The 114,019-nt window shown below is 42.4% G+C and carries 118 protein-coding genes, 1 other RNA gene, 7 pseudogenes and 1 other annotated feature (2 of these 127 only partly in view); of the genes and pseudogenes, 35 read left to right on the forward strand and 91 right to left on the reverse strand.

The window, feature by feature from the left end; all coding sequences use genetic code 11:
• The 10 genes and pseudogenes from azlD to NSQ09_RS19040 form a co-directional block, all read right to left on the reverse strand.
• On the reverse strand, nt 1-281 hold the 5' portion of the coding sequence (gene azlD / locus NSQ09_RS18995) for a branched-chain amino acid transporter AzlD (protein ID WP_003245988.1). It extends 52 nt beyond the left edge of the window; 281 of the gene's 333 nt are visible here — the first part of the coding sequence; its start codon is at nt 279-281; the stop codon falls past the left edge of the window.
• Complete coding sequence (gene azlC, locus NSQ09_RS19000; RefSeq protein WP_017697605.1) at nt 278-1,042, reverse strand: azaleucine resistance protein AzlC; 765 nt, start codon at nt 1,040-1,042, stop codon at nt 278-280. Before azlC ends, azlD begins: the two co-directional genes overlap by 4 nt.
• A 12-nt stretch (nt 1,043-1,054) precedes the next feature.
• A pseudogene (gene azlB / locus NSQ09_RS19005) lies at nt 1,055-1,529 on the reverse strand (azlBCD operon transcriptional regulator AzlB).
• Nucleotides 1,530-1,852: 323 nt separating this feature from the next.
• The gene (locus tag NSQ09_RS19010) at nt 1,853-2,128 is read right to left on the reverse strand and encodes a barstar family protein (RefSeq protein ID WP_017697606.1); all 276 of its coding nucleotides are present in this window, start codon (nt 2,126-2,128) and stop codon (nt 1,853-1,855) included.
• A gap of 269 nt (nt 2,129-2,397) precedes the next feature.
• Complete coding sequence (locus NSQ09_RS19015; RefSeq protein WP_017697607.1) at nt 2,398-3,630, reverse strand: cytochrome P450 family protein; 1,233 nt, start codon at nt 3,628-3,630, stop codon at nt 2,398-2,400.
• A 49-nt stretch (nt 3,631-3,679) separates the two neighbouring features.
• Complete coding sequence (locus NSQ09_RS19020) at nt 3,680-4,015, reverse strand: GNAT family N-acetyltransferase (RefSeq protein ID WP_341032400.1); 336 nt, start codon at nt 4,013-4,015, stop codon at nt 3,680-3,682.
• 53 nt (nt 4,016-4,068) lie between these two features.
• The gene (locus tag NSQ09_RS19025) at nt 4,069-4,218 is read right to left on the reverse strand and encodes a hypothetical protein (RefSeq protein ID WP_003229864.1); all 150 of its coding nucleotides are present in this window, start codon (nt 4,216-4,218) and stop codon (nt 4,069-4,071) included.
• A gap of 98 nt (nt 4,219-4,316) precedes the next feature.
• Complete coding sequence (locus NSQ09_RS19030) at nt 4,317-4,883, reverse strand: cysteine hydrolase family protein (protein WP_019712537.1); 567 nt, start codon at nt 4,881-4,883, stop codon at nt 4,317-4,319.
• Nucleotides 4,884-5,111: 228 nt separating this feature from the next.
• On the reverse strand, nt 5,112-5,483 hold the full coding sequence (locus tag NSQ09_RS19035; protein ID WP_010886579.1) for a YrdB family protein: 372 nt from the start codon (nt 5,481-5,483) through the stop codon (nt 5,112-5,114).
• Between the two features lie 336 nt (nt 5,484-5,819).
• A pseudogene (locus NSQ09_RS19040) lies at nt 5,820-5,961 on the reverse strand (sigma-70 family RNA polymerase sigma factor); the annotation flags it as partial.
• On the opposite strand from NSQ09_RS19040, the pseudogene NSQ09_RS19045 reads away from it, so the two are divergent.
• Nucleotides 5,960-6,079, forward strand: a pseudogene (locus tag NSQ09_RS19045) (TetR-like C-terminal domain-containing protein); the annotation flags it as partial. The pseudogenes NSQ09_RS19040 and NSQ09_RS19045 overlap by 2 nt on opposite strands.
• 229 nt (nt 6,080-6,308) lie before the next feature.
• Here NSQ09_RS19045 and NSQ09_RS19050 read toward each other — a convergent pair.
• Complete coding sequence (locus NSQ09_RS19050) at nt 6,309-6,812, reverse strand: DinB family protein (RefSeq protein ID WP_015251612.1); 504 nt, start codon at nt 6,810-6,812, stop codon at nt 6,309-6,311.
• Between the two features lie 233 nt (nt 6,813-7,045).
• Nucleotides 7,046-7,900, reverse strand: a complete 855-nt coding sequence (gene aadK / locus NSQ09_RS19055) for an aminoglycoside 6-adenylyltransferase AadK (protein WP_014477445.1) — start codon at nt 7,898-7,900, stop codon at nt 7,046-7,048.
• Nucleotides 7,901-8,295: 395 nt separating this feature from the next.
• Here aadK and NSQ09_RS19060 point away from each other — a divergent pair, with 395 nt between their 5' ends.
• The 4 genes from NSQ09_RS19060 (at nt 8,296) to NSQ09_RS19075 (ending at nt 12,816) form a co-directional block, all read left to right on the forward strand.
• Nucleotides 8,296-9,339, forward strand: a complete 1,044-nt coding sequence (locus NSQ09_RS19060; protein WP_257986094.1) for a nitronate monooxygenase — start codon at nt 8,296-8,298, stop codon at nt 9,337-9,339.
• Nucleotides 9,340-9,686: 347 nt separating this feature from the next.
• Nucleotides 9,687-10,484: a glutamate racemase gene (gene murI, locus NSQ09_RS19065; RefSeq protein WP_341032403.1), complete on the forward strand. Its 798-nt coding sequence runs from the start codon at nt 9,687-9,689 to the stop codon at nt 10,482-10,484.
• Nucleotides 10,485-10,942: 458 nt separating this feature from the next.
• Nucleotides 10,943-11,650 carry a YrpD family protein gene (locus NSQ09_RS19070; RefSeq protein WP_153256290.1) on the forward strand — a complete coding sequence of 236 codons (708 nt, stop codon included), beginning with the start codon at nt 10,943-10,945 and terminating at the stop codon, nt 11,648-11,650.
• A 464-nt stretch (nt 11,651-12,114) separates the two neighbouring features.
• Nucleotides 12,115-12,816 carry a FadR/GntR family transcriptional regulator gene (locus tag NSQ09_RS19075; RefSeq protein WP_015714375.1) on the forward strand — a complete coding sequence of 234 codons (702 nt, stop codon included), beginning with the start codon at nt 12,115-12,117 and terminating at the stop codon, nt 12,814-12,816.
• Between the two features lie 99 nt (nt 12,817-12,915).
• Here NSQ09_RS19075 and NSQ09_RS19080 read toward each other — a convergent pair whose 3' ends face one another.
• The 8 genes and pseudogenes from NSQ09_RS19080 to NSQ09_RS19115 all read right to left on the reverse strand — a co-directional run bounded on the left by NSQ09_RS19080 (nt 12,916) and on the right by NSQ09_RS19115 (nt 20,637).
• A complete protein-coding gene (locus NSQ09_RS19080; protein ID WP_015714376.1) occupies nt 12,916-13,092 on the reverse strand; it encodes a GapA-binding peptide SR1P in 177 nt (58 codons plus the stop codon).
• A gap of 244 nt (nt 13,093-13,336) precedes the next feature.
• Complete coding sequence (locus tag NSQ09_RS19085; RefSeq protein ID WP_029727165.1) at nt 13,337-14,677, reverse strand: MFS transporter; 1,341 nt, start codon at nt 14,675-14,677, stop codon at nt 13,337-13,339.
• A gap of 171 nt (nt 14,678-14,848) precedes the next feature.
• Nucleotides 14,849-15,607, reverse strand: a complete 759-nt coding sequence (locus NSQ09_RS19090; RefSeq protein ID WP_153256291.1) for an SDR family NAD(P)-dependent oxidoreductase — start codon at nt 15,605-15,607, stop codon at nt 14,849-14,851.
• Between the two features lie 22 nt (nt 15,608-15,629).
• Nucleotides 15,630-16,583, reverse strand: coding sequence for a transketolase family protein (locus NSQ09_RS19095; RefSeq protein WP_029727163.1), 954 nt, complete (start codon nt 16,581-16,583; stop codon nt 15,630-15,632).
• Entirely contained in the window at nt 16,580-17,434 is an 855-nt protein-coding gene (locus tag NSQ09_RS19100; protein WP_306816946.1) for a transketolase, read from the reverse strand. The genes NSQ09_RS19095 and NSQ09_RS19100 overlap by 4 nt, the downstream gene beginning before the upstream one ends.
• Before the next feature lie 403 nt (nt 17,435-17,837).
• Nucleotides 17,838-18,407: a flavin reductase family protein gene (locus tag NSQ09_RS19105; RefSeq protein WP_341032411.1), complete on the reverse strand. Its 570-nt coding sequence runs from the start codon at nt 18,405-18,407 to the stop codon at nt 17,838-17,840.
• Between the two features lie 540 nt (nt 18,408-18,947).
• Nucleotides 18,948-19,795: pseudogene (locus tag NSQ09_RS19110) on the reverse strand (MerR family transcriptional regulator).
• A 509-nt stretch (nt 19,796-20,304) separates the two neighbouring features.
• Entirely contained in the window at nt 20,305-20,637 is a 333-nt protein-coding gene (locus tag NSQ09_RS19115) for an MmcQ/YjbR family DNA-binding protein (RefSeq protein ID WP_134156182.1), read from the reverse strand.
• Nucleotides 20,638-21,007: 370 nt separating this feature from the next.
• On the opposite strand from NSQ09_RS19115, the pseudogene NSQ09_RS19120 reads away from it, so the two are divergent.
• Nucleotides 21,008-21,299: pseudogene (locus NSQ09_RS19120) on the forward strand (phospholipid phosphatase); the annotation flags it as partial.
• A 244-nt stretch (nt 21,300-21,543) separates the two neighbouring features.
• Here the strand turns inward: NSQ09_RS19120 and NSQ09_RS19125 are convergent.
• Nucleotides 21,544-22,299, reverse strand: a complete 756-nt coding sequence (locus NSQ09_RS19125; RefSeq protein WP_341032414.1) for a metal-binding protein ZinT — start codon at nt 22,297-22,299, stop codon at nt 21,544-21,546.
• Between the two features lie 132 nt (nt 22,300-22,431).
• Complete coding sequence (sigZ, locus tag NSQ09_RS19130) at nt 22,432-22,962, reverse strand: RNA polymerase sigma factor SigZ (RefSeq protein WP_341032417.1); 531 nt, start codon at nt 22,960-22,962, stop codon at nt 22,432-22,434.
• 135 nt (nt 22,963-23,097) lie between these two features.
• Between sigZ and NSQ09_RS19135 the strand changes: the two genes are divergently transcribed.
• Nucleotides 23,098-24,078 carry an aldo/keto reductase gene (locus tag NSQ09_RS19135; RefSeq protein ID WP_341032419.1) on the forward strand — a complete coding sequence of 327 codons (981 nt, stop codon included), beginning with the start codon at nt 23,098-23,100 and terminating at the stop codon, nt 24,076-24,078.
• Between the two features lie 160 nt (nt 24,079-24,238).
• On the opposite strand, the gene csn is transcribed toward NSQ09_RS19135, so the two are convergent.
• The gene (gene csn / locus NSQ09_RS19140) at nt 24,239-25,072 is read right to left on the reverse strand and encodes a chitosanase (RefSeq protein WP_085186596.1); all 834 of its coding nucleotides are present in this window, start codon (nt 25,070-25,072) and stop codon (nt 24,239-24,241) included.
• A 443-nt stretch (nt 25,073-25,515) separates the two neighbouring features.
• On the opposite strand from csn, the gene NSQ09_RS19145 reads away from it, so the two are divergent.
• Together NSQ09_RS19145 and NSQ09_RS19150 are read left to right on the forward strand one after the other, a co-directional pair.
• Nucleotides 25,516-25,779 carry a CD3324 family protein gene (locus tag NSQ09_RS19145; RefSeq protein ID WP_015384191.1) on the forward strand — a complete coding sequence of 88 codons (264 nt, stop codon included), beginning with the start codon at nt 25,516-25,518 and terminating at the stop codon, nt 25,777-25,779.
• 136 nt (nt 25,780-25,915) lie between these two features.
• Nucleotides 25,916-26,737, forward strand: coding sequence for an alpha/beta hydrolase (locus NSQ09_RS19150; RefSeq protein WP_024571546.1), 822 nt, complete (start codon nt 25,916-25,918; stop codon nt 26,735-26,737).
• A gap of 382 nt (nt 26,738-27,119) precedes the next feature.
• Here NSQ09_RS19150 and NSQ09_RS19155 read toward each other — a convergent pair whose 3' ends face one another.
• The 4 genes from NSQ09_RS19155 to NSQ09_RS19170 form a co-directional block, all read right to left on the reverse strand.
• Entirely contained in the window at nt 27,120-27,476 is a 357-nt protein-coding gene (locus NSQ09_RS19155) for an SH3 domain-containing protein (protein WP_014664754.1), read from the reverse strand.
• Between the two features lie 52 nt (nt 27,477-27,528).
• On the reverse strand, nt 27,529-27,888 hold the full coding sequence (locus NSQ09_RS19160) for an SH3 domain-containing protein (RefSeq protein ID WP_004399021.1): 360 nt from the start codon (nt 27,886-27,888) through the stop codon (nt 27,529-27,531).
• 271 nt (nt 27,889-28,159) lie between these two features.
• Nucleotides 28,160-28,261, reverse strand: a complete 102-nt coding sequence (locus NSQ09_RS19165) for a hypothetical protein (protein ID WP_152611889.1) — start codon at nt 28,259-28,261, stop codon at nt 28,160-28,162.
• A gap of 142 nt (nt 28,262-28,403) precedes the next feature.
• Nucleotides 28,404-28,790: a VOC family protein gene (locus NSQ09_RS19170; RefSeq protein WP_041339577.1), complete on the reverse strand. Its 387-nt coding sequence runs from the start codon at nt 28,788-28,790 to the stop codon at nt 28,404-28,406.
• A 264-nt stretch (nt 28,791-29,054) separates the two neighbouring features.
• On the opposite strand from NSQ09_RS19170, the gene NSQ09_RS19175 reads away from it, so the two are divergent.
• From NSQ09_RS19175 to NSQ09_RS19195, 5 genes are read left to right on the forward strand one after another with little or no spacing between them, the layout of a single operon-like run.
• The gene (locus NSQ09_RS19175) at nt 29,055-29,300 is read left to right on the forward strand and encodes a hypothetical protein (protein WP_014477469.1); all 246 of its coding nucleotides are present in this window, start codon (nt 29,055-29,057) and stop codon (nt 29,298-29,300) included.
• Nucleotides 29,301-29,317: 17 nt separating this feature from the next.
• Nucleotides 29,318-29,686 (forward strand): spore coat protein, encoded by a 369-nt coding sequence (locus tag NSQ09_RS19180; protein WP_009967868.1) that lies wholly within the window; start codon nt 29,318-29,320, stop codon nt 29,684-29,686.
• A gap of 18 nt (nt 29,687-29,704) precedes the next feature.
• Nucleotides 29,705-30,841 (forward strand): zinc-dependent alcohol dehydrogenase, encoded by a 1,137-nt coding sequence (locus NSQ09_RS19185; RefSeq protein WP_021480189.1) that lies wholly within the window; start codon nt 29,705-29,707, stop codon nt 30,839-30,841.
• 18 nt (nt 30,842-30,859) lie between these two features.
• On the forward strand, nt 30,860-31,057 hold the full coding sequence (locus NSQ09_RS19190; protein WP_014480384.1) for a hypothetical protein: 198 nt from the start codon (nt 30,860-30,862) through the stop codon (nt 31,055-31,057).
• A 15-nt stretch (nt 31,058-31,072) separates the two neighbouring features.
• Nucleotides 31,073-31,372 carry a spore coat protein gene (locus NSQ09_RS19195; RefSeq protein WP_017696054.1) on the forward strand — a complete coding sequence of 100 codons (300 nt, stop codon included), beginning with the start codon at nt 31,073-31,075 and terminating at the stop codon, nt 31,370-31,372.
• Nucleotides 31,373-31,602: 230 nt separating this feature from the next.
• Here the strand turns inward: NSQ09_RS19195 and adhR are convergent, their stop codons facing one another.
• The gene (adhR, locus tag NSQ09_RS19200) at nt 31,603-32,025 is read right to left on the reverse strand and encodes an aldehyde stress transcriptional regulator AdhR (RefSeq protein ID WP_004398725.1); all 423 of its coding nucleotides are present in this window, start codon (nt 32,023-32,025) and stop codon (nt 31,603-31,605) included.
• A 182-nt stretch (nt 32,026-32,207) separates the two neighbouring features.
• Here adhR and NSQ09_RS19205 point away from each other — a divergent pair.
• The 3 genes and pseudogenes from NSQ09_RS19205 (at nt 32,208) to yraA (ending at nt 34,209) form a co-directional block, all read left to right on the forward strand.
• Nucleotides 32,208-32,389, forward strand: a pseudogene (locus tag NSQ09_RS19205) (carboxymuconolactone decarboxylase family protein).
• A 128-nt stretch (nt 32,390-32,517) separates the two neighbouring features.
• Complete coding sequence (adhA, locus tag NSQ09_RS19210) at nt 32,518-33,567, forward strand: formaldehyde dehydrogenase AdhA (protein ID WP_129134006.1); 1,050 nt, start codon at nt 32,518-32,520, stop codon at nt 33,565-33,567.
• A gap of 132 nt (nt 33,568-33,699) precedes the next feature.
• Nucleotides 33,700-34,209, forward strand: coding sequence for a cysteine protease YraA (yraA, locus tag NSQ09_RS19215; protein ID WP_129134007.1), 510 nt, complete (start codon nt 33,700-33,702; stop codon nt 34,207-34,209).
• A 42-nt stretch (nt 34,210-34,251) separates the two neighbouring features.
• On the opposite strand, the gene sacC is transcribed toward yraA, so the two are convergent.
• The 7 genes from sacC to levR form a co-directional block, all read right to left on the reverse strand.
• Nucleotides 34,252-36,261 carry a levanase gene (gene sacC, locus NSQ09_RS19220; RefSeq protein ID WP_341032534.1) on the reverse strand — a complete coding sequence of 670 codons (2,010 nt, stop codon included), beginning with the start codon at nt 36,259-36,261 and terminating at the stop codon, nt 34,252-34,254.
• The gene (locus tag NSQ09_RS19225) at nt 36,194-36,361 is read right to left on the reverse strand and encodes a hypothetical protein (protein ID WP_237983325.1); all 168 of its coding nucleotides are present in this window, start codon (nt 36,359-36,361) and stop codon (nt 36,194-36,196) included. The genes sacC and NSQ09_RS19225 overlap by 68 nt, the downstream gene beginning before the upstream one ends.
• A gap of 80 nt (nt 36,362-36,441) precedes the next feature.
• Complete coding sequence (gene levG / locus NSQ09_RS19230; RefSeq protein ID WP_003229834.1) at nt 36,442-37,269, reverse strand: PTS fructose transporter subunit IID; 828 nt, start codon at nt 37,267-37,269, stop codon at nt 36,442-36,444.
• Nucleotides 37,270-37,289: 20 nt separating this feature from the next.
• Nucleotides 37,290-38,099: a PTS fructose transporter subunit IIC gene (gene levF / locus NSQ09_RS19235; protein ID WP_003229833.1), complete on the reverse strand. Its 810-nt coding sequence runs from the start codon at nt 38,097-38,099 to the stop codon at nt 37,290-37,292.
• A 16-nt stretch (nt 38,100-38,115) separates the two neighbouring features.
• Complete coding sequence (gene levE, locus NSQ09_RS19240) at nt 38,116-38,604, reverse strand: PTS fructose transporter subunit IIB (RefSeq protein WP_004399158.1); 489 nt, start codon at nt 38,602-38,604, stop codon at nt 38,116-38,118.
• Entirely contained in the window at nt 38,604-39,044 is a 441-nt protein-coding gene (levD, locus tag NSQ09_RS19245; RefSeq protein ID WP_003246144.1) for a PTS fructose transporter subunit IIA, read from the reverse strand. Before levD ends, levE begins: the two co-directional genes overlap by 1 nt.
• Nucleotides 39,045-39,233: 189 nt before the next feature.
• A complete protein-coding gene (levR, locus tag NSQ09_RS19250) occupies nt 39,234-42,041 on the reverse strand; it encodes a transcriptional regulator LevR (protein WP_341032433.1) in 2,808 nt (935 codons plus the stop codon).
• A 545-nt stretch (nt 42,042-42,586) separates the two neighbouring features.
• On the opposite strand from levR, the pseudogene NSQ09_RS19255 reads away from it, so the two are divergent.
• A pseudogene (locus tag NSQ09_RS19255) lies at nt 42,587-42,726 on the forward strand (hypothetical protein).
• 38 nt (nt 42,727-42,764) lie between these two features.
• A complete protein-coding gene (locus NSQ09_RS19260; protein WP_095843851.1) occupies nt 42,765-44,153 on the forward strand; it encodes an amino acid permease in 1,389 nt (462 codons plus the stop codon).
• Between the two features lie 92 nt (nt 44,154-44,245).
• On the opposite strand, the gene NSQ09_RS19265 is transcribed toward NSQ09_RS19260, so the two are convergent.
• The gene (locus NSQ09_RS19265) at nt 44,246-44,878 is read right to left on the reverse strand and encodes a LysE family transporter (protein ID WP_014477480.1); all 633 of its coding nucleotides are present in this window, start codon (nt 44,876-44,878) and stop codon (nt 44,246-44,248) included.
• A gap of 152 nt (nt 44,879-45,030) precedes the next feature.
• On the opposite strand from NSQ09_RS19265, the gene NSQ09_RS19270 reads away from it, so the two are divergent.
• The 5 genes from NSQ09_RS19270 (at nt 45,031) to NSQ09_RS19290 (ending at nt 49,919) form a co-directional block, all read left to right on the forward strand.
• Nucleotides 45,031-45,858, forward strand: coding sequence for a TrmB family transcriptional regulator (locus NSQ09_RS19270; RefSeq protein WP_015251592.1), 828 nt, complete (start codon nt 45,031-45,033; stop codon nt 45,856-45,858).
• A 196-nt stretch (nt 45,859-46,054) separates the two neighbouring features.
• Nucleotides 46,055-46,555, forward strand: coding sequence for an RNA polymerase sigma factor SigV (gene sigV / locus NSQ09_RS19275; RefSeq protein ID WP_131227698.1), 501 nt, complete (start codon nt 46,055-46,057; stop codon nt 46,553-46,555).
• Nucleotides 46,555-47,412, forward strand: coding sequence for an anti-sigma-V factor RsiV (gene rsiV, locus NSQ09_RS19280; RefSeq protein ID WP_095843852.1), 858 nt, complete (start codon nt 46,555-46,557; stop codon nt 47,410-47,412). Before sigV ends, rsiV begins: the two co-directional genes overlap by 1 nt.
• A gap of 110 nt (nt 47,413-47,522) precedes the next feature.
• A complete protein-coding gene (gene oatA, locus NSQ09_RS19285) occupies nt 47,523-49,427 on the forward strand; it encodes a peptidoglycan O-acetyltransferase OatA (RefSeq protein WP_341032436.1) in 1,905 nt (634 codons plus the stop codon).
• Between the two features lie 201 nt (nt 49,428-49,628).
• The gene (locus NSQ09_RS19290; protein WP_121591961.1) at nt 49,629-49,919 is read left to right on the forward strand and encodes a YrhK family protein; all 291 of its coding nucleotides are present in this window, start codon (nt 49,629-49,631) and stop codon (nt 49,917-49,919) included.
• Between the two features lie 243 nt (nt 49,920-50,162).
• Here NSQ09_RS19290 and cypB read toward each other — a convergent pair whose 3' ends face one another.
• The 7 genes from cypB to NSQ09_RS19325 all read right to left on the reverse strand — a co-directional run bounded on the left by cypB (nt 50,163) and on the right by NSQ09_RS19325 (nt 57,165).
• Entirely contained in the window at nt 50,163-53,327 is a 3,165-nt protein-coding gene (gene cypB, locus NSQ09_RS19295; RefSeq protein ID WP_341032438.1) for a bifunctional cytochrome P450/NADPH--P450 reductase CypB, read from the reverse strand.
• Between the two features lie 16 nt (nt 53,328-53,343).
• Nucleotides 53,344-53,928, reverse strand: coding sequence for a transcriptional regulator FatR (gene fatR, locus NSQ09_RS19300; protein WP_021480200.1), 585 nt, complete (start codon nt 53,926-53,928; stop codon nt 53,344-53,346).
• Between the two features lie 222 nt (nt 53,929-54,150).
• On the reverse strand, nt 54,151-54,693 hold the full coding sequence (locus NSQ09_RS19305; protein WP_131227705.1) for a class I SAM-dependent methyltransferase: 543 nt from the start codon (nt 54,691-54,693) through the stop codon (nt 54,151-54,153).
• A gap of 187 nt (nt 54,694-54,880) precedes the next feature.
• Complete coding sequence (locus tag NSQ09_RS19310; protein WP_003229817.1) at nt 54,881-55,039, reverse strand: hypothetical protein; 159 nt, start codon at nt 55,037-55,039, stop codon at nt 54,881-54,883.
• A gap of 156 nt (nt 55,040-55,195) precedes the next feature.
• Nucleotides 55,196-55,345 carry a YrzI family small protein gene (locus NSQ09_RS19315; protein ID WP_004399102.1) on the reverse strand — a complete coding sequence of 50 codons (150 nt, stop codon included), beginning with the start codon at nt 55,343-55,345 and terminating at the stop codon, nt 55,196-55,198.
• Between the two features lie 389 nt (nt 55,346-55,734).
• A complete protein-coding gene (locus NSQ09_RS19320; RefSeq protein ID WP_024572080.1) occupies nt 55,735-56,535 on the reverse strand; it encodes a formate/nitrite transporter family protein in 801 nt (266 codons plus the stop codon).
• Between the two features lie 261 nt (nt 56,536-56,796).
• The gene (locus NSQ09_RS19325) at nt 56,797-57,165 is read right to left on the reverse strand and encodes a DUF2294 domain-containing protein (protein WP_003229814.1); all 369 of its coding nucleotides are present in this window, start codon (nt 57,163-57,165) and stop codon (nt 56,797-56,799) included.
• Between the two features lie 315 nt (nt 57,166-57,480).
• Between NSQ09_RS19325 and fdhF the strand changes: the two genes are divergently transcribed.
• Both fdhF and NSQ09_RS19335 read left to right on the forward strand, forming a co-directional pair.
• A complete protein-coding gene (gene fdhF, locus NSQ09_RS19330; RefSeq protein WP_213420184.1) occupies nt 57,481-60,423 on the forward strand; it encodes a formate dehydrogenase subunit alpha in 2,943 nt (980 codons plus the stop codon).
• 18 nt (nt 60,424-60,441) lie between these two features.
• Nucleotides 60,442-60,924 carry a DUF1641 domain-containing protein gene (locus tag NSQ09_RS19335; RefSeq protein ID WP_198878601.1) on the forward strand — a complete coding sequence of 161 codons (483 nt, stop codon included), beginning with the start codon at nt 60,442-60,444 and terminating at the stop codon, nt 60,922-60,924.
• Between the two features lie 35 nt (nt 60,925-60,959).
• On the opposite strand, the gene NSQ09_RS19340 is transcribed toward NSQ09_RS19335, so the two are convergent.
• The 5 genes from NSQ09_RS19340 to NSQ09_RS19360 form a co-directional block, all read right to left on the reverse strand.
• On the reverse strand, nt 60,960-61,190 hold the full coding sequence (locus NSQ09_RS19340; RefSeq protein WP_003237358.1) for a YrhC family protein: 231 nt from the start codon (nt 61,188-61,190) through the stop codon (nt 60,960-60,962).
• 82 nt (nt 61,191-61,272) lie between these two features.
• Nucleotides 61,273-62,412 (reverse strand): bifunctional cystathionine gamma-lyase/homocysteine desulfhydrase, encoded by a 1,140-nt coding sequence (locus tag NSQ09_RS19345; RefSeq protein WP_017696065.1) that lies wholly within the window; start codon nt 62,410-62,412, stop codon nt 61,273-61,275.
• A gap of 1 nt (nt 62,413) precedes the next feature.
• Nucleotides 62,414-63,337 carry an O-acetylserine dependent cystathionine beta-synthase gene (locus NSQ09_RS19350; RefSeq protein ID WP_003229809.1) on the reverse strand — a complete coding sequence of 308 codons (924 nt, stop codon included), beginning with the start codon at nt 63,335-63,337 and terminating at the stop codon, nt 62,414-62,416.
• A 64-nt stretch (nt 63,338-63,401) separates the two neighbouring features.
• Nucleotides 63,402-64,097 (reverse strand): 5'-methylthioadenosine/S-adenosylhomocysteine nucleosidase, encoded by a 696-nt coding sequence (mtnN, locus tag NSQ09_RS19355; RefSeq protein WP_009967881.1) that lies wholly within the window; start codon nt 64,095-64,097, stop codon nt 63,402-63,404.
• 20 nt (nt 64,098-64,117) lie between these two features.
• Nucleotides 64,118-64,759 carry a class I SAM-dependent DNA methyltransferase gene (locus NSQ09_RS19360; RefSeq protein ID WP_003229807.1) on the reverse strand — a complete coding sequence of 214 codons (642 nt, stop codon included), beginning with the start codon at nt 64,757-64,759 and terminating at the stop codon, nt 64,118-64,120.
• A 192-nt stretch (nt 64,760-64,951) separates the two neighbouring features.
• Between NSQ09_RS19360 and NSQ09_RS19365 the strand changes: the two genes are divergently transcribed.
• Nucleotides 64,952-65,155, forward strand: coding sequence for a YrzA family protein (locus NSQ09_RS19365; protein ID WP_014477495.1), 204 nt, complete (start codon nt 64,952-64,954; stop codon nt 65,153-65,155).
• Nucleotides 65,156-65,191: 36 nt separating this feature from the next.
• Here NSQ09_RS19365 and NSQ09_RS19370 read toward each other — a convergent pair whose 3' ends face one another.
• The 13 genes from NSQ09_RS19370 to NSQ09_RS19430 all read right to left on the reverse strand — a co-directional run bounded on the left by NSQ09_RS19370 (nt 65,192) and on the right by NSQ09_RS19430 (nt 78,474).
• Complete coding sequence (locus NSQ09_RS19370; RefSeq protein ID WP_003246156.1) at nt 65,192-65,893, reverse strand: YrrS family protein; 702 nt, start codon at nt 65,891-65,893, stop codon at nt 65,192-65,194.
• 64 nt (nt 65,894-65,957) lie between these two features.
• Nucleotides 65,958-67,712 (reverse strand): peptidoglycan D,D-transpeptidase FtsI family protein, encoded by a 1,755-nt coding sequence (locus NSQ09_RS19375; protein WP_341032441.1) that lies wholly within the window; start codon nt 67,710-67,712, stop codon nt 65,958-65,960.
• A gap of 53 nt (nt 67,713-67,765) precedes the next feature.
• Nucleotides 67,766-68,239 (reverse strand): transcription elongation factor GreA, encoded by a 474-nt coding sequence (greA, locus tag NSQ09_RS19380; protein ID WP_095843856.1) that lies wholly within the window; start codon nt 68,237-68,239, stop codon nt 67,766-67,768.
• 250 nt (nt 68,240-68,489) lie between these two features.
• Entirely contained in the window at nt 68,490-69,125 is a 636-nt protein-coding gene (gene udk, locus NSQ09_RS19385) for a uridine kinase (protein WP_003225916.1), read from the reverse strand.
• A 6-nt stretch (nt 69,126-69,131) separates the two neighbouring features.
• The gene (locus tag NSQ09_RS19390) at nt 69,132-70,400 is read right to left on the reverse strand and encodes a peptidase U32 family protein (protein ID WP_003229802.1); all 1,269 of its coding nucleotides are present in this window, start codon (nt 70,398-70,400) and stop codon (nt 69,132-69,134) included.
• Nucleotides 70,401-70,418: 18 nt separating this feature from the next.
• Entirely contained in the window at nt 70,419-71,348 is a 930-nt protein-coding gene (locus NSQ09_RS19395; protein ID WP_015714428.1) for a peptidase U32 family protein, read from the reverse strand.
• A gap of 5 nt (nt 71,349-71,353) precedes the next feature.
• Nucleotides 71,354-72,007 carry an O-methyltransferase gene (locus NSQ09_RS19400; protein WP_014480416.1) on the reverse strand — a complete coding sequence of 218 codons (654 nt, stop codon included), beginning with the start codon at nt 72,005-72,007 and terminating at the stop codon, nt 71,354-71,356.
• A gap of 151 nt (nt 72,008-72,158) precedes the next feature.
• Nucleotides 72,159-73,241 (reverse strand): endolytic transglycosylase MltG, encoded by a 1,083-nt coding sequence (gene mltG / locus NSQ09_RS19405; RefSeq protein WP_003229799.1) that lies wholly within the window; start codon nt 73,239-73,241, stop codon nt 72,159-72,161.
• A 130-nt stretch (nt 73,242-73,371) separates the two neighbouring features.
• On the reverse strand, nt 73,372-73,653 hold the full coding sequence (locus NSQ09_RS19410) for a DUF1292 domain-containing protein (RefSeq protein ID WP_003246199.1): 282 nt from the start codon (nt 73,651-73,653) through the stop codon (nt 73,372-73,374).
• A gap of 17 nt (nt 73,654-73,670) precedes the next feature.
• A complete protein-coding gene (gene ruvX, locus NSQ09_RS19415) occupies nt 73,671-74,087 on the reverse strand; it encodes a Holliday junction resolvase RuvX (protein ID WP_003229795.1) in 417 nt (138 codons plus the stop codon).
• Nucleotides 74,088-74,094: 7 nt separating this feature from the next.
• Entirely contained in the window at nt 74,095-74,361 is a 267-nt protein-coding gene (locus tag NSQ09_RS19420) for an IreB family regulatory phosphoprotein (protein ID WP_003225903.1), read from the reverse strand.
• A gap of 84 nt (nt 74,362-74,445) precedes the next feature.
• Entirely contained in the window at nt 74,446-77,082 is a 2,637-nt protein-coding gene (gene alaS / locus NSQ09_RS19425; RefSeq protein WP_213383464.1) for an alanine--tRNA ligase, read from the reverse strand.
• Nucleotides 77,083-77,412: 330 nt separating this feature from the next.
• Complete coding sequence (locus tag NSQ09_RS19430; RefSeq protein WP_009967889.1) at nt 77,413-78,474, reverse strand: AI-2E family transporter; 1,062 nt, start codon at nt 78,472-78,474, stop codon at nt 77,413-77,415.
• A gap of 155 nt (nt 78,475-78,629) precedes the next feature.
• Here NSQ09_RS19430 and NSQ09_RS19435 point away from each other — a divergent pair, with 155 nt between their 5' ends.
• Genes NSQ09_RS19435 through NSQ09_RS19450 form a run of 4 tightly spaced genes read left to right on the forward strand, consistent with a single transcriptional unit; the run spans nt 78,630 to nt 81,584 of the window.
• A complete protein-coding gene (locus NSQ09_RS19435) occupies nt 78,630-79,358 on the forward strand; it encodes an amino acid ABC transporter ATP-binding protein (protein WP_210216200.1) in 729 nt (242 codons plus the stop codon).
• 21 nt (nt 79,359-79,379) lie between these two features.
• A complete protein-coding gene (gene glnH, locus NSQ09_RS19440) occupies nt 79,380-80,201 on the forward strand; it encodes a glutamine ABC transporter substrate-binding protein GlnH (RefSeq protein ID WP_032722249.1) in 822 nt (273 codons plus the stop codon).
• A 59-nt stretch (nt 80,202-80,260) separates the two neighbouring features.
• Nucleotides 80,261-80,911: an amino acid ABC transporter permease gene (locus tag NSQ09_RS19445; protein ID WP_041336150.1), complete on the forward strand. Its 651-nt coding sequence runs from the start codon at nt 80,261-80,263 to the stop codon at nt 80,909-80,911.
• Nucleotides 80,912-80,927: 16 nt separating this feature from the next.
• Nucleotides 80,928-81,584: an amino acid ABC transporter permease gene (locus NSQ09_RS19450; RefSeq protein ID WP_003229784.1), complete on the forward strand. Its 657-nt coding sequence runs from the start codon at nt 80,928-80,930 to the stop codon at nt 81,582-81,584.
• A 34-nt stretch (nt 81,585-81,618) separates the two neighbouring features.
• On the opposite strand, the gene NSQ09_RS19455 is transcribed toward NSQ09_RS19450, so the two are convergent.
• The 8 genes from NSQ09_RS19455 to cymR form a co-directional block, all read right to left on the reverse strand.
• Nucleotides 81,619-81,750: a YrzQ family protein gene (locus NSQ09_RS19455; protein WP_003229780.1), complete on the reverse strand. Its 132-nt coding sequence runs from the start codon at nt 81,748-81,750 to the stop codon at nt 81,619-81,621.
• Between the two features lie 21 nt (nt 81,751-81,771).
• Nucleotides 81,772-81,963, reverse strand: a complete 192-nt coding sequence (locus tag NSQ09_RS19460) for a hypothetical protein (RefSeq protein WP_003225893.1) — start codon at nt 81,961-81,963, stop codon at nt 81,772-81,774.
• 11 nt (nt 81,964-81,974) lie between these two features.
• Complete coding sequence (locus tag NSQ09_RS19465) at nt 81,975-82,499, reverse strand: PRC-barrel domain-containing protein (RefSeq protein WP_072557129.1); 525 nt, start codon at nt 82,497-82,499, stop codon at nt 81,975-81,977.
• 56 nt (nt 82,500-82,555) lie between these two features.
• The gene (recD2, locus tag NSQ09_RS19470) at nt 82,556-84,952 is read right to left on the reverse strand and encodes an SF1B family DNA helicase RecD2 (protein ID WP_041336156.1); all 2,397 of its coding nucleotides are present in this window, start codon (nt 84,950-84,952) and stop codon (nt 82,556-82,558) included.
• Between the two features lie 24 nt (nt 84,953-84,976).
• Nucleotides 84,977-85,597, reverse strand: a complete 621-nt coding sequence (locus tag NSQ09_RS19475; protein WP_206697897.1) for a tetratricopeptide repeat protein — start codon at nt 85,595-85,597, stop codon at nt 84,977-84,979.
• An 85-nt stretch (nt 85,598-85,682) separates the two neighbouring features.
• Nucleotides 85,683-86,798 carry a tRNA 2-thiouridine(34) synthase MnmA gene (gene mnmA, locus NSQ09_RS19480; RefSeq protein WP_004398509.1) on the reverse strand — a complete coding sequence of 372 codons (1,116 nt, stop codon included), beginning with the start codon at nt 86,796-86,798 and terminating at the stop codon, nt 85,683-85,685.
• A gap of 27 nt (nt 86,799-86,825) precedes the next feature.
• Entirely contained in the window at nt 86,826-87,968 is a 1,143-nt protein-coding gene (locus NSQ09_RS19485; protein ID WP_003229769.1) for a cysteine desulfurase family protein, read from the reverse strand.
• Nucleotides 87,969-87,986: 18 nt separating this feature from the next.
• Complete coding sequence (cymR, locus tag NSQ09_RS19490; RefSeq protein WP_003225879.1) at nt 87,987-88,403, reverse strand: cysteine metabolism transcriptional regulator CymR; 417 nt, start codon at nt 88,401-88,403, stop codon at nt 87,987-87,989.
• Between the two features lie 202 nt (nt 88,404-88,605).
• On the opposite strand from cymR, the gene NSQ09_RS19495 reads away from it, so the two are divergent.
• Complete coding sequence (locus NSQ09_RS19495) at nt 88,606-89,871, forward strand: replication-associated recombination protein A (protein ID WP_015714437.1); 1,266 nt, start codon at nt 88,606-88,608, stop codon at nt 89,869-89,871.
• 39 nt (nt 89,872-89,910) lie between these two features.
• Here the strand turns inward: NSQ09_RS19495 and NSQ09_RS19500 are convergent, their stop codons facing one another.
• From NSQ09_RS19500 to NSQ09_RS19520, 5 genes are all read right to left on the reverse strand, one after another.
• Nucleotides 89,911-90,675, reverse strand: a complete 765-nt coding sequence (locus NSQ09_RS19500; protein WP_095843860.1) for a tRNA threonylcarbamoyladenosine dehydratase — start codon at nt 90,673-90,675, stop codon at nt 89,911-89,913.
• Between the two features lie 81 nt (nt 90,676-90,756).
• A non-coding RNA gene (gene ssrS, locus NSQ09_RS19505) (6S RNA) lies at nt 90,757-90,949 on the reverse strand.
• 60 nt (nt 90,950-91,009) lie between these two features.
• On the reverse strand, nt 91,010-92,788 hold the full coding sequence (gene aspS / locus NSQ09_RS19510) for an aspartate--tRNA ligase (protein WP_017696356.1): 1,779 nt from the start codon (nt 92,786-92,788) through the stop codon (nt 91,010-91,012).
• Between the two features lie 13 nt (nt 92,789-92,801).
• A complete protein-coding gene (hisS, locus tag NSQ09_RS19515; RefSeq protein WP_041053872.1) occupies nt 92,802-94,076 on the reverse strand; it encodes a histidine--tRNA ligase in 1,275 nt (424 codons plus the stop codon).
• 88 nt (nt 94,077-94,164) lie between these two features.
• Nucleotides 94,165-94,397: a binding site (T-box leader), on the reverse strand.
• 59 nt (nt 94,398-94,456) lie between these two features.
• Complete coding sequence (locus NSQ09_RS19520; protein WP_004399157.1) at nt 94,457-94,627, reverse strand: YrzK family protein; 171 nt, start codon at nt 94,625-94,627, stop codon at nt 94,457-94,459.
• Between the two features lie 132 nt (nt 94,628-94,759).
• Here NSQ09_RS19520 and NSQ09_RS19525 point away from each other — a divergent pair, with 132 nt between their 5' ends.
• A complete protein-coding gene (locus tag NSQ09_RS19525) occupies nt 94,760-96,316 on the forward strand; it encodes an SH3 domain-containing protein (protein ID WP_041336164.1) in 1,557 nt (518 codons plus the stop codon).
• Nucleotides 96,317-96,342: 26 nt separating this feature from the next.
• On the opposite strand, the gene dtd is transcribed toward NSQ09_RS19525, so the two are convergent.
• The 8 genes from dtd to comN form a co-directional block, all read right to left on the reverse strand.
• Nucleotides 96,343-96,783, reverse strand: coding sequence for a D-aminoacyl-tRNA deacylase (gene dtd, locus NSQ09_RS19530; protein ID WP_041339546.1), 441 nt, complete (start codon nt 96,781-96,783; stop codon nt 96,343-96,345).
• A gap of 12 nt (nt 96,784-96,795) precedes the next feature.
• Nucleotides 96,796-99,000: a GTP diphosphokinase gene (gene relA, locus NSQ09_RS19535; RefSeq protein WP_003229747.1), complete on the reverse strand. Its 2,205-nt coding sequence runs from the start codon at nt 98,998-99,000 to the stop codon at nt 96,796-96,798.
• A 167-nt stretch (nt 99,001-99,167) separates the two neighbouring features.
• Nucleotides 99,168-99,680 carry an adenine phosphoribosyltransferase gene (locus tag NSQ09_RS19540; protein WP_003229745.1) on the reverse strand — a complete coding sequence of 171 codons (513 nt, stop codon included), beginning with the start codon at nt 99,678-99,680 and terminating at the stop codon, nt 99,168-99,170.
• Nucleotides 99,681-99,685: 5 nt separating this feature from the next.
• Nucleotides 99,686-102,046 carry a single-stranded-DNA-specific exonuclease RecJ gene (gene recJ, locus NSQ09_RS19545; RefSeq protein ID WP_069837662.1) on the reverse strand — a complete coding sequence of 787 codons (2,361 nt, stop codon included), beginning with the start codon at nt 102,044-102,046 and terminating at the stop codon, nt 99,686-99,688.
• 66 nt (nt 102,047-102,112) lie between these two features.
• A complete protein-coding gene (locus tag NSQ09_RS19550) occupies nt 102,113-102,436 on the reverse strand; it encodes a LapA family protein (RefSeq protein WP_003229740.1) in 324 nt (107 codons plus the stop codon).
• A gap of 75 nt (nt 102,437-102,511) precedes the next feature.
• On the reverse strand, nt 102,512-103,009 hold the full coding sequence (locus NSQ09_RS19555; RefSeq protein ID WP_003229739.1) for a cation:proton antiporter regulatory subunit: 498 nt from the start codon (nt 103,007-103,009) through the stop codon (nt 102,512-102,514).
• A 157-nt stretch (nt 103,010-103,166) separates the two neighbouring features.
• Nucleotides 103,167-105,380, reverse strand: a complete 2,214-nt coding sequence (gene secDF, locus NSQ09_RS19560; RefSeq protein ID WP_015714442.1) for a protein translocase subunit SecDF — start codon at nt 105,378-105,380, stop codon at nt 103,167-103,169.
• Nucleotides 105,381-105,418: 38 nt separating this feature from the next.
• Nucleotides 105,419-105,715 carry a post-transcriptional regulator ComN gene (gene comN, locus NSQ09_RS19565; RefSeq protein ID WP_003229735.1) on the reverse strand — a complete coding sequence of 99 codons (297 nt, stop codon included), beginning with the start codon at nt 105,713-105,715 and terminating at the stop codon, nt 105,419-105,421.
• 115 nt (nt 105,716-105,830) lie between these two features.
• Here comN and spoVB point away from each other — a divergent pair, with 115 nt between their 5' ends.
• Entirely contained in the window at nt 105,831-107,387 is a 1,557-nt protein-coding gene (gene spoVB, locus NSQ09_RS19570; RefSeq protein WP_015251562.1) for a stage V sporulation protein B, read from the forward strand.
• Nucleotides 107,388-107,390: 3 nt separating this feature from the next.
• On the opposite strand, the gene NSQ09_RS19575 is transcribed toward spoVB, so the two are convergent.
• Nucleotides 107,391-108,047 carry a DUF421 domain-containing protein gene (locus NSQ09_RS19575; RefSeq protein WP_017696351.1) on the reverse strand — a complete coding sequence of 219 codons (657 nt, stop codon included), beginning with the start codon at nt 108,045-108,047 and terminating at the stop codon, nt 107,391-107,393.
• Nucleotides 108,048-108,244: 197 nt separating this feature from the next.
• On the opposite strand from NSQ09_RS19575, the gene NSQ09_RS19580 reads away from it, so the two are divergent.
• Complete coding sequence (locus NSQ09_RS19580) at nt 108,245-108,634, forward strand: TIGR04086 family membrane protein (RefSeq protein WP_029727131.1); 390 nt, start codon at nt 108,245-108,247, stop codon at nt 108,632-108,634.
• 211 nt (nt 108,635-108,845) lie between these two features.
• Here the strand turns inward: NSQ09_RS19580 and yajC are convergent, their stop codons facing one another.
• From yajC to NSQ09_RS19620, 8 genes are all read right to left on the reverse strand, one after another.
• Nucleotides 108,846-109,112: a preprotein translocase subunit YajC gene (yajC, locus tag NSQ09_RS19585; protein WP_341032455.1), complete on the reverse strand. Its 267-nt coding sequence runs from the start codon at nt 109,110-109,112 to the stop codon at nt 108,846-108,848.
• Between the two features lie 37 nt (nt 109,113-109,149).
• Nucleotides 109,150-110,295, reverse strand: a complete 1,146-nt coding sequence (tgt, locus tag NSQ09_RS19590) for a tRNA guanosine(34) transglycosylase Tgt (RefSeq protein ID WP_003229725.1) — start codon at nt 110,293-110,295, stop codon at nt 109,150-109,152.
• 26 nt (nt 110,296-110,321) lie between these two features.
• Entirely contained in the window at nt 110,322-111,350 is a 1,029-nt protein-coding gene (gene queA / locus NSQ09_RS19595; RefSeq protein WP_014477530.1) for a tRNA preQ1(34) S-adenosylmethionine ribosyltransferase-isomerase QueA, read from the reverse strand.
• 29 nt (nt 111,351-111,379) lie between these two features.
• Complete coding sequence (locus NSQ09_RS19600; RefSeq protein ID WP_003222669.1) at nt 111,380-111,580, reverse strand: DUF2905 domain-containing protein; 201 nt, start codon at nt 111,578-111,580, stop codon at nt 111,380-111,382.
• Entirely contained in the window at nt 111,573-112,577 is a 1,005-nt protein-coding gene (gene ruvB / locus NSQ09_RS19605) for a Holliday junction branch migration DNA helicase RuvB (RefSeq protein ID WP_017696349.1), read from the reverse strand. Before ruvB ends, NSQ09_RS19600 begins: the two co-directional genes overlap by 8 nt.
• 10 nt (nt 112,578-112,587) lie before the next feature.
• Nucleotides 112,588-113,193: a Holliday junction branch migration protein RuvA gene (ruvA, locus tag NSQ09_RS19610; RefSeq protein ID WP_017696348.1), complete on the reverse strand. Its 606-nt coding sequence runs from the start codon at nt 113,191-113,193 to the stop codon at nt 112,588-112,590.
• A 138-nt stretch (nt 113,194-113,331) separates the two neighbouring features.
• Nucleotides 113,332-113,844 carry a sporulation cell-cell signaling protein BofC gene (gene bofC / locus NSQ09_RS19615; RefSeq protein ID WP_017696347.1) on the reverse strand — a complete coding sequence of 171 codons (513 nt, stop codon included), beginning with the start codon at nt 113,842-113,844 and terminating at the stop codon, nt 113,332-113,334.
• A gap of 47 nt (nt 113,845-113,891) precedes the next feature.
• On the reverse strand, nt 113,892-114,019 hold the 3' end of the coding sequence (locus NSQ09_RS19620) for an MFS transporter (RefSeq protein WP_017696346.1). The gene runs 1,180 nt beyond the window's last position; the window shows 128 of its 1,308 coding nt (coding positions 1,181-1,308); the start codon falls outside the window, past its right edge — the gene reads right to left on this strand; its stop codon occupies nt 113,892-113,894.

Here is a 114,019-nt window from a genome sequence, read left to right on the forward strand (position 1 = left end):
GAAAGAAGCATATTTTTCTTCCACAAGTGAAGCAGTACAACTGCAGCTGCTCCAACTAATTCAGGAATGCCATGACTTCCAGAAAGCAGACTCACATCTTTTAAACAATAAATGACCAAAAGCCCGATTACCGCTGATGGCAGCACTTTACCAAGATACTGTACATATTTCGGTGTCGGTTTGCCAGACGGGAAAATCATGAATGGAAGGAACCGTGTCAGCATTGTTCCTAGCACGACCATTGCAATGGTGATCATTTGCTGCGTCATAGTCATCGTCATACGGAAACCTCAGCTTTCTCCAATGGTTTTCTCAGAACAGTCAGTACCCCTAAAATGGCGAGCATAGCAGGAATAATAAATTGGTTTCCGCCAAAAAGGATAAGACAGGCTACTGAAAGTCCAAGTCCTGAGAGAGCACTATAATGCTTTTTCTCTTTCATCCATTGTTCTATGAATATCACAATAAACAGAGCAGTCATCACAAAATCAAGCCCTTCGGTATTAAACTTCACGTACGACCCAAAAATACCTCCTATCGCTGCCCCCGCGACCCAATATAAATGATTAAGCAGTGTCACAAAAAACATAAACCAGCCCTTGTCAACATTCGTCGGAACATTAGCGGTATAATTGATAGAAAATGATTCATCACACATTCCGAAAATCAGATAAAGCTTTTTCTTTCCAGTCCCCCTGTACTTATCCAACATGGAAATTCCATAAAACAAATGCCTGGCATTGACCATTAACGTCAAAAAAAGAGCATTCATAGGGTTGAACGCACCAAGTAAAAAATTCGCTGCAACAAACTCCATTGAGCCCGCAAATATCATAAAACTCATGATGATTGGATAGATTGCGCTAAATCCCAAAGAATGCATAAAGATTCCATAAGCTATCCCCAAAAACAAAAACCCCGCAAAAATCGGAATTGTATATGGGAATGCAGAACGAAATGCAGCCCATATTTGACCTCTCTTATTCATTTGAGTGTTTATAGCAGGAGAGCTTAAATGTAACGATTCTTTATTTTTATTCAAATCAACAACCTCCTACATTTCATCAATTGGCACACTGACAGTTCTTTTTTCTGTACTCATGACTATGCTTGTGTCAACTCCACTAATAGCAGGGTTCTGCATTAATGAATCAATGATAAAATTCCGATAACTCTCCATGTCCTTCGCCCACAATCTTAAGCATATAGTCATGGCTTCCTGTAAGTGTGTAGCATTCTTGAACCTGTGGGAATTTGTTTATATCCTCTAAAAATGAATGAATTGTCTCCCTATTTAAGGGTGATAAGTTGATGAGAGCTAGTGCTGTGACTTCGAATCCAAGTTTTTTCTCATCAACAATAGTCGTAAACTTTTTAATTATACCTGCTTCTACTAGGTTCTTTGTTCTTGCAAGGCAAGCTGATGGTGAAAGCCCAATTTTCTTAGATAAATTTAAATTTGATATTGAAGCATCTTCCTGCAATTCTCTTAAAATGGCCTTATCAGTTTCGTCAAGCATAATACCCATTTCATAACCCCCAATACGAATTAAAAGAATTATATTTCACTAAATTTAAATAATGACGAATTTTTATTCGTTAATCAAATATTATTTAAATTTAAATCCTTTTAAAATATTATTCGCAGAATAAAATTATCCTCATGATTAACTCATAATGAAATTAACTTACATTAGAAAGAAGGCATGGGACTTGTGTGACTTGATACCAACATCATAAGAAACTTATCAGAAGCCAAAAAGTTATTGCGGTCTCAACGAAATTTTAATTTGTGGTGCCCTATTGCCTTTTTCCGCGAACGAAAACTGTTAAAATTCACAAAACAGAAAGTCTACTCTATTATTATTTTAAACTCGTCCTCTAATTCCTCTTGAGCCTCTAGTAAAACTTCTAATACATCATCAGCGTATGAACCTAAAAACTTTTTACTAAACTCAAAATTTATCAAGACTAAAGTGAGCGGCAAATCCACCCACCCTGTCAGGCAATCCCATAAAGCGTCTAAATTTCTCCCATAGTAGTTTGGGAAGTCTAATTTATCTTTTAAAACATCATGTAAAACTTCTATATTTTCAAAGTCTCTTCCATCTATCATTATTTTTCTCATTAGAAACAATGCCCTCCATTATTTTATCTTAACAAACGTTTACTATGTAACAGCTGTTTGTCCAAATGAGGCTGAAAACAAATAAAAAACACCGATAGGGGGAAACTATTGGTGTTTGCAAGATATTTTCATGCCCGGTAGGCATAAATAATGCTAAACTTTGTTTTTGAAAAGCTATCATATCAAATTTTTATGTTACAGCTTTACTATCGTTTAATCTAATTGAGGAGTAAAACGAGTATGTTTGAAAATCACATATCCCCAAAAAATTAAAAACTAAGCGGCAATTCTTCGAGTGCTCTCATCAGAAAATTCCCTTTCCATTTCATTTGTTCCTTTTCGCCTTTTAACTGTATATTTGGACAGCGGCGTAATAAGGTGGAAATCGCAATCTTGGCTTCTAAGCGGGCTAACTGTGCACCAAGACAAAAATGATTGCCATGGCCAAAAGCAATATGGCGGTTGTTCTTTCTTTCAATATCAAATATGTCGGCATTTGGAAATATCTTCTCATCACGGTTTGCTGATGCTAAAGAAATGATGATCACATCTTTCCGTTTAATCTCCTGTCCATGCAGTATAAACGGTTCAGCCGTCCAGCGAATTGTCGTTAGCTCAACAGGGCTGTGAAACCGCAATGCTTCTTCTATGGCTGAATTCATCAAGTCCGGCTGCTGGCGGAGCTTTTCAAATTGATCACCGTGACACATCAGAGCATATGTCATATTGGTGATTAAGTTTACGGTTGTTTCATGACCTGCAACGATAAGCAGCATAATCATCGAGTACAATTCTTCTGTACTTAATTGTGTGCCTTCACTTTCCGCTTGAATTAATGCACTGATTAAATCTCCTGCAGGTTCTCTCCTTTTTTTGCGAACTAAGGATTCCAGATATTCAACAAACTCCCCTAACAAGTGGTCATTCTCCTGAAGTCTTTCAGGGGCATCTGAAAAATCAATAATTGCTTGCGACCACACTCTGAATTTTTGACGATCTTCCAAGGGAATGCCGAGCATTTCACTTATCACGATAATCGGCAATGGAAACGCATAATCGTCTACTAGGTTCATGAATTTGTTGGGCTGCACTTTATCCAATAAAGAATCTGCGATATGCTGGATTTTGTCTTCCAACTGGAAAATCATCCGATGCGTAAATGCTTTTTGAACAAGAGTTCGCAAGCGGTTGTGATCAGGGGGATCTGAATTAAGCATATGCTTTGTTAAAGACTCTTCATTCTTCAATAGAGCAGGACGTTTTTCTTTTGCGGTAAATACATTTTCATAGTTTTTCTTTAATTTTTCATTCTTTAATAAATGTATTGCATCTTCATATCTCGATATGAGCCAGCCTTTCCCCAGAGCTCCTAAAGATAATGGGTAGAGAGGCTGTGATTTTCGCAATTCTTTATAAAATTCATACGCTTCATCTTTAAATGCTCTCGAAGACAATTGACTTTCCGTCAAAATGGTTACACTCTTTTTTTCTTTTGAAGACATTCATTCGACCTCCATCTTTGAAAGGTTATGATAATCTTTAAATATAAAATCAGGACGATTTGTAAAATGATCCATTGAGATCAGTATTCATGATAAGGGCCAAAATGCCGTCCCCGCATTTTGAAATAAAAGATATGAGACAGTCATTAATCATTTTGCTGCCTAAACTCTTTCCCTGATAAAATGGCGAAACTCCTAATACTTCTAAATACCATGCCGGCTCTTTTAAGGAATTGTAAGATTTTTCAGCCTCATTAGTCACCGTCAACATGTTCAATACTGAAAATCCCCCCATTTTGATTAATGTTATTCCACCTGCTGCTATATAATCGATCAAGTTAATGTCGGGTTTATCACGATGTTTTAATAGAGCGGCAACAACCATTTCACCATTCTGAATGTCAACAAAAAAGAAATGCTTTTTAAAATATGCTCTTGTCAGTACTTTATGCATTTCAAAAATAAATGAATGATCTTTTTTTCGCGTTTTACGAGTAAATCCATAAAAGGATATTGATTGAAAGATTGATGGAATAGCTTTGCCACTTTGCTTACTTCATCTGCTCTTGCTTGTCGATAAAGAAACATTGATGCACCTCCTCTGAGCAGTAAAGCAGGAAATCGAATTAAAGCGCCCTTCCTATTGGAAAGGCGCCTGCCGTTTTACTGTGCCAAAATGTTTTTCATCAGTGAGTTTTTATAAAATCATTTATTAATTGATCAGTTGTCAATATTGTGGCAAATTCATCATGCAATGTAGCTAGAGATATATTATGAATAGTCGCCGCATCATAATATGTATCATTTTGGTCTCTCATTCCGAAGGCTGCTGTTGCATCTGAAATCAGGTATGTATCAAACCCTAAATTACCACTCATTCTTGTGGTGGTTGATACACAGTGAGGCGTGGTTAAACCAGTTATGACTACAGTGTTTATTTCATTTAATTTTAAGAATTCTTCTAAATTCGTACCAATAAAGCTGCTATTTACTGTCTTGGTTATAATGACTTCTTCATCCATAGGCTTAACTATTTCCTTTATCGCAAACCCTTCATTCTTTGGATGGAATAAAGAATGAGGTTTATCAGAAGTGTGTTGTATGTATATGACTGTCCATCCTTTTTCTCTCCATAATTTTAGTATTTTACTAATATTTTCTTCCGCCTTTACGTTATTCCGTTCCCCCCATTTTTTATCATCGAAGGCTTTTTGTACATCCACAATGATTAAAGCTTTTTTCTTTTCTTCCACAAGATACCCTCCTATGTAGAATTTCTATTTATTACTACATTCTAAATACAAATTTTACTTTTGTACAATTGTTTAATGATGAATTTCAAATGAGCGCCTTCTTTATTGGAAAATGCGTTCTATACTGCAACTGTGCCCAAGCCGTTAACCTTCAAATCTAATCTGAGAATCACAGGCTCTACAGAGAATAATAAAAAACACTCTAATAACGAGTGCTGAAATGAAAAATTATTGATTTAGAAGCCATTTGATACGCTCAGCTGAAATGATGTAGTGGAGTATTATAAGACATAAAAAGACAATACTAACTGGTTTTAAATAACTAAAATAAAGCGCTGCAACAGCCATTGCAAAGATCAATAATTCAATAACTAACCTTGTTACTCCGTTTACAGCTATTACAGTTTGTCCGCTTCGACTAGGATCATGAGGTACTGCAAATACAGACCAGACAATCATAACTGCAATAGGTAAAACCAAAGTTAAAACATATTTAAAATAACCATTAAAGCTTATCCAAGCATACACCCCTAAGGAGATTAGTGCAGCAATTTCAAGGGTGAATCTTAAAAGTAAATTAGTCTGATTCAGTTTTTCCAACTCCTCTATAAAAAACACCCCCGCAGGAGATGCTCTTTCTCTGCTTTATTTCAGCGTATAAAAACTTTTCTGTTCTTCCTCTTTAGATTCTATTGTAGTTTTCGGCGAGATTACCTCTACTTTTGAAGAGATGATACCGACTGCTGCTGTTACCAATGCTCCGATAATAGAACGATGATAAGTATAATGAAATATGACAACTTTTCCCCTCCTATTCAGTTAATTATCCAAATAATCAGGAAGTTGTCTACAATTTGCAGAATTTGTCGAACGAAGTAAAGATTATACCTGGGAGGCTTTACTCATTGTATGAATTACAGTAAATAAATTGCCTTCCCTTTTGAGAAGACGTTCCTCTCTTATATCCATTTGTTGCAACTTAGCTAGACTCTTCCAATAGGCTTCCTTTTGGCGCAGCTGCTTCTAGTCCAAATTGAGCAACACCTGAATGTTTCATTGGAATTTCTGAACCATAGATCGAATTTGTTGCAAATGCATACGTAGGAGTAGTCGAATGGCGGTTGAAAAATGCAATGCCTTACCCACCTCGAGTGATGGCAGAAAAAGCGGGGGTTTTGTTAGAGAGGAATCTATAGATATGTGTATCTAGAAGATTAGACAGCATTAAAAATTATACTTACATCGTTGGGAATAGGCCAACAATAAAGCGGAAGAACGTTGTCATTTGAAGTGTTTGGAATAAAAATGATTCGAATATGTTCTTATCATTGGTAAACGAACAAAAAAAGAACATGTTTTGAAAAAGATAGATCAAAACATCTTCTTATATGTTGTCATAGCGTAGCTTTTTTATAAAAAGGTTGATTACATTTTCGGGGCTTCCAAACCAAATTTTGCCCATTCTTCTTTTGCTGGACCATAAATACCTGGAACAGTTAAACCTGCTTGTCTCATAAGAACAGTCATTTGTCCCCGATGGTGATTTTGATGTTGAATCAAAAACATCAAAAGTGAACCGTTAGGCAATTGTTGTCCGATAAAGTTGATACGTTCTTGAAGTGTATGGTCAGTCCATTGGGTTTTTAATGCCTGTACAAATGCATTACTGGCTTGATGATAGCTGTCAGCTATAAACTGAGCCGAAGTTGGAACAGGATAATCTTCAGCTGGGGCATGGAACGTTAAGTCTGTGTTTGAGGTAATGATGCGAATGGCAGCAACAGTATGCCAAGCAATACGGCCTAGAGTCCAATTTTGTGAAGTTATTTCTTGTTTAAGTGATTCATCAGTCAGACTATTTAATAGTTTCTGTGTAGCATCTGCTTCGAACTCCCAAGATTTCAAAAAATGGTCTAAGGTTTGGAACACAAAAATCCTCCTTTACATTCTATTATTTTTTTAATGTGCCTATAGGTTAATTATAATGCCTCGTTTCGTTAAAAAGAACAAAAATTTCGGACAAGAATAATCATAGTAAAATGCGTAGACATTCTTAAACATAACGATTTACGCATCTTTTTACAAACATGGTGACTCCTTGGTCTCCATTGTCAGCGAGAATCAAATATCATATGAAAACAATCCTATATCCTATATTCTTATTACTTTACTGAGCAATAAATACCTTCCGTATACTTAGTGATGCCTTCATCGTAATCAGGATACTTATATGCAAGACTTTCTGATACAGCTTTTGAATACTTTCTAAATAATGCATAGCAAGTAAATAAAGACTTCCACATTTCCTGATACCCATTCACAGAATATGTAGACATGAGTTCCTCCCATTCTTTATTTGAAAGGTACCGTTTCATAAATTTATAGTTCTTCCCCATACTAAATGAATACCCTTTCTGAGATGCGATATGCCAGGCCATCATTCTCAATAAATTAGGACGTACAATTTCATTTAAATGGTCAATGGCAAAAAGGATTTCATTTCTTGCTAATCCTTTTACTACGTAAGTCGAAACCATCCAGAACTCATTACAGCAATCATCAAATTCCCTTGCAGTCGGCTTTTTCATCCAGTATTGGCGATCATTTGGGGTCACTTTATAGTTGATGAACGAATCCTTATCAAGCAATACCTTAACCAAACCATCGTTATTAGCAAAATAGTCTTCTGCTTCACGAATTGGAATAAGGGTTAGATCTAATTTGTTGCCATCCTCAAAAAGAATAATGTATGAAAACCAATTACCTAATTCGGGAGGAAAAAGCTCCATATCTTCTGGTTTTTGCATCATAATGCGCTTCCCAAAGATTTCGAGCCACTGATCATTTTCTTTAAAAGAATCTACATCAGTTACAAAATACGAGATGTCATAATCTTGGAAGTTGTCAGGAGGGATATTTCTGTTTGTACGCGACCCTTCCAAAGTGACCAATCGGATTCTCTCATCGTTCAAAGCAAAGTCCAAGAAAATGTCCATCATTTCCTGCTCACTTCGCATTACATGTTCCTCCGTTTCAACCTTAATATCTAACTGTAAAACCGAATATTGATCTGTACGTCTTATAGATTTTTTTACTCTTGAATGTGATGTATTCTTCTAAGCTTTATTTTACATGATGTTCTCCTATATATCATTCAATATTAAGATGCAAGACATCTCAAAATCAGATATCAACTATGAAGGACTACATGAATATTCAGTTTTTTGTAGAGCCGCCATGGGACGACACTATCTTTGACACACTTTAATCCTCCCTGTTTTATCGTCATGTTAACTGGTATGAGAGATTGACAAAAAGAAGGAAAACGATATATTTAAGCGAATACGAGTTTTTGAGTAAATTTTAAAATGACACTTTTTTCAAAAATCATGTCTTAACGGGGGGATTCGGTATGAATGAATTTATGAAAAAGTTTTCTTTAACAAAACCGATTATTCAAGCTCCAATGGCTGGCGGTATTACAAAGCCCCGACTTGCATCTGCAGTTTCGAATCAAGGTGCTCTTGGCAGCTTAGCATCGGGGTATCTTACGCCAGACCTCCTAGAACAACAAATAAAAGAAATGTTTGAGCTGACAGACGCTCCTTTTCAAATTAATGTGTTTGTTCCGCTAGGTCTAGAGATGCCACCAAAAGATCAGATTAAAAAGTGGAAAGAAAACATACCGTTAGCTAATCAAGTAAATCAATTCACATCTGTACAAGAAGAATGTGATGACTTCTATCAAAAAATTGATCTAATTTTAAAATACAAGGTTAAGGCTTGCTCATTCACTTTTGATCTGCCGCCTGAAGACGCAGTAAAGGAGCTAAAAACCGCTGGATGCTGTTTAATAGGAACCGCTTCAACAGTAGAAGAAGCATTGTTAATGGAAGAACGGGGAATGGATATAGTAGTCCTTCAAGGAAGTGAAGCCGGTGGACATCGCGGAGCATTCTTACCTTCCAAAGGTGAATCTGCCGTAGGTTTAATGGCTCTGATTCCACAAGCAGCAGATGCACTGAGCGTACCTGTCATAGCTGCTGGGGGAATGATAGACCACAGAGGAGTAAAAGCAGCTTTAACCCTTGGAGCCCAAGGAGTTCAAATCGGTTCTGCCTTTTTAATTTGTCACGAGAGTAACGCACATCCAGTACATAAACAGAAAATACTAGAAGCAAACGAAGCAGATACAAAGCTTACGACATTATTTTCAGGTAAAGAGGCCAGAGGAATCGTAAATAAATGGATGGAAGAAAAAGAACAGTTTGAGACACAAACCCTTCCGTACCCTTATCAAAATACACTAACGAAGGCAATGAGACAGCAGGCTTCACTTCAAAATAACCATGATCAGATGTCTTTATGGGCAGGTCAAGGGATACGGTCATTGACTGAGGAAATTTCGGTTAAGCAGCTTTTAAATCAGCTTTGCCAAGAGGATATAAAAATATAGGCGCACCTCATTGATAGAGCAAAAAGCAAACTTTGACAGGCAGTTTGCTTTTTTTTCGTAATTTCATCCCCTGACTCTGGAAATTTAAATACTCCTACATTTTCAAAGCTAATTGAGTCGGGTTATCAATCATCCCATTGATACGATGCGGTCTTGATGATTTCACCACAACCACAATACATCACCAACATTTCGATCTTATCTCCCCTTCTCCAGTTTTGCTCCCTATTCGAAAAATCGATACCTCCCATATTAAATTCGAATAGTAAAATGGTTATTTTTCGTTTGATTCAGATGATATAAAGTCATATGATAAAAAAAGAATGAGACAGAAAGCGTGAGAAGTGATGAAAATAGGATTTTTTGATTCTGGAATTGGTGGCATGACTGTATTGTATGAGGCCATAAAAGTTCTTCCTTATGAAGATTACATTTTTTATGCAGATACGTTAAACGTTCCATACGGTGAAAAATCAAAGGGTAAAGTTAAAGAATATATTTTCAATGCAGCTAAATTTCTGGCCAGTCAAAATATCAAAGCTCTTGTTATTGCGTGTAATACAGCTACTAGCATTGCGATAGAGGATCTTCGGAGAAACTTCGACTTTCCGATAATCGGAATCGAACCCGCTGTAAAGCCTGCTATAAATAAATGTACAGAGGAAAGAAAAAGAGTTCTGGTAGTTGCTACTAATTTGACGCTTAAAGAAGAGAAATTTCATAATCTAGTTAAAGAAATTGATCACCATGACCTAGTTGATTGCTTAGCTCTTCCAGGACTAGTTGAATTTGCTGAGAACTTTGATTTTAGTGAAGACAAAATCATTAAATATCTAAAGAACGAACTATCTTCTTTTGATTTGAAACAATACGGAACGATTGTGTTAGGATGCACTCATTTTCCGTTTTTCAAAAACAGTTTTGAAAAACTGTTTGGGATAAAAGTTGATATGATTTCAGGCAGTGTCGGTACTGCAAAACAGTTGAAAAAAGTTCTTGCAGATCGTAATCAGCTTGGTAAAGGATCGGGCTCAATCACCTTTTTCGATTCTGGCCACAAAATTGTGGAGCAAGAAATCATATCAAAGTACAAAAGATTGTTTGAAATATTAGATGAAACTCAAAGGAGTCGTGTTGGACGTTGAATGTAAGGGGCTCTGGTTATAAACAATTTTTCAGTAAATTTACAAAAGGGAGAAGTATGAATTCGGGTTTGTTATCCAATGTAAATGAAAAAGACAGTCTCCTGAAGGGAAACATGAACTAAGAAGCGGGCTGAAAAAGCCCACTTCTTTTCTAACAAACAATTGAGTTATGCACACATATCTGATTACAGTGTTTTCGCTCTTTCCCCTCTTATTTCTACCCCATCTCTATAGCTTTTCTATTACAATAAAGCACAAGTATCGATTGAAAAGTTATCGTAACATGTACACTTCACAGGACATTTTTCGAGATTGCGAATCGACCGTTTGCCAGATACACAAAGTCATAATGTGTAAATTCTGTGTCTATTTTCATGTTGATTATGGAATTATTTTCATAATGTTTTATAATACAAGATGATAACGCTTTCTAATTATAATGATAGGGGGAAATAATGATGATGAAAAAAGGACTGCTTGCGGGTGCGCTTACGGCAACTGTGCTTTTTGGCACATGTGCAATAGATGTGCCGGGTATTATTAGCCCAAAAACCGCAGAAGCTGCATCACAGCTAACTGATGGAATCGGCGGGAGGGCTTACTTGAACAGCACTGGTGCCATTTTTGTTACGAAAATCCAGCTTCCTAGCTCCATTCAGGTTTCAAATGGGACAGCCTATATCTACTCTGGCTTTAGCGGAGGCACAGAATCCGATATCGGGTTTCAGTACAGTGATAAATATAACGTATGGAAACCATATATGAAAGTCGGTTCAAAAGGACAGGATCAGGTTCAGTACCTCGAAGGAGGAAGCCAATTCACGAATACGAAAGGCTTCCGTCCCGGCAGCACCGTACAACTTACCATCTACAAAAACCTTAACGGCAATACACGCGCTACATACTGGGGCACAAACAATGCGGGATACAACGGCCGTCTCATTTCAGAGATCAGCAAAACAAATGTCGGCTCCATCTCCAAATGGAAAGCGCTCGCTACAGTTGCTACAACAGGGTCACGACAATCTATCAAATCAAACTTTTCAACATCTTTTACAAACATCACCATCGACAACAAAGCAATAACACCTGTAATTGATACACAAGACTTCGCTAAAGTAACAGTCTCAGGCAACAGTGTCAGTTTATCCGTTGTGAAAAATTAAAACATATTGAACACATTTAAAGGGGGCTTTAAAAGCCCCTTTTTCATTTCATTGTATGGTGATAGGAGCAGCCCGCCCGGCAGCCAAGACAGCTAAAGGATTGTACGGCAAAACCGCTTCAACGTAAGCGGTTCTTTTTAAAACGAATCACTTTTCTGTGTTCTCCTTCTTTTCAGCTACAAACTATGTGATAAGTGCGGAAAAATTAAGGTTCTCCTTTACATTCTATTCCTCTGTTTTTTAAAGTTGTCTACTAGGCATACCGCTCTCTTAAGGATAAAAGTCATTGGATTGGCATCTCTTCTAATAAATCTTCTTTTGCTTTCATTCCCCTCTGATTTCAGCAGTATTAGTAAGCACAGAGGTTTTTTAGTTCCCGATTACATGAACGTTTTGAGGAATAATTATTTTGCCCTTCAAATCTGAAAGGTATATAATATATACTTGTATGACAATTGAAAGGAATGATTTTTATTAAATTCAATCCTGTTTCCAATAAAAAATTATACATACAAATTTATAATCAGATCCTTTCGGAAATTCAGTTAGGTTCTTTTAAAGTAGGTGATAAACTGCCTTCAGAAAGGGAACTATGCGAACAGTTTGGTGTCAGCCGCGCGCCGGTTAGGCAGGCTTTGAGTGCCTTGGAAATGAATGGTGTCATTTATTCTCGCCAGGGAGAAGGGGTGTTTGTTAAGAATACCACAATAACCAATGGGATTTCTGCTTCCATGGAGTCAGCATCTCCGGAAGATATTGTGGAAGCAAGAATGAACATTGAGCCTTTAATTATAAAATTTGCGGCTTTGAGAGCGACTGACGAAGATATTCGGGAGCTTAGGAAGACAATAAAAAAAATGGAAGAAGAAACGCTTTCTGGTGTATACGTTCCTGAAACTGACGAACAATTGCATATGGGGATTGCAAAAGCATCACATAATGATTTATTTATTACCTTCATGTCCGCTATCACGAATGCTATGAAGCAGCAGGAAATGTGGCGATTTATCCGTGACCGAACCGTTACTCGTTCAGAATACCGGGAAGTGAATTTCCAGGAACACAAACTGATTATTAAAGCGATTGAAGACCGTAACGAAAAAGAAGCTGTTGAACGAATGACTGCCCACATGCAGAACTTATATGATCGATATTGGAAAAGCTAAACTCTGTTATAAGAAGCCCCCTGTTTATAAAGAAAGAAATAAAAAATCGGGCGTATAGTGGCTACAAGCCGACCTCCATTTCTATACGCCTTTTCCTGCCTATTTTGCTTTTTGGTCTCCTGATCCTAAACATCTTTGACAAATACCATATAACACTTTAACACCTTCAGAACTATCAGCTGTATCGATCACTTTTTCACACACCTGGCATACAATCGTATCTTGTTGCACTTTCGATTTCTGTACCATGGTTTTATTGCCTCCAATCATTTTCATTTCATAAATGCCCTCATCAAATCAAGTCTTAATGGCCGCTTCCCCACAACGTCTGCACGTAGTGATAGTGCTTCGCAACTGTGACCACAGCCCGAATGACAGTATTCATTCCTGGATCATCCCTTTCGCTGATTAAGCCCCGAATTTTTATGGACACATATATTTTTCAATATTTAAAATTTTCTATATCCCTAAAAATGACTGTTGTTATGAATATTACCCAGTACTCTTAATGAAATCTTTTTCAACCAGATTTTTCAATGCTGGATTTATATGTGGCATTTTTTACTTTAAGCGCTTTTCCAGACTGTTTCACTAGAAATACAAGAATAAAAGAGGCAAGGATCATGCTTAGGCCTAAGAAAATCATACTGATATTAAAAGAACCTGTCATATCTTTAATATAACCGACAATGTATGGACCGAAAAATCCGCCAAGATTTCCGATACTATTAATTAATGCTATCGCACCACCCGCTGCTGCTCCTGTTAAGAAAGAAGGCGGAATTGCCCAAAACGGAGAATAGGCACCAAAAGCGCCGCATAACGCAATTGTTAAAAATACAAATGCTAATATAACACTTGAATTTGCTACATAGCTGCTAATGACCATTGCAACAGCACTTACAGTTAAACAAACAGCTACATGCCAGAGCCTTTCGTTTTTCTTGTCAGAATGATTTCCAACGAAAATCATAACCACCATAGCACAGAAATACATAAACCCTAACAGCCAGCCCATCCCCTGCGTGCTTAGAGAAATCGTTTCAGATAATCCTTGTGAGATCGTCGGCAAGAACATGTTAATGCCGTAATATCCAATCATCCAGCAAAAATAACCAATCGATAGTATTAACACGTCCCGATCTTTTAAGGCTTGAGTAAATGTATAGTGCTTTACCTGTTCTTTTTCCATCCTTTCTTTTGTTGTTACGTTAATAAGCCACTGCTTTTCATCTTTATCCAGCCATTTCACATCTTCAATTTTGTCATCCAGGTAAAAAAATGCAATTACACCAAGAATAAGCGCAGGAATCGCTTCTAAAATAAACAGCCACTGCCATCCAGATATATCAAGCCACTCAATTCCTAAGAGAAATGTAGAAAGCGGAGAACCCAATGCATTCGCCCCGGGGATGGCCAGCATAAATCCAGCAATTGCTTTAGCATGGTGTTTCGTTTGATAAAAACCACTCAAATAAAAGACCATACATGGATAAAAACTAGCTTCTGCTGCACCTAATAAAAAACGTGCAGTATAAAACTGCCATGGTTCTTGTACAAAAGCCATTAATATCGCGATGATGGCCCAAGTGATCATAATCCGACTGATCCATTTTCTGGCTCCGATTTTTGTCATGATAGCACTACCCGGAACTTCTAATATGAAATAACCAAGGAAGAAGATCCCGGCTCCCAGTCCAAATACAGCATTTGAAAACCCTAGATCTTCATTCATCTGGAGAGCTGCAAAGCCGATATTAACTCGGTCTAAAATTGCGATAATAAAACATAAGAATAAAAATGGAATTAACCGGATTGTTACTTTACGAGTTGTTGAACGCTCTAATGCTAATTGGTCCAAGAAGATTCCCCCTTAACCCTAGTGTTGTCCTCCAAAGATAAAAGAATCATATTTTCTTCAGAAACAAAAGTCCCCCCCTTTTGTTAAACGCTTACATTTTTTCTTTCGTTTTGTTTGGTCTTTAATAGAGAGGGTCAGGCATGTTAAACATACCTGCTCTACATAGATCCATTAGTCCATATGTGAACCGCCATTAATATCAATTTCTTCCCCTGTGATGTAGGCTGCTTCTTTAGCAGCCAAAAACGTAATTGCGGCGGCAATTTCTTTTGTTTCACCCGGGCGACCCACGGGGATATTATCAATGACTTTTTTCGCTTCTTCTTCAGAAAGTGATTTCCAAATGTCGGTATTGACAAGGCCTGGCGCTATGCAATTCACAGTTATACCATCCATCCCTACTTCACGGGCAAGGTTTTTAGAAAAGCCCAATACGGCTGCTTTGGAAGCGGAGTAATGGGCACCGCCAAAAACGCCGCCGCCCCTTTTTGCAGATACAGAAGACAGGTTGATAATACGGCCATATTGCTGCTTTTTCATTGTTTCTAGAACTGCTTGTGTGCACAAGAACAGCCCAAACATATTGACGTTGAATACCCTTGCCATATCTTCCAATGTCATATCCTGTACCGTTACTTTTTGAGAAATTCCTGCGTTATTCACTAAAATATCAATGCGGCCGAACGCTTCAAGTGTTTTGGCTATCATATGGTCAACTGATTCTTTACTCGTTACATTAACTTCTACACCAACCGCTCTCCCTCCGCTTTCTGCGATAGCTTCTACTGTATCCTGAATACCTGTCTGATTCATATCTGCTACTACAATTGAAGCTCCCTGTTTGGCAAGAGTTAATGCAATGGTTCTGCCGATTCCTTTTTTAGAACCGCTTCCTGTCACTATAGCTACCTGATTATTTAATGTAAACATGGCGTACTCCCACTTTCATGTTTTATATTCTAAGCATATCTTTAGCCGTTTTTATAATATTTTCGATGGTAATGCCGTTGATTTCCAGCAGCTTCTCATAAGGAGCCGATTCTCCAAATCGGTCCTGCACTCCGATTCGTTTGACTCTGCCCCGCCCTTCTTCGGCTGCTACTTCACATACAGCACTTCCCAGCCCGTTCAGGATGTTGTGATCCTCCACAGTCACGATATTGCCGAGATCCAAACACTCTACCACGGCTTCTCTATCTAAAGGCTTGATCGTATGCATGTCTAAAAGAGTTGCATAAATCCCTTGCTCTTCCAGCTGTTTGACCGCTTCTAAAGCAAGATATACTGTATCGCCATTTGCAATGATTGCGATATCTTTTCCGTGCTTTAATTGCTTGGCTTTTCCAATGATAAATTCTTCATTTTCGTCGTAAATAACCGGCACCGCGTCTCGGGTAAAACGCAGGTACATTGGACCGTACGTATTCGCTGCCTGCCTGATCAGTTTTCTAGTTGAGTGGTAGTCAGCACCCATGATCACAGTCATATTTGGGAATGATCTTAATACGCCCATATCCTCAATCGCCTGGTGGCTTCCGCCATCATTTCCAGGTGTTAATCCGCCGTGTGAGCAGGCGATCTTTACATTCAAATTTGGATAGCAAACTTCTTGGCGAATTTGTTCCGCCATACGCAGCGAACCAAAGACAGCATAGGTGCTTACAAATGGGATTTTACCTGTTGTCGCCAAACCTGCTGCCAGGCCGGCACCGTTCTGTTCCGCAATCCCAACGTTCACATGCTGATGAGGGAGCTGTTTTATGAATTCTCCTGTTTTGCATGACTTGCCGATATCGATATCGATTACGTAAATATTTTTATTTTCTTTTCCCAATTGAACGATTTCATCACCAAAAGCTTCCCGTGTCGCTTTTTTCGTGATTAATGCTTTTTCGGTTTGGCTCATGATCTTAAACCCCCTGCCAGTTCCTCTAATGCTTGTTCGTATTCCTTCTCATTTGGCGCTACTCCGTGCCATGAGCAGATATTTTCCATGTAAGAAACGCCTTTGCCTTTAATCGTGTCTGCTACAATGCATTTCGGCTTTCCATTTTTCGTTTTTGTCACTTTGTCTAATATCTCTACAATCTCTTTCATCGAATGTCCGTCAATTCGCTTTGTTTCAAAACCAAACACTTCAAACTTTTTCTCGATGTCTTGCAGCGGCATTACTTCATCACAATAGCCATCAATTTGCAGGCGGTTATTGTCGACAAAAACAATTAAGTTATCAAGGCTGTATTTTACTGCGGTTTGAATCGCTTCCCAAATTTGTCCTTCTTGGCATTCTCCGTCGCCTACCATAGCGAATACCCGGTAGTCTTTGTCGTCCCGTTTGCCTGCAAGAGCCATACCCACGGCACAGGAAAGCCCTTGGCCCAATGAGCCAGTTGAAATGTCGATTCCCGGGCATTTCTTCATATCAGGATGGCCTTGGAAAGGCGAGCCGTACCGCCTTAGTTTGTATACGCTTTCATAAGGGACAAAGCCTCGCAGCGCTAAGGCAGCGTATTGAATAGGTGCCACATGGCCTTTCGATAAGACAAAACGATCCCGGTCTTCCCACTTGGGATTTTTAGGATCTATATTCATTTCTTTAAAATAAAGGGCTGTGATGATATCAGCAGCGGATAATGAACCTCCTGGATGCCCGGACTGGGCTTCGTAAATCATCGTTACCGCTGTTTTCCTAAGCTCAATGGCTTTCGCTTGCAGTTCTGCCAAACTTGCTTTTTTCACTCCGATCACCTCAGTCATTGTTTAAAATGTAAACTTATGTTCTTAGTCACTTGTTAACTTGTAATACAAGTGACTTATGAGAACACTATACAATTCTTAACAGCGTTTGTCTACCGTTTTTTGAAAATTTTAAATTAAACCAATTGAAGCTTATATGCTAGACTAGACTCATTTTCAGATCCATAAATGCCCTCTAGTTACTACAACAGATAGTCTGCAAATGGAAATTTAAATACCTTTTCAGGGTAAAATGAATTGAGCCTTATAAATATAAAAAGACCGCAAAGCCTTCTTAAAGAGAAGCGTTGCGGTCTTTGAGTCTCTTTTTTACTTCGTATAAGTCAATAGATTTCCAGTGGAGTCCGCGGAAATACATTCATTGATTGGTTTCCTCTACTCTATGCGGAGAAACCTGAATGTTTCAATCAGTTTTGGGATAAAAAACATGTTGACGCTCCTCTGCTTGACTATTTAATATTCGATAGTTGGCCCCTCCAATATGAAGCGGAATATCCAGTTTTTCTAAATCTGGCATTCCATTTTTCAGGAAAAGCTCTTTATCTTGATATCTCTGTAAAACTTCTCCCACAATCCACTCTTGATCGCCCAACGTGGAAACACTGTGTACTTTACACTCATAAGCAAAATAAGCATCAGTTAAAATCGGCACCTCGGCTTTTAGCCCTTTTTCGTATTGAATATGAAATGCTTCAAACTTATTTATATCTCTACCACTATGGGTGCCTAATGCTTGAATTAATCCCGAACATCTCCCCGGAAGAAAATTCACACCGAAAACACCACTTTTCTCAATCATTTTGTAAGTATATGTCTCTTTGTATACGGATATCCCATACATTCCAGGAGAAGATCCAATGTACGTATGCCACCCAGAAGCCATTGCGTTTTTTTCATCTTCATATTGAGCCGTAACTACAGCTACCATTCCAGGGTAGGCGTACCAAATTGGTTCATCTATCGGTGCTCTCATCTTCATCGCTCCTTTTGTTTTAGATTTAATTTTTATTAAAATTTGAGATGAGGCAAAACAACAATGATAAAAGCTAACCCAGCAAATTAGAAGTACATGAGATGGTGGTCAGGAACTGAGGTGTCAGATGTCAATCAACCGATAATAAAGCAGTATCTCCATCGTATTTTTCGATTAAGTATGCCAAGCTCTACACCGCACGCCCCGCCAAAAACGATAACACGATCAGGGCTGTGCTTTTGAATTAAACTTTTGGCAGACCGAGCTTGCTTTAATCAAAAACTCCTTCCAATAATCCCCTGCTCTTTTTCAAGATCCGCATCTAAATCGACAAGTACTTCTTCAAATGGGCCATTCGTTTTGGGAGCAAGTCAGTTTAATAAGTGTGCTCCGAGTACGTAAGGGTTGTTACCGCCTTGCCATTGCGGCATGAGTAACCGAAGCGCATACCTTCTTTATTTGTCATTTTATACATCCTTCCTTTCATGAATGAATATGATGAACAAATCATAAACCCTATAGCAGCTATAGGGTCAAGGGTTAGTTATTTTTTAGCACTCTTAATTCTGTAAGGAAGTTTTCTTCTCTTAATGAGTTATAGTCGATTGGAAGAGAAACTTGATATACTTTTCCATCCGTTTGGATGCCGTGAGATTCAATATATTGATAAAGCTTTTGATAATACTCATCATAATTTTTTGCAGACCAATTAAATGCAATACATACATATTCACCAGATGGGATCGTATCTAACCTCATGTTTTTTCTCCTATGTCTATTTTTTTCCCACTGCAAACAGTCGTATAAATACTATTGCAATAAATTTCACGAGAATCCTTATAGGGCTTGAAATCATAAATGAATCCATAATAGTTATCTATTACATCCCCTATTTTTTCGACAACGTCAGCCAGCTTTCTGTAATACAAATCGGACTGATTATGAGGATTAACTTGAGGCGTCTCTACTTTTAATATTGTTTGTTTATCTATATACCGAAAATAAACGAAACCTTCATCTTTTTTACTGCATATTTCTAATTGTTCATTAAGCTGTTTTCGTCTCCTATGAAGTAATTGACGAGCACGTTCGAGCTTTTCCATTTCTTGCACAATAACGCTTTCTTTCTCCTCAAGAAAGTGTTGCATATCTTCTGGGGTGCAAGTATATGAGCTGAAACGCTTAATTTCTTCTAGAGGTGTCCTAATATATTTTAGATACTTGATAACATCTAAATAAAAGAACTGTTTGACATGATAATACCGATAACCATTATCCTGATCTGTATAATAAGGCTTGAAAATTCCGATCCTATCATAATAGCGCAATGTTTGAATTGAGATGTTATTTAGACGGGCTGTTTCGCCAATTGTAAAATATTCCTTCATCCATCTCATCCTTTCGTCTTAGCTCTAAGAATTCTTTCTTCACTATACACGGTTACCTTCAAAATCTTAACTGAGCAATCTTGAGATCAATCTGTTATCTTCTTTTTCGTTTTCTTAAAAAGATCCGCCAAGAAATGATCTTTCCAGTTTCATAACAATTGCATGTTAAGCAGAAAAAGTATTGACCCTATACTCACAACAGGGTTTATGATTTGTTACGCAACTTAAAATAGTTGGAAAAAGGAGGGGGAGTATCTGTCAGAAGATGTTTAAAGTATCCACTGTAGCTCGTCGCTGAGTTTATGAGGCAAGACATTCTAGACTGACAGGCATAGATGATACAAATGGGTCGTTACATATATTTGAACTTTTAAAAAAGCTTAATCCTTAAAAAGATTAAGCTTTTTTCCTTTCCAATGCTCACCTTATAGATTCCATATCAAGACGCAAGGCTCTTATAGCACTTCAAGGCTTTACATATTACATCCCCTCTCCCTCGGGCCTGTCGCTTACTTGGTTTTAGTTAACATGTAGCTTTGTGTTATCATATCGTATATGTCTTTATCTGGGACAGTTCCGTCAAGAATGATAGAATTCCAATGCTCTTTATTGAGATGAAATGCTGGAACGACCGAAGTGTATTTCTGTCTCCAAAAATCGAGAAAACCGGGTTCGCACTTCACATTGATCCAAATATAATCATCTTTTTTAAATATCCACGCAAACACCTTTCTGTTTTCTATGTGTCGCATTAACGTCCAATTTTTATCACGAAACGGGTAATCTTCATATACATTTTTAAAGCTCAAACAATAATCAATTGCTTCCTCTCTATTTTTCATTGCTTGCCTCTCCTTCTACATATAAATAACTGCCTAAAGTTTTTTCTTTAGCGATTGATTTCCTCTACTTTATTTAACAATAATGAATATGTGAATAAAAGAACTATGATTAACAATTTGCAGATCGGGCAGTAAATTAAAAATTCAGTTGCTTTTTTCTGAAAGCTACTTTAGCTATTCGGGCGCATTGGAGAAACAGAGGCTTTCGTTGGTACCCCTGCCTTTCTTCGGCAATCCGCTAGCCTGTTTACCGGCATCATCAACCGATAAACATAAACAAGCTGGCAGCAATAAGCACCAGCTTGAAACATATTCTTTATGAAGTGGCTCCCCCAACTGATCAATTGCCCCTTGTTGGATGCCAACATTCATTGCAGAACGCCGTACTTTCAGAGAGGAAAATGCCGCATATTTTGATATCGCAGAAATCAGGCTACAGTGTAATTGACGGTCTTGGTCCACTTACCGATGTATATCGAATGAAGGCGGGGGCGACGACAACGATTAACAGGGTCCCGGCAAATGCCACGATGAAAAAATATAATGATAAAGGAACCAATTCCGGCAGCACGAGCTCCAGTCTCGGCAGCATCGTGAGTTTGGTCAATACGTTACGCGGACTCTATTCTTCAACGAACCCGGCTAAGGGATATTTTCACTTTGTTAATGCAATAACGTTGTTTTATTAATGTTTTGTTTATTTTTTAGGAGTCAATGAAAAAGAAGTTACCGCTGGCGGAGAGAGAAAACAGACAAAAAGCTGCTGGCGGAGGGTCAGCAGCTAAACAGGAGCATTTAAGCATTTCACCTCTATAAAGGACAGGCGCCATTTTCCACAGTGATAAATGGCTGTTGCAGAACAGCTTTATGATAAAAGAACACCATACTTCATAGAGTAATCATCATTTAATGAGCCATCATCTCATGGGCAATATCGTGTCCATCCATTTTTGACGGGTAGTAGGTAGGCCAGTTTTTGACTTCATCAAGTAAAGTTTCACGGTCGTCCCCCCAATAGAGATGATAATGACTAGCTTTAGTCGGGTAAATACTATGATCACTAAACTGAATATACTGAGGCAGCCCTTCTGCTTTTTTAGCTAGTTTGAATATGTATCTTACCCCTCTATTGCCCGCATCATAGGTGAGAATTTCGTACCCGTCATACGTATACTTACCAGAATATTCTTTTCCATTTTTGAAGAACGTTACAGTATCTTTCTGGATTACAATACGGTCAACATCTGTTTGATAGCCTTTTTTATAATACTCTTTATATTCTTCAGCTGTCTTGCCGCCTTCGTGTTCTGATTTATATGAAAACACTTCGTCAAGAGTACCATCTTGCAGGTATGGATATACAGATTGCCAATCTCCTTCCCAATCAGAAAGTAAGCGATCCTTTACTTGGCTGTTTTTAAAATAGCCTTCATATATTTTTTCTGTTTCTTCATCATGCGCATGACTATGATCGTGAGAATGTTCGTGTGTATGACTGTCAGATGTTTGCTCTTGCGTTTTGGAAGAGTCTTCTTCAACTGCTGAGGATGATGTTGTTTTATTAGACTCACCTTTAGATGAACCGGAAGTCTGACATCCTGCCAATACGAGTAATGAACCAATCGTTAATATGCCTAGCCGCTTTGAAAATAAAATGTTCATTCCAACACTCCTTTTAATTAAATCGAAAACATTACGATTTATATTATACATGCATCTCTTGCAAACATCAAAGGGAAAATGCTCTTCATGCGGATGGACTATTTTAAAGGAATAACTGACTTTGTTCATCAGTTATTTCTTTAAAATACGAAAGTCTACGATATTTCCATATCGATCCGCTTCAATATGACAGCACCCCTCAAGCAGCTGTTTTAATTTTCCCCGTCCGCGTTGTACCCTTGATTTTGCTCCTGAGTAAGAAATGCCGAGCTTTTCACTCAACTCTTTCTGTGATAACCCCTGAAATTCAGTTAACTCGAGCGCCTCTCGATACTTTTCAGGCAACCGTTTGATGGTCGATCGAATACACACAGCTGCTTCCTTGGTGAAATTTTCTTCCTCTGCACTGTTATTAAAATGTAGATCATCAGGCAATATTTCGCTTGTTTTTTTTGTACGGTAAAAATCAATAATCGTATTTCTAGTGATCCGATAAATCCAGCTGTCGATCTTTTGTTCATCGATCAGATTTGGGAGATGCACTTGTATTTTCAGAAATACGATTTGCAAGAGGTCATCAACGATAGATTGATCGTTAACCCTTTGTGAAATATATGTTTTTAACGGCTGATGAAATTGGTCCCATAGATCCTCTATATTCATTTGAAAAAACCTCCTATAATTTTGCGTCTGCTTTACATTTGCTTCGTCTTTTTAATCGTAACAAAGAGCGAAACAATTGTTGAATCAATTGTATTACAGCTGTTGCCAAAAATAATGATAAAGGAGAGGTTTGTGGTGGAGTATACCTATTTAGGGAGAACAGGATTGCGGGTGAGCCGTTTATGTTTAGGCACGATGAATTTTGGAGTTAATACAGACGAAAAGACTGCGTTCCGTATCATGGATGAAGCGCTTGATAACGGCATCCAATTTTTTGATACTGCCAATATTTACGGCTGGGGCAAAAACGCAGGATTGACAGAGAGCATCATTGGAAAATGGTTTGCACAAGGAGGACAGCGCCGCGAGAAAGTTGTTCTGGCGACAAAAGTATATGAACCGGTTTCTGATCCGAATGACGGACCAAATGATATGAGGGGCTTGTCTCTATACAAAATCAGACGTCACCTGGAAGGATCACTGAAGCGGCTTCAGACAGATCATATCGAATTGTACCAAATGCATCATATCGATAGGCGGACACCGTGGGATGAGATATGGGAAGCTTTTGAGACTCAGGTTCGCTCCGGCAAAGTAGACTATATTGGATCCAGTAATTTTGCAGGCTGGCATTTAGTTAAAGCGCAAGCTGAAGCTGAAAAACGGCGATTCATGGGACTCGTCACTGAACAGCATAAGTATAGTTTATTAGAACGAACAGCTGAGATGGAAGTGCTGCCGGCTGCACGGGATCTTGGTTTAGGAGTAGTGGCGTGGAGTCCCCTTGCAGGAGGGCTTCTTGGCGGGAAGGCATTGAAAAGCAATGTCGGAACTCGTACAGCAAAAAGAGCAGATTTAATTGAAAAACATCGTTTGCAACTCGAGAAATTTTCAGATTTATGCAAAGAACTAGGAGAAAAAGAAGCAAATGTGGCTTTGGCATGGGTGCTGGCAAATCCAGTTTTAACTGCGCCGATCATCGGGCCACGAACGGTTGAGCAGCTGCGTGATACGATAAAAGCCGTTGAAATCAGTCTGGATGAGGAGATTCTCCGCATGTTAAATGATATCTTTCCCGGACCTGGAGGAGAGACACCTGAGGCATACGCCTGGTGATACATTCATTACTCAATACTGACATTTTTCTTAAATATTTATGCTGAACTATCATATATAGGAAAGACAAGAGCTTGTTTGTCTCTTGTCTTTTCCACATCGTGCTGAAAATGCTGGCTAAACATCGATAAGAAACGCTGACGTTTTACTCATTCAATGCTTATTTGATTACGAAATTACCGTACTCGTTTGAACGAACATGAATCGGTCCGTTTAGATTATAGTTGTTCTCCTTGGCGATAGAGCGAAGCACGTCCACACGGGCAACTGATTCTCTCCATTCGTCACGGGTGTCATGATTGGCCGGATTCATCAGATCGTCATAGCGTACGTCCAAGAATTTATTTAACCACTTCTTCTCGTCTATTCCGTCTTTAGGTGATCCGCCCGCTTTTTTGTTCGTACGTTTAATCAAGGCATAAAAAGAGTCAGGGTCATCACCATCGCCATGCTGAATAACCGTATCGTACATCACAGCTCTTGCCAATGCTGTTTTTAGTCCGGCATTATCCGATCGTTTCATGGCAGGCTGATAATACAAACGGTCATTTACTTTGTCTTGAGCGGCGCGAAATTCCTTATCATTTGCAAGCGACTTCCAGGCAGAAGCGAATCCCTTGAGATTGCTTGTATCATCGCTTTCTTCCTTGGCCAGACGGCGCAATTCAGGCAGATACTTTTTCAGTTTGTTATTCGGAACTGCCTTTGTGTATACTTCCACTACTTCCAATGCATCCCCGGTAGCCGTTGTAAAGCCTGCCCGTCCGCATGTATAGCCTCGCCCATCATCCAATCGCTCTACATATCCATATTGGATCTCCGTTGTGCCGTTTTCAAAGATACTTGTCAGCTGTTCCGCCCGGCGCTTTTGATCTTTATTCAGTCCCGCCGCAAAAACCGTTTCGCTCATTATCAGGGTAAAAAACATGGTGAAAACAAGTAATGAGATCGCTGCCTTTTTCCAAAAATCTGCTTTTTGCATACTGATTTTCATTGCACTTCCCCTTTCTAAATATTGTAAATACAGACTCAGTATACATGAAGAGACTGCCCTATTGTTGAAAATACATCAATTTGTCAATATTTTGAATCTAAAGTAATATAGCTTGAATCTTACTCTTTTCATTGCCAATCAGCCTTAGCCCCTCTCACTGGGAAGGTCCCTTGATTTTCATACTGCTTCAACTTTAATTAACAAGATGCCATAAGGCTTTACTCTATTTTATAATGGAAGTGATCATCGAAAATCGTTAGGGAGGTGATGTAAATGGCAAGCAAGATGAGAATGCTAGATTCCGCAACGTCCCATGCAAAGCCTACTATTGGGAAGGCGATACTTTGCATGGGGTAGACTTTCTAAAAGATCGCCCAAGTAAGCTTTTCTGATATAGTGGCTTTGCACCTTATTTGACATAAAAAAATAAGGAGCTGGCAGAAATGGCATATGTAAAAGCAACCGCTATTTTACCTGAAAAGCTGATATCGGAAATTCAAAAGTATGTTCAAGGAAAAACAATATATATCCCTAAACCTGAATCCTCTCATCAAAAATGGGGTGCGTGTTCAGGAACAAGAAAGCTGATCGATGACAGAAACGCTTCTATTAAAAAAGCATTTAAAAACGGCAAAACCATTCATCAATTATCTGATGAATATCACCTCTCTGATGAAACAATAAAAAAAATTGTCTACTCTAAATAAACAAAACGGAAGCACTGATGAAAAATCATCAGTGCTTTTTATATGGCGAGTTTGTTTCTTAGTTATTTCCTGCATATGATACCATTGGCCAATTGTGTAAAGTTAAGGGAGATGAGAAGAAAGGAAGGTCCTACAAATGACGATAAACAATGGAACGTTGCAAGTACCCGGCGCGAACATCCACTATCAGGTGCGTGGCTCAGGTCCAATCATTCTTTTGGTCCACGGCGGAGGCGGTGATGCCGACAAGTTCCATCATGTTGCCAATCATCTGGCTAACTGGTACTCGGTTGTTACTTATGATCGCCGCGGCCATTCCCGCAGCAATCTCGCCAATCAGATTGAGGATTACCGTGTGGAAACACACAGTGACGATGCTCACCGTCTTCTAGCCAAAATCACCAATAAACCGGCATACGTATTTGGAAGCAGCTCCGGGGCTGTTATCGGGCTTGATCTGTGCATACGCCATCCCGAACAAGTACATGTCATGATCCCACACGAACCAATCTTATTGCAGCTTCTGCATGGAAATGAGCTGAAACAAGCCGAGCAATTCATGGAAGACCTTAAGAAAAATCATCGAAGTGAAGTCATTAAATTAATGTCAAGATTAGAGACAGACGAACAATCAAAGGCTGTCCTGACAAAGCGGCTTCTCGGCAATTCAACGTATTTCACTGAGTATGAAATTCAAGGAATTCTCAACTATACATTAGATTTTGAAGCATTAAAAACTGTGTTTACATCTTCACCGATAAAGGTACTCCCAGCTGGCGGAAGTGCTTCTCGGGAGCTTTTCCCCTATCGTTGCGCGAACGCCCTAGCGGAACAATTGGAAACAGAATTGGTTGAATTCCCCGGAAATCATACGGGGTACACAATGCATCATAAAGAATTTTCTGAGAGGTTACACGACATGTTAGAAAAAGAAAAGAAACATACGTGTTCAAAATAGGACAGGTAAAACTAACAATAGAATTAGAGAAGATTTCACGAAGCGTAAAAAGAACTTTTCACTAACGAGAACACAATGTGAGATGTCTAACCAAAGTGATATTAGGGATTTCATCGAAAAATAGGTTTGTACATTACGTTCTCCTATTGATTATTTCCTATTTTAATTCCGTATTTTATACCATTAGATACAACTCTAAAGCGGCTCGTTATTTTGTCCTCAACAACAACCAGTGTCTAACATCATGAATCTCTTTTGAAAATTACCACAAATGCAGGTATGGAAGACTTCATCGCAGCAAAAACCATACCAACTAATGTTGTTGGTATGGTTCGTCCTAGATAGGCCCTTAAGAAGAGATTCTATTGTACGGAGTATTTAACTAATTGCATTTGTAACCGACAGGGCCGTCTGATCCTGTGTACACATATGTGTCAGACACATATCCAATATTCACGATCCCCCGGGAATCTTTCCACTGGATTTGGTCCCAGATATTACTCGTTCCATACTTCCCTGTAACAGTCGTTCCATAAGCGTAACAATAATAAGGAACACGGGAGCCGCTCGGAATGGAAAGCATAATAGGATAATTTGTACCAGGACCGCTGCGCATATTGACAGGCGCACCGCTGCTTGTTGAGACAGTAAAGTACTGAACGGCAAGTGCCTGACTGGAAAAAATGAATAAAGATGCAATCATCACGGTTAACATACTCAGCATTTTCAGTTTAGTCAATGTCATCCCTCTTTCTTCAATTCCTTCATTTTAAGAAACGATAGAACATATGCTACCAGCTGCATTTAGGAACAACCGGACCGTCTGAGCCTGTATACATATATGTATCAGAGACAAATCCAGGAACGATCTCCCCGCTGGCAAGCGTCCGCTCTGTGTAATTCCAAATATTGCTCGTTCCATACTTTCCAGTTACAGTTGTACCGGTTTTGTAGCAATAGATCGGGATGCGGGTTCCGCTCGGAATGGTCGTTACAATTCCCCAACTTGTACCTGGGCCGCTGCGCATATTGACAGGAGCACCGCTGCTTGTTGAAACCGTATAATACTGAGCCGCAAGTGCATGGCTAGAAAAAATGAACACAGATGCAATCATCACCGTTAGCATACTTAGCCTCTTTAACTTATTCACCTTATACCCTCCCCTTATAAATGACGTACGTTTGACTTTCTTACATCCAGTTAAGGATTTACTTTCAGATACCATGCCTCCTCCCCTCCCATATATTTATCAATGTACCATAAACTAGATCTTTCAAAAGTGGAATTATTCCTATGTTTTCGACAATTAAGGATACAAAATAAATGGCAGTCAGGCTTGATATTGATGGTATGTTACATTTGGCTCTTAATCATTTGTCCAGTCAGTAATCACGATTGACAAATCGGAAAAAGGACATGGATCAAGCGGCTTCGTTTCCACCAATTAACTCAATCAGTGTACTGCTTCCTTTTATCCACGCTTCTTCTCGATTCATAGATACTCCACCTTTTTCACCAATCAAAAACGGACACCAAACAAATCAGCGTAAATGCTGCAAGTTCAGTGTCCGCAACCTATTATGACTTTGCTTTCTTTTACCAGGGCGTATAAAAATGATTAGGTACGTTCTCAAACGTTATTCTATGATTTTGCGAGTCGAAAAATCATAACATTTTATATATTTCAATCAGATTATGATCTGGATCTCTGAAGTGAGCAACTCGGGCACTCCATTCCTTGCGATCATGCGGTTTATTCACACATTTAACTCCTTTTTTGTGTAAATCGTCATACATTTTATCAACATCTTCTACCTTAAACTGAAGCAAAAATTTTGATTGAGCTTCTCCTTCCAACGATTTTTTTCCCTCTCCAACGATTTCAGCCATCGTTTCTCGAGATAAAAGCTCTATTTTCGTTTCCCCATTATCAAAGAGTGCATATTCCATTTCATTCTCTAACCAACTTATTTGAAGTCCTAATGAATCTTTGTAAAACTCGACGCTTTTCTTAAAATCATTCACCAAAAGTCTAATTTGTAACAGCTTCATATCGAGTGCCTCCTATAAAACCATACTTTTTACTGGTCATCCAATTTAATAATACAAAAGGAAACCTGACAGCACTATGTCAAGTTTCCATAAATAAATTTCCATACTTCACCTTTATTTCAGATTTAAGTGCAGTTTAGTGCAAGTCATAAGAACGAGCAAAAACAGCGATTCTTAAAACAAAAAATGATACCGAGTGTACTTTCTGTATGCTTCAACGTCATTTCGGGAAATGTAACGTTGATAAAAGGAGGTTACATCAATATGGATCATCAAACATTGGCAGCTCACGAGGCTGTTGACTTACATGAAATCGTGAACTTTAAAACACTTTGTATAGCGAAATCAAAGTTAATGCAAGGACTTGTGTTTGACCAAGAACTGAAGGACTTGATGCAAAAAGATGTGCAGCAATCCATTCAAGACCTTACTGAATTACAGGCGGTTTATGAGCGTGCCTCATTTCAGGCCCCTGTCCCTCAAAGCCGCCCAACGCCAATCATCAATTGAAAGGAAGGTAAGCCTCTTTGAATAATGATCATTTAGACCCCATTAATTCGCTGAATGTGCCTGAACTAGCAGACACTACATTCGCGATGGATTTTCTTATACGAGCTAAGGAAGGCGTAAGGAATACTGCTGTAGCTTTGACAGAAACCGCTTCACCAGATGTAAGAGCCTTGCTGCGGAAACAGCTGATGCAAGGAATTGCAATGCACCAAGAGATTACGGAACTGATGATCAGCAAAAAATGGTTCCACCCATATGAGCTGAGCGAACAGTATAAGCTGGATCAGCTCTCTGCAAAAAACACGATCATGGTCGGCAATATGAACCTCTTTCCTGATGAAACAAATCGCAAAGGGATGTTTGACCGGACACCTGATGAACACTAACACTGGAGGTTTTACAGCATGAAGGCAGTAACGTATCAAGGCATTAAAAATGTTGTTGTCAAAGATGTCCCCGATCCAAAGATTGAAAAATCCGATGACATGATTATCAAAGTCACCAGTACAGCCATTTGCGGATCAGATTTACACTTAATCCATGGATTGATTCCTAATCTCCATGAAGACTATGTCATCGGCCATGAACCGATGGGAATTGTTGAAGAAGTTGGGCCAGGGGTTACAAAGGTCAAAAAAGGTGACCGCGTCATTATCCCTTTTACGATCGCCTGCGGTGAATGTTTTTTTTGTAAAAACCAGCTGGAAAGCCAATGTGATCAGTCTAATGACAATGGGGAAATGGGTGCTTATTTCGGCTATTCAGGGCAAACTGGCGGTTATCCAGGCGGGCAAGCTGAATATTTAAGAGTGCCGTTTGCGAATTTTACCCATTTTAAAATCCCTGAATCTTGTGAGGAACCCGATGAGAAATTAAGCGTGATTGCCGATGCCATGACCACCGGCTTTTGGAGTGTGGACAATGCCGGCGTAAAAAAAGGCGATACAGTTATCGTTCTCGGCTGCGGACCAGTCGGCCTGTTTGCTCAAAAGTTTTGTTGGCTAAAAGGCGCAAAACGCGTCATAGCAGTTGACTATGTAAACTATCGCTTACAGCATGCGAAACGTACAAACAAAGTAGAAATCGTTAATTTTGAAGACCATGAGAATACAGGGAATTATTTAAAGGAAATCACGAAAGGCGGAGCGGATGTAGTCATTGACGCTGTTGGGATGGATGGTAAAATGAGCGATCTCGAGTTCCTTGCCAGCGGCTTAAAGCTTCATGGCGGAACAATGAGTGCATTGGTCATTGCCTCTCAAGCTGTTCGCAAAGGAGGAACCATACAAATTACAGGTGTGTACGGAGGCAGATATAACGGTTTTCCGCTAGGCGATATCATGCAGCGAAACGTCAATATACGCTCTGGACAGGCTCCTGTGATCCACTATATGCCGTACATGTTTGAACTAGTATCAACGGGCAAAATTGACCCGGGAGATGTTGTCAGCCATGTCCTGCCGCTTAGTGAAGCCAAGCATGGCTATGACATTTTTGATTCAAAAATGGATGATTGTATCAAAGTTGTGTTAAAGCCTTAAAAAACGGAGGTTACAGAAATGGAATACGCCTTACACGAAGTGCTTGAGGTTCAGGAAATGACTGCTTTCAAGACACTTTGTTTGACGAAATCTAAAACAATGAAAGCACTGGTATCTGATCCGAAGCTGAAAGAAATCATGCAGCAAGATGTTGATATCACCACACGCCAGCTGCAGGAATTTGCCTCTATTTTATCTAATGCAAAGCACGAATGAGGAGATGAATAAATCATGAATCCTATCATTGAATATCTGACCGGCATGAATGTTCTAACAGACCAAATCATTGCTATGGACTTATTAATTGCAGCAAAAAACGGAGTCAGAAATTATGCGATGGCAGCCACTGAAGCCGGAACGCCTGAAGTGAAAGAGGTCCTTATCCGCCATTTGGAAGAAGCCCTTGATATGCACGAACAACTCTCAAGCTATATGATGGAAAAAGGCTGGTACCATCCTTGGAACACAGACGAACAAGTCAAGCTACATTTAAAAAATATTGATACAGCCATTCAATTGCCAACCCTTTAACATACAATGAGTGATTTGCTGAGGAACAGTATTGATTGGCCACAACTGTTCCTCAGCTTCAAGTTGAATCGCCATGAGCACTGTTTTTTCGGGCTTAACCCGCTTTTCCCCATCTGATCTCCGATAATGTTTGCAAATTCTCCAATCAAATAAGAATTCGTAGCCACCTCTTTTTATGCGATTTCTTGATGGAGAAAACTTTAACCTGCCCTCTTCACACGCAAAGAATGCTACCTTCTTTGCTCCACTGATCCGTGAAGACTTTCCGTTTTAGGCCTGCTTTTGAGCTTTGCCTCGTTTTCGCGCAATTTCCCATCATAATCTTTAATTTTTGTGTCTAATCTTTTAATTGTTTCATCAATTTCTTTCCGCTTCTCTATCAGCCGCTGTCGTTCGTCAGCCAGGATATTTTTTCGAGCTTCTACCGTACGGTCACCTTCGGTAAATAATGTTGTATATTCAATTAGCGCTTCTATCGATAGTCCCGCATTTCGCATGCATTTAATGAATTCAATCCATTTGATATCTTCTTCATCATAGTCGCGAATGCCGCTGTCTTTTCGTTTTACAGGCGGGATTAATCCTACACGTTCGTAATATCTGAGTGTTGCGGCTGTCAGGCCAAACTGCTTTGCCACCTGAGCAATATTCATGATCTTCACCTCTCTATCCTGCATGTTGTGAAGGTAACACTTAAAGTTAACTTTAAGTCAAGCTCAAAACAAGTGGTTAGCTGCTGAATCTGGGTTTATATATTCGGGACTTGCCTTAAAGCACACTTTAAGCTCTATACTTCTCCATGCAATAAAAACAGTGTAGATGGAGGGATTGCTGAATGGCAAATAAACAAACTGCCGGAAGAGAACAAACCAAAGTTTGCTTAACTTAATGATGATGTTCTATTCGGTGACATTTGGGAAAGAGAGGAAGAACTTCCCCCCCCGAGATCGCAGCATGATTACAGTTTCTGCGTTAATTGCTGACTGTAGCTCACCTTATAAATCAGGTTCATTTTAAATGTTATTTTAAAAAAACCCTTGCCTTAAAGCAGACTTTAAGGTTTATCGTTATGTTGAAGACACCATAAAACATAAATAAGTGCATGATTTTTTACAACACTTATGATGAAGAAAGGAAAGGTTCATATGTGTAATCAACATCAAACCCGTGTATTAAGCGTGTCACATGCAAAAGCCAAATTTGAACAAACGACGATTGAGCGAAGAGAATTACGGCCGCACGATGTCTTAATCGATATTAAATTCAGCGGTATTTGCCATTCAGACATTCATAGTGCTTTTGATGAATGGGGCGGCGGCATCTTCCCAATGGTGCCAGGACATGAAATAGCCGGTGTCGTAACAGCCGTTGGAACAGAAGTCACCAAGTTTGCTGTCGGGGACCGCGTTGGTGTCGGCTGTTTTGTTGACTCTTGCGGAGAATGCGAATACTGTCTCAACGGAGAGGAACAATTCTGCACGAAGGGTGTTGTTCAAACGTATAACTCAGTAGACTACGACGGAAACCCCACTTATGGCGGGTACAGCCAAAAAATCGTTGTCACTGACAGATTTGTTGTTCGAATCCCAGACCGTTTGGAAATGGATGTTGCCAGTCCGCTGTTGTGTGCAGGTATCACAACGTATTCCCCGCTGAAACACTGGAATGTTGGCCCTGGTAAAAAGGTTGCGATTGTAGGCGTGGGTGGCCTTGGACATTTGGCGATTCAATTTGCACATGCGATGGGTGCAGAGGTAACCGTCCTGAGCCGTTCCATGAATAAGAAAGAGGAAGCTCTGGAACTCGGTGCAAATCATTACTTTGCAACAAGTGACCCAGCCACATTCACTGCATTGGCCGGGCGTTTTGACGTGATCTTAAATACGGTATCGGCAAATCTCAATGTAGATGCCTATTTATCAATGCTTCGTATAGACGGGACACTTGTAAACGTTGGAGCTCCTGCCAAGCCGGACACATACAGTGTGTTTTCCCTAATCATGGGGCGCCGCAGCATTGCAGGTTCTCTAGTCGGCGGAATTCAAGAAACTCAAGAGATGCTGGATTTCGCAGCTGAGCATGGCATCGAACCTAAAATCGAAGTCATCGGAGCTGACCAAGTGGACGAGGCATACGAACGTATCCTCCGAAGCGATGTCCGTTATCGATTTGTGATTGATATTTCCACATTGTAATAGGTTAGTCCTTATATGGGCTGACCCGCTTTTAATGAAACTCACGAAAAACGATCTCGTTAAGCAAATATTTTGAAGGCCGGTCAATCTTCCTGTTATTCTATGAATAGAGAGTTATTAGGAGGGTTTTTTATGAGCAAAAAAATTGCAGTTCTTGTTACAGACCAATTCGAAGACATCGAATATACAAGTCCGGTAAAAGCATACGAAGAAGCTGGCTACGGTGTTGTGGCTATCGATTTAGAATCCGGCAAAGAAGTTACCGGTAAGCATGGCGAGAAAGTAAAGATTGACAAAGCCATCTCAGATGTGGATGCAAGTGACTTTGATGCACTTTTAATTCCTGGGGGATTCTCTCCGGATTTGCTTCGTGCAGATGACCGTCCGGGTGAATTCGCAAAAGCATTTGTCGAAAACAAAAAACCTGTTTTCGCAATTTGCCACGGCCCGCAAGTACTGATTGATACGGATCTTCTAAAAGGCAAAGATATCACAGGCTACCGCAGCATCCGCAAAGATTTAATCAATGCCGGTGCAAACTACAAAGATGCAGAAGTAGTCGTCAGCCACAACATTGTCACAAGCAGAACACCTGATGATTTGGAAGCATTTAACCGCGAATCTTTAAATTTGTTAAAATAACGAGAAGGCACAGACTGTTCGGGTCTGTGCCTTTTTTTAAAATTAAGACTCCTTCTTTACGTTCTGAAAGACAGCAGTCGCGTCCCACACATTCAAGCCAAATTGGCCTTCTGAAAATGCGGAATCATTTGCATCAATCACAAGACGATTATCTAAATAGATTTTAAAGCGGTCGCCCTCGGCCTCTGTTTTCAGATGATACTTTTTATTAACATCGATCGGCGTTTTGTATTCAGCAATGACAGAAGCAGCACCGTTCTCAAATTTAAAAAATTTCACTAGGTCATGCTTCGCATCCACATTCGCAAGATAACCGTTTTTGGCATCTTTGTCAGAGCGAAACATGAGTGCTCCTGCCCCTCTCCCGTTTCCATCCTTAATGGTGATATCAGATTCATAAGTGAAGTCTGACCCGGATGCTGAAGACAAGATAAAGGAATCACCATCCGACCGCCCTTGTTTTCCCTCAATTGTGTCGGTCCACGTGCCATTTACCGTTGTCCAGCCGGTTACATTGGACATAAAGGGTGACGTTCCCCACACCTTTTTTAAAGGGTGAATCCTTAAAGATTTTACCTTTACATCTCCATTTGCAGCATATAATTCAAGTCCTTTGCTTGATCGATCTGGGAGAATGACATCTGTTATGACCTGCTGTCCATCATTCCCAAATACTTCAACCGAGGAGCGGTCAACAAAAATGCGCATCTTAACCTTTCCATTTACCGGCTTCAGCGGTGCTGTTTCTTTTCCGGTGTCAAAGGCCGGATTAAAGGTGACGTTGCCCGACTTGCTCCGGTCAACGAACAGTTTGGCGTTCCTTCGGTCATAGCCGACTTTCGTAAATTGCTTTTCTCCTGTTCGGATCTTAAAACCAAATTCAGCAGCTGAATCAGGGCTTACTTTAAATTCTGCATTTATTTCATAGGCTTCTCCAGATTGCCCTGCTAACACATTATGACTTGCAGGCGATATGGTCAGATTCTTCCACTTCTTAGAGGTTCCGCGAATGGTTTCCAGCTCTTTCACTGGTGTTTGGACCACTCTAACCCCTTCGGTAAACGCTTTCAATTTTAACTCTCTTGGAATGGACGTTGCACTTCTCCATGGGGATGTCGGAACATCATTCGCATATTGCCAATTGCTCATCCACCCTAACCATAGCCGGCGGCTGTCTGTTGATGGAATATCAGACCAGGATACAGCCGCATAAAAGTCTCTGCCGTAATCCGTCCAGAGAACTTTGTCTGACGGGTTTTCATTTTTAAAATGAGTTCCATCAAAGTCCCCTACAAAATATTGCATGCCTGATCCTCCCGAGACCGCTCCGTTTCCGACACTGACCTGCATGACCCATTTTTTTCGATTCGGATTGCCGTCTACCGGAAGCTCAAATAAATCCGGGCATTCCCATACTCCCCCGTGGCTTCCTTGATCCTGTCCAAATTCACTTGCATACGTCCACTGCTTCAGATTTTTTGATGTATAAATGAGGATTCGGTCACCGGCCGCAAGCACCATCACCCACTTTTTTTCTTTCTCATACCAAAAGACTTTTGGATCGCGAAAATCTTTTTTACCCGGGTTTGGAATGACAGGGTTGCCAGCGTATTTCGTCCATGTTCTTCCTTTGTCGTTGCTATAGGCAATACTTTGCACTTGATGGCCTTCCCGATCCTGTGTATAAATGGCCACAAGCGGCTTCTCTTTGCCTGTTTGAAAACCGCTTGTGTTATTTTTATCTACAACTGCGCTTCCAGAAAAGATCGTGCCTTTTTCATCCGGATACAGCGCAACAGGAAGGTGCTCCCATGTAACCAAATCTTTGCTGACGGCATGCCCCCAATGCATGGGCCCCCACTGAAGCCCGTAAGGATGGTATTGATAGAACAAGTGATATTCCCCCGCATAATATACCATTCCGTTTGGGTCATTCATCCAGTTTGCTTCCGGTGTGAAGTGATATTGAGGACGGTATTCCTCATCATAGTAGCTTGAATCGGCTGCATCCGCCGAAAATGCCATAGTCAACAGCAGGGTGAACATGATCATGACTTGAATAAGTCTCTTTTTCATTTGTTCCTTCGCTCCTCTCTTCATGTTTGAACACTTTCAAGAGAGACTGCTGCGCAAGCTGGTCCGTTTCTGGCAATTCTCCTCTGTTTCACTGTTATCCGAATGATTTATATATGAAAAGACTGCTGCAGTTTCTCTCTCTTTCCTTCACACACCTTATGCTAAGAATCCAGCCCAATACCCGAGAATCCCGATGACAAAGATGCCGCAAATAATGAGAAGTGGATTCACCCCTTTGCGAAGCATCCATGCCACCAATAACGTTAATCCGAGAGGCAGCGCCCCCGGCATAATGCTGTCTAGCACGTTTTGTACCGTTTGAACATCTACTTTTCCGCTTTCATCCTTAATCCTGGATACAACGATTGGAATGTTGATGGTGGTCCATTTGGACACGAGAGCCCCCATAACAAATAACCCGAGAATCGAAGCGCCCTCTGTAAGCTTTTGAATGCGATTCCCCGCTAAATCCTGAAGAATCTCCATTCCTTTCACATAGCCATACTTTAATCCGTAATATTTTGTGCTTAATCTTATGGCATTCAGCAAGAAAAAGAATAGCAAAGGGCCGGCAATGTTTCCTCCTAAAGCAAGGGAGGCTCCTAGCGCAGCTAAGACAGGACGAATCGTTCCCCAAAAAATTGGATCGCCTACGCCCGCTATTGGTCCCATCAAACCGATTTTCATTCCGCTTATCGCTTTTCCGTCAATTCCTTTATTGTTCGCCATTTCTTCTTCCATGGCTGCCGTCACGCCAAATATAGGCGCTGTCAGCCACGGATGTGTATTAAACCATTCCAAATGCCGCTGTAAGGCTTCGTTTCTTTTCGCTCCGGGACCGTACAATTTTTTGATCGCCGGTATCATGACATAACAATATCCCATTGCCTGCACACGTTCGAAGTTAAAGGAACCGAGTAAAAAATTTGAACGAATAAACATGCTGAAAATTTCTTTCTTCGTTAATCGTTTTTCTTTCTCCATTTTTTCTTCCCCCTCATCGTTTAGGCATCAAGATCATCATCATCGTCATCATAAACAGCAACACTGCCACTGTCTGATGCGGCCGCGACTGCTCCGTGAGCGCTTTGTTTTTGCATCACCTGCTGGTATAAAAGCGCCAGACAGAGACCAAGGGCTCCAAATCCCACTAAGTTAAAATCGGTAAACGCCGCTAATAAGAAACCAATATAGAAAAATGGCTTTAAATAAGGAATATTCATCATATTGATCACCATGGCATACCCGACTACCACAATAATGCCTCCGCCTATTTGCAGTCCTTTTGTAATGACATCAGGAATATTTCCCAGGAACGCCTGAACAGCGCTGACACTAATTAAAGCAACAATCAATGTAGGAATCATGACGCGCAAAGCTTGAAACACCATCGCGGTAATATGCATAATTTCAATTCCTTTTATATTTCCCGCTTTTGCATATTGATCAGCGCGGTGGATGAAAAAGACAGTGATCGTCCGAACAAAAATCGTCAGCGCCTGACCCGCAGCTGCTAAAGCAACAGCGACAGCAATCCCCTCGCCAATTCCTTGATCAGCGGTAATAACTAAAATGGTTGAGATGACAGAGGCGATCGCTGTATCAGGTGCCATGGCAAGCCCGACGTTCATCCAGCCGAGCGCCATCAGCTCCAGTGTGCCTCCAAGAATAATTCCCGTTTTTAAGTCCCCGAGCACCAAGCCAACTAACGTACAGGCCACAAGCGGCCGGTGTGTCTGCCCTTCATCCAATACACTTGCGATTCCGGTGATTGCTGCAATGATTAACAACAAAATAATTTGTAATGAAGACATATTCTCATCCCCTTGATTATTTTGTTACGTTCCGTAAAATCTGTACAAAATCCTCACTGGCATCTGAAGGCAGCTGCCTCAATTCCAGTTTCACGCCCTTGTCACTTAATGTTTCAAATGCCTTTATATCTTGTTCTGTGACACTGACTGATTTTGTGATTTGCCTGCGATGATTTTCAAAACGCATTCCCCCGACGTTTACGGTTTTGATCGGTACACCTGCTTCTATAAGAGATACAATATCAGACGGATTTTCAAACAAGAGCATTGCCGTTACCCCTTCGTAGCGCGGACTATGAAATGCTTTTGCCATTTTAGAAACCGAGACGGCACTTGCCTTTACATTTGAAGGCGCAACAGAAAGGATCAGCGTTTTTCTCATTTCGTCCTGAGCAATATCGTCGGAGACAACGATGATTCGGTCGGCTGCATGGACTTTTATCCACCTTGTCAGGATTTGGCCGTGAATAAAGCGGTCATCAATTCTTGCTAACACAATGTTCATCATAATTCATCCTCTCTTGTATCTTGATTGGCTGTTTTTACTTTTTCTAAATGTTCACTGCACACTTGAAAGCTTTGCTGACTCATTGCTTTTAAGTTGTTCAGCAAATCTTTGAGAGCCAGATGTTCTCTCAGGCTTAATACCTCCAGCAGAATCGGCAGGTTTACGCCGGCTGCCATATCCATTCTTTGATCCTCAGCAATAAAGGAAGCTGCCGCGTTATATGGCGTCCCTCCAAAAATATCGACTAAAAAAAGCACTTCATGTTCTTCCGGGATATCCTTGAGCGCCTGATGATATTTTTCTTGCAGCGTTTGTATTCCTTCCCCTTTAAAAAACGGCACTGCAATCAGGTTATTTTCTTCACCGAATATCATCCCTGAAGATTCTTTTAACGCTATGGGAAAATCTCCATGACCGCTGATAATAACTGAAATCATATCTATTGCTCCTTTCCTGTTTTGTACATCCATATATAATGCAAGGATCGTGCCAACACAGTTGTGTTAAGCGTTTTCATTGTTATTTCAGCCAATAGCAATTTGTTGTCGAAACACTTAAAACGAAAAAAATAAACCTGTATTAAAATGGTGTTCCATTTAATACAGGTTCATATAAAAAAACTGTTTTTAAAACAGCTGGCCATGCACTTCTTCAGCAAATATGGCGGCTATAAATAATTTTTCATCATCACTTATGCGAAGTCCTAGCTTTTCTTCATAAGGGGCTAATGTTCGCTCTGTCACGTACACCATTTCCTTCAGGTGATCATTGATCTCTTCTTCCTCTGAGAAAGCGATCGGATTCTGCTTAATTACCCTTTCAAAGGCGAAAGCCGTGTGCATAATGACTTTGATCAAAACAGCATTATTGAAAATGACCCCCAGCTCATCTTGAACGGTTTGCAGCCACTCCAATAACATTTCGATCACATGGTGGGGATTCAAGAAGACAAGGTATTTTTTCAGGCTATCCTCGCAAAGCTCCCTGACAATAATATTTGCTTCGTTCAATCCATTGCTCAAGGGGATGCTTCCTTTTGTAATCGCCTGTTGAATCAGCTTCTCTCCCTCCCCTTCAATTAACACTTCTAAAGATACATGCGGAGCATTGATTTTAGGGTCTTTCGTTCCGACTGTCGCAAGGATTTCATACTCTTTTTCGATTTCTTTTATGCTGTTGGCCAGCTTAATCGATGATACGGTCAATATGTGAATGGGGGTATCGGAGGCCTTGTTTACGATCGTGGTTAGAATGTCTTCCAGCTTTTTGGCCGTTCCGCTACCCGTCGTGCAGATGGATACCAATGCCTTCTTTTTGCCGGATGCCGCTGGCTGACGCTCCCACAACTCGATAAAATCCTTCGTGACCGATTGATAGATCGCATGCAAATTTAAATTCAAATAGTTGACCTTTCTGACAGCATCCAGCACCATTGAAGTCGTAACATTGCTGATCGTTTTAATGGAAATGCCTGTCTTTTCCTCCAGCCTGCTTTCCAGCATTGCAAGCGACCCCATGTCTACCAGCATTAAAACACCTTCGCCTTCATCAACCTGTTTCATTTTTTCTGCTACGCATTCAAGAATGTCCGAAGGTGAAACAGAAAGCGGCATATCGACTGCTGCAATCGGCGTGCTCCCTAGCAGTTCTGTCGCGACTTCAACCATCGAACTCGCCGTGCTGTTTCCATGCGCAGCCACGATGATACCGACTCTTTTGTTCTCCTTTAACGATTTGATGGAATGGATTAACATCGTTAAGTAGATGACTTCTATTTCAGGAATAGCCACTTTAAAATATTCCTGAATTTTATCTTTAAAAATCATCGCCACCCGATATTCTTTCACATGGGTATCACGAATTTCATCCGTCTCCTGTGTATTCAAAACATCAATTTGCTTTCCTCGCTTTAAAAATGCGTCAATATGCATACTCAAGAAATAAATAAACTTACGGTCAAATGTGCAATCCAGCTCATGTTCAGCTATTTCTTTTAACTGTTTTGTCATTTGAATCACGTCATCTTCAACGAATGTCAGCAGGCTGTCTTTTTGAAAAGCTTGATGATGAAAAAAACTTCTGACATGCAAATGGACATCAGTCAAGATGTATTGGTTAATATCCTTTTTGGATAAACCTTCTTTCATAAGCGTTTTCACTTTTTCCTCAATCAAATGATATAAGTTAAATGAGAGGTCTTCGTCAATTTTTGTTGTTTCATCTTCTACAATCGGAGAGATAATCGTTGTAATATTGACATATTCAGAAATGGCTTTGCTTCTTTGCATGTTTTTGCTGCTGGACATCCATTCTTGCTTGATTTCATCAGGCAGATCGCGAACAGTCAGTTCAATAACTTCATTTCTGTCAAGGTTATGCAAAAATCCGTGTGCGCAAACTAACTGGACATTTGATTTCAGCTGTCCGACATTTCCAAATTTCGCAGAGTGAATAAGCGCATTATAGACATCGATATGCACACTCAGATTCTTCTTAATTCGCTCTGCTTCTTTCCCTAATAAAAACGTCGTCAGATCCACTCTTTCTTTAAGCGATCGTTCTTCAAGCGAAGGAATATGAATGGTCATTGGGATTCTTCGCAAAAACGTTTTCAATAGTGCAGAACTCGGATTTTCTGTAGTCGCACAAATAAACAATACGTTCGATGTTCGTTTATGTTCAGATTCTCCAAGCCTGTTATAAGAACCGCTGTCAATAAAATAAAACAGCATTTCTTGTCCCTCGGGAGGGAGGCGGTGGATTTCATCCATAAAAAGAATGCCCCCATTGGCCTGTTCGACTAAACCCGCCTTATCCTCGGCAGCACCTGTAAATGAACCTTTTTTGTGTCCGAATAATTGAGAAAGCAATAATTGAGGGTTGTTGTAGTAGTCTGCACAGTTAAATGTAATAATTGGTGCGCCGGCCTTCAATATGTCAGAGTAAATGGCAAACTGGTAAATTCGGTTCGCAAAAAGGGATTTACCGGAACCAGTCGGCCCTAGGAGGAGCATATGCAGACCGTTCGGCGGATAAAAGACAGCTGCTTTTGCCTGGGAGATCGCTTTCTTCAAACTCCCTTTTGCCCCTATCATAAGCTCTAGGGGATTCGTGGAAATGTGTTGATGATTTTGCTTTGAATTTCCGGAAAACGCCTGAAGGTCTTTCACTTCCATCATCTCTGTATCCCATTTCTTGTTGAATAATTTTTCTGCTATCTCGACTGGGATATATCTTACAGGAAATGTTTTAATTTTGATGACCTTTTTGGACCGGACGAGATTGTTCAATTCAAAGCTGACATTGGACCGCTCCATTTTCAGCTGCTCGGCAATCTCCTTTGCTGAATTCCCTTGTATTTTTAAAAGATGATCTAAGGTTGAATCATGAAAATTATGCTTGAGCTGATGGTATATTTTATCTATTCTTCTCACGTCTATCATCCTTTGTCCTTATTAGATAAGCCATTAACAAGAATATTTCGAAACTTTATAGTCCGCGTTGAGATTATCTGCTGATACACGTTTAAAAAGGTCTCTATAGCAGATTGACAATACTGGCTTTTATGCGTATATGTTTACATGTTGAATCATTTGCATCTCATATTAGTATGATAGATGCTCAGTTCTGGAGGGCCAGTCCCCTTCAAAAGTAATAATCAGTAAACAGTTTATCATTCTCGGGGAATGTAATGATGTCAAAATCATCAATGACAAAAAATGAATCTTATAGATCATGACAAATGACCCAAATATAACCTCTTAAGTTCGTTCACAACTAAAAAGACGGACACTCTATGTGACCGCCACAGTATTACAATTTGCAAAACTTCGTCATTTTTGCAAAGTTAAGGAATCTGTAAGCTTAAAAACTTTATCTCCGATTCTCTCGATTTGATCCCCCCTGTAGGCCTCAATCATAGTGGGTATACAATTATACAAATCGTTACCGATTCAAACTAGGCTGTCAGATTGTCCAAATGACTTTCCTGTTTTACTCTGCTATTCAGGTAGAATCACGAGTGAAAATAGAGCCAGAAGACATGTAACAGCACTTAAAATAGTTTTAAAATTTAAAAATAAAAGTATCTATTCTTTTAAATGTTATAATATCCGATAAAACTTTACTCATCTTTTTATTACTGGAGGAAAATAAAATTGATAGGCAATTCTAGCAAAGACAATTTTGGCCAGCAACAGAAATTGTCTAGAGGCCTTAAAAACAGGCATATACAATTAATGGCGATTGGAGGTGCAATCGGTACAGGTTTATTTTTAGGTTCAGGTAAATCCATCCACTTTGCAGGACCATCCATTTTATTTGCTTACTTGATCACCGGCGTATTTTGCTTTTTCATTATGCGTTCGCTCGGAGAACTGCTCTTATCAAATGCGGGATACCACTCTTTTGTTGATTTTGTAAGGGACTATTTAGGAAACATGGCAGCATTTATCACTGGGTGGACCTACTGGTTCTGTTGGATTTCCCTCGCGATGGCTGATTTAACGGCGGTCGGCATTTATACGCAATATTGGCTTCCCGATGTGCCTCAATGGCTGCCGGGTCTTCTTGCGCTTATTATCCTGCTGATCATGAACCTTGCCACCGTTAAACTTTTCGGAGAATTAGAATTTTGGTTTGCATTGATCAAAGTCATTGCCATACTGGCTCTGATCGTAACTGGCATTTTCCTGATTGCGAAAGGTTTTTCCACAGCTTCCGGCCCTGCCAGCCTCACCAATCTTTGGAGCCACGGCGGCATGTTCCCAAATGGATGGCATGGGTTTATCCTATCGTTCCAAATGGTCGTCTTCGCTTTCGTGGGTATTGAACTTGTTGGACTGACAGCAGGTGAAACAGAAAATCCCCAAAAAGTGATCCCTAAAGCCATCAATCAAATCCCTGTCCGGATTTTACTTTTTTATGTTGGCGCACTTTTCGTGATTATGTGTATTTATCCTTGGAATGTGTTGAATCCAAACGAAAGCCCATTTGTTCAGGTCTTCTCTGCAGTAGGCATCGTTGTGGCTGCCAGTTTGATCAATTTTGTTGTATTAACATCAGCCGCGTCAGCTGCAAATAGCGCTTTATTCAGCACAAGCCGAATGGTCTATTCACTTGCAAAGGATCATCACGCACCTGGACTTTTAAAGAAATTAACTTCTTCTAACGTGCCAAGCAATGCGCTGTTCTTTTCATCCGTCGCCATTCTGATTGGCGTTAGTCTGAATTATTTAATGCCCGAGCAAGTCTTCACACTGATTACAAGTGTTTCTACAATATGCTTCATTTTTATTTGGGGCATCACGGTGATTTGCCATTTGAAATATCGAAAAACAAGGCAGCATGAAGCGAAAGCAAACAAATTCAAAATGCCTTTTTACCCATTATCCAACTATTTAACACTTGCATTTCTCGCGTTCATTCTTGTCATATTGGCACTGGCGAATGATACACGTATTGCTTTGTTTGTCACCCCGGTCTGGTTTGTTTTATTGATTATTTTGTACAAGGTGCAAACCCGCAGAGGACATAAGATGAAATAAAAAAAGACAAGGGATACTCACTCCCTTGTCTTTTTTATGGGTCAAACACAAATTAAACTTTGGTTTCAAATTTCATTCACTTCATTTAAGTGTTAACTCAAACCAGTTTTGATGCCGAAACCTACTAATATTATTCCGGTGATTTTTTGAAACACTTTCTGGAACTTCGAGTTTTTCATCCATTTTTTTGCGTAATCAATAATATAAACAAGAAACAGGAACCACAACACCGCTAATAAGGTTAGGATTGAAGCTAAAATAATGAGCTGCTGGTTTATATTTCCGTTCAAATTGATAAATTGGGGCATGATTGTCACATACACCAAAACAGTTTTAGGATTGAGAATGTTACTGAGTGATCCCTGCATAAAGGAAGTTTTATAATAACGTTTCGGAGAACTTGCCATATTTTTTGCTTGGGATTGCATGTCATCTAACGAAAACATACTTTTAGCAAAAAAACTTTTTACACCTAAATAAATTAAGTATGCCGCTCCCAAATATTTGATCGTTGTGAAAAGAATCACTGACTTTGCGATCACCACTGATAATCCTAAAATGGCAATTACCGTCCAAAAGGAAAGTCCTGTCGCCAATCCGAGAATGTTATAACGGCCGGCTTTCGGGCCATACCTAAGCGTATTTTTCATCACAAGCATCGTATCTGCCCCCGGCATGATAACCATCATGGCAGCGATCGGTATGTATGCGAGTAAGCTGTGCATTGTTCTCTCCCCCTTTAAAAATCCCCTCAATAATATAGTGACTACAAAAGTAACTACTTATAAAAGTGTATCAATGCGTTTGGAATAAATCAATATGGTTTGTTAAAATAGCGATTACTAAGGCAGCGATTGCTCTTTATATTGGAGGATATATGAAAGAAAATATGTTAGACATTTTAAAAAACCTCAATTTTACAGAATATGAATCGAAAGCGTATTTGGCATTATTGCAAGAATCACCTTTAACAGGCTATGCCGTTGCCAAAAAATCCGGAGTGCCCCGTTCTAAAATTTATGAAGTCTTGGAAAGCCTTGTCATAAGGGGAGATGTTTTTGTCAGTCATGGAAATACGCCTCAGTATGTTCCAGTCCCCGCAAAAGAACTGATTAAAAACCGCCGGCTCAAAGCGGAAGAGCATTTTGATCAGGCTGAGAAATATTTTGAAAAGTTCGAGCAGACTGCTAATGACCGGGAAAACATCTGGAATATCACCGGCCGCAGTGAAATTCTTGAAAAGGTGAAGGCTTGTATCTTATCCGCCAAAAAAAGAATCCTTTTAGAAATATGGAAAGAGGATTTTGAGGAGATAGAATCAGAGCTCAAACATGCGGCAGATCAAGGCGTTATTGTCACCATTATTGCGTACGGAGACATCGTATCTGATTTTGCCAATGTTTACCTTCATGATATGAGCAGTGAAATTACAGAAGAGTATGACGGACGGTGGCTTGTCTATAGCGGAGATGATTCAGAAGTAGTAGCGGGCATTGTCTCACTTGGCAACGACAGCCGTGCTGCATGGACGATGCATGTAGGGTTAGTCATGCCTATTACTGAAGTGATCATTCATGATCTGTACCTCATGGAAATTCTGAAAAAGCATAGAGAGCTTTTAGAAGAGAGCTTCGGGAAAAATCTCATCCAGTTGCGCCGTAAATTTTCTATTCACTCAGATTTCAAAAAACATTATTTGGAATAATGTTTGGCATCTCTTACCCCAAAAACAAGGCTTGTACAAAACAAGCCTTGTTTTTTTTATGCATAACCCCCCATGCTGATTTACTTCTCTCTTTTAAAAAAATGTGATTCTGCGCAAACTATTTTTCAGCCTGCCGCGTCTATCCTAGGTAACAGCCTGCGATATACGTATATTCAAAAAGGAGCCCTTTATTGCAATGAAGAAAAAACAAACAACAAAAGCGTTGCTTGTCACATGCATAACTGACCATAAGCAAGATTTCTACAGGTTGGCTTTCAGTTATGTAAAAAATCAAGATGACGCATTAGATATTGTTCAAGAATCTATAAAAAAAGCGCTGAGCTCAGTTGAAACGGTCAGGAACCCTGAGACGATAAAAAGCTGGTTTTATAAAATTTTAGTACGGACAGCCATTGATTTTTTGCGCAAACAAAAAAAGATAAGAGTGATGGACGACGAAACGATAGAATTTTTAAGCAAAGGAAAGGAAGACCATTACAAGGATACTGATCTCCATGAAGCGCTTGACAAATTGCCGTACCGCTATAAAACCATTATTATTTTACGTTTTTTTGAAGACCTCAAATTAGAAGAAATTGCGGAAATTACAGGAGAAAACACGAATACCGTCAAAACGCGCCTATACAGAGCATTGAAGCTGATGCGCATTCAGTTGACGAAGGAGGATCTTTCTTAATGGATAAGAGATTACAGCAATTAAGAGAAGAATATAAAAATGTTCAGATTCCTAAAGAATTGGATATCATTGTTGAAAAAGCCCTTCAGCAAGAACCAAAAAAGAAAAGAATCGTCATGTGGCCGACATCAGCAGCAATCGCTGCAGCTATTTTATTCACTGCGCTTGTTAATATCAACCCGGACGCCGCTCAGGCTATGTCAAAGATCCCTGTCATCGGCAAAATCGTCAAAGCGATCACCTTTATTGAAATCAAAGAGGAAAAAGACCAATCAAGCATTGATGTCAAAACACCTGCTTTGTCCGGACTTTCTAATAAAGAGCTTGAAAACAGCATTAACGAGAAATACTTGAAAGAAAGCCAGCAGCTGTATAAAGAGTTTATACAGTCCACATCCCAAAACAAAAAAGGGCATCTCAGCATCTACAGTGATTACGAGACGGTCACAGACACGCCAGATTTACTCTCTATCCGGCGCAATATTGAAACAACACAAGCATCTTCCTACACACAAAGCCGTTATATTACAATTGACAAAAAGAATGATATTTTACTTACATTAAAAAGCTTATTCAAAGATGAGCGCTATATCAAAGTCATCAGTCAAAACATCAAAGAACAAATGAAACAGCAAATGAAGGAAGATCCAAATAAAATATATTGGCTCACTGACGAAGATGCAGAACCGTTCAAAACGATTCTTCCTGATCAGACGTTTTACATTACTGAAGACCATAAACTTGTGATCTCATTTGACGAATATGAAGTCGCCCCCGGCTATATGGGCGTTACCGAGTTTACAATTCCAACCAGCGTCATTTCAAACTTGCTCGTGGGAGAACGTTATATTCGATAAAATAAAAACATCCATCTAAGATTATGGATGTTTTCTCTCTTCTCTATTCGAGGTCGTAACCTCGCTATCAAAAACAACGAGAATATTTGCATACTATTGGAGGAATACCCATGTATCACAAGACACAGCATCATCGATACATCCCTGGACTTGATGGCCTTCGGGCTTTTGCCGTCCTGTCAGTTATCGCTTATCACCTAAATTTCAATTGGGCTAACGGAGGTTTTATCGGAGTTGATATCTTTTTTGTTTTATCCGGATATTTGATTACATCTATTCTATTACCGGCATATGGAAATGATATCAATCTTGATTTTCGGGACTTTTGGGTGCGCCGCATTCGGCGGCTTCTGCCGGCAGCGTACCTTATGATCTTTTCCACTGTTGTGTGGGTCGTATTGTTTGATCGAGAACTATTGCACACTCTACGTGGAGATGCGATCTCTTCTCTCTTTTATATGAGCAATTGGTGGTTTATTTTTCACAAGCTATCATATTTTGATAGTTTCGGTTCCCCATCACCTCTAAAAAACCTTTGGTCGCTGGCGATTGAAGAACAATTTTATATCATATGGCCGATGTTCTTAGTTGTTGGAATGTACATAATGAAAAGCCGCGCCAGATTGGCTGCGGTGATATCATTGCTTGCGCTTTGTTCAGCCGTGATGATGAGCGTACTGTATGAACCTGGCGGAGATCCGAGCCGCGTTTACTATGGCACAGACACTCGTTCGTTTGAACTTCTCATCGGATGTGCCTTGGCTATGGTATGGCCGATGAAAAGGCTGTCTTCCAACAGGCTGCCTAGCAAACTGAAGCACACTTTGCACGCCACTGAATTTTCGGCATTTTGTATATTAGTGTTGTGTGTCTATTTCACAGATGAATACGAGCCTTTTCTTTACAGAGGCGGAATGCTATTCATTAGCGTGACTGCCGCAATCCTTATTGCATGTGTTTGCCATCCGAGCAGCTTTTTAGGCAATCTGCTTTCATGGAGGCCGCTTCGGTGGCTTGGAACGAGGTCTTACGGAATTTATCTTTGGCACTACCCTGTTATTGTGTTAAGCACGCCAGTTCAAGAAATCGGAAACCCTGTTTTTTGGCATATCGTGCTAAAGGTCATTGTGACATGTATACTTGCCGAGCTTTCCTACCATTTTATTGAGAAGCCGATACGGACACAGGGATTTAGGTCATTTTTCCGCCGTGTTTTTATACATAGAATCAAGGAATGGAAAACGACATCTGTCATCAGCAAAATGTCAATTGGTTTCATCATTTTCGCTATACTTATTTTTGCAGGCGGGCTGTCAGGGCTAGCCGGCGAGCAAAAGCACCCTACCAAATGGACATATAGCTCACAAGAAACAAATGCTGACACCAGCCATGCTTCTGGGGATAAAAAGAACGCTGCAGCAGATAAAAAACACAATCCTGAACAAAAGACAACAGAATCCGATCAACGTCAAAAGGAAAACAAAGATAGTGGGCAAGAGACTCATAAAAAGAAAGACACGCAATCTCAACAGGCGAAAAAACCAGCACACACTGCGAAAGAGGTGTTAGCTATAGGAGATTCCGTCATGCTTGATATTTCTTCACACCTGCGTCAGTCACTTTCACATGTGACGATTGATGGAAAGGTAGGAAGACAAATGTCTCAAGCTTTGGAACTCGCAAGGGAGTACAAGTCTTTTAATCAGCCGAACAAGGCTGTCATCATTGAGCTTGGAACCAATGGCTACTTTACAAACAGCCAAATCGAACAACTGCTTCAATCTTTCTCAAAAGCTCATATTTATCTTGTCAATACACGGGTTCCCCGCCAATGGGAAAGCAAGGTAAATGAATCTTTGCAGCAACAGGCCCACGCACATCAAAATGTTACGTTAGTTGACTGGCATACAGAAGCTCTTCAGCATCCAGAATATTTTACCCCTGATGGTGTTCACTTGGTTCCTAAAGGGGCAAAAGCTTTGACTGCTCTTATTGTTCAGGCGATGAAATCGTAAAAAAGAGATTCTATGTGGATCTCTTTTTTACTAATTGCCTCTGGTTTTTGAAGGAAGATCTTGTGACTATAACTAAACATTCAAATAGAAGAGTATTCTAATTGCTTAAAATCGTTGATTATGTCTCCTTTCGGCAAGGCATCCCTTATGTTTACATACCGTTTACGTAAGGGTAAGCCAAAATAGAATGGAGGGATGATGGTGACAGTAAATGAAGAACATCACATCCAAAAAGAGCTGAAACGATATAAGCTTTTTTTCAAAAAACGATATAAGATTCTTTATACAGTAAACGATTTTATTATTGGTGCTTTGTTTCTCGTCGGGAGCTTTTTCTTTTTTTATGACCGATTAATGTCGGCAGGGATATGGCTGTTTGCGATCGGAAGCTTGCTGCTGTTAATCAGGCCCACGATCCGGCTGATTCATGACTTTCATTACCGTAAGCATGTGGAACGGCAATTCAAGCATCAATCTTCAACAGATGACTGATCTTGAGGAATAAAAAAGTACAAAATGCCAAAAGCCTGAGTTGAAAATCAAAAACAAGACTTTTAGACTATTTATTTTTAAAAATAAGGTAAAAAGAACTAAACTTTTGCCTCTGCATGACGATATGAATAATAAGGCCGGCGCGATACTCCCTATAACATCCTTTTCAGTAGATTTCATTATCGTGCCGGTTTTCTCACATGCAAATCAATCCCGCCAATCAGATTGGCGGGATTTTATATTTTACATTCCTGTCCAAACGTCTTTTACATAACGTTTTTGATCTTGCAGCTTTTGCAGCCATTCAGCTGATTCTTCCTGACTTGCTCCTTTTTCAGCTTCATACGCCAATCGGAAAGTTTTCTCTACATCAGGAGCCATTTGCGATCCATCACCGCATACGTAAATATGAGCCCCTTTTTCAATGAGTGTCATCAATTTCTGCGTATCTTGCTTGAGCAAGTGCTGGACATATCCTTTTGGTTCGTTTTCGACGCGCGAGTAGCATCGGCGGATTGTGACCAAACCTTCCTGTTCCGCTTGATCCAGCTCTTCTCTGTAAAGGTCGTCATGGTCCGGGCGGCGGCAGCCGAAGTATAAAAGTGCTTCACCAAGGGTGCTTCCTTCCTTCTTCAAAACCGATCTTGCCTGAATAAAGCCCCTGAATGGCGCAATTCCTGTGCCCGGCCCAACCATAATCATAGGCGTTTCAGGCTCATCCGGCATCTGGAATCCGGACTGCGGGGTACGAATGAAACAGGCTGCTGCATCACCTGTATTCAATTCTGCTAAATAATTAGAGGCGACACCCCGGTATTCACCTCGGCCGCTCCATGCTGAGGCTTTCACAACTCCTACCGTCATGCTCACGATATTTGCATGAACTTTCGGTGAGCTTGAAATGGAATAGTATCTCGGTTTTAGTGATGGCAAAAGTGCTAAAAACCGTTCAAACGGCATTTCGCAGGCAGGATAATCCTCTAAAAAATCAAGCATGGTAAGACGTTTTGCAAGTACCTGCTCTTTGTAAATGCCATCATCTAAAACGAGCTGTTCCAGCTCTTTTTGATGCGGCGGACAGACTGTATAAGAGGCCAGCTCCCGAAGCTGAAGCCTTGATGCCGGTTCCTGCAGCTCCACATAGGACGACAATAAATCCGCAACTTTGATCGGCCGATCCATCGGCAGATGAGACATATGAGCGCTTCCGCTTACTTTTATCACATGATTGGACTGCAAACCGAATCGGCTGAGAACCCGCTGAACAAGCTCCCTGCTGTTCTTCGGCAGGATTCCGATATGATCGCCTTCTTTATATGTTTTACCAGCCGGAATTTCCAATTCAATATGGCGGGTTGAACGCGTGCTGGCAGCTGTCTGGAGTTCTCGATTCTCTAACACAATCCCTTCAAACGCGCCATATGCTTTAGCAACCGGCGTTTCCGTCGCTTCACTGAGAAAAGTAATCGATAATGAAGGCCTGTCTTCTTTCTGGGCTATTTCGTTAATATCAAATGCGTCCATCGTTTCCTTCCAGAAGCGGTTTTCCCAAGACTCGCGGTGGCTTTCAAAATCATCGGCGGCGTCACCTTCCCCAATCGCTGTTAAACGCGATGCCCCCTTTGCTTTCATCATGTCATCAATCAGGCGGGGAATCCGCTGATACGTGCTGGCCCAGCTCCGGTTTCCGCAGCCGAATACCGCATAGGAAACACCTTTCAATTGGCCTTCCTCAAGCTCTTTCAGCCACTCTACAAATCCGGCAGCATTATCAGGCGGCGCCCCATTATAAGAAGCCGTTACAATGACGACTGCCCCTTCTTCAGGGAGCTTGCCGATATAATCATCAAGCGGAGCCGTTTCAGCTGTAAAGCCCATCTGGCGGCCTTGAGCTGCCAGTTCACCGGCTATTCCCTCAGCTGTCCCAAGGTTTGAACCGTAAAGAACGAGTAAAGGTATGCCGTGTTTAGGTTTGGTTTCTTTTGGCTTTGTTTCTGCTTTGATGTCTGCCTGTTCTTTTCTCTGTACATTGATTGCCGCTGTTTTTCGCGGTTTCACAGTAATTTTAAAATCATCCGGCTTGATCGTTAATGCTTCTTTGATTTTCAGTTCGTAGCCAGTATGGTTTATCAATTCAAAATGCTTTAATACAAGACCGAGAACCATTGTCGCTTCTTGAAGAGCAAACTGCATGCCAATACAAGCGCGCTGTCCGTTTCCAAACGGCTTATACGCATGGTGAGGGATACTTGAAGGATCCTCAAACCGTTCCGGACGGAAATCTTCCGCATCCGGTCCCCAAGCGTTTTGATCCCGGTGCAGTTTTGGAATTAAAACAGTGACTGGCTGCCCTTTGCTGATCGGATATTCCCCGCCTAGAACAGTATCCTCCTTCGCATATAGAGAAAAAGCCGGAGCTGTTGGATACAGTCTGAGGGTTTCATTTAAAACCATCCGAATGTATTTGAGCTGCTGGATTTGTTTATATTCAGGCGTGTCATCCGTTAACACGCGATCCGCTTCCTCCTGAGCTTTTTTCAGTTTTTCCGGATGTGTAAGCAGACAATAAATCGCAAAGGATAGCAACCCGCTTGTTGTCTCATGTCCAGCAATTAAAAATGTGATGATTTGGTATCGAATGTTTTCGTCATCCAGCGTTTCACCCGTTACTGGATCTTTGGCATAAAGCATGAGAGACAAGAGATCCTTAATGTTTTCATCCGGATTCGCCTTTCGCTCCGCTATCATTCTATCAACCAGGGAGTTCATGACTTCTATATCCTTTTGGAACTGCAGCTTCGTTTTCACCATCATTTTATCTTGCAGGCCCAGTCTTTTCGATTGATTCATCGCCTCTTTTAAGGCACGGAGCATACTGGTGATAAACGGATGCTGTGAATCACGGTAAAAGCTGTTGAATCGATAGTTAAACCCGCATAACCCAATCGTATCAAGCGTCAGACGTGTCATATCGTCCGCTACATCAATTTCTTCATTAGGGTTTAACCGGCTCCACTTTTGAATCAGCTGGGTTGCGATATCCAGCATCATAGAATGATAGCCTTTCATCGCTTTTTGACTAAAACTCGGCAGCAAAATGCGGTGGGCTTTTTGCCAGTTCGGTTCGTGCGTCCAACTTGTAAATAAGCCATCTCCCCCGAATTCGCGCACCTTTTGCAAGCCTTTGCCAAGGTTCTTGTCAAAGCGGCTTTCATCACATACTTCAGCCACAAAATTGTGGCCCGAGACAAAAACACTGGATACTCCCGGAAAATCAAAACGGAAAATCGGTCCCAATTCATCAGCTATCCGCCATAAGGATTGAGAAAGCTGTTCTTTTTCCAGATGCGGAAGATTTTTTAAAGGTCCGTATGTTTTGGGCTGAGGTATTGCGCTTGCCTGTTTCATTAACATCTCCCTTTCCTTATTTTTGTGATGAATGAAGCTTAATGGCGTCCCAGCAGCATTGTTCCAATTCAGTAATTAAATCAGTGTCCATCTCTATATCACCTGTTTGAACGAGCTGATATATCTTGAGAAACGCCCCTAATACAATCGCAATTAACACATTAGAGGGCAGGCTGCGAATCACGCCTTCCGCTTTTCCCTTATTAAAATAGTCATCAAGCATTTGAGTCAGATTTTCTATCATTTTTTTGCTTGTATGATTTAAGTAATGAGCATCTTTTTTGGTTTCAAGAAAAAAAAGCGCATAGTCGCTCTCTTTCGTAAACTGAACGAGACAGCAAAATACGTGGTGAAAGCCTTCTCTGACAGGCAATTCTGAAACGTCTTGCTTCAGTTTTTCCGTAAATCGCTGGATGCTTTCTTGAAACAGTACGTTAACGAGTGTTTCTTTGCTGTCAAAATAACGATAGATCGTTCCTGTCCCTACATGAGCACGTTCAGCTATCATAGGAATAGTGGTAGCGTCAAAACCCCTTTCCGTAAAAAGTGAGACCGACGCTTTCATAATCATGTCGTATTTACTGCTGGATGCGGATAACATGTAATCTGACAACCTCCGATTCGTTTGCGGAATGAATATTCATTCCTATTGTTCATAAAGAATGTCTGCCCTGTCTGAAATCACCTCTTTGTTCTTTCTTCTGTTATAAGTTTATATGAAAAAAACTTTTTTTAATATAAAGTATATGCAAAAAATAAAAAATTAAGAAAATATACCCAAATCCTAATGCGAGGATCTTGGATATATTTCCCGAGAAATTTTTTATTTAACAGCCATAATACATAGACAGGAATCACGCCTGATAACAGAAAGATCCCTGAAATGCTGGTCTTTCAGCAGTTGAATATACGTTTTCTCTTTTTCACCGGTATTTGTGTCAATACTGATATAAAACCGGCCGTCAATTTGAAGCACCCTGTAAATTTCTCTTAATGCAAGCCTAATATTGGTGCAGCTTTGAACCGTATGTAAAGAAAAGACTTTATTAAAGGTACGGTCATCAAAGGGAATGTCCTCTGGATAGCCATGAAAAACCTCCCCGTTCCCCATGTTCTTTCGATTCGCACGTGATATCTGTCTTACCTTTCGTTTTGAAGGATCAATGCTTTTTAGGCTACCCTTTTTTAGTTTCTTGGTTATGCTTTTAAAGACAGTGCCGTTTCCGATTCCAATTTCTAAAATTCTGTCATTTTCTTGTATATCTATAGAGTCAATCATCATATGCTCAATTGTTTTGGTTAGCTTATATTTCCGAGAAAATAATTTCCAAAAATCCGATCGTTTATAGAGTCTATTTTCTAGCATTTTAAACACCTGCTTTTGGTTTCCTATGTTTATTTATTATATTCAAAAAATAAACATCATCTTCATTCTAAAAGTGAAGGAAGGTACCAACTAGACGGCAATGTATTGAAAAATGTTTCAACAGAACTAAACTTTTTCATTTTTTTCCGCAAAAAAAGCAGAAAACAAAATGTTTTCTGCCCTCTTTCTAATGCCAATGATAAGGGAATACATACAGCCTTTGCTGCTGCATTGCCATCAGCCTCTGCTGTCGGAATGGATTTCCATAACCATGTTTGAAGGAATGCGGCATGGACGCATAACCATGGCCAATCGACGGCAGCCTTTTTTGATAATCGTTCATCATGCCATCACCTGCCTCACAGTAACGTTGATTTATTGTATGCAGGCAGGCATTTTCTTGACAGTCGTATCGCTAAACTTGGTCCTTCTCCATTGTATAATGCATCAATAATTCCATTCTAAGCATATGCCATTCCCCCTTCAGTTTTTTTCGTTGCTTTTAGCGCCAGTTTGTTAAATAAAGATGCTTTAACTGAGACTCTTTCATTTCATCATAAATCTGCTCAATCTGCTGTTCTCGTTCGAATTCTTCCAGGCTTTTAAACCTTTTTTTTATCGTTAACGTTAAAAAGAATAGGTTAATCGTCATATCGCTCACCCCCTTTCAAAGTCCGCATCAAGCGAAATAACCCGCGGCACACCCCTTCTGCCGCGGGCAAATAAAAACCGCAGACAAAAGAAGACACCAATGCCTCTACTGCCTGCGGGGAGTTGCGTATGTCCGACTATTCCGAATTTAATGCGTGCGATAAGCATCGGTTAAGGAAGGACACGAACTCTTCCACAGGCTGAATAAACCATGAACTTTTACATGTGTATCACGTACAGGTTGACGTCGTTGTCTCATTGTCATTTTGGTTCAGCCTCCTTTGCTTTTTTCTTACTTTGTAAGTATATCCACCAAATTCCATTTTGTAAACATCTTTTTCTAAAAATGGACGGAAATTGTGCAAATCATCGAATGGATTTGCCCGTTGGTCATGACACCTGCTTCATTTCTTTTCTGGAGCGGTCTTTCTTATGATATGCAATAAAATATATAAGACCGACAAATACAGCTCCGCCGATGACATTACCGATAAAAGCCGGAATGATGTTTCCGATGAACTGCCCCCACGTGAATGAGCCTGCAAAAATGGCAGCAGGAATCACAAACATGTTGGCGACAACGTGCTGAAATCCGATAGCCACAAAAGCCATGATTGGGAACCAGATGCCAAGGATTTTTCCTGCTGCGTCTTGGGCGCCGAAAGAAAGCCACACTGCAAGACATACAAGCCAGTTACAGCCGATGCCGGAAATGAGAACCTTGCCAAAGCTCATATCGAGCTTTCCTTGGGCAACGGCAATCGTTTTTTCTAAATAAGGACCTGTTTCAGTCAATCCAACCAAATGCCCGAAAAAGTACGCAACAAACAATGCGCCGATTAAGTTCATAATTGTGACGATTCCCCAGTTAATCGCTAACTCTTTTACTGATATTTTTCTCGAAAATAACGCCATCGCAACTGACATCATATTGCCTGTGATCAGTTCAGCGCCAGCGAGTACGACAAGGATCAGGCCGACTGGAAATACTGCTGCACCAATCAAACTGGACAGGCTCCCCCATTCTTTCGGAAGATCGCCGATTACCCTGATATCAAGCAAATACCCAAGCGCAATAAATGCACCGCCTAAAAACCCCAGCACAAGCAGTGACGGCAGCGGGAGCTTTATTTTTTTCATCCCTGCTTCAATTGCTGCTTCCGCTATTTCATCCGGTTTTCGAAAAGCCATAATTAAACGCCTCCATTACTTCTTCTTTTCTCACAGTTATGCAAGAAAGGCAATAAAAAAGGCAGCACTCAAATAACCTGTGTCAAACCAGGCGTTTGAATGCTGCCTAACTTGTATGCATACCCATACAACAATATCAAGCAGTATGAAGATATTGAAAGAGAATATATACAGTTCGTGCATACATTCCATTGCTTTAGCCTTCTATAACTGTAGCAACATCATATCAAATGTGACAAATTTGTGTCAATGACAAATATACTAGCTTTGCAGAACTTCTTTTTGCTCATCTATTTTTCGGTCAAAAACAAATACAGATACAGCGATGTTTTCCTCAATTTTAATATCAGAAAACAAATGGACTAGCTTAGCTCCCATGAGTTCCTCCATTCCTTCCGGTGTTTGTTTGGAATAAAGGTCTTGAATTAGGCTTGTCCGGGCCGCATGTACCATCTCTCTTCCTTCAGGCGTGCGGGCGATAAACTGCTCGCTTGCACTCAGATTTCCGTATAGTGTTGAAACTGCCATGTTTTCTACAAATACAGTATGAATTCTCTCAGGCCCTTTTCCGAACAATTCTTTGCGAAGTTTTCGAATAATATCATTGAATTCATGAATTTTTTTAGACATGCTGATTACCCCTTCCGATATTGCCTTATAAAGGCTTTTCCCGGTTCCCCTCAGGACATTTCACTTGGTTAAAATTTTCCTGCCATATTGTATTATAATAAATATCACATTATAATAAAAGCAGTGTTGATGGATTTGTAATAGGATCTTGTTATGAGTCTATCGTTTTATAAAAATCAAGGATTGGTCTGTTAGTAAGACTTGCTAGTGAACTATTCCGCCATGTGTGTTTACACCTTCTTAGAATTAAGGGCAGGTGTATCTATACATGGCTTTTTTTGACTTCTTGAAAGAAAGATGGAGGGGAATATGAATATGATGGACGTTAAGTCGATCAGTGTCCGTGTAGACGGAACAGAAATTCAAGCACGAGCAGGGGCCACAATTTTAGATATTTTAAATGAAAACGGACTTGAGTACCCGCAGATTTGCCACGTACCAGAGGTTGACCCGATTCAAACTTGTGATACTTGCATAGTAGAGGCAAACGGCAAGCTGGTTCGTTCATGCGCGACGGTTGCAGAAAACGGGATGTCTATTGATCTTTCAGGAAATCGAGTGAAAGAAGCGCAAACCGAAGCGATGGACCGCCTTCTTGAAAATCATTTGCTGTATTGTACAGTTTGCGACAACAACAATGGAAACTGTACGCTGCATAATACAGCGGAAATGATGGGGATCGAGCATCAAAAATACCCATACACGCCAAAAGAAGATCCTTCTTGCGCGGTTGATATGTCTCATCCTTTTTACCGCTATGATCCAAACCAATGTATTGCCTGCGGCCAGTGTGTTGAGGTCTGTCAAAACCTTCAGGTAAATGAAACACTCTCAATCGACTGGGAACGCGAACGCCCTCGCGTCATTTGGGATGAGGGAGTTCCGATCAATGAATCTTCCTGTGTCAGCTGCGGTCAGTGTGTAACAGTATGTCCATGTAATGCACTGATGGAAAAATCAATGCTCGGGCAGGCTGGTTTTATGACAGGCATTAAAGAGGACGTCATGGAACCGATGATTGATCTCGTGAAAAATGTTGAACCGGGGTATGGCAGCATTTTTGCCATTTCTGAAGTCGAAGCGGCAATGCGTGAAACGAGAACGAAAAAAACGAAAACTGTATGTACGTTCTGCGGTGTCGGATGTTCATTTGAAGTATGGACAAAAGGACGGGATATTTTAAAGATCCAGCCTGTTTCTGATGCTCCGGTTAACGCGATTTCCACATGTGTCAAAGGGAAATTCGGCTGGGATTTTGTCAATTCTGAGGAGCGGATCACAAAGCCTTTAATCCGTAAAAACGGAGCCTTTGTGGAATCTTCTTGGGAAGAAGCCCTCGATCTTGTCGCAAGCAGATTAGGATCAATTAAAGAGCATTACGGTAAAGGCTCTGTAGGGTTTATTTCTTCTTCTAAAATTACGAATGAAGAAAACTACGTCATTCAAAAACTAGCGCGTCAGGTATTTGAAACAAACAACGTCGATAACTGCTCACGCTACTGCCAGTCTCCTGCTACAGACGGATTGTTCCGCACTGTCGGCATGGGCGGTGACGCCGGCACGATTAAAGATATTGCCAAAGCAGGCCTGGTCATCATTGTCGGTGCCAATCCGGCGGAAGGACACCCGGTGCTCGCAACACGCGTCAAACGGGCACACAAGCTCCACGGTCAAAAACTGATTGTTGCCGACCTGCGTAAAAATGAGATGGCTGAGCGATCTGATCTGTTCATCAGCCCTAAACAAGGCACAGACCAAGTTTGGCTGATGGCTGTTACGAAATATATGATCGACCAAGGCTGGCACGATCAGGCGTTTATTGATGAGAACGTCAATTACTTTGAAGATTATAAAGAAACCCTTAAAACGTATACGCTTGATTATGCAGAACGCATCACAGGCCTTTCAAAAGAAAACATCATTCAAATTGCTGAAATGATTCGTGATGCTGACGGCACTTGTGTCCTTTGGGGAATGGGTGTCACACAAAATACAGGCGGTTCCGATACATCAGCAGCCATTTCAAACCTGCTTCTCGCTACGGGCAACTATCGCCGTCCAGGTGCCGGCGCTTATCCTCTGCGCGGACACAATAACGTGCAAGGCGCATGTGATATGGGAACATTGCCTGGATGGCTGCCGGGATATCAGCATATTACAGATGACAAAGCACGCGCTAAATTTGAAGAGGCATATGGTGTCGAGATTGATGGAAAGCCTGGTTTAGATAATATTCAAATGCTTCATGCCATTGAAGAAGGAAAAATGAAAGCTATGTATCTTGTCGGTGAGGATATGGCACTGGTCGATTCAAACGCGAACCATGTGCATGATATTTTATCAAGCCTTGATTTCTTCGTGGTACAGGACATCTTCCTGTCAAGAACAGCTCAATATGCTGATGTCGTCTTGCCGGCCACTCCTTCACTTGAAAAAGACGGAACATTTACCAACACAGAACGACGTGTCCAGCGATTGTATCAGGCGCTTCCGACGCTTGGTGACGCAAAACCGGACTGGTGGATTATTCAAGAGGTGGCAAACCGTTTAGGAGCGAATTGGAATTACAGCCATCCAAGTGACATTTTCTCTGAAATGGCGAGTCTTTCTCCTCTGTTTGCCAAAGCAAGCTATGAGGTGCTTGAAGGCTGGAACAGCTTCCTATGGGGCAGCTTCACAGGTGAAAGCACACCGCTTCTGTATGAAGACGGATTTAATTTCCCTGACAAAAAAGCCCGCTTTGCCCTTTCTGATTGGACCGAGCCAGCGGCATTTCCGGAGGAATATGACCTTCATATCAATAACGGCCGGATGCTGGAGCATTTCCACGAAGGAAACATGACAAATAAATCGAAAGGCATCCAAGCGAAAGTGCCGAATGTATTCGTTGAGATCTCACCTGAGCTTGCACAAGAGCGAGGTGTATGTGACGGTTCGCTTGTACGGCTCGTTTCTCCGTTCGGAGCAGTCAAATTGAACGCGCTGATCACAGACCGGGTACGGAAAAATGAACTCTATCTGCCAATGAACTCGACAGACAAGGAGTCAGCGATTAACTTCTTGACGGGCCCTGCAGCTGATAAACGGACGAACACGCCTGCTTATAAACAGACAAAGGTCCGCATGGAAGTGCTTGGCGGCTGTGAAACAGCGCCGCTTCCAAAAACAAATCCGCGCAACAAAAAACGGCATCCGCAAAACGGAGTCGAAGCAGAAAGAAAATGGAACCGCCCTGGCTATGTCCATCTGACTGATTAAACGATAGGAGGAAAACGAATGGCCACTCCGATTACGACGATCAAAAAAGAAACAAAAACAGCTGAGCAAATGAAGCTTGAAAAAATAGAAGAACTGAAAGAGCTGCTGGCGGAAAATGAGGACGCCGTCTCTAAAACGATGACGTTAATGAATGAACTCAATGATCTTGGAATTTTTGATGCGGCAACAAGCATGCTCAGAGCGAAGGAAGACATTGCCAAGATTGCGCTTGGCCAAGTTTCCCGCGAGCCTGTCACCAACCTCATCAACACGATGATGGCCGCCGGAGGCGCATTGACAAAAGCCGATCCTGAGTTTACAGCAAAGCTTTTAGAAAGCGTAATGGCTGGGACTGAACAGGCACAAAGCTTTTTAAAAGAAGACAAGAGAGTCGGGATTCTCGACCTGTTAAAAGCAATGAACGATCCTGACATCAACAGAGCCGTCGGCTTCGGTCTTCAGTTTTTAAAAGGCATGGGAAAAGAACTTCGAGAAAAATAACAAAAAACAGCCATCTCTTGATGATGGCTGTTTTTTTATTCGTCGGCTTCTTCCAAACGCTTCTTGTAAATAAGTGAACGGTCAGCGCAAAAGAAGGCACCGGCTAAAAATACACAATCCGCTAAAAACATAGTCGATTTCTGGCCTAATGTTAAGCCTTGATCAGGGAGAACTGCGCCTATATATAAAAAAGTGCTGACTGCAAGCAATGTAAAAGCAAAATGCTTGTAGTCTTCTTTTAAAGATTTCATTCTATTTTTGTTCAAAAGAATCACCTGCCAGATTCATAGTATACGACTATTATAATATAATCCGGCGGCTTACAGAGAAAGTAATTCTATCCATTTGTTATATATTTTCAAGCGCTTGGCCGATATCTTCCAACAAGTCTTCCGCATCTTCAATTCCTACAGAAATTCTGATCAAGCCGTCCGTAATGCCGAGCTCAAGCCGGCGTTCTCTCGGAATAGAGGCATGTGTCATTCTTGCAGGAACAGAAATTAAGCTTTCAACCGCCCCCAGGCTTTCAGCAATGGTAAACAGTTTCAGATTTCCTAAAAACGCATCAACCCGTTCTTCACTGCCAATATCAAAGGAGATCATGCCGCCGAAGCCCGATCCTTGCGTTTTTGCAAGCTCATGTCCGGGATGATTTGAAGAACCAGGGTAATATAACGTTTGGACAGCAGGGTGATTCTCAAGAAAGCTTGCGATTTTCCGCGCATTTTGATCGATCGCTTCCATTCTGAGTCCCAACGTTTTGATTCCTCTCATTAACAGCCAGGAATCTTGAGGGCCGAGCACGCCGCCTGTGGAGTTTTGCACAAAATGCAGCTCTTCTCCAAGCTCTTTCGAAGCTGTCACAACTAAACCTCCGACGACATCACTGTGTCCGCCAAGATATTTTGTCGCACTGTGCAGTACGATATCAGCGCCTAAAGTAAGCGGCTGCTGAAAATAAGGAGTATTAAAGGTATTGTCTACGATAAGCAGAACACCCGCTTTTTTTGCGATATCAGCCATGAGCGTCAGGTCGGTGATTTTGAGCAACGGGTTTGTCGGTGTTTCAATATAAATTGCTTTTGTATTAGGGCGAATCGCTTTTTCAACTTCTTCCCTGCTGCTCGTATCAACAAATGTTGATTCAATGCCAAGACGGTTAAGCACCTTTGTCATCACGCGATATGTTCCGCCGTACACATCATCAGTCAACACGACATGATCTCCGCTGTTAAACAGCATCATAACCGCTGTAATGGCAGCCATTCCTGAGCTGAACGCATAGCCTGCTTCCCCGCTTTCCAGTTCTGTCACAAGTGCTTCGAGAGCGGTTCGAGTCGGATTGGCCGTTCTTGAATACTCGTAGCCTGTATGCTGCCCTGCTTTCGGCTGCTTGTACGTGCTTACTTGATAAATCGGCACGGAAACTGCGCCTGTTTTCTCATCACCTGTGATTCCGCCATGTATCATCAATGTTTTTTTCTTCATATCAGATGCCTCCTTCGTATATTTGTTTGCTGATATATCGATCGCTGCTGTCAGGAAATACTGTGACAATGTTAGTTCCAGCGGATGCTTTTTTCGCTTCCTCCAATGCCGCATAAAGCGCTGCACCTGAAGAGCTTCCGATCAGCAGGCCTTCTTTTTCTGCCGCTTCTTTCACAAGTCTAAACGCATTCTCATCTGTTACGGTGTAGATCTCGTCAAAATGGCTCTTATCCATATAATCGGGGATAAACTCCATGCCGATGCCCTCTGTTTTATGAGCGTGGGGCTCTCCTCCGTTTAAAATCGAGCCCACCGGTTCAACAATCACCGTTTTGACTGCTGGATTTTTTTCTTTTAAGAAGGAAGCTGTCCCTGCGAATGTGCCTCCTGATCCTGCCCCTGCGACAAATGTATGAATATTCCCGTCAAGCGCTTCCCACATTTCAGGTCCAAGCGTCTTATAGTAAGTCGATGGATTTACTCGGTTTTTAAATTGCAAAACGCAATAAGAATTTTCAATTTCAGTCTCCAGCTGAATGGCTTTTTGAATGGCTCCCTGCATTCCGTCTTGACGCGGTGTATGAATGATTGATGCGCCAAGCGCTTGCATAATTTGCTGTTTCTCTCTGCTGAAATGTTCAGGGACACAGAAAATCGCTTTCAGCCCATATTTTCTGGCACTTAACGCAAGGCCGATCCCTGTATTGCCTGCCGTAGCTTCTATAATCACTCCGCCGGGTTTCACTTTGCCTGAATCGAGCGCGTCACGAATCAGCATATCTCCCAGTCTGTCTTTGATGCTTCCCCCTGGATTCATCATTTCAAGCTTGGCATACACCGCGACTCCTTCTGGAACATCAAAGTTCTTCAAGCGGAGAAGCGGTGTATTCCCAATCAGCTCGGTAATGTCCGTAATCACTGTCATATATGTCCTCCTCCTTAATAGAGGTTGTTTTTAGAGAAAAACGGAGGAGAACGTTCTCCCCGTTTTAATGAATTCGTTTGATCACCTTTAACACAAGCTCTGTTGAATGAACAGCCGCCTGCTCTAAAAATTGGTCAAATGAAACATGTGATTCTTTGCCTGCGATATCTGATAACGCTCTGATGACGACAAACGGCGTTTTAAATTGATGGCATACTTGAGCCACTGCCGCAGCCTCCATTTCAACCGCGTACAGATCAGAAAATCTCGCACGCACCTCTTCAACCCGCTTCGGATCGTTCATGAAAGAATCGCCTGTTGCAATCGTTCCTTTTGCAACCTGAATGCCGTCGAGTTCAGATACCGCTTCTTCAGTGATGCTGATCAGCTTTTCATCCGCCGCATAAGCAGCCGGAAGACCCGGCACTTGGCCGTATTCATAGTCAAAAGCCGTTACGTCTACATCATGGTGGCGAACGTCAGTGGAAATGACGACATCCCCTACATTCAATGTATGATGAAATCCGCCGGCTGAGCCTGTGTTAATGACATAATCAGGCTTGTAACGGTCAAGCAGAAGCGTCGTGCTGATAGCAGCATTTACTTTTCCAATTCCTGATTTTAAAAGAATCACTTCAGTTCCTTCATATTCGCCTGTTGTAAATTCACAGTGTGCGATCGTTTCTGTTTTTGCATTTTCAAGTTTGTTTCTTAAGATGGTAACTTCCTCTTCCATTGCTCCGATGACTGCTAGTCTCATCTATTCACATTCCCTTCACTTTACCGTTTGATCGCCTCCATTATCCACACGAAGTCGTTTTGCTGAGTGAATCGGACTGCAAAACCTTCAGCTGTAAACATTTCTTTCAACGCATCCAATGTAGGATAATGCTCTGTCTCTAAATCATTTGCAAGCTGATAAAAGCCTTGAGAACGGGCTTTATCGATAGCCTGTTGATACGCTTGCGCATTTTCAAAGACGGTATCGGCAAACACTATTTTATCATGCAAGTGAAGGTATTTGCCATATTGCTTTATGGCAGCCCGCTTTTCTTCGTCAGTCAAATGATGAAAAGCATATGAACTGACAATCGTATCAGCCTGAAATGGCGGCTCAGGGAATGTCAGGAAGTCTCCATCAACGATTTCCGTCCTGCCTGAGAGCTTGTCAGAAGCCAGTTTACGCATTGCTGGAGAAGGTTCGATTCCAAATACAGTTTTGCCTGCATCGAGCAGCTTAGCTGTCAAATTCCCGGTCCCCGGGCCAAATTCTAACACATGCGTTCCAGATTTTCTGACGATGGCATCAAGGATATGATCGTAGCCTCTGAACGCTTCTTTATACTGAATATCTAAACCTTGTACTGTTTGATCATAAGTTGCTGCCCAATCTTCAAAGAGAGGGATAAATTCACGGCCCATATTTGTCACACTCCATATTTAATAATTCCTATAAGTATACTATGGATTAATGATGGAACAGTTCCTATAATACCACATCTTCTGAAAAGCAGGTACTAAAACACTTTGTGTATTTTATGCCATCTCATATTGCGCATTGACCGCAAAAAAGCTTATACTTCATATGACTTGTGAAAGCTGGAGGGTCAAGACATGAATTTTCAATTAGATCTGATTAAAGACAAAGTGGAATTTTTTGAAGCGGCTTCATTGCAGGAGCTTGAAAAGAAAATCAATACACAAATTGAAAACAATAAAGCCATCATGCTCCGGGTGAAATCTGTTTCACACCAAACTGCTGTGGCAGAAGGAAGAATATTGTACAGCGCGGTGGTTCATTTCGCAGCTGAAGCCTAAAACAAAAGCAGCCGGTTGTAACCCGGCTGCTTTTGTTTATTTTAGCTTTTCTACTTTTGTCGGCTTCCAGCCTTTTTCATCGACCCATGTAATCGTGACTTGATATTTATTCCCAGTCGCCTTGTCCAAAATCTTGCCTTTGGCATCCTGAGGGCTGCCGTTATTTCCAAGCCAGAGCACCGTCATGTTATCTGTTGAGACACCAGTTGCGTATGAAATGGCTTTCAGCATCTCAGCCCAGTCTTGTGAGCTTGAATCATAAGTAGCGGCATGCTCGCCAGTCTGCTCAGTTCCGACTGCTTTCCAGTCAGGATTTTCATACGTTTTTTCCACATCGCTCGATGAGCCGCCTTCTGTTACTTTTGCATCTTTAAGCCCGTCACCGGCTGAATCTGAGCTTGAATCTGAATCAGAGTCATCTTTTTTAGAAGAAGAATCATCTTTTTTGGAATCAGAGTCAGAAGACTTCTCAGAATCCTTTTCGCTGTCAGATGTATCTTTCTTGCTGTCTTTTATATCCTCATCCGATTTCTTTTCCGTCTTTCCTGAAGCCGGAGATTCCTGTTTTTGCGCCGTTTCAGAATCCTTGCTGACATCTTTGCTAGAAGGACTGTTAATGAAGAGATTCGCTGCTACTACGACAATTAGTATGGATACGATTGCGATTAAAATGTTAAGCACTAAATTGGCTTTTCTGCGTTTATCACGATTTTCATAACGAGATTGATTATTGCTCAATAATTCTGCACTCCTTTATCCCTCTTGGCTCAGCATATATTTTAACATGTGCTGAGAAGTTGTTCTATTTCTGATTGATTTCAATTTCGTGTACTTTTTTAACAATATCATAAAACACCGAATTTGTCAGAGCCTTATCTCCCGGTGTATCCATGTGTAAAACAACCAGAGCGTATTTCGGCTTATCCGCGGGAAAATATCCGGCAAACCATTTTTCGTAGAGCGTTTCCTTCTCTTTTGAAAGCTTGCCTGTTTGGGCTGTGCCCGACTTCCCTGCTACAGTATACGGAAGATCTTGAAACCTTCTGCCCGTTCCGAAAGGAGATTCTACCACCCGCCGCAGTATTTTTTGAAGCTGCTGTGACGTATATTTGTCTATCGTCTCCCCTTTGAGCTTCTGATCTTTAAACGTAACGAGCGTTGTGCCGTTCTTATACTCAATTTGTTCGGCAATTTTCACCTGCCGTTTTTCTCCGCCGCGGGCGATTGTCGCCATCATATTGGCTACCTCCAGCGGCGTTACCTTTACATTTTTCTGCCCGATTGCTGTTTGCGCAATGGCTTTTTTGACTGATTTGTCTTTTTCATCCCCCCAAATCACGCCGCTTTTTTCGTTATACAGCTGGCGGAAATCGGTTTCGTGGTACAGTTTTCCCTCCCAGCCTGCCCGATCAGTGAGAGCCAGCTTCTCGGACATATCTTCAATAACCGAGCTGTCTTTTTTCATTAATTGTTCTGCAAGACTCGTAAATGTGTAATTACAGCTTTGTGCAAAACTTTCATCAAAAGACAAGGTTCCTTTGTCGTCCCCCGGTTCCCCGTACAGGTTTAAATTGCAATTAAAGGTTTGACTAGGCTTCACCATATTATTTTCGATTGCAGCTGCGGCAATGACTGTTTTAAAAACTGATCCGGGATAGATTGGCGTCAGCATATAATTTTGAAGTGTGTTTTGCCGGGACACGTCTGCATCTGGTTTGCTTACAATTCCCAGAACACTGCTATTTTCGATGTCCAGCAGCACAGCTCCTCCCTTTTTCAGCCCCTGTTCATCCAATACCTCCTCCATCGCTTTTTGAATGCTTTGATCGATCGTTGTTTTGATCTGGAGCGGATAAAATGTATTGGCTTCAGCTGTATATTTGACGTCCATGCCAAACAAAGGGTTTCCTTTTCCGTCCACATGATATAAAAGCTTTGTTTCTTGTTCCGGAAGCAAAAACTCGTCAAATGTCCGTTCTAAACCGGTTGTTCCGATTTCTGTTGTAATCGGAAGGCTCTCCTTGTCAGGATATTTCTTGCGAAGCAGCGCCGGATCTTGGTTCGTGCTCCCTATCGTATGTGAAGCAAGGCTGGGCTTGTCTTCATTCTCCATATATACGCCGTAAATGCCGGGATATTTCAAAGAATTGATTTTTGTGATAGATTGTTTTGAAAGTGTTTTGATTTTCTTTTGCTGCAAAATGACCGGTTTTTTTGCCTGACCTAGTGTCTGGCGCAAATCATCTTCAGACATGCCGAGGATGTCCGCAACTTTTTTGATCGGCCAATCCTGCGTCAGCAGAAAAGGGAACAAAACAACCGCAGGCTCGCTTTGTCCTGTCAGCGCCCGCCCGTTTCGATCTAAAAAAGAGCCTCTTCCATCTGAAATGAGCACTTCCTCCGTCCGCTGTTTCACACTTTCTTGAATCAAATTAATTTTCTTTTTAGAAAATGATTCTGTGAAAAACAGCTGGATTTCTGCAAGTCTCAGCAGAAGCAGAAAAAATACAATCAAAAAAGCGATGACTGCCAGCTTCATTCGTTTCGATATCTTCATAAAAAAACACCTCACCCACATTGTGGACGAGGTGTTTCGCTGCTAAACAGATATTATGAAATTTTCACAATTTTCACGAGCATTTCTCCGCCCGGTGTTTGTACTGTGACTTCTTCATCTACTTTTTTGCCCAAGAGGCTTTTTGCGATCGGTGAATCGTTTGAGATTTTCCCTTCAAACGGGTCAGCTTCCGCGCTTCCGACGATCGTATATGATTCTTCATCACCGCCAGGCAGTTCGACGAAAGTGACGGTTTTACCCAAACCGACAACGTTAGAGCCGCCGTCATCTTCAATGATTTTCGCATTGCGAATCATATTTTCAAGAGTCGTCACGCGGCCCTCTACAAATGCCTGCTCTTCTTTCGCTGAATCGTATTCAGAGTTCTCGGAAAGGTCTCCGAAGCTTCTCGCAATTTTGATTCGCTCTACTACTTCTTTTCGTTTAACCGTTTTCAAATATTCTAATTCTTGTTCAAGTTTTTGTTTTCCTTCTGCAGTCATAGGAAAAACTTTCTCTTGTGCCATGTCCCTTCACTCCTTCTGGTTGTCCCTCAACATCTTCGATTATGTATGAGAGCATAAACTAAAAAATACAAGAATGAGAACACAGGGCAGTCCTCGTTCTTCTCTCCCATATAGGTACTGTTTATCTTAAACTGAATCGTGTCGTTCTGCAAATATTTCGCGTTTATAAACAGGGAAAGAAGGGAATTCGCACATTCCCTTCCTGCCTATACATAATATGGTCAGAGTTATTTATGTCTATGCTATGGTATTACAAAATCGCGTTTTGTTCAAGAATGGTTTGAATTTTTGTGACCATCAGATCAATTGCGACGTGATTCTGACCGCCTTCCGGGATAATAATATCAGCGTATCGTTTCGTCGGCTCGACGAATTGGTTATGCATCGGACGGACCACTGACACATATTGTTCAATGACAGAATCAATAGAGCGTCCGCGCTCATTAATATCTCTCATAATCCGTCTGATGATACGCAAGTCAGCGTCCGTATCAACATAAAGCTTGATATCCATCAGATCACGAAGCCTTTTGTCTTCAAGAACAAGAATGCCTTCAAGGATAATAACATCCTTTGGCTCTACGTGAACCGTTTCTTCTGAACGTGTGTGAAGCTTATAGTCATAAATCGGCTTTTCAATCGGGCGGTAATTCAATAGATCCTGAATATGCTCGATTAAATAGTCATTATCAAACGCAAGCGGATGATCATAGTTTGTGTTCAGCCTTTCTTCAAACGGAAGATGGCTTTGGTCTTTATAATAAAGGTCCTGCTGGATCATTAAAATTGAGTGTCCTTTAAACTGTTCATAAATGGACCGTGTGACACTCGTTTTTCCTGAACCGGAACCTCCTGCGATTCCAATGACTACTGGATTCTTACCCATGGGCTATTACTTCCCCTTTCTCATCATGTTGCTCGGATAAATCTTTTTGTCTAGTTTGAATTTGACAATTTGCAGGGGATGGCGGGCAGCATCTAGCTCATTTCCGTCTTCGTCCCAAATGGTTTCAATCGTATGTGTAAAGTTTTCGATTTCTGGACCGAAAAATTCCACTTCGTCGCCTTTTTTGAAGAAATTGCGCTGCTGAAGCGTGACCATTTGTGTATCTTCATCATAATTCAGCACTAAGCCGACAAAATCATATGTCGTTTTCTTGGCGTGTTCGCCGAACATTTGCTCTTCATAGCCTGGCGTTCCTTCAAAGAAAGCTGTCGCAGTGTCCCGGTTGGCGCACTTATCGAGCTCTTCAAGCCATTCTTTTTGAATCACAAAGTTCTCTGGATCAGCGCAATAAGCATCGATTACTTTGCGGTATACGCTGACAACAGTTGCTACATAGTGAATGGATTTCATGCGGCCTTCAATCTTTAAGCTGTCTATTCCCATTTCGATCATTTTCGGAATGGATTCAATCAGCTTCAAATCTTTCGGGCTCATCGCAAATGGTGCATCTTCTTCACCATACAAAGCAACGGCGTTGGCACCGTCTGTTTGGTAGAGATCATAGTCCCAGCGGCATGACTGACAGCAGCCTCCGCGGTTGGAATCCCGCGCTGTCATGTGATTGCTCAGCACGCAGCGGCCGGAATATGCGATACACATTGCGCCATGAATGAAGGATTCGATTTCGATATCTACCTTTTCTTTCATTTCTCTGATTTCAAGAGCGCTAGTTTCACGTGCCAGCACGACGCGGTCGAGACCTTCTTCCTTCCAGAACTGAACAGCCTTCCAGTTTGAAAGAGACTGCTGTGTGCTCAAGTGAACCTCAACATTCGGCGCCACTCTGCGGCATGTTTCAATAATAAGCGGATCTGCCACAATAATACCGGCAACGTTGGCGTCTCCAAGCGCTTTTAAATAGTCTTCAAGCCCGTCCATGTTTTCATTATGAGCGAAAATATTCGTTGTTACGTAGATCTTCGCGCCATATTTCTTTGCGAATTCAACGCCTTCTGCAATTTCTTCGATCGTAAAGTTATCGGCATTCGAGCGCAGCCCGTATTCCTGTCCCCCGATAAAGACCGCGTCCGCTCCGTAATGAACAGCGATTTTCAGCTTTTCAAGATTACCCGCAGGTGCGAGAAGCTCCGGCTTTTTCGTAATCACACGCTTTCCATTAACGATTGTGGATATTTTATCATTTACGGCAGTCATAGCTTAACCTCCTTTTGATTAATAAACCGTTTCCTTGAAGAAGAATCCGGTATCAATTTTTCTGTTTACTGGCTGGATGCTCTCAATGCGTTCGATCCAGTCTTCTTTTTTCGCTTCGTATTCGTCACGGTTTTCCACGCACAAATCAATTGCTTCTCTGTACATTTTGGTGACTTCTATTAGGTATTCAGGCGTTTTCAAAACACCATCGATTTTGAAAGAATCGATTCCGGCATCTATCAATTCCTCGAGCTCATCAATGATGCACACATCGTTCGGGCTCATGATGTGAGTGCCGTTTTCATCTTCGAAAATCGGATATTTATTATCACGTTCTTTATCGTGTAAAAACATGCCTGATTCTTTTTTCTTTCTTTCAATGTCCATGACTTTGCCCTGATATTCAAAATAGTTTCCAATCAAAGAACGCTTCGATTGGAACATGCACGTCATTCCATGCACCTGGATTTCAATTTCGACTTCCGCATTTTCTTTAATCTCAACAATGCTGTCCATGTTTAATTCTCTGGCAAGCACAGAGCGCGCCGCACCCTTGCGTCCCCAGTAGTTGCATGTATAATAGTTGGTGCCTGTCGTTTCTGTGCTCCAATGAAGCTTCAGATCAGGCGCAGATTCACGGGCAGCCATCAGCACGGCAGGATCGCCGAATACCGCTGCATCGACACCGGCTTCTGCTAAGAAAGCCAGATATTCGCCAAGCTCACCCACTTTATCGTTATGGAAAATTGCATTTACAGCAACGTATACTTTTGCTCCTTCTTTGTGAGCAATCTCTACGGCTTTTGTTACATCTTCACGAGAAAATTCTCCGGCTAATCTCAAGCCGTATCTCTGTTCCCCAACTAAAAACGCAGTTGCCCCAGCCTGTATGAGCGGCAAAATGTCCGCCGTACTCGTCGGCGTCACTAAGAGCTCTGGTTTTTTCATGACGTTCACCTCTTCTTTTTACTAATCGCAAGTCCGTCCCCGACAGGAATAATCGCAGTTTGATAATCCGGATGATTCATCAGCCAATGATTATATTCATCAATTTTTGCTACAAGCCTGCGCCTTCTCTTCGGTTCTATTTTGCTGTAATCCTCTGCCACCAGACCTTTAAACAGCACGTTGTCTGTTATTATCACCCCGTCCGGTGAAAGCATCGGTTCATATAAATGAAAAAAGTTTTGATACTGACCTTTTGCAGCGTCAATAAAAATGACATCGTAAGGCGCGGTTACATGAACGGCGTCGGCTAATTCAAGCGCATCTCCGTAAAAAACATGAATCCGGTCATCAAGCTGAAATTCCTTGATATTGTTTACCGCTTCTTCATGCCGTTTCTCATTGCGTTCAATTGTATATATTTCAGCAGACGGCAGCTCCAGCGCCATTCGAATGGCTGAATAACCAATGGCCGTTCCGATTTCTAGTATTTTTTTCGGCTGTTTCACAGACAAAATTTGAAGCAGCACCTCCATGCCCGCTTTTTCCATAATCGGGACATGATGTTCTTCTGCATATGCTTCAAGCTTCTTCACGTTATCCGGCCGAGGCTTTAATAATGCTTCTATATAGTCATTTATTTGTTCATACCGGTCAGTCACTACAAACAGCCTCCCGTTCTAAAAAGGAGTGCCCCAGTCTTATGCGCAGGACACTCTCTGAATACATCATGATACATCGGTAAACAACCCGATATATTTTATCATAAAACCTTGCGGAAAGCGAACAAAAGGAGAGCTTTTTGCTCTCCTTTTATTTCTCATTTTTTGAGGAAATGTATTTTTCTTTTGCTTTATTATGCTCTTTTAGTGTTTTTGTAAATACGACCTCACCATTTGATTTGGCCAAGAAATACAGATAGTCCGTTTTATCCGGATGCAGCGCCGCTTCCCATGACGACATGCCGGCATTGGCAATCGGCCCTGGCGTCAGCCCTGTGTTTTTATACGTATTGTATGGTGAATCGATTTCCAGGTCCTTATAAAGAACCCGATCTTTATGCTTGCCTGCCGCGTACAGGACGGTCGGATCTGTTTGTAGCGGCATTTTCTTTTTCAGGCGGTTATAAAAGACGCTCGCAATTTTATGGCGGTCGGCTTTTTCAGTCGCTTCTTCTTCTATCAAAGAAGCCATTGTCAGCAGCTTATGCACAGAAACTTTGTTTTTCTTCATTTCTGATTTATATGTTTCCACATAAGAATTTGTCTGCTTAATCATTGCCTTGATAATGTCTTCAAGTGATGTGTCCGGATCGTTAAAAGGGTATGTAGCCGGGAATAGGTACCCTTCAAGCGGGTGCTTAATGTTTTTATTGAAAACATCATTTGTCACAGTGTCCGGGAATTCTTTCTTCAGCTGATTGATAAATGTTTCATCGTCCAGCTTCGCTATGACTTGTTTTTTAGAGTATTTTGTTTCATCAGCAATAGCAGCCGCGATTTGGGTCAGCTGTGCTCCCTCAGTCACTGTGATTTGAAAAGCGTAACCTGTAGCCCCACTTGTCAGCTTCTGAATAATGGCATCTAAATCCATACCTTTATTTAGATGGTAGAATCCGGCCTGAAACCCGGAAGCACCTTTATATTTCACATAGTACTGAAACGCCTTCTCGCTTTTTATGACATCATTTTTCTTTAATATCGATGCGATGGCTGAAACAGACGAACCGCTCGGAATGTTAATATTAACTGTCGTTTTACTGTCTTTTTCAACAGGTTCAAGCAATGATTTCCCATATAAAAATGCCCCGCCAATGATGAGAAACAGCACAACAATGGAAGACAGTATGATTCTTTTTTTATTAAAAAACGATTTTTTTTGCTGATTGATATACATTAGGTCTCCTCCCATCAGCTCTTATACTACATGATTCATTGTATTTCGGCAATTTATTACAAAAAGAGGCCTGCATAAAGCAGAAAAAAGCCGGAGCAGTATAGCTCCGGCTTTGGTTTGGCGCGATGTTTTATTCTTCGTCTTCGTCCGCTAAGAATGTGTTTAGTGTTTCTTCGATCATATCCCATTCTTCGTCAGTTTCAATCGGGAATAGCTCACCGTTTTCACCGTCTTCGTTTGGCGTGAAGCTGGAAGCAAGAATTTCTACTTCCTCGTCATCTTTTGATTCGATTGGATAGTACAAGACATAAGACTTGCCAAACTCTTCGTTTTCAAATGTAAACAGCACTTCACAAAGCTGTTCATTTCCTTGATCGTCAACAATTGTAATATTTTTTTCGCCGTGTTCCATTTTCTTCACCTCTGGCTTTAATTTAAGCTGTCAAGATATCCTTGTAAAATCATAACAGCCGCCATTTTATCAATGACTTTTTTTCGTTTTTGCCTGCTGACGTCAGCTGCAATCAGCATTTTTTCAGCCGCCATTGTGGTAAGACGCTCGTCCCACAGCACAACAGGAACATTGTACGTTGTTTCAAGCACTTTCGCAAATGTTTGGCTGGCTTCGCCTCTTGGGCCGACTGTTCCGTTCATGTTCTTAGGAAAGCCGAGCACGATTTTATCTATAGTATAGTCCTTTATCAGTTCAGATAAACGGGATAAACCATAATCGCCCTCTGCTTCATTTATCTTTATGGTCTCAATGCCTTGAGCAGTCCAGCCCATTTCATCGCTCAGAGCAACACCGAGTGTTTTGGTTCCTAAATCGAGCCCTAATATTCTCATTGTTTATTTACGCCTCTTTATGCTGTTCTAAATAAGACTTTACCAATTCCTCGATTAATTCGTCTCTTTCAAGTTTGCGAATTAAATTGCGAGCGTCACGATGCCTAGGAATATAAGCGGGATCACCTGACAGCAAGTACCCGACAATCTGGTTGATTGGATTGTAGCCCTTTTCCTGAAGCGCGTCATACACTGTAATCAGCACCTCATTTACGTTAGTCTCAGCAGAATCATCGGAGAAATTAAATTTCATCGTTTTATCAAACGAGCTCACCGTTTTGCACCTCTTTCCCAAATTCGCAGGCAAAGTTCAGCCTGGGGTCCTAATCTTACCATCATTCTACACTACATGGGCGAATTATAAAACGGATTTCACCCAATCTTCTACAGAAGCCAAAGCTTCTTCTAATTTTTCCGGCTGTTTACCGCCTGCCTGCGCCATGTCCGGACGGCCTCCGCCGCCTCCGCCGCAAACTTCCGCAGCTTGTTTAACCAGCTTGCCGGCGTGAAGGCCTTTCTCAATGAGGTCCTTTGTGACTCCGGCAGAGATATTAACTTTATCGTTTTGTACCGCACCAAGCACGATCACCGCAGAGCCAAGCTTTGCTTTGAGTTCATCGACCATAGTGCGGAGATGATTCATGTCTTTTGCATTTACTTTTGCCGCAAGCACGTTTACGCCGTCAACTTCTTTTACTTTCGACAGGATTGCTCCTGCTTCCACGTTGCCTAGTTTTGCAAGAAGAGATTCATTTTCTCTTTGTGCTTCCTTCAGTTCAGCCTGCAGAGCCGCAACCCGTTTCGGCACTTCTTTGATATTTGTTTTCAGCTCGTCAGCGGTCTGCTTCAATACAGAAATCTGGCTGTTCATTTCGACGTAAGCGCCTTGTCCCGTTACAGCTTCAATCCGTCTTGTGCCTGCTCCGATTCCGGATTCAGAAACGATTTTAAACAAGCCGATTTCTGCTGTATTTCTGACATGGCAGCCGCCGCACAGCTCTAAGCTGTAATCTCCAACTTGAACGACACGGACAATATCGCCATATTTTTCGCCGAACAGTGCCATCGCACCCATTTCTTTTGCTTCAGCGATCGGTTTCAAATCAATGCTGACCGGAATGCTCGCCCAGATCTTTTCGTTTACGATTCTTTCAATTTGTTCGAGCTCTTCTTTTGTCACTTGGCCAAAGTGCGAGAAGTCAAAACGAAGACGGTTTTCCGTTACAAGAGAGCCAGCCTGATTGACATGAGTTCCAAGAACATCTTTTAGAGCCTGATGCAATAAATGCGTTGCCGTGTGGTTTTTAATGACGCCGCTTCTCATATGGTCTTCAACTTCAGCCGTAACATGCAGGCCTTTTTGAACAGTACCGCTCTCCACAACACCTTCATGCACATGCTGGCCGTTTGGCGCTTTTTGAACATCTTTAATTCTTACAACTGCCTGCTCGCTTCGGAGATAGCCTTTATCGCCGATTTGGCCGCCGCTTTCTGCATAGAACGGTGTTTCATCAAGAATGATTTGAACGCTTTCTCCTTCATGAGCCTCTTCGATTAATTGGCCGTCCTGAAGAAGCACAATGATATTGGCATCAGCTTTGGTTTGAGAGTAGCCGACAAATGTGCTTTCATCGGTCACGTCGCGCAGTGCGCCGCCCTGCACCTGCATGCTGCCGACATCCTGGCGGGCGTTTCTTGCCCGTTCACGCTGCTGGTTCATTTCCTCCTCAAAGCCCTCATGGTCAACCGTCATGTTCTCGTCTTCTGCGTATTCTTCAGTCAATTCAACCGGGAATCCATACGTATCATACAGTTTAAACACATCAGCACCTGAGATAACGCTACTGCCCTTGTCTTTTTCTTTTTTGATCATTTCTGACAGGATCGCAAGCCCTTCATTAAGGGTCTCATGGAAGCGTTCTTCCTCGGTTTTAATGACTTTTGCGATGAAATCCGCTTTCTCTTTCACTTCAGGATAGAAATCAGCCATGATTTCTGCGACAACCGGCACTAAATCAAACATGAACGGACGATGGATGTTGATCGTTTTGGCATAACGCACGGCACGGCGTAATAAGCGTCTTAATACATAGCCGCGGCCTTCATTTGACGGCAGCGCACCGTCACTGACAGCAAAGGCAACCGTTCTGATATGGTCAGCAATCACTTTAAACGCAGTGTCTTTCACATTGTCTTTGCCATATGTTTCACCAGAAATCGATTCTGTTGCTTTAATGATCGGAACAAACAAATCGGTGTCAAAGTTTGTCGGAACATTCTGGATGACAGATACCATTCTTTCAAGACCCATGCCTGTATCAATGTTTTTCTTCGGAAGCGGTGTGTACGTGCCGTCAGGGTTATGGTTGAACTCTGAGAACACAAGGTTCCATACTTCCAGGTAACGGTCGTTTTCCCCGCCTGGGTAAAGCTCCGGATCTTCTGGATCATTACCGTATGCTTCACCGCGGTCGTAAAAGATTTCCGTATTCGGTCCGCTCGGCCCTTCACCGATATCCCAGAAGTTCCCTTCCAGACGGATAATTCTTTCTTCAGGAATACCGATTTTTTTCGCCCAAAACTCATATGCCTCTTCATCTTCAGGATGAACCGTAACAGAGAGAAGCTCTTTGTCGAAGCCAATCCACTTGTCGCTCGTTAAAAACTCCCAAGCCCATGTAATGGCTTCTTCTTTGAAATAATCGCCGATGGAAAAGTTTCCGAGCATTTCAAAGAAAGTGTGATGGCGCGCAGTTTTACCTACATTTTCTATATCGTTTGTTCTGATCGCTTTTTGAGCGTTTACGATTCTTGGATTTTCCGGCACGACACGGCCGTCAAAATATTTTTTCAGCGTCGCAACACCGCTGTTGATCCAAAGCAGTGAAGGATCCTCATGAGGCACTAATGACGCGCTTGGCTCTACCGTATGTCCTTTTTCTTTAAAGAAATCCAAAAACATTTGACGCACTTCCGCAGAAGTTAAGTGTTTCATTGTATTTCCTCCTCTATAAAAATCGAAATTCTCTTCAGTGACAGCAAAAAAGCCCTCCCCCTATGCAAACCAACGTTTACACAGGGACGAGAGCTGTCTCGCGGTACCACCCTGATTACGGGCATTCATTCGCCCGTCACCTTTAACCCTGTAACGCAGGATAAGCGGCAGTGATTAACTGCACTCAGGATTAGCTTCCTCCGATCTTCTGATAAAGCTCCTTTCAGCTTTTGGAGCTTCTCTCTTTAACAGGGCTTCGGCGTACTCAGATCCGTCACTCGAGATTCGTATGTATTCTACGAGAAATTATAGACAAGCGGCACGCCGATGTCAATGCTCCGTCCTCATCCGCAAAAAATGGATCATCATTACTTTTAAAACAGCCGTCGCAGGAACAGCCAGAATCATCCCGACAATTCCCGCAAGCTCCCCTCCGGCAAGGAGTGCAAGCATGATAACGACCGGATGCATTTTAAGGCTTCTGCCGACAATGAACGGACTGAGGATATTTCCTTCCATAAACTGCAGAATAAACACCGTAATCACAACAACAAGAACCGCCTTCACTGAGATCGTCATCGCAATTAACAACGCAGGAACAGCTCCGATGAAAGGGCCAAAATACGGGATGACATTCGTTACTCCAGAGATCAGGCCAAGTATCAGCGGATACGGAAGCCCAAATACCCAGAACGAAATGCCTGCAATCACGCCAAGAATCAAGCAGACCAAAAGCTGGCCGCGGATATAATCGCCAAGCGAATCATCCACATCCCGCAAAAAGGCGCTGCCCCGCTTTCTCCACGACTTCGGAGTCAAGTACCATACTGTCTTTTTCATTAACTCAATGTCCTTCACCATATAAAACACGAGAAAAGGGATTGTTGCAGCAATTAAGAAGTAATCAAGCACATTGCGGATCCCGCTGATCGCACCCTCGATCGTTCCCGCAAAAAACGCCTCCGTCTGGCGGATCATTTTATCTATACGGTGATGCATACCATCAGGCCAGTCATCCGTATGGTTATGCACATGAAGAAGAAGCCCGTTATACGTTTCGGCAAACATGGGTATATTTTCTGACAAATCCGTCAGCTGCACGATTAAAACAGGCACCCCTTTATACAACGCCCAGCCAATCCCGCCAAAAAAAAGAACATAAATGACCAAGATGCTCAAAGTCCTAGGCAATCCTTTGCCATGCAGCCACTCCGTGACCGGAAGCAATAAATAAGATATAAAAATAGAAATGATCAAGGGAATAAAGATCGTTTTTATGACGAGCCAAAAGGGTGACCATAACATATCAAGCATAAAAAAGACATAGACTGTTAACAGAACCAGCAAACAAATAGCCACCCACAACAAAAGCTGCACCGGTTTTTGGAGCATCTGCTTTCACCTCACCTATATCTTTTGAGGTTTACACGGAATTATTCTTTATGTTTCTTTAGTCAGTCAGAAGTCATGGACATTTTTTCACTTTTAATTTTCAGAAAAGTTTGATCATTTACTTTTTTGGTCAAATGTCTGATAGGAGGATTGCGATGATCACATTTCAAAATGTAAACAAGCATTACGGAGATTTTCACGTGTTAAAACAAATTAATCTTCAAATCGAAAAAGGTGAAGTCGTTGTTATCATCGGCCCATCCGGTTCCGGTAAAAGCACATTGCTCAGATGCATCAACAGACTTGAGACGATCAATGAGGGAGTGCTCACAGTAAACGGCACCGCCATTAACGACAGAAAAACTGATATCAATCAAGTGCGGCAAAATATCGGGATGGTGTTTCAGCACTTTTATTTATATCCGCATAAAACAGTGCTGCAGAACATCATGCTGGCTCCGGTAAAAGTGCTTAGGCAATCACCTGAACAAGCAAAGGAAACGGCGCGGTACTATCTTGAAAAAGTCGGCATCCCAGACAAGGCTGACGCCTATCCTTCCCAGCTTTCCGGCGGGCAGCAGCAGCGTGTTGCCATCGCAAGAGGACTGGCGATGAAGCCGGAGGTCATGCTGTTTGACGAGCCGACATCAGCACTTGATCCTGAAATGATCGGTGAGGTGCTAGATGTCATGAAAACACTCGCCAAAGAAGGCATGACAATGGTTGTCGTGACACACGAAATGGGGTTTGCCAAAGAAGTTGCCGACCGGATTGTCTTCATTGACGAAGGAAAGATTTTAGAAGAAGCAGTGCCGGCTGAGTTTTACGCGAACCCGAAGGAAGAACGGGCCCGCTTATTCTTAAGCCGTATTTTAAATCATTAAAACAGAAATGGGGGAGCTTGTATGAAAAAGATTTTTTCTTTAGCATTGATTTCTTTATTCGCCGTCATCTTGCTTGCCGCTTGCGGCAGCAAGGGATCAAACGGAGAAGCCTCAAAGGAGAGCAAAAAAGATACGCTAGCCGCCATTAAAGACAATGACAAAATTGTCTTCGGTGTAAAAACGGACACTCGACTGTTCGGTCTTAAAAATCCAAGCTCAGGTGAGATTGAGGGGTTTGATATTGATATTGCCAAACAAATCGCTAAAGACATTTTAGGTGATGAGAAAAAAGCTGAATTTAAAGAGGTCACCTCAAAAACAAGGATTCCTATGCTGCAAAACGGGGATATCGACGCCATTGTCGCCACAATGACGATCACTGAAGAACGAAAAAAGGAAGTTGACTTTTCTGATGTCTATTTCGAGGCCGGGCAATCGCTTCTCGTGAAAAAAGGCAGCAAAATCAAGAGTGTCGAGAATCTTGGCAAAGGCTCAAAAGTTCTTGCAGTAAAAGGCTCCACCTCCTCTCAAAACATTCGTGAAAAGGCGCCTGAAGCATCTGTTTTAGAATTTGAAAACTACGCAGAAGCCTTTACAGCCCTTAAATCGGGGCAAGGCGATGCCCTCACCACAGATAATGCGATTTTATATGGAATGGCTGATGAAAATAAAAATTATCAATTAACAGGAAAGCCTTTTACAGATGAGCCTTACGGGATCGCCGTGAAAAAAGGGCAATCTGCTCTCGCGAAAGAAATCAACGCTTCACTTAAAAAGATGAAGTCGGATGGCAGATACGATGAAATTTATAAAAAATGGATCAAAGAAGACCCAGCTGAATAACAACCATCCCGGGATGAGCAGGCGATGCTCATCCCAATTTGATAAGGAGTGAATAGCAGATGAATGTGTCAATTCTTTTCGATAACTTCGGCATGTATATGGACGGTTTTTACCATACCTTGCTCGCAAGTGTTATCGCGCTGGCCGGCAGTTTTGTCCTCGGCGTTGCTGTAGCGGTTATGAGAATAACAGTCTTTAAGCCGCTGCAATGGCTCGGGACCGCATATGTAGAATTCATCCGCAACATCCCTCTTCTTTTAATTACCTTTGTTTTCTATTTCGGACTTCCAAACGCAGGCCTGAGGCTTGACGGTTTTCAAGCGGGAACGGTTGCTCTCACCATTTATACCTCTGCGTTTATCGCTGAAGCCATCAGAGCAGGCATCCAGTCTGTTTCAAAAGGGCAGATGGAAGCGGCACGCTCGTCAGGCTTTACCTACAGCCAGGCCATGCTCCATATTATTTTGCCGCAGGCAACCAAAATCGTCATTCCGCCTTTAGGCAATCAATTTTTAAACTTAGTCAAAAACTCTTCGATTCTTGGGGTTGTGGCCGGATTGGATCTTATGTACCAGGCTGATTTAGTCTCGTCGAGCACACTCGTTGTATTTGATGTTTATATTTTCGTGGCGCTTTTTTACTTAGTGCTGACGATTCCGCTTAGCATCGGTGTTAACTATCTGGAAAAACGGCTGGAAAAAAGCTATTGATAAGGAGTGAGTTACATTGGATTTCATCGGTGCTTATTCACAGGAGCATTTAGCGTTTTTATGGGATGGGTTTCTCGTCACCTTGTACGTTGCTTTCATCTCCATCATTCTGAGCTTTTTCTTCGGTTTAATCGCAGGCACCCTGCGTTATGCGAAAGTTCCCGTTCTTTCTCAATTGATTGCGGTTCTCGTTGAAACGATCAGAAACCTCCCCTTGCTGTTAATTATTTTCTTTACGTTTTTTGCCCTTCCGGAAATTGGGATTAAGCTTGAAATTACAGCTGCTGCAATTACAGCACTAACGATTTTTGAATCCGCTATGCTATCTGAAATTATCCGAAGCGGACTGAAATCAATTGACAAAGGACAAATTGAAGCGGCGCGCTCCTCCGGGCTGAGCTATACACAGACCCTGTTCTTTATCGTCATGCCGCAAGCGCTTCGCCGCATGGTTCCGCCCATCGTAAGCCAGTTTATTTCTTTATTAAAAGATACATCGCTCGCTGTTGTGATCGCCCTGCCTGAACTGATTCACAACGCGCAAATTATAAACGGCCAAAGCGCAGACGGCAGTTATTTTTTCCCGATCTTTTTACTTGCGGCCCTTATGTATTTCGCAGTCAACTACAGCCTTTCACTCGCAGCAAGACGCCTCGAGGTCCGGCAAACATAGAAAAGGATACTCTTTGGAGAGTATCCTTTTTGCATTAAAACATTTTCGTAATTCTTCTTCTCATCCGCTTCATGCTTCGATTATTTAGCATGTCAGATTGAGTCGCCATTCGGTACACGAGAGCTCCGGCTCCCATTGCCAAAAGAGAAGTCATCGTCCGATTCATCTTGCGCATCTCCTTTCATGATTAAAAATTGATGCTGCGTTCATCCTCAGAAAACAAATCATCCAAGCTGCTTAACGTTCCGTCTTCTTCCACCTGATGAGTTGCAATCTTCCCTTTCGCCACTGTCAGTTCAATAAAACAGCCCCAGCAATAATATTGGTTCACGCCGATTTTGCCGATATCCTTACTTTTGCAATTCGGGCATATAAGCATACCTCACACCTCTATCCGTTCAGAACGATCTCGTCTTTCCGCACCTCGACAAGCGAATCCGCTCTTTGGATCTGGCGCTTGCTTCCCGCCAGGTCAGAAAAGAAACCGTCCGAGAGTTCATATGCTACGATTATGCCCCTGTCCAAACAAAAGTATACATCTTCCAGCATCCCCAATATATCCCCCTCTTGCGATTTCACAAGCTTCATCTTCATCTGCTCGTATGTGAAGCATGTTTTCGGAAGAGGCAGAAGCTGTTCTGAACTGACCGAAGCCAATATGCGGTCATCAAGAATGGAAGAGATATCACACGCCCGTAATAGCGCATGATGATGATGCAAAAAGCGTTTTTGTGCAAGAATAAACCCGAGACAATCTCCCTTCATAGAAAAACAAATATCAGAAATTGCCCCGAGATAACAAGAAGTTCGTTCTGAGTATACTGGGAATCCTTCTACTTCATGGCATGTTCTCAAAGTGTGATCAACCACCTTTTGTTGAACAGGCTTAGGTTTTGCTTTGCGCCTTAGACTCATACGATGAAATCAATTCCACTGCAAATGAAAAAAACTCCCGCTTACACGGGAGCATTTTATTGCTGTTCTTCTTTCATAAAATCGAATGGTGTAATGCCTTCCATGCCAATGTTGGCGTCGTGTACGCTGAACGGGAGCTCTTTTTGGAGAGCCTCAAGCTCGGCATCCATTTCCTCAACCTGTACGGACAGCCTGTTTTTTAAGGAGGTCTGTCTGACAGTTGCATCATTATTTTTCACGCCCCACTCCAGCGCCTCCTCTTCACCGCATAAAATGAGAAATTTCTTCGCTCTTGTAATCGCGGTATAAAGAAGGTTTCTTCTGAGCATTCTATAATAGCCTTTCACAACAGGCAAAACCACAATCGGAAATTCACTTCCCTGCGATTTATGAATAGAACAGCAATACGCATGGGTAAATTGATTAAAATCTTTTTTCGTAAATGTCATTTCATTGCCATCAAAAGAAACGACGGCCATGTCTTCTTTTTCTGTATTTTCCTTTGCATAAAATATCGACGTAATTTCGCCAATATCTCCGTTGAACACATTGTTTTCCGGCTGATTGACAAGCTGCAAAATTTTATCTCCGGTTCTGTAGACAACATCCCCGAACTTCAATTCTCTCCGTTTTTCTTTAGGAGGATTTAAAATGTCCTGCAGCATCACATTCAATTCATTGATGCCGGCTTTTCCTCTGTACATCGGAGCGAGGACCTGAATGTCCTTTGCCGTATAGCCTTTTTTCAATGCATTGGCGACAACCTTCTCAACAACTTCTTTAATTTGCGACCCGCCGCAGCGAATAAAGGAACGGTCCTTTGTCGGGGCAGTCAAATTATTCGGCAGCAATCCATTTTTCATCTGGTGGGCAAGCTCGACGATTGATGACCCTTCCGCCTGGCGATAGATGTTTGTCAGTCTCACAGTCGGAATCACCTGGGATGCCAGCAGGTCTCTGAGCACTTGTCCCGGACCGACGGAAGGCAGCTGGTCTTCGTCTCCGACAATGATGATTTGTATATGATCAGGGATCGCCTTGAACAAATGATTCGCCAGCCATATATCAAGCATACTGGCTTCATCGATAATTAACAGCTTCCCTTCGATCGGCTGATCCTCTGTATGAGTAAAGCCTTCAGCACCGTTCCAGCCAAGCAGCCTGTGTATCGTGACTGCAGGAAGTCCCGTTGATTCACTCATCCGTTTTGCTGCTCTCCCTGTCGGAGCGGCCAAAACAATCGGAAAAGCTTCATCCTTTTTATAAGCTGACGGGTCTAGTGACACACCGTGAAGCTCTCCGTAGAGCTCTACAATCCCTCTGATTACCGTCGTTTTTCCTGTTCCCGGGCCGCCTGTTAAAAGAAGCATCGGCGAGGAAAGGGCTTTTTGAATCGCTTCCTTCTGGCTGGGGGCATACTGAACGTCCATCCGTTCTTCCAGTTCTCCCAACGCGAGCAAAAACTCTGATTCGGGAAACTGGTTCTCATATTCGGTTTGGCTAGCGATATGTTTCACACGCTTTGCAACGTTTTGTTCTGCGTAAAACAGCGAAGGAAAATAACAGCGGCCATCTTCTATGACAATGTCTTTATTTTCTCCAAGGGCAATAATCGCGTTAGCGGCATCCATTTCTGTGATGCGCTGTCCTTCCCTTGCTGACTGGTTTAACAGAGATTGGGTGTCAATGATCAGCTGTTCCGTTTCTATGTACGTGTGCCCCTCTGACAGACAAGTCGTTTCAAGCGTGTACAAAATAGCAGCTTTTACCCGCTCAGGATGATTACCCGAAAGACCCATTCTGCTGCCCAGCTCATCCGCTTTTCCAAACCCGATGCCTTCTACATCCTTCACAAGCTGATAAGGATTTTCCTGAATCTTTTCAAGCGTCTCGGATTCATAGGCTTGATAGATTTTCATAGACAGCTGCGGGCCAAAGCCAAACTGATTCAAGGAAATCATGATTTGCTCCAGTCCCTGATGCCGCTGCAATGCGCCAGCCAGCGTGTCTGCTTTCTTTTTTGAGAGTCTGGGAACATCATAAAGCACTGAAGCATCAGCCAATATTTTATTAATGGCGCTGTCGCCCAGCTTTTTCACAATTTCTTCAGCTGTTTTTTTGCCGATCCCCTCGAATAAATCACTCGATAAATATTGAATGATGCCTTCCTTAGTCGTTGGAATCTCCTTTTTGAAATGCTCCGCCTGAAATTGGAGCCCGAATTTTGGATGGGTTACGATCTTTCCGTAAAACGTGTAGGTCTCTTCTTCTTGAAGCGCAGGGAAGTAGCCCGTCACAGATACGGCTTTATCTTCAATGGCTTCGGAGGTCTCTGTGACTTTCACTTTCAGAACCGTATATAAATTGGTGTCATTATGATAGATGACTGTGTTGACTGTCCCTTTTAAATAGGGCTCTTCCTCCAGTTTAAGCTGATCCGGATGCTGCTGCACGAGCTGTCCCTCCTCCTGTGCCTGTTATGATGGATCAATCAGTTTTTTAGCATGAAGCGCAAGCATATGATCTGGCTGGATATCGATTGCCTTGTCCAGCATTTCCAGCGCTTTTTCTCGGTTTTCTTTATAAGCATAAGCGACACCGGCATTATAAAATGCATCTGCATGCCCCGGGTCTTGCTCTGTCACAGCTGCGAATTGGCTGAGCGCTTCGTCCAGCATGCCCTCGTTGGCTAAGCACATCCCGAATTGAAAACGCGCTTCCGTATCGTTTTCATTCAGTTCGACCGCTCTTTGTAAATATGGCAGTGCAAGCTTAGGCTGTTCGAGCTTGACAAGCACCGTTCCGAGCATGTAAAACAGGTCGCCGTTTTCCATCCCCGCACGAAGCGCTTTTTCAAACATGTCTTTGGCTTCTTTGTACATTTCTTTTACAACATAGACATTTCCTGCTCCATAATAAGCAGTGGCTGCGCTACTGTCTAATTCAAGCGCTTTATCATAAAACGCAAGCGCACGTTCCAGCTCGTTTACGGATGAAAGAAGGTTGGCAAAATTGATATACGGAATCGCGTCTTCTTTATTTTCTTCAATCGCTTTTGTAAATGCCTCTGCCGCTTTCTCGTAATCGCCTTCCTGCATCGCCTCTATACCGAGTTGATTATAATCCACCGATCATCTTCCTTTCATTAAAAAACCCCAACTCAGTGTTGAGGTTTTTCATCTTTTATACGTACCACAATTTTGTTCCGTCTTTGTACACATCATCAATTGTCCCGCCGCCAAGGCATTCTTCGCCGTCATAGAAGACAACGGCTTGTCCCGGCGTTACAGCGCGGACTTGTTCATCAAAGATGACTTCCGCTTCACCCTCGCCAGTCATGCGCACCGTTACTTTATGATCTTCTTGGCGGTAACGGAATTTAGCCGTGCAGGAAATCTCTTCGCCCTTCATGATATCCGAACGTACCCAGCTGATATTTGTTGCTGTGATTTTGTCAGAATATAAAAGCGGGTTATGGAACCCTTGATCCACGTAGAGGATGTTCTTTTCAAGATCTTTGCCTACCGCAAACCACGGCTCGCCGCTTCCGCCGATGCCAAGGCCGTGACGCTGTCCGATCGTATAGTACATCAACCCGTCGTGGCGGCCTTTTACTTCGCCGTCCATCGTCATCATATCGCCCGGCTGTGCAGGGAGATATTGGCTGAGAAACGTTTTGAAGTTGCGTTCGCCGATAAAGCAGATGCCTGTACTGTCTTTTTTCGTCGCCGTTGCAAGTTCTGCTTCTTTGGCGATTTCACGCACACGGCTTTTTTGAAGTTCGCCGATCGGGAACATGACTTTGCTCAGCGTATCTTCTGTCAGCTGATTCAGGAAGTACGTTTGATCCTTGTTTTCATCAATGCCGCGCAGCATTCTGACTTTTCCGCCGCTTCTGTCTACTCTTGCATAGTGGCCAGTCGCTAAATAGTCGGCGCCAAGTGACAATGCATGCTCCAAAAAGGCTTTGAATTTAATTTCTTTGTTGCACAGTACATCCGGGTTTGGTGTTCTGCCTGCTTTATATTCATCAAGGAAGTATTGAAATACCTTCTCATAATATTGCTTTTCAAAGTTTACGGCATAATACGGAATTCCGATTTGGTTGCAGACGCGGATCACATCTTCATAATCCTCTGTCGCCGTGCAAAAACCGTTTTCGTCCGTATCATCCCAGTTTTTCATAAAGATTCCGATTACATCATAGCCCTGTTCTTTTAACAGCAGGGCCGCCACAGATGAGTCTACTCCGCCGGACATGCCGACAACGACTCTTGTATCCTCCGGCCGTTTTTCCATTTCATTCACTCCAATTACTACGCCGCCTTATTGTGTCAGCCGTTTGACAACGTCGGCCACATGTTTGGCAGCAGTTTTCACTTGCTCAGCCGTATTGCCGAGGCCGAAGCTGATTCGAATAGAGGACGTCAGCCGGTCACTCTCTTCGCCGAACATAGCAGTCAGAACATGTGACGGCAGGACTGAACCGGCCGTGCACGCTGAACCGCTGGAGACAGCGACACCAGCCATATCAAGATTAACCAGCAGCGCTTCCACTGACACACCGGGGAAATAAAGATTCAGAACATGCGGCAGACTATGCTCTTTGTCCCCGTTGACCTCGAATGCCACACCTGCATCTCTAAGCGTGTCGGCAAAGATTGCTTTAAACGATTGATACTTCTCGTTTTTTTCGTCACGTTCTTCACTTGACAGCTTGATCGCTTCTTTCAGCCCGACAATGCCTGGAACATTTTCCGTTCCGGCACGGCGTTTTCTTTCTTGCTCTCCTCCGAATAAAAGCGGTGAAAGCTTCACATCTTTACTAGCATATAAAAAGCCTGTCCCTTTTGGCCCGTTGAGCTTGTGCCCGGAAACAGACAGAAGGTCAATATGGCTGTTTTTCACATCAATTGGCAGCAACCCGAATGCCTGAACAGCATCGGTATGAAAATAAGCTTTGTGTTCCTTTAACAGCTCACCGATTTCTTCGATCGGCTGCACTGTTCCAACTTCATTATTTCCATACATCACTGTCACAAGGATTGTATCATCACGCAGTGCTTCTTTCACCTGTTTTGCACTGACTCTTCCATTTTGGTCAACGTCCAGATACGTTATGTCAAATCCGTCTTCCTCAAGTTTTTCACATGTGTGAAGCACGGCGTGATGCTCAATTTTTGTTGTGATGATATGTCTGCCAAGATCTTTTCTTGCAAGTGCGGTTCCCATGATCGCCAAGTTATCAGCTTCCGTTCCCCCGCTTGTAAAAATGATCTCCTGCTCTGCCGCTCCGATTTCTGCTGCGATCTGCGCTCTTGCTTCATCCACCCATTTTCGAGATTCTCTGCCAAATGAATGAATACTGGAGGGATTACCGAAACTGCCGGAGAAGTGCGGTATCATTTTTTCCAGCACGCGCTCATCCATCGGAGACGTTGCGGCATGATCTAAATAAATCCGTTCCATTATGTTTACACCTCTGATCTAAATATAGAACATATAAGCTTCTTGCTCTCCGTCTGTATAGCTGGCAAGATCCTCTAATGTTGTACTGTCTAAAACTTCTTTTACAGCATCCCGGATGCGAATCCAGAGCTCACGCTTGGCAGGCTCCTCATCTTCCAGCACTTCAACAGGGCTGATCGGCCCCTCAAGCACACGGATAATATCTCCCGCAGTAATGGCATCCGGCTCACTGCCTAATACATATCCGCCATATGCGCCTCTGATGCTTTTCACTAAACCGGCATTTCTGAGCGGCGATACCAGCTGCTCCAAATAATGCTCGGACAAATTATTCGTCTGTGCGATGCTTTTTAATGAAGTCGGGCCTTCACCGTGCTTTTTTGCAAGCTCGATCATAATGGTGAGCCCGTATCTTCCCTTAGTTGATATTTTCAACATGAACACCTCTGTTATTTCATGATTTTCCACATTTATAATGGTAATTTCTATATGTTTCGTCCGTTTATTATCTTATAGACCAACTGTTATTATAACATACCTTCAGCGAATTTTCATTGAGGCAGAAGGAAAGACGCCTTTACCCTTTTCTAATGTACGGTTTTCCGTTACCCTGTAATTAAGTAAGGAGAGATGATAGATGAAGCCATTGGCATATCGGATGCGTCCGACAAAAATAGAGGATATTATCGGCCAGCAGCATCTGGTGGCTGAAGATAAAATTATTGGCAGAATGGTCCAGGCAAAACATTTGTCATCCATGATTTTGTACGGGCCGCCCGGAATTGGAAAAACATCAATCGCAACAGCAATCGCCGGTTCAACAAGTATTGCTTTTCGAAAGCTGAATGCTGTCATTAACAATAAAAAAGATATGGAAATCGTAGCTCAGGAAGCCAAGATGTCCGGCCAAGTGATTTTGATTCTGGATGAAGTCCACAGGCTGGATAAAGGAAAACAGGATTTTCTATTACCCTATTTAGAAAACGGAATGATCATTTTGATCGGAGCAACGACGGCTAACCCGTATCATGCCATTAATCCGGCGATCAGAAGCCGGACCCAGATTTTTGAGCTTGAACCGTTAACACCTGATCTGATTAAACAGGCACTGGAACGTGCGCTCCATGATGAGCATCGGGGCCTTGGCACCTATTCTGTATCCATTGATGATCAGGCGATGGAGCATTTTGCCCACGGATGCGGAGGAGATGTCCGCTCCGCTTTAAATGCGCTTGAGCTTGCCGTGTTGTCAACGAAGGAGTCAGCAGACGGTGAAATTCACATTACATTAGAAACCGCGGAAGAATGCTTGCAGAAAAAAAGCTTTTCTCACGATAAAGATGGTGACGCGCATTATGATGTACTGTCCGCTTTTCAAAAATCGATCCGCGGCTCTGATGCCAACGCTGCTCTTCACTATTTGGCTAGATTAATTGAAGCCGGTGATCTGGAGAGCATCGCAAGACGATTGCTTGTTATCGCCTATGAAGATATCGGTTTAGCAAGCCCGCAAGCCGGTCCTAGAGTGCTGAACGCTATTCAGACCGCTGAGCGAGTCGGGTTTCCTGAAGCGCGAATCCCGCTGGCCAACGCAGTTATTGAGCTTTGCCTCTCACCGAAATCAAACTCTGCCATTCTGGCAATCGATGAGGCCCTGGCAGATATCAGAGCCGGAAAAATTGGGGATGTCCCGAAGCATTTAAAAGACGCGCATTATAAAGGAGCTCAGGAATTAGGAAGAGGAATCGACTATAAATACCCGCACAATTACGACAACGGTTGGGTCGAACAACAATACCTCCCTGATCCTCTGAAAAATAAGCAATACTATAAGCCGAAACAGACAGGAAAATTCGAATCCGCCTTAAAGCAGGTGTACGATAAATTAATGAAAAGAAAATAAAACAAAAACAGCCTTGATCATCAAGGCTGTTTTTATGCATTATTTATCCTTCACACGTTTGATTTCAATGTCTTTCAAAAGATCCATGACAACATGTCCGCCCATAATCAAACCTGCAACTGACGGCACAAAAGCATTAGAGGAAGGCGGCATTTTTGCTTTACGGATTTTCGTTTCGTCATTCCCCACTTCTTTTCTGACATCTTCCCGAATGACAATCGGGCTTTCATCAGAGAAAATCACTTGAACGCCTTTTTTGATACCCTCCTTGCGTAATTTCGTACGAACGACCTTCGCAATTGGATCAGTGTGCGTTTTTGAGATATCAGCGATTTGGAAGCGTGTCGGATCCGTTTTATTTGCTGCACCCATGCTGGAGATGAGCGGAATATCTCGTTTCAGACATTCCTTCATTAAATGAATTTTATAACAAATGGTGTCTGACGCATCAATGACATAGTCAAGATCATAGTCAAAAAACTGCTCATACGTTTCCTCCGTATAGAACATTTTTAACGCGATCACTTCACACTCCGGGTTAATGTCTGCGATCCGCGCCTTCATTAAATCAACTTTCGGCTGTCCGACAGTTGAAAGCAGCGCGTGAAGCTGACGGTTTACATTTGTAATGTCGACATCATCTTTGTCGACAAGCAGAATGCGGCCGACGCCTGACCGCGCGAGAGCTTCCGCCGCGAACGACCCGACTCCCCCGACTCCAAGCACAGCAACTGTGCTGTTTTTCAGCGTTTCAAGGCCTTCTTTTCCGATAGCTAATTCATTGCGTGAAAACTGGTGTAACAAGAACCTCACTCCACATTCGTATTCTGGTTTCATCTATAAAATGGCTGATCCATGAGCAGCCGTTTTTCTGCGCACAAAAAATAAAGTCCCAATAGTGCCGTTGCAGCTTTCCTTTGTTTTGAACCCGCTCTCAGCAGGTGGGTGCCCTCTTTTAAATCTTGTAAGTCCTCTTTACCGAATGAAAAGAGGCATGTACGCCATTTAAAAATGCGGGCTCCCAAATCAAAAAAATGTTCGGTCAAAACTAGGTGTACAACTAACACATCAGGACTTTATTTAACTTGTCAAAATCATATCACAGACGATTTTGATTTTCAAGAATCGAACTGCACATTCAGTTCTTAACTTTTTTCTTGATAGAAAGATGAAGCTCGTCAAGCTGGGCGTCGCTTACTTCGCCTGGCGCTTCTGTCATCAGACAGCTTGCACTTGCCGTTTTCGGGAATGCAATCGTATCTCTCAGGTTCGTACGTCCAGCGAGAAGCATAACGAGACGGTCTAAGCCGAGTGCGATTCCGCCGTGCGGAGGAGCGCCGTATTCAAATGCTTCCAGCAGGAATCCGAACTGTTCAGCCGCTTCTTCTGGTGAGAAGCCGAGAAGCGCAAACATTTTTTCCTGAATATCCTTTTCAAAAATACGGATTGAACCGCCGCCAAGCTCATAGCCGTTTAAAACGAGGTCATAAGCTTGTGCTTTCATGTCTTCAGGCGCTGTTTCAATCAGCTCAAGGTCTTCCCGGACAGGCATTGTGAACGGATGGTGCGCTGCGTAGAAACGGCCTTCTTCCGGATCATGCTCTAATAGCGGCCAGTCGATGACCCATAAGAAATTGAACAATTTTTCGTCAATCAGCCCGCGCTCTTTCCCAAGCTTTAAGCGCAGGGCGCCGAGTGATGCGGCCACAACTTCGAATTGATCCGCTCCGAACAGCAGCAAATCACCTTCAGCAGCATCAAGTGCTTCAATCAGCTTAGACTGCTTTTCTTCATCAAAGAATTTAGCGATCGGTCCTTTCACTCCGTCTGCTTCAACCTTCACCCAGGCAAGTCCTTTCGCCCCATAGTTTGCAGCAAAAGCGCCAAGAGCGTCGATGTCTTTTCTGGAATAATCGCCGGCACCGCCTTTTACGTTGATGGCTTTAACCACGCCGCCGTTTGCTACAGCTGATGAGAACACTTTAAATTCCGTATCCTTTACAATGTCAGACACATCCGTCAAAAGCATGTCAAAACGCGTATCCGGTTTATCAGAACCGTACTTGTTCATTGCTTCGTCATACGTCATTCGAGGAAGAGGAAGCTTAATTTCCACACCTTTTGTTTCACGCATAATCTTTGCCATCATATCCTCAGCCAATGACATAATGTCTTCCTGGCTCATAAAGGACATTTCAATGTCAATTTGCGTGAACTCAGGCTGGCGATCCGCACGCAAGTCTTCATCACGGAAACAGCGGGCAATCTGATAATACCGTTCAATGCCTGATACCATCAGAAGCTGTTTAAATAGCTGCGGAGACTGCGGCAGCGCGTAGAACTCACCTTCGTGCACACGGCTCGGCACCAAGTAGTCACGAGCGCCTTCAGGCGTGCTTTTTGTTAAGATCGGCGTTTCAATATCAAGAAACCCGTTTTCATCTAAAAAGCTGCGGACAGCTTTCGTCACATTATGACGCATCTGCATTGTTTTAAACATAGCCGGTCTGCGCAAATCTAAGTAACGGTGTTTTAAACGAACGTCCTCTGACACTTCTTCCGCTTGATCAGAAATCGCAAATGGAGGCGTCTTTGCAGCACTTAGAACTGTCACTCCGTCAGCGTGAATTTCGATCGCGCCTGTCTTCAAATTCGGATTGACTGTTCCTTCTTCCCGCGCCACTACTTTTCCTTGAACATCAAGCACGTATTCGTTTCTGATGCCTTCCGCAATAGCAAGCGCTTCTTTTGACACATCAGGGTTAAAAACGACTTGAACAATTCCCGTACGGTCACGCAAGTCAATAAAAATCAATCCGCCGAGGTCTCGTCTTTTTTGGACCCAACCTTTCAGCGTTACAGATTCGCCAATTGCTTCTTCAGTTATATCACCGCAATAATATGTTCTTCCAAACAATGCGTTTCACTCCTTATCCCTTTTGGTTTGCCTTCATCACATGTATAAATTCATCAAGTGCCACTTCTATCTGTTCGCCCGTCTGTGCATCCTTTACATTGATTTTGTTTTGGGCAAGCTCATCTTCACCCAAAATCGCAATAAATCTGGCATTTAAGCGATCAGCTGTTTTAAACTGGCCTTTCATTTTCTTATTTTCATAATCAATTTCACTGGAAATGCCTGCTTCTCTCAGTTTGTACACCAATGAAACAGAATAATCCTTTGCTTTGTCGCCGAGTGTGACGATATAGCAGTCGATTCCCTTATCAACAGGCAGCTCTCTTTTTTCAGCATCAATTGCGGCAAGCAGGCGTTCGATGCTCATCGCAAATCCGATGCCCGGTGCTTCAGGTCCGCCGATCTGTTCGACAAGCCCGTCGTAGCGTCCGCCGCCGGCAAGTGTCGTAATCGCGCCAAAGCCTTCCGCATTGCTCATAATTTCAAATGCGGTGTGGTTGTAATAATCTAGCCCTCTCACAAGGTTCGGATCGATTTCATACGAAATGCCAAGATCATTTAAATATTGTTTCACTTTTTCAAAATAAGCGGCCGATTTATCGTTTAAATACGTCAAAATTGAAGGCGCCGATTTCATCAGCTCATGATCTCGGTCTTTTTTGCAGTCCAAGATTCTAAGCGGGTTCGTGTGCAGCCGTGACTGGCAGTCTGAACAAAATTCTTCGATGCGAGGCTCAAAATGTTTCACGAGCGCTTCTCTGTAGCTTTTGCGGCTATCTTGATCACCGAGACTGTTTATGACAAGCTTAACGTTTTCTAAACCTGCTTTTTCATAAATACTCATCGCAAGCGCCATTACTTCAGCGTCGATTGCAGGGTCTTTTGAACCAATCGCTTCAATTCCAAACTGATAAAACTGGCGGTAACGGCCCGTCTGAGGACGTTCATAACGGAACATCGGCCCGACATAATAAAGCTTTGTCGGCTGTACAGGATTTGCGAACAGCTTGTTTTCATTAAAAGCGCGAACCGCAGCAGCTGTTCCCTCCGGACGAAGCGTCAGGCTTCTGCCTTTGCGGTCCTCGAAGGTATACATTTCTTTTTGTACGATATCCGTTGATTCTCCGACGCCTCTGGCAAACAGTTCTGTATGCTCAAAAATCGGTGTGCGGATTTCTTTATATTGATAAGTGCGGCAAGTGTCTCTCATAATTTGTTCAACATACTGCCAGCGATCTGATTCTCCAGGCAGAATATCCTGTGTTCCTCTCGGAATGTTATATCCCATAGGTAGACCTCCTTATGTATTCCTTTTAAAATATCCAATGATCGTTAATGATGAAAATGAAAAAACTCCCGCCCCTACTATACATGATAGTAGGGACGAGAGTTATACCCGTGGTGCCACCCTAGTTGGAATACGTTCATATTCCCGCTCGATCCTTTAACGCAGGTTCACGTTCACTGCCTAATGGCGTTATTCACGCGTTCAGCAGGAAACCTCCGGAGTGTTGTTTCGAGAAAGACGCAATGGGATCCGCTTTCAGCCTAGGGCGGGTTCCTCTCTAATCATGCAATCTGACCTACTCTTCTCCATTATTGGTTCAAATCTTTCATCATTTGCTATGTACTCAATTTCTATTATAATAATGGGATTGGGGTTCTCTGTCAAGCTTTATTCCGGTTGTTTTTCCTCAGCGCTGCTTCTTTGGACATAAGACCAAATTCAGATGCTGTTTCCGTAAGATAACCAGTCGTATCGGGATCTGCGTGATCGCTGTAATGCAGATTCGCTTCACCGTCGTGAAATGCGCGTCCCATTTTTGGATGATATTTCATGATTTGCACACCTTTTTGATTGTATTTACGCTTAGTATAAACAAATCATTTTATTTTTATTTAAAAATCAGAAAGGACTTTACGATATTAAACAAGAATGCTTTTTTAATGATCATCAGAAAGGAGGACACAATGAACAAGAAATACTTTGTCCTTATTGTATGTATTATTTTCACCGCAGCGCTATTCCCGACCTTTTCATCCGTTACAGCTGCTCAAGGAGAAGCGGTCATCGCAACAGATGAAATGAACGTCAGAAGCGGCCCTGGGCTTAGCTACGGCATTACAGCGGAAGTAAAAAAGGGAGAACGCTATCCGATTTTAAAGGAAGATGGAGACTGGGTGCAGATACAGCTTGGTTCCGGAGAAAAGGGCTGGGTAGTCTCCTGGCTTATTACAAAGGAAGACCAGGCCAGCACAAGCTCCTCAGGAAGCAGTGACACTGTGACATCAACAGACCCCGATCTGCGGATAAGAAGCGGCCCGGGCACTTCCTACGAAGTCATCGGCAAATTCCCGCAAGGCAGCCAAGCATCTGTCATTGATAAAGATTCGGGCTGGATCAAGATATCCTATCAAAGTGCCACCGGATGGGTATCATCTGAATATGTCACATCAGGAGGCAGCAGTTCAGCGTCTGATGAGAGTGACCAAACCGAGGATTCCGGTGCGTCAACGACGGGCACAGTCGGTGTTTCTTCGCTAAATGTAAGAGCCTCCGCCTCACATGACGCGGCAATTATAACAAAACTTGATCGCGGAACGAAACTGACGGTTCTCAACGAGAAAAATGGCTGGGCTCACATTGAGGTGAACGGGCTAAAAGGCTGGGTTGCAAGCCATTACCTTTTGACTAGTTCTGTTCCAGCTGATGATTCAGCAAATGCCGGCAGTTCATCCTCCGCTAAAAAAGCCTATATTATGTACGGAGGAACGAATCTAAGAAGTGATGCGTCAACATCAGCTTCGATCGTTGAGCGCGCTGCCAAAGGAGATTCATACACCATTACCGGTTCAAAGGGAAGCTGGTATGAAATAAAGCTTGATAACGGGCAAACTGCTTATGTAGCCAATTGGGTGGTCCAAACTTCTAAAAGCGCAGAAGAAGCAGGTGAACCGCCAGTCTCTGATTCCCCGTCTGGAAACGGCTCTCTAAACAATAAAACGATTATTGTTGACCCGGGACATGGAGGAAAAGACAGCGGAACGATCGGGTATTCGGGGAAATTCGAGAAAAACCTGACGATCAAAACGGCAAAACTGCTCGCCAGCAAACTTAGATCGGCTGGCGCGGATGTATATGTGACACGCCAGGATGATACCTTTGTCAGCCTGCAGTCACGGGTCTCCACGTCTCACTACCGTAACGCTGACGCCTTTATCAGCATTCATTATGACAGCTATGCGGATACCTCTACAAGAGGCAGTACAGCATATTACTACAGTCCTGCCAAAGATCAGGAACTCGCATCAGATGTCCACTCAGAAGTGGTGAAGCGTTCTTCCATTCCAGACCGCGGCGTATTATTCGGAGATTATTATGTGCTCCGGGAAAACAGACAGCCCGCTATGCTGTACGAGCTGGGATATGTAAGCCATCCGCAGGAAGAAGCCATTGTACATAGCAATTCATACCAAGAAAAAGTAACAGATGGGATCGAAAGCGGATTAGAGAAATACTTCCAATAAAAAAAGCTGCCTTTTGGCAGCTTTTTTTATTTTGAATCCATCATAAGCGTGACCGGCCCGGAGTTTGTAAGCTGAACATCCATCATGGCTCCAAACGTTCCGGTCTCTACTTTGATCCCTTTTTCACGAAGCAGGTCATTCCATTTTTCATAAAGACCTAAAGCTTTATCAGGTTTGGCCGCGTTCATGTAGTTCGGCCGGCGCCCTTTTTTCGTATCTCCATAAAGCGTAAACTGTGAGACGGATAAAATCTCTCCTCCTATATCTAAAAGAGACAGATTCATTTTCCCTTCACTGTCATCGAAAATACGGAGATTGACAACTTTATCGGCTAAATAAGCTGCATCACCTTCTGTATCATCGTGAGTGATGCCGACCAGCACCATGAGGCCTTGTCCAATTTCGCCGACGACCTCTTCGTCCACTGTAACGCTTGCTTCTGTTACTCGCTGAACAACTAATCTCATTTTCTAACCCCTTTAGTTCATGACGCGGCGCACAGAATAGATATCTCTAATCTGTTTAATACGCTCAACGACTTTATGCAAGTGATTGATATTCTGAATAAAAATCGCCATATGAATGGTTGCCACTTTATTGCGATCCGATTTGCCAGAGACAGATGAAATATTTGTTTTCGTTTCATTCACTGCCTGGAGTACCTCGTTCAGCAATCCGCGGCGGTCATACCCAAGAATCTCTATCTCAACATTGTATTCCTTGCGCTTTTGAACCTGTGACTCATGCTCCCACTCTACCGGGATCAGCCGCTCTTGGGCTTCATTCGTTTTGACATTCGGACAGTCTTCGCGATGGACCGAAACCCCTCTGCCTTTTGTGATAAAGCCGACAATATCATCACCTGGCACAGGATTGCAGCATTTTGATAAACGGACAAGGAGGTTGTCGATGCCCTTGACACGAACGCCAGCTTCCCGTTTTCTTCCTTGCGGGTACGGCTTAGGTTCCCCAGTAACTTCCTGAACGATCTTCTCCTGTTCTTCCTGATCGCGCTGCTTTCTCTCTTTTTCTGTTAGGCGGTTCGCCACCTGCAGAGCCGTAATGCCGTTGTAACCGACCGCCGCGTACATATCCTCTTCATTTGAGAAATTAAATTTGTCAGCAACCTTTTGAATATTCTCCGGCGTTAAAACATCCTTCAATTCAAAATCCAAGTTTTTAATTTCTTTTTCGACCAGTTCACGGCCTTTTTCGACATTTTCTTCACGCCGCTGTTTCTTAAAGAATTGACGGATTTTATGCTTCGCTTGGGATGTTTGGGCAAGCTTCACCCAATCCTGGCTCGGGCCGTAGGAATGCTTAGAGGTGAGAATTTCAACGATATCACCTGTCCGAAGCTTATGGTCAAGCGTAACCATTTTTCCGTTTACTTTGGCACCGATTGTTTTATTGCCGATTTCAGAGTGAATCCGGTAAGAAAAGTCAATCGGAACAGAACCGGACGGAAGCTCGATTACATCTCCTTTTGGCGTAAAGACATACACCATGTCAGAGAACAAATCAATTTTGAGCGATTCCATAAATTCTTCTGCATCTGTCGATTCATTTTGAAATTCTAAAATTTCACGGAACCAAGAAAGCTTTTTCTCAAAGGTTGCACCTTCATTGGCTGCTTTCCCTTCTTTATAAGCCCAGTGAGCCGCAACCCCGTATTCCGCTATTTCATGCATTTCAAAGGTGCGGATCTGCACTTCAAGCGGATCGCCTTTAGGCCCAATAACCGTTGTATGAAGTGATTGATACATATTCGGCTTCGGCATTGCGATATAATCTTTGAATCTGCCGGGCATCGGTTTCCAGCATGTGTGAATGATGCCAAGCACCGCGTAGCAGTCCTTTATGCTATTCACAAGAATACGGACAGCCAGCAAATCGTAAATTTCATTGAATTGCTTATTTTGCAGCACCATTTTTCGATAAATGCTGTAAATATGTTTCGGACGTCCCGAGAAGTCAGCCTTGATATTTACTTCTTCGACACGTTTCTTCACTTCATTGACAACCTCATCGACATAAAGCTCACGTTCTGCACGTTTCTTCTTCATGAGGTTGACAATTCTGTAATATTGCTGAGGGTTCAAATAACGGAGCGCCGTATCTTCCAATTCCCACTTAATTTTTGAAATCCCGAGACGATGCGCCAAAGGAGCAAAAATTTCCAGCGTTTCATTGGAGATTCTCCGCTGTTTTTCCTGAGGCAGATGTTTCAGTGTCCGCATATTGTGAAGACGATCCGCCAGCTTGATCAATATGACCCTGATATCTTGAGCCATAGCGACAAACATTTTGCGATGATTTTCCGCCTGCTGTTCCTCTTGAGATTTATATTTAATTTTGCCGAGTTTCGTTACGCCGTCTACAAGCATTGCCACTTCTTCGGAAAATGCTTCTTTCAGGTCATCGAGCGTCACATCTGTATCTTCCACGACATCGTGCAAAAATCCGCCCGCGATTGTGGAAGGGTCCATTTCAAGATCGACGAGAATTCCCGCAACCTGAATCGGATGAATAATATATGGCTCGCCCGATTTGCGGTATTGCTCGCGATGAGCATCTTCAGCGTACAGATATGCTTTTTCGACAAATGCGATATGCTCATCAGATAGATAGCTGCGCGCTTTATCTATAACTTGCTCGGCAGTCAATACTTGTTCGTTCGCCATGGAATCACCTTTTTTAAAATGTAAACTGTATTGTAGTTTATTATCAAGAAAAAAACGAAAGATGTAAAGAGCAGAAGTTCAAATAGCCAAATATTATATAAAATAAATGCAAAACAATAGGAAAAAAGCACCCTGACATGGAGTGCTTTTTCGTTATGCGGTTATCCTTAGTATTTCATCAATGTTAAGATGTCGTAATCTTCGAGCTTATTTCTGCCGTCAAGGTAAGAAAGCTCGATTAAGAAAGCGATACCAGCAACAACGCCGCCAAGTTCTTCAACAAGTTTGATTGTCGCTTCAATTGTGCCGCCTGTCGCAAGCAGGTCATCTGTAATAAGCACACGCTGACCAGGCTTAATCGCATCTTTGTGGATCGTTAATACGTCTTTTCCGTATTCCAAGCCATAATCCACTTTGATTACTTCACGAGGCAACTTGCCTTCTTTGCGGACCGGCGCAAAACCTACGCCAAGCGCGTAAGCAACGGGACAGCCGATAATAAAGCCGCGCGCTTCAGGGCCAACGACCAAATCAATTTGCTTTTCTTTCGCATATTCAACAATTTGATCTGTGGCATAGCGGTATACATCGCCTTTATCCATCAGTGTCGTAATATCTTTAAATTGCACGCCCTCTTTCGGGTAATCCGGTACAATTGTTACGTATTGTTTTAAATCCATCTGTTTTATGTCCTCCTCGTACTTTCATAAGCCTCTGAATCTTGTTTCATCAGCTTATTCAGCCATTCCTTCAGCTCTTCAGCAGAAGAATAATTCAGCTTTTGATCCAGTTCCATCAGCTGCTGTTTCGCCTGATATGTTTGTGAGTCTGTTAAGTCGCGTTTCTTTGCTCCGCTCACAACAGACAGCACACCATTCTCTATTTTAACAAAACCGAGATCAAAAAACACCTTTGTCATGAAATTGATTGTTTCAACGGACCAGCCTTTATGTTTTGCAAGCTCTGAAGCGTGTTTTTCCACGTCAAAAGCGCCTCTTTTCAGCAAGAACGCATAATACCATTTAAAGTGGTCTCTTGCGGGAAAAGTTGATAAAAAGTGGTCCTCATGATTGAGAAAAATAAAATATATCCGCTCGGGCGCCTTTCCTTCCAGCAAACGTGCGAGCATGTCCAGCGAAGGCGGCGGATCCAGTAATACAATATATGCACCATCGAGGTCAAACGCCTTTGCTTGATCTTCTGAGCTGATGACGTGCACTTCTCGGCGAAGGCCTTCAGTTTGAAGCAGTGTTGTTGAGTCTTCTTTGAAAGAGACAATGGCCCGTTTAGCAGATGGAAGGGCGGAAACTGTGTCTTCCCACGTCCGTTTTCCCCTTAAATCAAACAGCTGCCATTCAGAAACAGCGGCATCCTTTATCATAAGCTGCGGCTTTTTTCGATTGTTCCATTCGTTGATTGACATCTCACCGACAATGGAAATTCTTGAACCCGGTACGATGCCTTCTTCAAGCTCGCCTTTATTAAAACCGACGCAATCAAGCTGGGACGACTCGTTTCTGATCGTCATTTTGACATGAGTTTTATTTGCCCCTATCTTGCGGACATCTTCCAGTACTGCGTTTTCTACGAGAACGTGCGGTTTCGGGTTCAGCATGCCAAAAGGAGACAGCATGTTCATTTCTGCGATGCTTTCAACTGTAATGTCTTCGACGCCGCAGACAAGGTCGACTTCCTGTACGGGAATAAAATCCTCTTCCGTAAGCGTATTGTCCGCTATTTCATTCAGCCTGCTTCGCAAATCCGGCACATCTTCGGCTTTCAGCGTCATCCCCGCAGCCATTGGATGGCCGCCGAAATGAGGAAGAATATCTCTGCATTCAGAAAGGCTCTCAAATAAATTAAATCCTCTGATGCTTCGGGCCGAACCCTTAGCGATTCCCTTTTCTTCATCAATACCAAGAACAATGGCCGGTCGGTAGAAACGGTCCACAAGCTTTGAAGCCACAATCCCGACGACTCCCGGGTTCCATCCGGCTTTGGCCACGACAATTGCAGTTTGATCGAGCCCTTGCTGTTCAACCATTTCAATCGCTTCATCCGTCATTTTGCTGACCATTTTTTGGCGCTCTTTGTTCAGCTGGTCAATTTCTGCGGCAAGCTCTTCCGCTTCAAACGAATCCTCTGACATAAGCAAATGAACAGCGGGATCCGCCTGTTCGATTCTTCCGACGGCATTCAGCCTTGGTGCGAGCTGAAATCCGACAGTTTCTTCGTTCGCTTCTCCGATGTCTCCGCCTGACAGCTTAATCAGCTCTTTTAAGCCGAGCCGATTTGTCCGTCGAAGCCTTTCAAGTCCTAGTGTTGCAATTAATCTGTTTTCGTCATGCAGCGGGACTAGATCGGCAATGGTGCCGATAGCCGCCAGGTCAAGCAGTTCATCAGGAAGTTCATCCAATAAAGCGTGGGCAAGCTTAAACGCGACTCCAACCCCTGCAAGCTCTTTAAACGGGTAAGTGCAGCCCGGCTGCTTCGGGTGGACGATCGCATGGACATTCGGAAGCTCCGGTCCCGGTTCATGATGATCGGTAATGATGACATCCAGTCCGAGTTCCTTTGCCACCTTCGCTTCATGCACAGCGGCAATTCCTGTATCAACCGTAATGATCAAAGAGAAGCCCCGTTCTTTAATCGAACGAAACGCCTGTTCATTAGGTCCATATCCTTCTTTAAAACGGTCAGGTATATAAAAATCAACTTGAGCCGACAGTTTTTGCAGCGTGTGAAGCATCACTGACGTACTTGTAACCCCATCGGCGTCATAATCGCCATATATCATAATCTTTTCTTGTTGTGAAATCGCCTGTTTTATTCGATCTGCCGCTTCTTTCATGCCTTTCATTTCAAAAGGATCATAAAAATCGGCATCCTTTGTATGTAAAAACAGCCTAGCGCTTTCTGCCGTATCAAAGCCTCTTTTTACAAGCAGGGACGCAACAAGAGGTGTTATATGCAATTGTTCTGTGAGTGATTTGACCTTATCCTGATCTGGTCGCTGGATTTCCCATCGCATTTTTGACGCTAACATAAATTCACCCCTCAACCACCCTATTATACTAGAGCAGGCTGAGGGGTTTCAAATAATATTCGAAAACTAGTCTTTTTTCTCAATCATGGCTGATGCATCCTGTGTGTCAGTCTGATCAGCAAGATGAGTATCCTCTTGTTTATGTATTGCTGTTCTATTTTCTTTCCGCAAGGTTTTTATTTCCCGCTTCAATTTCATTACCTGAAAAATGCCGACAGAAAATACGATCAGCGCTCCCATTAAAACTGAGCCCAAAATAACAAGAATGAGCGGCCATTCTGATCTTCCAAACAGGTAATCAACTTCTACGGATCGAACATTAATGACTGCGAAAATAGCGACAATTAAGGTGAAAATAAGTGCGAAAATAATGGTCCATTGTTTATTCATTCTCTTTTCCCCCAAACTTCTTATTGAGGTAACTTTCCCCATCAAGACTGGTTTTAAACATGGCTTAACACTAGGTTAAGCTCCCTTTGCTGTTAATTTTTCCCGGATCAGCCTCTTCAGTCCGGTTCCCTCACCGGAAATCACAAGTGTATCGCCTTCGTCAATGACTGTTTCAGAGCTCGGATTCAGTTGTTTATCCTGATTCTTTTTAACAATTGCAATGACCGTTACATGATATTCCTGACCCACATTCAAATCACCAATCGTCTGATGAATGGCAGGCGCTCCCGCCTCTGCTTTACACCACTCTATAATCAAATCATCAAGGGCTGACTCGACCTGTTCTAACGCTTTCGGTTTATATGCCATTCCGCCAAGAATAGCAGACATTTGCCTTGCTTCAGCGTCATCAAACTGCACGGAGGCAACACATTCCTCATGGTCGTTTTCGTCAAAATAGTAAAGCTCTCTTCGTCCGTCATGATGAATGATAATTGAAATTTTATCACGGTTTCTCGTAATCATTTCAACTTTTTGTCCTATGCCCGGCAGCTCTGATTCGCGAACCCTCATATATAAACCCTCCTACATATCTGAAAACCAGTCATAAACACTTTTAACACCATATATATGTTTAAATGTAAGCGTATGTCATTATAGCAAATGTCTATTTTAAGTTCAATGAAACTTCAAAAAACAGGCTGCCCCGCAGAGGACAGCCTGATATTTTTTATTGCGCCGAATCTTTTTTCAGTTCTCTTCCTTTCCATGCAAGCCAAATTTGTGCGGCAATGTATAGAGAAGAATAAACGCCTGTTAACAGCCCGACCAATAAAGCAATTGAGAAGTTAGTAATAGAAGATGCTCCAAAGATCAGCAATGTCACAACAACAATCACAACAGTTAATACAGTGTTAATTGAACGTGTAAAGGTTTGCTGCAGGCTCAGGTTTACTATATGGTTCAGATCGGCAAATGTTTTCGGCTTACGCTTTTTCATATGCTCGCGGACCCTGTCAAATGTAACGATTGTATCGTTAATGGAATACCCGATTATCGTCAAGATGGCCGCGATGAACGTAACATCTACCTCAAGCCTTGTAATACTGAAGAACGTGACGATAAAGAATGCGTCATATAGCAATGAAGCAATGGCAGCAATCGCCATTTTGTATTCGAATCGGATTGAAACGTAAATAATGATGCCAATAGAAGCTATAGCAACTGCGTACAGCGCATTTCTCGCCAGCTCCTTACCGACTGTCGGTGAAACTGTGCTGACATTTGGCTCTGATCCGTATTTGTCTTTAAAATACGTTTTTACTTTTGCTATGGTTTCTTTATCTGGCACCCCGACAAAACGGGCAACACCGATATTGCTCTTTTCGCCTGACAGAACGACAGTATCAGGGTCCATACCCAGAGATTCAAAGTCCTTCTCAACTTGCTCTGTCGTCAGCTTATGGTCGCTTTGCACTTCAATCCGTGCACCGCTTGCAAAGTCAATGCCAAGATTCAGCCTGAACACCAGCAGGATAATAATCCCGGCAACCGTGACCGCACTGGAGAAAATAAAGAAGTATTTGCGTTTGCTCGTGAAATCCCATTTTTGGAATGGCGTATGCGGCTCTGTATTTTCATCCGTATCCTGAATATCCATGATATGTTTCTTATTGACACCAAACCAGCCTTTTTTCCGATCAAGCCATCTGCTTTCCACAAGGAGAGCGAGGAGAAATCTCGATAAGAAAACGGCAGTGATAAAGCTTGTCAAAATCGATAGGATCAGCATTGTCGCAAACCCTTTAACAGAGCTTGTCCCAAAGATAAAGAGCACAACCGCTGCAATAATGGTTGTAATATTCGCGTCAAAAATCGTCGCAAATGACCGTCTGTTTCCTGAACGGAAGGCAGAGCGGACTGACTTTCCTAGCTTGAGCTCTTCTTTAATCCGCTCATAGGTAATAATGTTGGCGTCAACAGCCATCCCGACACCTAAAATGAGAGCGGCAATTCCCGGAAGCGTGAGTACGGCATTCATCCAGTCAAAGATCTGGAGTGTAATGTAGATATAAACAGACAGCGTAATCACCGCGATTAATCCCGGCAGACGGTAATAGAAAAGCATAAATAAGAAAATAATTGCGATACCGACAATACCGGCAAACACCGTATCATGGAGAGCCTGCTGGCCGAATTGCGCGCCTACTGATGTCGAATACTTTTCAGTCAGTTTCACAGGAAGTGCGCCTGCGTTTAAAATGCTGGCTAAATCTTTTGCTTCTTGAACCGTAAATTGCCCTTCAATTGTAACGTCAGTTGTGTTTAATTCCTGACTTACATTTGGGGCGGATACATATTTAGGGTGCTCTTTTTGAACCTCTTTTTTAAAGGAGTCCCCTTTTTCGTAATCCATCCAAATAACAAGCTGGTTGTTTGGCGCCATTTTCATGACCTTTTTGGTCACTTCGCCGAATTTATCAGCATCTTTCAGTTTAATGCTGACAATCGGTTCATTTGTTTTGGCGTCGTACGTTTGTTTAGCTCCGTTTTCGACGAGGTCAGAGCCATTCAGCAATTCTTTGTCATTCGTATCTCTGAAAGAAAGCTGCGCTTCAGTCGCCAGAATTTCACGCGCTCTGTTTTGGTTTGTCACACCAGCGAGCTGAACGCGAATCCGGTTATTCCCTTCAATTTGGATGTTCGGTTCGCTGACACCGAGAACATTGGCCCGGCGGTTCAATGCCTCTACTGTGCTGACCAGAACGTCTTTTGTGATTTTGTCACCTTTTTTTACAGGCTGTACATCATACAGCACCTCAAATCCGCCTTGCAAATCCAATCCTAACGTAATATTGTTAGCGGCAGGCTTCGTAAAGTAGCCCAAGCCCGTGCCGATCAATAGAACGAAAAGGAAAAACGCAATCAAGCGTCCTTTTTTCATTATGTATATCCTCCCTTAAACCTGTGCGAATCAACCTGCTATCTCAGCAGTTCTTCCAATGCTTCCTGGCCCTCTTCACTGCCCAGCCAATTAGACGTTTTAAATGACTCAACGGTTGCATAGTTCATAAATTCGCCAATTTTCACTGATAAAATATCACTCGCCAGTTCATAAATGTTCAGTTCCGTTTTCTTTTTCCACTTCTTATCTGTTAAGTATGACCACAAACTTTCGAGTTCAACATCATCATACCCGAGAATCTTAAACTCTTCCAGTTTGCTGTAAAGAAACGGCCTGACGTGGTCTTTATATAGATCGGCTGGATGCTTCTCCACGAATTCCACGCTCCTTTTTTATTGTTTTTCAAGAAGACTTGTCATGCTTGGACGATATATACGCATATCTTTATTGTATATGATTCCAGGTAGTTTGAGAAGGCAGGGGGTAAAAATGGCGAAACAGACGTTTTTAAAGGGCACTCTTATCCTTATCGCAGCAGGAATGGTTACAAGAATGCTCGGGTTTGTCAACCGGGTGGTTATCGCCCGTTTTATCGGTGAAGAAGGAGTCGGGCTTTACATGATGGCGGCGCCTACCTTCTTCTTGGCCACTACATTAACTCAATTCGGTCTGCCGGTCGCGATCAGTAAGCTAGTCGCTGAAGCCAGTGCGCGCGGAGATCATCAAAAAACGAAAAATATTTTAGTCATGTCTCTGACCATCACGGGAGTGCTCAGCCTCATCTTTACACCGCTGTTTCTGTTTTTCGCCCCGGTTATGGCTGAAACGATGCTGACAGATAAGCGAACACTGTATCCGCTCTTGGCCATTACGCCGGTTGTGCCGATTATTGCTATATCGAGTGTGCTGAGGGGATACTTTCAAGGAAAACAGAATATGAACCCGCTTGCTATGTCACAAGTCCTTGAACAGGTCGTCCGCATTTCACTCGTGGCTGTCTGCACAACGATTTTTCTCCCTTACGGAATTGAATATGCTGCAGCGGGGGCAATGCTATCCTCAGTGGCAGGGGAGCTGGCATCACTTCTTTATTTATTCGTTTGCTTTAAGTATAAAAAGACAATTAAAATCAGAAAGCATTTTTTCCAGTCAATTAAAAACGGAAAACAAACCTTTACCCAATTAATGAGCGTGTCCCTTCCAACGACCGGGAGCCGCTTTATCGGAAACCTCTCTTGGTTTTTCGAGCCAATCGTCGTCGCTCAAAGCCTTGCCATCGCCGGTGTGGCAACAGTTGCCGCAACAAAGCAATACGGGGAACTGACCGGCTTTGCCATGACGCTGCTGACTCTGCCCAGCTTTATTACATATTCTTTGTCGACCGCGCTTGTTCCTGCGATCAGTGAAGGAATGGAGCAGAAAAAATTGCAGGTGGTGGAATACCGCTTGGAACAGGCGATGCGTCTCTGTCTGCTCAGCGGAGGCATTTCAGTTGTTATTTTATTTGTATTTGCAGATGAGCTGATGAGAGTGATGTACGGTTCCTCAGGCGCAGCTGTATTTATAAAAGTAATGGCCCCATTTTTTCTGCTTTATTATTTCCAAGGCCCGCTTCAAGCTGTGCTGCAGGCGCTTAATTTGGCTGGAGCTGCGATGATGAACAGCTTAATCGGAGCGCTTGTCAAAACAGGCCTTATTTTTGTCCTTGCCACAAGGCCTTCTCTTGGCATTATGGGCGCGGCATTAGCCATTGTGACAGGCATGGTGCTCGTCACGCTATTGCACGCAGCAACCGTAAGCAAAGTGCTGCCGATCAGCATCAAAATCAAGGAGTACGCGCTCAGCTTCGCTGTTATTGTAATTTGCGGATTTATCAGCTCCGCCATCAAACAATATATAAGCTTTGGAGCATCTGAGGCTGTCAATCTAGCCGGATGGATTGCGGTGAGCGCCGCCATTTATATAATCCTCCTGCTCGTTTTCCGTTTAATTAAAAAAGATGAGCTCCGCCGCATTCCCATTATCGGACGTCTAATCGTCCGATAACGGTTACGGGCGGTGCCCATCTTTTTCATCAATAAATAATTCTCCGTCTGTAAACGAGCAAAAAGAAATATCTGAAGGGTTTGTGTATCCGTGTTTTTGCAAACGTTCGAGCAGCCATTTTTTATCTTTACTGATTCTGGACAGGTTTTCTGTTTGAATGAAGCCGTCTATAATGAGCGGCATTTCGAGCTGTCGATGCTCTCCGCTGTTTTCTTTCTTAACAATAGTCAGTTTGCCCGACGGCTCTAAAATAGCAAATGATACGTCAGCTACTCTGTCGACGCTATTTTCTCTGAGCTGAACCATTAAATCATCAAAATTATAACGCTGTGATTTCATGGCGTCTTCGTCAATTTTTCCATATTTGATAATTATGGTCGGCTTACCGTCAAGAAGCTGGCGGACTTTTCGGTTTTTTAAAGAAAAGTATGCCAAAGTCACTTGAATGATCATTAATACAAGCATTGGCAAAATGGTATGAAATAGATGATCGTCTACGTTTTCTATGGCTAAAACGGCAATTTCAGCCATCATGATAAAGACAACGAGATCTAATATACTAAGCTCTCCGATCTCCCGCTTGCCCATGAGACGAAAAATGATCAATATCACAAAATACAATACGACTGTGCGAAACGCAATAGTGAGAAGCTCTTCCATCATGCACCTCCAACTCATTATAGGTTGCAACAAAATGATCAATTTATGTAAGAAAAACCGATTGCATTTCACAAAGCTTTTACGTCTAATTCATGGGATGAGGGAATACATTTTTACAAAGACGAGCCATCAGCATGTCTGACGGCTTTGTGCAAAAAGAACAGAAGCCTTTTAATACAGGCAGAAAGGAGACAATCATGGAGGAGACGAAACAAGTTGGAAAAGGCATTCTTTACGGCTTAATCGCCATATTTGCAGCCATGCTCCTGACAAGTTTGGCGGTTTCACTTTTATTGACCGCAACCTCGCTGGAAGAATCATCATTTAACTGGCTGATCACAGCTATCTCATTTCTCTCTTTATTTATCGGCGGGTTCATTTCAGGCGGGAAAGGCAAGGAAAGAGGCTGGATGATTGGAGCATTGACTGCCATAAGTTTTTCTCTGATTATCTTATTGTTTCAGTATTTAGGATTCGGAAAGACATTTACAGCAGAACAGCTGATCTTCCATCTGGGATTTTTAGGGGTGTGCATGCTGGGCGGAATTTTCGGCGTAAACATGAGGGGAAACAGGTCTTCCACATAAAAAAGAGCGGGCTCACCCGCTCTTTCAGCATGTCGACAAACCCTCGCATTCGTTGTCAGACCTACGGTCCGGTACTCACGAATTTATACATTCGCTGCGCTCCGGTACTCGGCCTTCCTAGACTTCAAGGGTTTTCAATCTTGCTGAAAAGATGACAAAAAAAGAGCGGGCTCACCCGCTCTTTTTTGTTTGCTATGTATAGCTCCTGCTGTTATTCAGCAACAGAAACTTCTCTGATCGCGCGGCGGTCGAACGTAAGACGTGTGTTATCACCAGTCTTAATTACGACTTTGCTTTCGTCGATAGAGTCAACAGTACCGTGCAATCCCCCGATTGTCACTACTGAATCGCCTTTTTTCAGTTCCTCTTGCATTTGGCGTACAGCCTTTTGCTGCTTTTGCTGAGGACGAATCAGCAAGAAGTAAAGGACCGCAAACATTAAAATAATAGGAACCAATGTGCCTAAAGTGCCAGTCATCATTTTCACCCCTTTCTGTAAGCCTGTTATTGTTTATTTAGAAGCTTTTCGCATTTGGCTTGTTGTAGCCGTAACGCTCAAAGAACTCTTCTCTGAAATCACCCAGACGATCCTCGCGAATGGCCTGTCTTACCTGCTCCATTAAGTGTAACAGAAAATGAAGGTTATGGTAAGTTGTTAATCGAAGGCCGAATGTTTCATTGCAGCGAATCAAGTGCCTAATATACGCGCGAGTGTAGTTTTTACATGTATAGCAATCACACTCTTCATCAATCGGACGGAAATCTCTTTCGAATTTCGCATTTTTCATATTGAGTCGTCCTTCAGCTGTAAACACTGTGCCATTTCTTGCAATCCGAGTAGGCAGCACACAGTCAAACATATCGACCCCGCGGATCGCTCCGTCGATCAGCGCGTCCGGAGAACCGACTCCCATCAAATATCTCGGTTTATCCTTCGGCAAGAGCGGTGTTGTAAATTCGAGTACACGATTCATGACATCCTTCGGTTCACCTACAGACAATCCGCCTATAGCATATCCCGGAAAATCAAGGGAAATCAAGTCCTTCGCACTTTGTGTCCGCAGATCTTCATATTCTCCGCCTTGTACAATACCAAACAGCCCTTGTTCATCCTGACGATTGTGGGCATTCAGGCAGCGTTCCGCCCAGCGGCTTGTCCGCTCAACTGACCGCTTCATGTAGTCGTACTCCGCCGGGTATGGCGGGCATTCGTCAAACGCCATCATAATATCAGAGCCGAGTGCGTTTTGGATCTCCATCGCTTTTTCCGGAGATAAAAACAGCTTGTCTCCATTTAGATGATTGCGGAAATGGACACCCTCTTCCTCTATATTACGAAACTTGCTTAAAGAAAAGACCTGAAAACCGCCTGAATCTGTTAAAATTGCGCGGTCCCAGTTCATAAATTTATGGAGCCCGCCCGCTTCTTTGACAATGTCTTGGCCCGGACGAAGCCATAGATGATAAGTGTTGCTCAAAATGATGCCTGCATCCATTGCTTTCAGCTCTTCAGGCGACATTGTTTTGACTGTCGCCAGTGTGCCGACCGGCATAAAAACCGGCGTTTCAAAGGAGCCGTGAGGCGTATGCACTTTGCCCAGCCGCGCTCCTGTTTGTTTGCATTCTTTTATAAATTCATAGCGTATTGGTTGTTCAGCCACTTTTGATGAGGCCTCCTGTTCTCAAATTATATAATCAGCATCGCGTCTCCGAAGCTGAAGAAACGGTATTCCTCTTCCACTGCATGGTTATAGGCACGCAGAATGTTTTCTCTTCCAGCAAGCGCGCTGACCAGCATAATCAATGACGATTTCGGCAAATGGAAGTTTGTAATCATTCCGTCAATGGCTTTAAATTCATAGCCCGGATAAATAAAAATAGATGTCCAGCCGCTTGATGCTTTAAATTGCCCGTCATGTTCCCCGGCAATCGTCTCAAGCGTGCGTGTTGAGGTCGTGCCGACAGAAATGATCCGGCCGCCATTTTCTCTTACTTTGTTTAAGGCCGCAGCCGTTTCTTCCGACATTTGATAAAACTCTGCATGCATATTATGCTCTTCCACTTCATCGGCACTCACAGGGCGAAACGTTCCAAGGCCTACGTGCAGTGTGATGAACTCAATTTGCACGCCTTTATCTTTTAGTTGCTGTAAGATTTCTTCCGTGAAGTGAAGGCCTGCTGTAGGCGCAGCAGCAGAGCCGATTTCTTTTGAATACACTGTCTGGTAGCGCTCTTTGTCATCAAGCTGTTCTTTAATATATGGAGGGAGCGGCATCTCTCCAAGGGATTCAAGCACCTCGTAGAAAATACCGTCATATTGAAATTCCATCTTTCTGCCGCCGTGCTCAAGCTCTTCCGTGCAGATTGCCTTCAATCTTCCGTCTCCAAATGTGACAACGGTTCCTTTTTTCACCCGTTTCGCAGGTTTGGCAAGTGTTTCCCATTTATCACCGGTTTCCTGTTTCAGCAAAAGAAGTTCCACTTTCGCGCCGGTATCCTCTTTTGTGCCGAATAACCGCGCAGGCAGCACCCGGGTATTGTTCAGGACAAGACAATCGCCTTCGTTAAAGAAGCTGATAATGTGTTTAAACGAGCTGTCAGTAAGCTTTCCTGTATGTTTATCGAGCACCATCAGCCTTGAAGCATCACGCTGCTCCAACGGTACTTGTGCAATTAAACGCTCTGGTAGTTCAAAATCAAATAAATCGACTTTCATGATGATTTCACCTTTATTCTAGTCTTTTGTTATTTCATTCTGCCAAAAAGATTGAGCAAAATTGATAATACCACACTTATAATAATACAAGTGACAACCGGGAAGAAAAACGTGACATTTCCTTTTTTCACAAAAATATCTCCCGGCATCTTGCCGACAAAATGCAAAACTGCTCCGATAATAAGCAAAACAGCACCAAGAATCATAATGATCTTAGGAAATTCAGTCATATCGGGGAGCCTCCATTTGGAAATGATGATAAACGGCCGGTGTCACGATCCTTCCACGCGGCGTTCTTTGTATAAATCCAATTTGCAGCAGATATGGTTCATATACGTCTTCAATCGTATGCGATTCCTCGCCGATCGTAGCTGATATCGTATCAAGGCCTACTGGGCCGCCGTTGAATTTTTCGATCATGCCCATCAGCAGCTTATGATCAATATGATCCAAACCGAGGCGATCAACCTGAAGCCGCTCCAGCGCATTCTGAGAAATGTCTTCAGTGATCCTGCTGTCACCCAGCACTTGGGCGAAATCACGCACCCTTCTCAGCAGGCGGTTCGCCACGCGGGGCGTCCCTCTCGATCTTCTTGCAATTTCAAGAGCCGACGGTTTATCAATCTCAACCTCGAATACATCAGCGGTTCTTGTGACAATATCCGCCAGTTCTTCTTGTGTATAGTACTCAAGGCGAGACATGACGCCGAATCTGTCTCTTAAAGGAGCCGTCAAAAGCCCCACCCTTGTCGTGGCTCCCACCAGCGTAAAAGGCGGAAGGTCGAGCCGAACCGAGCGGGCAGATGGGCCTTTGCCAATCACAATGTCCAGGCAAAAGTCTTCCATTGCAGGATAAAGCACCTCTTCGATCGATCTGTGCAACCTATGTATTTCATCAATAAATAATACATCTCCCGGTTCCAGCGCCGTTAATATAGCAGCCAAATCACCAGGCCTTTCAATCGCAGGCCCTGATGTCGTCCGCAGCTCCACTCCCATTTCATTGGCAACAATCGAAGCAAGCGTAGTTTTTCCGAGTCCGGGCGGCCCGTACAGAAGAACATGATCCAGCGTCTCCTGTCTCATTTTCGCCGCATCTATAAACACGCGCAAATTTTCTTTTACCTTATGCTGCCCGATATACTGTGACAGATTTTGCGGCCTCAGGCTTTGCTCTATCACTGATTCATGGTTGTCTGCTTCACTTGAGACGAGCCGTTCATCCATGAACATCACCTTACTTTAATAGTTTTTGTAATGCTTTTTTCACATATTGGTCTGTTGTCAGCCCAATTTCTTCTTTAAGGTGAGGAAGCACCTTTTTGATTTCTTTTTCAGCATATCCGAGAACCCTGAGGGCTTCAAGTGCTTCTTCGAGAGCCGTTTCCGCTGTTTGCTTTTCAAGCCTTTCTTCATGATTAAACAGATTTTCAATCATTTCAGGCACAGCATCTGCCAGCTTTCCTTTTAAATCTAGAATAATCTGGCGTGCGGTTTTCTTTCCTACTCCAGGAAACTTGACCAAAAAAGCTTCATCCTCATTTTCAATTGCTTGGATGACCGCTCCCGGATCACCCGAGCCCAAGATGGCAAGTGCTCCTTTCGGCCCAATTCCGGTCACGTTTAACAGCTTTGTAAAGAGCGCCTTCTCCTCTCTCGTTGAAAAACCGTAAAGCGAAAAAGCATCCTCTCTGATATGATGGTATGTAAAAATCGTTTCTTGGCTTCTCTCCTTATATATAAACGGATTCGGCGTGAAAATCTGATAGCCGATGCCGCCGTTCTCTATGACAATATATTGGGGAGATACATAATCAATCGTCCCTTTAACAAATTCAATCACTCAAATTCACCTCTTTGACTGTTCTTCATTGTACCATAAAAACAGCCAAAGTCTTATAGAAAAGTTAACATATGTTCGCTTCTCTCTCATTCTTTCACGAAAAAAAAGACATGAATACATGTCTTCAATCAGCGGACGTTATCCGCTGTATGTCTTCATATGTTCGATGACATCCTCAAACTCCGCTTTTGTCCGAAATGGAATGCCTTTCAGCAGATTTTTTTGCATATGGCTTTCCAGCCTTTCTAAATCAATTTGAAAAAAAGACTGAATTGGTTCGGAAGCTGGCTCAGGCCGCCCATGAAAAGTGGAAATCACTCCATTATCCGATACACCGATATACCCGTTGACCTTGCTGAGCGGAGATATATCGTCCATTTGCCTCCGGAAGAGCACATATCCCTTTTTTTGTTCCACAAGCGTCCATCCGGCATAAGCTGCCCAAAAATCATCCATAGAAAACACTTTTTCATGCTTATGCTCAATGCTGACATCGCCGTCCAAATACACCTTTTCAAGCTGCACATGCACCTGCAGCGGCTCATAGTGCTCCACTTCCGCGCCAAGTGCGCGGGAAGGAGCTCCTATTAAAAATACTGCCGCTGAGCAAAGAATGCCCAGCAAAAGATACGCCGTGCTGAATCGTTTCACCCTCTACACCTCTTTGCACACGTTTATGATTAGTTTGACCAAAGAGGCTACTGCTTAACCGTTTTATCAAAATTTGTCTGCACATTTTCCCTGACAAACCGTTCCTCCGTATACACATCTGTGCTTTGCTCAGAAATTGTCAAGAATCGCGTCAGAAAGGCACTGAAAAAATACA

This window comes from Bacillus sp. FSL W8-1202, from assembly GCF_038006165.1.
GTDB classification, from domain to species: Bacteria; Bacillota; Bacilli; order Bacillales; family Bacillaceae; genus Bacillus; species Bacillus subtilis.

What these genes read in the sequence shown, in the direction of transcription:
- yajC (WP_341032455.1), bottom strand. Translation starts at nt 109,112, where the DNA reads ATGACTGGCACTTTAGGCACATTGGTTCCTATTATTTTAATGTTTGCG.
- rsiV (WP_095843852.1), top strand. Translation starts at nt 46,555, where the DNA reads ATGGATAAGAGATTACAGCAATTAAGAGAAGAATATAAAAATGTTCAG.
- NSQ09_RS19495 (WP_015714437.1), top strand. Translation starts at nt 88,606, where the DNA reads ATGAAGCCATTGGCATATCGGATGCGTCCGACAAAAATAGAGGATATT.
- secDF (WP_015714442.1), bottom strand. Translation starts at nt 105,380, where the DNA reads ATGAAAAAAGGACGCTTGATTGCGTTTTTCCTTTTCGTTCTATTGATC.
- queA (WP_014477530.1), bottom strand. Translation starts at nt 111,350, where the DNA reads ATGAAAGTCGATTTATTTGATTTTGAACTACCAGAGCGTTTAATTGCA.
- NSQ09_RS19475 (WP_206697897.1), bottom strand. Translation starts at nt 85,597, where the DNA reads ATGCAGGAAGGCGATTACGAGAAAGCGGCAGAGGCATTTACAAAAGCG.
- NSQ09_RS19100 (WP_306816946.1), bottom strand. Translation starts at nt 17,434, where the DNA reads ATGACTGAGGTGATCGGAGTGAAAAAAGCAAGTTTGGCAGAACTGCAA.
- mnmA (WP_004398509.1), bottom strand. Translation starts at nt 86,798, where the DNA reads ATGGAAAAACGGCCGGAGGATACAAGAGTCGTTGTCGGCATGTCCGGC.
- NSQ09_RS19185 (WP_021480189.1), top strand. Translation starts at nt 29,705, where the DNA reads ATGAAGGCAGTAACGTATCAAGGCATTAAAAATGTTGTTGTCAAAGAT.
- NSQ09_RS19320 (WP_024572080.1), bottom strand. Translation starts at nt 56,535, where the DNA reads ATGGCTTTTCGAAAACCGGATGAAATAGCGGAAGCAGCAATTGAAGCA.
- NSQ09_RS19540 (WP_003229745.1), bottom strand. Translation starts at nt 99,680, where the DNA reads ATGGATTTAAAACAATACGTAACAATTGTACCGGATTACCCGAAAGAG.
- NSQ09_RS19060 (WP_257986094.1), top strand. Translation starts at nt 8,296, where the DNA reads ATGAATGAATTTATGAAAAAGTTTTCTTTAACAAAACCGATTATTCAA.
- levE (WP_004399158.1), bottom strand. Translation starts at nt 38,604, where the DNA reads ATGAACATTGTGTTAGCAAGAATTGATGACCGCTTTATTCACGGCCAA.
- udk (WP_003225916.1), bottom strand. Translation starts at nt 69,125, where the DNA reads ATGGGTAAGAATCCAGTAGTCATTGGAATCGCAGGAGGTTCCGGTTCA.
- relA (WP_003229747.1), bottom strand. Translation starts at nt 99,000, where the DNA reads ATGGCGAACGAACAAGTATTGACTGCCGAGCAAGTTATAGATAAAGCG.
- alaS (WP_213383464.1), bottom strand. Translation starts at nt 77,082, where the DNA reads ATGAAACACTTAACTTCTGCGGAAGTGCGTCAAATGTTTTTGGATTTC.
- NSQ09_RS19345 (WP_017696065.1), bottom strand. Translation starts at nt 62,412, where the DNA reads ATGAAGAAAAAAACATTGATGATACATGGCGGAATCACAGGTGATGAG.
- NSQ09_RS19395 (WP_015714428.1), bottom strand. Translation starts at nt 71,348, where the DNA reads ATGAAAAAACCAGAGCTCTTAGTGACGCCGACGAGTACGGCGGACATT.
- NSQ09_RS19365 (WP_014477495.1), top strand. Translation starts at nt 64,952, where the DNA reads ATGAATTTTCAATTAGATCTGATTAAAGACAAAGTGGAATTTTTTGAA.
- recJ (WP_069837662.1), bottom strand. Translation starts at nt 102,046, where the DNA reads ATGTTAGCGTCAAAAATGCGATGGGAAATCCAGCGACCAGATCAGGAT.
- NSQ09_RS19190 (WP_014480384.1), top strand. Translation starts at nt 30,860, where the DNA reads ATGGAATACGCCTTACACGAAGTGCTTGAGGTTCAGGAAATGACTGCT.
- NSQ09_RS19020 (WP_341032400.1), bottom strand. Translation starts at nt 4,015, where the DNA reads ATGGTTGTTGCCGCTCTATTAAAACATCGTGATAAACCCGACATTAAC.
- spoVB (WP_015251562.1), top strand. Translation starts at nt 105,831, where the DNA reads ATGGCGAAACAGACGTTTTTAAAGGGCACTCTTATCCTTATCGCAGCA.
- mltG (WP_003229799.1), bottom strand. Translation starts at nt 73,241, where the DNA reads ATGTATATCAATCAGCAAAAAAAATCGTTTTTTAATAAAAAAAGAATC.
- glnH (WP_032722249.1), top strand. Translation starts at nt 79,380, where the DNA reads ATGAAAAAGATTTTTTCTTTAGCATTGATTTCTTTATTCGCCGTCATC.
- NSQ09_RS19525 (WP_041336164.1), top strand. Translation starts at nt 94,760, where the DNA reads ATGAACAAGAAATACTTTGTCCTTATTGTATGTATTATTTTCACCGCA.
- NSQ09_RS19305 (WP_131227705.1), bottom strand. Translation starts at nt 54,693, where the DNA reads ATGCTAGAAAATAGACTCTATAAACGATCGGATTTTTGGAAATTATTT.
- NSQ09_RS19520 (WP_004399157.1), bottom strand. Translation starts at nt 94,627, where the DNA reads ATGAAATATCATCCAAAAATGGGACGCGCATTTCACGACGGTGAAGCG.
- NSQ09_RS19600 (WP_003222669.1), bottom strand. Translation starts at nt 111,580, where the DNA reads ATGACTGAATTTCCTAAGATCATTATGATTCTTGGTGCTGTTTTGCTT.
- NSQ09_RS19010 (WP_017697606.1), bottom strand. Translation starts at nt 2,128, where the DNA reads ATGAGAAAAATAATGATAGATGGAAGAGACTTTGAAAATATAGAAGTT.
- NSQ09_RS19445 (WP_041336150.1), top strand. Translation starts at nt 80,261, where the DNA reads ATGAATGTGTCAATTCTTTTCGATAACTTCGGCATGTATATGGACGGT.
- NSQ09_RS19125 (WP_341032414.1), bottom strand. Translation starts at nt 22,299, where the DNA reads ATGAACATTTTATTTTCAAAGCGGCTAGGCATATTAACGATTGGTTCA.
- NSQ09_RS19150 (WP_024571546.1), top strand. Translation starts at nt 25,916, where the DNA reads ATGACGATAAACAATGGAACGTTGCAAGTACCCGGCGCGAACATCCAC.
- NSQ09_RS19195 (WP_017696054.1), top strand. Translation starts at nt 31,073, where the DNA reads ATGAATCCTATCATTGAATATCTGACCGGCATGAATGTTCTAACAGAC.
- NSQ09_RS19575 (WP_017696351.1), bottom strand. Translation starts at nt 108,047, where the DNA reads ATGGAAGAGCTTCTCACTATTGCGTTTCGCACAGTCGTATTGTATTTT.
- NSQ09_RS19360 (WP_003229807.1), bottom strand. Translation starts at nt 64,759, where the DNA reads ATGGGCCGTGAATTTATCCCTCTCTTTGAAGATTGGGCAGCAACTTAT.
- oatA (WP_341032436.1), top strand. Translation starts at nt 47,523, where the DNA reads ATGTATCACAAGACACAGCATCATCGATACATCCCTGGACTTGATGGC.
- aadK (WP_014477445.1), bottom strand. Translation starts at nt 7,900, where the DNA reads ATGCGAAGTGAGCAGGAAATGATGGACATTTTCTTGGACTTTGCTTTG.
- NSQ09_RS19145 (WP_015384191.1), top strand. Translation starts at nt 25,516, where the DNA reads ATGGCATATGTAAAAGCAACCGCTATTTTACCTGAAAAGCTGATATCG.
- NSQ09_RS19375 (WP_341032441.1), bottom strand. Translation starts at nt 67,712, where the DNA reads ATGAAGATATCGAAACGAATGAAGCTGGCAGTCATCGCTTTTTTGATT.
- NSQ09_RS19335 (WP_198878601.1), top strand. Translation starts at nt 60,442, where the DNA reads ATGGCCACTCCGATTACGACGATCAAAAAAGAAACAAAAACAGCTGAG.
- ruvX (WP_003229795.1), bottom strand. Translation starts at nt 74,087, where the DNA reads ATGAGAATATTAGGGCTCGATTTAGGAACCAAAACACTCGGTGTTGCT.
- sigV (WP_131227698.1), top strand. Translation starts at nt 46,055, where the DNA reads ATGAAGAAAAAACAAACAACAAAAGCGTTGCTTGTCACATGCATAACT.
- NSQ09_RS19310 (WP_003229817.1), bottom strand. Translation starts at nt 55,039, where the DNA reads ATGATGAACGATTATCAAAAAAGGCTGCCGTCGATTGGCCATGGTTAT.
- sacC (WP_341032534.1), bottom strand. Translation starts at nt 36,261, where the DNA reads ATGATCATGTTCACCCTGCTGTTGACTATGGCATTTTCGGCGGATGCA.
- NSQ09_RS19080 (WP_015714376.1), bottom strand. Translation starts at nt 13,092, where the DNA reads ATGAAAATGATTGGAGGCAATAAAACCATGGTACAGAAATCGAAAGTG.
- NSQ09_RS19315 (WP_004399102.1), bottom strand. Translation starts at nt 55,345, where the DNA reads ATGACGATTAACCTATTCTTTTTAACGTTAACGATAAAAAAAAGGTTT.
- fdhF (WP_213420184.1), top strand. Translation starts at nt 57,481, where the DNA reads ATGATGGACGTTAAGTCGATCAGTGTCCGTGTAGACGGAACAGAAATT.
- NSQ09_RS19430 (WP_009967889.1), bottom strand. Translation starts at nt 78,474, where the DNA reads ATGCTCCAAAAACCGGTGCAGCTTTTGTTGTGGGTGGCTATTTGTTTG.
- NSQ09_RS19095 (WP_029727163.1), bottom strand. Translation starts at nt 16,583, where the DNA reads ATGAGCCAAACCGAAAAAGCATTAATCACGAAAAAAGCGACACGGGAA.
- NSQ09_RS19410 (WP_003246199.1), bottom strand. Translation starts at nt 73,653, where the DNA reads ATGGAACACGGCGAAAAAAATATTACAATTGTTGACGATCAAGGAAAT.
- NSQ09_RS19175 (WP_014477469.1), top strand. Translation starts at nt 29,055, where the DNA reads ATGGATCATCAAACATTGGCAGCTCACGAGGCTGTTGACTTACATGAA.
- greA (WP_095843856.1), bottom strand. Translation starts at nt 68,239, where the DNA reads ATGGCACAAGAGAAAGTTTTTCCTATGACTGCAGAAGGAAAACAAAAA.
- NSQ09_RS19170 (WP_041339577.1), bottom strand. Translation starts at nt 28,790, where the DNA reads ATGAAGCTGTTACAAATTAGACTTTTGGTGAATGATTTTAAGAAAAGC.
- mtnN (WP_009967881.1), bottom strand. Translation starts at nt 64,097, where the DNA reads ATGAGACTAGCAGTCATCGGAGCAATGGAAGAGGAAGTTACCATCTTA.
- levG (WP_003229834.1), bottom strand. Translation starts at nt 37,269, where the DNA reads ATGGAGAAAGAAAAACGATTAACGAAGAAAGAAATTTTCAGCATGTTT.
- yraA (WP_129134007.1), top strand. Translation starts at nt 33,700, where the DNA reads ATGAGCAAAAAAATTGCAGTTCTTGTTACAGACCAATTCGAAGACATC.
- NSQ09_RS19070 (WP_153256290.1), top strand. Translation starts at nt 10,943, where the DNA reads ATGATGAAAAAAGGACTGCTTGCGGGTGCGCTTACGGCAACTGTGCTT.
- murI (WP_341032403.1), top strand. Translation starts at nt 9,687, where the DNA reads ATGAAAATAGGATTTTTTGATTCTGGAATTGGTGGCATGACTGTATTG.
- fatR (WP_021480200.1), bottom strand. Translation starts at nt 53,928, where the DNA reads ATGTTATCCGCATCCAGCAGTAAATACGACATGATTATGAAAGCGTCG.
- NSQ09_RS19390 (WP_003229802.1), bottom strand. Translation starts at nt 70,400, where the DNA reads ATGACTGCCGTAAATGATAAAATATCCACAATCGTTAATGGAAAGCGT.
- NSQ09_RS19580 (WP_029727131.1), top strand. Translation starts at nt 108,245, where the DNA reads ATGGAGGAGACGAAACAAGTTGGAAAAGGCATTCTTTACGGCTTAATC.
- NSQ09_RS19115 (WP_134156182.1), bottom strand. Translation starts at nt 20,637, where the DNA reads ATGAAAAATAGAGAGGAAGCAATTGATTATTGTTTGAGCTTTAAAAAT.
- NSQ09_RS19460 (WP_003225893.1), bottom strand. Translation starts at nt 81,963, where the DNA reads ATGCTTATATGCCCGAATTGCAAAAGTAAGGATATCGGCAAAATCGGC.
- NSQ09_RS19350 (WP_003229809.1), bottom strand. Translation starts at nt 63,337, where the DNA reads ATGACAGTGATTACGGACATTACCGAGCTGATTGGGAATACACCGCTT.
- NSQ09_RS19325 (WP_003229814.1), bottom strand. Translation starts at nt 57,165, where the DNA reads ATGTCTAAAAAAATTCATGAATTCAATGATATTATTCGAAAACTTCGC.
- NSQ09_RS19270 (WP_015251592.1), top strand. Translation starts at nt 45,031, where the DNA reads ATGAAAGAAAATATGTTAGACATTTTAAAAAACCTCAATTTTACAGAA.
- csn (WP_085186596.1), bottom strand. Translation starts at nt 25,072, where the DNA reads ATGAAAATCAGTATGCAAAAAGCAGATTTTTGGAAAAAGGCAGCGATC.
- dtd (WP_041339546.1), bottom strand. Translation starts at nt 96,783, where the DNA reads ATGAGATTAGTTGTTCAGCGAGTAACAGAAGCAAGCGTTACAGTGGAC.
- levD (WP_003246144.1), bottom strand. Translation starts at nt 39,044, where the DNA reads ATGATTTCAGTTATTATCAGCGGTCATGGAGATTTTCCCATAGCGTTA.
- NSQ09_RS19015 (WP_017697607.1), bottom strand. Translation starts at nt 3,630, where the DNA reads ATGTCTTCAAAAGAAAAAAAGAGTGTAACCATTTTGACGGAAAGTCAA.
- NSQ09_RS19465 (WP_072557129.1), bottom strand. Translation starts at nt 82,499, where the DNA reads ATGAGTCTAAGGCGCAAAGCAAAACCTAAGCCTGTTCAACAAAAGGTG.
- NSQ09_RS19455 (WP_003229780.1), bottom strand. Translation starts at nt 81,750, where the DNA reads ATGAATCGGACGATGACTTCTCTTTTGGCAATGGGAGCCGGAGCTCTC.
- hisS (WP_041053872.1), bottom strand. Translation starts at nt 94,076, where the DNA reads ATGGGATATAACATTCCGAGAGGAACACAGGATATTCTGCCTGGAGAA.
- NSQ09_RS19090 (WP_153256291.1), bottom strand. Translation starts at nt 15,607, where the DNA reads ATGTTTACATTAAATAATCAGGTAGCTATAGTGACAGGAAGCGGTTCT.
- NSQ09_RS19025 (WP_003229864.1), bottom strand. Translation starts at nt 4,218, where the DNA reads ATGTTTCTTTATCGACAAGCAAGAGCAGATGAAGTAAGCAAAGTGGCA.
- adhA (WP_129134006.1), top strand. Translation starts at nt 32,518, where the DNA reads ATGTGTAATCAACATCAAACCCGTGTATTAAGCGTGTCACATGCAAAA.
- NSQ09_RS19105 (WP_341032411.1), bottom strand. Translation starts at nt 18,407, where the DNA reads ATGAGAGCACCGATAGATGAACCAATTTGGTACGCCTACCCTGGAATG.
- NSQ09_RS19075 (WP_015714375.1), top strand. Translation starts at nt 12,115, where the DNA reads ATGATTTTTATTAAATTCAATCCTGTTTCCAATAAAAAATTATACATA.
- adhR (WP_004398725.1), bottom strand. Translation starts at nt 32,025, where the DNA reads ATGAATATTGCTCAGGTGGCAAAGCAGTTTGGCCTGACAGCCGCAACA.
- NSQ09_RS19485 (WP_003229769.1), bottom strand. Translation starts at nt 87,968, where the DNA reads ATGGAACGGATTTATTTAGATCATGCCGCAACGTCTCCGATGGATGAG.
- NSQ09_RS19435 (WP_210216200.1), top strand. Translation starts at nt 78,630, where the DNA reads ATGATCACATTTCAAAATGTAAACAAGCATTACGGAGATTTTCACGTG.
- NSQ09_RS19550 (WP_003229740.1), bottom strand. Translation starts at nt 102,436, where the DNA reads ATGAATAAACAATGGACCATTATTTTCGCACTTATTTTCACCTTAATT.
- cypB (WP_341032438.1), bottom strand. Translation starts at nt 53,327, where the DNA reads ATGAAACAGGCAAGCGCAATACCTCAGCCCAAAACATACGGACCTTTA.
- levF (WP_003229833.1), bottom strand. Translation starts at nt 38,099, where the DNA reads ATGTCTTCATTACAAATTATTTTGTTGTTAATCATTGCAGCAATCACC.
- NSQ09_RS19265 (WP_014477480.1), bottom strand. Translation starts at nt 44,878, where the DNA reads ATGCACAGCTTACTCGCATACATACCGATCGCTGCCATGATGGTTATC.
- ruvB (WP_017696349.1), bottom strand. Translation starts at nt 112,577, where the DNA reads ATGGATGAACGGCTCGTCTCAAGTGAAGCAGACAACCATGAATCAGTG.
- sigZ (WP_341032417.1), bottom strand. Translation starts at nt 22,962, where the DNA reads ATGAATATAGAGGATCTATGGGACCAATTTCATCAGCCGTTAAAAACA.
- NSQ09_RS19555 (WP_003229739.1), bottom strand. Translation starts at nt 103,009, where the DNA reads ATGAGGGTTCGCGAATCAGAGCTGCCGGGCATAGGACAAAAAGTTGAA.